Source organism: Chryseobacterium indoltheticum (genome assembly GCF_003815915.1).
In the GTDB taxonomy this organism is placed as follows: Bacteria; Bacteroidota; Bacteroidia; order Flavobacteriales; family Weeksellaceae; genus Chryseobacterium; species Chryseobacterium indoltheticum.
This window is the reverse complement of sequence record NZ_CP033929.1, coordinates 403,700-519,042: the sequence shown is the minus strand read 5'-3', so window position 1 is coordinate 519,042 and position 115,343 is coordinate 403,700. Positions and strand designations below refer to the sequence as shown.

At 34.8% G+C, this 115,343-nt stretch carries 98 protein-coding genes (1 of these 98 cut by a window edge); 42 read left to right on the top strand and 56 right to left on the bottom strand.

The genetic code is table 11. The features are described from left to right. Positions 1-318 precede the first annotated feature (318 nt). The 18 genes from prfA to EG358_RS02380 form a co-directional block, all read right to left on the bottom strand. The gene (gene prfA / locus EG358_RS02465) at positions 319-1,404 is read right to left on the bottom strand and encodes a peptide chain release factor 1 (RefSeq protein WP_076561305.1); all 1,086 of its coding nucleotides are present in this window, start codon (positions 1,402-1,404) and stop codon (positions 319-321) included. 116 nt (positions 1,405-1,520) lie between these two features. After that, positions 1,521-3,860: a hypothetical protein gene (locus tag EG358_RS02460; protein WP_076561304.1), complete on the bottom strand. Its 2,340-nt coding sequence runs from the start codon at positions 3,858-3,860 to the stop codon at positions 1,521-1,523. 1 nt (position 3,861) lies between these two features. Continuing rightward, the gene (locus EG358_RS02455) at positions 3,862-4,386 is read right to left on the bottom strand and encodes an LptE family protein (RefSeq protein ID WP_076561303.1); all 525 of its coding nucleotides are present in this window, start codon (positions 4,384-4,386) and stop codon (positions 3,862-3,864) included. Between the two features lie 17 nt (positions 4,387-4,403). Then, on the bottom strand, positions 4,404-5,111 hold the full coding sequence (locus EG358_RS02450) for a hypothetical protein (protein ID WP_076561302.1): 708 nt from the start codon (positions 5,109-5,111) through the stop codon (positions 4,404-4,406). 14 nt (positions 5,112-5,125) lie between these two features. Then, a complete protein-coding gene (locus EG358_RS02445; protein WP_076561301.1) occupies positions 5,126-6,418 on the bottom strand; it encodes a sigma-54 interaction domain-containing protein in 1,293 nt (430 codons plus the stop codon). Positions 6,419-6,501: 83 nt separating this feature from the next. After that, positions 6,502-6,933 carry a hypothetical protein gene (locus EG358_RS02440; protein ID WP_076561300.1) on the bottom strand — a complete coding sequence of 144 codons (432 nt, stop codon included), beginning with the start codon at positions 6,931-6,933 and terminating at the stop codon, positions 6,502-6,504. Further along, positions 6,917-8,014, bottom strand: a complete 1,098-nt coding sequence (locus EG358_RS02435; RefSeq protein WP_076561299.1) for a PDDEXK nuclease domain-containing protein — start codon at positions 8,012-8,014, stop codon at positions 6,917-6,919. Before EG358_RS02435 ends, EG358_RS02440 begins: the two co-directional genes overlap by 17 nt. Positions 8,015-8,058: 44 nt before the next feature. After that, positions 8,059-9,495: a tRNA (N6-isopentenyl adenosine(37)-C2)-methylthiotransferase MiaB gene (miaB, locus tag EG358_RS02430; protein ID WP_076561339.1), complete on the bottom strand. Its 1,437-nt coding sequence runs from the start codon at positions 9,493-9,495 to the stop codon at positions 8,059-8,061. 253 nt (positions 9,496-9,748) lie between these two features. Then, positions 9,749-10,498, bottom strand: a complete 750-nt coding sequence (locus tag EG358_RS02425; RefSeq protein ID WP_076561298.1) for an energy transducer TonB — start codon at positions 10,496-10,498, stop codon at positions 9,749-9,751. Positions 10,499-10,635: 137 nt separating this feature from the next. Continuing rightward, positions 10,636-11,118, bottom strand: a complete 483-nt coding sequence (locus EG358_RS02420; protein ID WP_076561297.1) for an energy transducer TonB — start codon at positions 11,116-11,118, stop codon at positions 10,636-10,638. Positions 11,119-11,317: 199 nt separating this feature from the next. After that, a complete protein-coding gene (locus EG358_RS02415) occupies positions 11,318-12,565 on the bottom strand; it encodes an MFS transporter (protein WP_076561296.1) in 1,248 nt (415 codons plus the stop codon). After that, entirely contained in the window at positions 12,565-14,298 is a 1,734-nt protein-coding gene (locus tag EG358_RS02410) for a thiamine pyrophosphate-dependent enzyme (RefSeq protein ID WP_076561295.1), read from the bottom strand. The genes EG358_RS02415 and EG358_RS02410 overlap by 1 nt, the downstream gene beginning before the upstream one ends. Positions 14,299-14,501: 203 nt before the next feature. Continuing rightward, complete coding sequence (gene lysA, locus EG358_RS02405; RefSeq protein ID WP_076561294.1) at positions 14,502-15,701, bottom strand: diaminopimelate decarboxylase; 1,200 nt, start codon at positions 15,699-15,701, stop codon at positions 14,502-14,504. 253 nt (positions 15,702-15,954) lie between these two features. Further along, positions 15,955-17,178, bottom strand: coding sequence for a 3'-5' exonuclease (locus EG358_RS02400; RefSeq protein ID WP_076561293.1), 1,224 nt, complete (start codon positions 17,176-17,178; stop codon positions 15,955-15,957). Between the two features lie 151 nt (positions 17,179-17,329). After that, a complete protein-coding gene (locus EG358_RS02395) occupies positions 17,330-18,895 on the bottom strand; it encodes a T9SS type A sorting domain-containing protein (protein ID WP_076561292.1) in 1,566 nt (521 codons plus the stop codon). Further along, positions 18,895-21,330 carry a delta-60 repeat domain-containing protein gene (locus tag EG358_RS02390; protein ID WP_076561291.1) on the bottom strand — a complete coding sequence of 812 codons (2,436 nt, stop codon included), beginning with the start codon at positions 21,328-21,330 and terminating at the stop codon, positions 18,895-18,897. The genes EG358_RS02395 and EG358_RS02390 overlap by 1 nt, the downstream gene beginning before the upstream one ends. Positions 21,331-21,339: 9 nt before the next feature. Next, positions 21,340-22,881: a T9SS type A sorting domain-containing protein gene (locus EG358_RS02385; RefSeq protein ID WP_083677057.1), complete on the bottom strand. Its 1,542-nt coding sequence runs from the start codon at positions 22,879-22,881 to the stop codon at positions 21,340-21,342. An 83-nt stretch (positions 22,882-22,964) separates the two neighbouring features. After that, on the bottom strand, positions 22,965-24,491 hold the full coding sequence (locus tag EG358_RS02380) for a helicase HerA-like domain-containing protein (RefSeq protein ID WP_076561289.1): 1,527 nt from the start codon (positions 24,489-24,491) through the stop codon (positions 22,965-22,967). Positions 24,492-24,777: 286 nt separating this feature from the next. On the opposite strand from EG358_RS02380, the gene EG358_RS02375 reads away from it, so the two are divergent. The 3 genes from EG358_RS02375 to trxA are packed head-to-tail and all read left to right on the top strand — an operon-like array spanning position 24,778 to position 26,868. Continuing rightward, on the top strand, positions 24,778-26,187 hold the full coding sequence (locus EG358_RS02375) for an MBL fold metallo-hydrolase (RefSeq protein WP_076561288.1): 1,410 nt from the start codon (positions 24,778-24,780) through the stop codon (positions 26,185-26,187). Continuing rightward, the gene (locus EG358_RS02370) at positions 26,188-26,553 is read left to right on the top strand and encodes a rhodanese-like domain-containing protein (protein WP_076561287.1); all 366 of its coding nucleotides are present in this window, start codon (positions 26,188-26,190) and stop codon (positions 26,551-26,553) included. 15 nt (positions 26,554-26,568) lie between these two features. Beyond that, the gene (gene trxA / locus EG358_RS02365; RefSeq protein ID WP_076561286.1) at positions 26,569-26,868 is read left to right on the top strand and encodes a thioredoxin; all 300 of its coding nucleotides are present in this window, start codon (positions 26,569-26,571) and stop codon (positions 26,866-26,868) included. A gap of 100 nt (positions 26,869-26,968) precedes the next feature. Here trxA and EG358_RS02360 read toward each other — a convergent pair whose 3' ends face one another. Next, positions 26,969-29,050, bottom strand: coding sequence for a T9SS type A sorting domain-containing protein (locus EG358_RS02360; protein WP_076561285.1), 2,082 nt, complete (start codon positions 29,048-29,050; stop codon positions 26,969-26,971). Between the two features lie 345 nt (positions 29,051-29,395). Here EG358_RS02360 and EG358_RS02355 point away from each other — a divergent pair, with 345 nt between their 5' ends. Continuing rightward, positions 29,396-30,286: a helix-turn-helix domain-containing protein gene (locus EG358_RS02355; protein ID WP_076561284.1), complete on the top strand. Its 891-nt coding sequence runs from the start codon at positions 29,396-29,398 to the stop codon at positions 30,284-30,286. A gap of 100 nt (positions 30,287-30,386) precedes the next feature. Here EG358_RS02355 and EG358_RS02350 read toward each other — a convergent pair whose 3' ends face one another. Further along, a complete protein-coding gene (locus tag EG358_RS02350; protein ID WP_076561283.1) occupies positions 30,387-30,677 on the bottom strand; it encodes a hypothetical protein in 291 nt (96 codons plus the stop codon). Positions 30,678-30,858: 181 nt separating this feature from the next. Beyond that, positions 30,859-32,466 carry a fumarate hydratase gene (locus EG358_RS02345; protein WP_076561282.1) on the bottom strand — a complete coding sequence of 536 codons (1,608 nt, stop codon included), beginning with the start codon at positions 32,464-32,466 and terminating at the stop codon, positions 30,859-30,861. A gap of 208 nt (positions 32,467-32,674) precedes the next feature. On the opposite strand from EG358_RS02345, the gene fumC reads away from it, so the two are divergent. Next, positions 32,675-34,069 carry a class II fumarate hydratase gene (fumC, locus tag EG358_RS02340; RefSeq protein WP_076561281.1) on the top strand — a complete coding sequence of 465 codons (1,395 nt, stop codon included), beginning with the start codon at positions 32,675-32,677 and terminating at the stop codon, positions 34,067-34,069. A gap of 127 nt (positions 34,070-34,196) precedes the next feature. Here fumC and EG358_RS02335 read toward each other — a convergent pair whose 3' ends face one another. From EG358_RS02335 to EG358_RS02310, 6 genes are all read right to left on the bottom strand, one after another. Then, complete coding sequence (locus EG358_RS02335) at positions 34,197-35,243, bottom strand: S41 family peptidase (protein ID WP_228442357.1); 1,047 nt, start codon at positions 35,241-35,243, stop codon at positions 34,197-34,199. Between the two features lie 9 nt (positions 35,244-35,252). Next, a complete protein-coding gene (locus EG358_RS02330; protein WP_076561280.1) occupies positions 35,253-36,290 on the bottom strand; it encodes an outer membrane beta-barrel protein in 1,038 nt (345 codons plus the stop codon). 30 nt (positions 36,291-36,320) lie between these two features. After that, positions 36,321-36,932, bottom strand: a complete 612-nt coding sequence (locus tag EG358_RS02325; RefSeq protein ID WP_076561279.1) for a hypothetical protein — start codon at positions 36,930-36,932, stop codon at positions 36,321-36,323. Continuing rightward, complete coding sequence (locus EG358_RS02320; protein WP_076561278.1) at positions 36,919-37,479, bottom strand: RNA polymerase sigma factor; 561 nt, start codon at positions 37,477-37,479, stop codon at positions 36,919-36,921. The genes EG358_RS02325 and EG358_RS02320 overlap by 14 nt, the downstream gene beginning before the upstream one ends. Positions 37,480-37,603: 124 nt before the next feature. Continuing rightward, positions 37,604-38,347, bottom strand: coding sequence for an ABC transporter ATP-binding protein (locus tag EG358_RS02315; protein ID WP_076561337.1), 744 nt, complete (start codon positions 38,345-38,347; stop codon positions 37,604-37,606). Between the two features lie 99 nt (positions 38,348-38,446). Further along, positions 38,447-39,910, bottom strand: a complete 1,464-nt coding sequence (locus tag EG358_RS02310; RefSeq protein WP_076561277.1) for a DUF5687 family protein — start codon at positions 39,908-39,910, stop codon at positions 38,447-38,449. Positions 39,911-40,157: 247 nt separating this feature from the next. Here EG358_RS02310 and EG358_RS02305 point away from each other — a divergent pair, with 247 nt between their 5' ends. Next, positions 40,158-40,544: an HU family DNA-binding protein gene (locus EG358_RS02305; RefSeq protein ID WP_076561276.1), complete on the top strand. Its 387-nt coding sequence runs from the start codon at positions 40,158-40,160 to the stop codon at positions 40,542-40,544. 446 nt (positions 40,545-40,990) lie between these two features. Here EG358_RS02305 and EG358_RS02300 read toward each other — a convergent pair whose 3' ends face one another. From EG358_RS02300 to EG358_RS02290, 3 genes are all read right to left on the bottom strand, one after another. Continuing rightward, on the bottom strand, positions 40,991-42,832 hold the full coding sequence (locus EG358_RS02300) for a M1 family metallopeptidase (RefSeq protein ID WP_076561275.1): 1,842 nt from the start codon (positions 42,830-42,832) through the stop codon (positions 40,991-40,993). Positions 42,833-43,395: 563 nt separating this feature from the next. Then, entirely contained in the window at positions 43,396-45,087 is a 1,692-nt protein-coding gene (locus EG358_RS02295; protein WP_076561274.1) for a DUF6909 family protein, read from the bottom strand. A gap of 177 nt (positions 45,088-45,264) precedes the next feature. After that, complete coding sequence (locus tag EG358_RS02290; protein WP_115596397.1) at positions 45,265-47,760, bottom strand: toxin-antitoxin system YwqK family antitoxin; 2,496 nt, start codon at positions 47,758-47,760, stop codon at positions 45,265-45,267. 214 nt (positions 47,761-47,974) lie between these two features. Between EG358_RS02290 and EG358_RS02285 the strand changes: the two genes are divergently transcribed. Then, complete coding sequence (locus tag EG358_RS02285; protein WP_076561272.1) at positions 47,975-50,170, top strand: glutamine synthetase III family protein; 2,196 nt, start codon at positions 47,975-47,977, stop codon at positions 50,168-50,170. A gap of 340 nt (positions 50,171-50,510) precedes the next feature. Beyond that, entirely contained in the window at positions 50,511-51,200 is a 690-nt protein-coding gene (locus EG358_RS02280) for a C40 family peptidase (protein ID WP_076561271.1), read from the top strand. Positions 51,201-51,469: 269 nt separating this feature from the next. Here the strand turns inward: EG358_RS02280 and EG358_RS02275 are convergent, their stop codons facing one another. The 6 genes from EG358_RS02275 to EG358_RS02250 all read right to left on the bottom strand — a co-directional run bounded on the left by EG358_RS02275 (position 51,470) and on the right by EG358_RS02250 (position 57,860). Further along, positions 51,470-52,051 (bottom strand): pentapeptide repeat-containing protein, encoded by a 582-nt coding sequence (locus tag EG358_RS02275; RefSeq protein ID WP_076561270.1) that lies wholly within the window; start codon positions 52,049-52,051, stop codon positions 51,470-51,472. Positions 52,052-52,183: 132 nt separating this feature from the next. After that, a complete protein-coding gene (gene rodA / locus EG358_RS02270; RefSeq protein WP_076561269.1) occupies positions 52,184-53,431 on the bottom strand; it encodes a rod shape-determining protein RodA in 1,248 nt (415 codons plus the stop codon). Positions 53,432-53,434: 3 nt separating this feature from the next. Next, positions 53,435-55,453 carry a peptidoglycan D,D-transpeptidase FtsI family protein gene (locus tag EG358_RS02265; protein WP_076561268.1) on the bottom strand — a complete coding sequence of 673 codons (2,019 nt, stop codon included), beginning with the start codon at positions 55,451-55,453 and terminating at the stop codon, positions 53,435-53,437. Next, positions 55,450-55,956, bottom strand: coding sequence for a rod shape-determining protein MreD (locus tag EG358_RS02260; protein WP_076561267.1), 507 nt, complete (start codon positions 55,954-55,956; stop codon positions 55,450-55,452). Before EG358_RS02260 ends, EG358_RS02265 begins: the two co-directional genes overlap by 4 nt. After that, positions 55,949-56,803 carry a rod shape-determining protein MreC gene (gene mreC / locus EG358_RS02255; protein WP_076561266.1) on the bottom strand — a complete coding sequence of 285 codons (855 nt, stop codon included), beginning with the start codon at positions 56,801-56,803 and terminating at the stop codon, positions 55,949-55,951. The genes EG358_RS02260 and mreC overlap by 8 nt, the downstream gene beginning before the upstream one ends. 31 nt (positions 56,804-56,834) lie before the next feature. Next, entirely contained in the window at positions 56,835-57,860 is a 1,026-nt protein-coding gene (locus EG358_RS02250; protein ID WP_115596396.1) for a rod shape-determining protein, read from the bottom strand. A gap of 240 nt (positions 57,861-58,100) precedes the next feature. Here EG358_RS02250 and hemA point away from each other — a divergent pair, with 240 nt between their 5' ends. From hemA to hemE, 6 genes are all read left to right on the top strand, one after another. Then, positions 58,101-59,375 carry a glutamyl-tRNA reductase gene (gene hemA, locus EG358_RS02245; RefSeq protein ID WP_076561265.1) on the top strand — a complete coding sequence of 425 codons (1,275 nt, stop codon included), beginning with the start codon at positions 58,101-58,103 and terminating at the stop codon, positions 59,373-59,375. Beyond that, complete coding sequence (hemC, locus tag EG358_RS02240; RefSeq protein ID WP_076561264.1) at positions 59,362-60,270, top strand: hydroxymethylbilane synthase; 909 nt, start codon at positions 59,362-59,364, stop codon at positions 60,268-60,270. The genes hemA and hemC overlap by 14 nt, the downstream gene beginning before the upstream one ends. A gap of 121 nt (positions 60,271-60,391) precedes the next feature. After that, entirely contained in the window at positions 60,392-60,973 is a 582-nt protein-coding gene (locus tag EG358_RS02235) for a DUF1287 domain-containing protein (RefSeq protein ID WP_076561263.1), read from the top strand. Positions 60,974-60,976: 3 nt separating this feature from the next. Beyond that, on the top strand, positions 60,977-61,636 hold the full coding sequence (locus EG358_RS02230) for a peptidoglycan recognition protein family protein (protein WP_076561262.1): 660 nt from the start codon (positions 60,977-60,979) through the stop codon (positions 61,634-61,636). Beyond that, entirely contained in the window at positions 61,636-62,319 is a 684-nt protein-coding gene (locus EG358_RS02225) for a uroporphyrinogen-III synthase (RefSeq protein WP_076561261.1), read from the top strand. The genes EG358_RS02230 and EG358_RS02225 overlap by 1 nt, the downstream gene beginning before the upstream one ends. Before the next feature lie 39 nt (positions 62,320-62,358). After that, complete coding sequence (gene hemE / locus EG358_RS02220) at positions 62,359-63,414, top strand: uroporphyrinogen decarboxylase (RefSeq protein WP_076561260.1); 1,056 nt, start codon at positions 62,359-62,361, stop codon at positions 63,412-63,414. A 292-nt stretch (positions 63,415-63,706) separates the two neighbouring features. Here the strand turns inward: hemE and EG358_RS02215 are convergent, their stop codons facing one another. From EG358_RS02215 to EG358_RS02190, 6 genes are all read right to left on the bottom strand, one after another. Next, the gene (locus EG358_RS02215; protein ID WP_076561259.1) at positions 63,707-64,825 is read right to left on the bottom strand and encodes a pepsin/retropepsin-like aspartic protease family protein; all 1,119 of its coding nucleotides are present in this window, start codon (positions 64,823-64,825) and stop codon (positions 63,707-63,709) included. A 43-nt stretch (positions 64,826-64,868) separates the two neighbouring features. Further along, entirely contained in the window at positions 64,869-66,089 is a 1,221-nt protein-coding gene (locus tag EG358_RS02210) for an aminotransferase class V-fold PLP-dependent enzyme (protein WP_076561258.1), read from the bottom strand. Positions 66,090-66,251: 162 nt separating this feature from the next. Beyond that, the gene (locus EG358_RS02205; RefSeq protein WP_076561257.1) at positions 66,252-66,893 is read right to left on the bottom strand and encodes a 50S ribosomal protein L25/general stress protein Ctc; all 642 of its coding nucleotides are present in this window, start codon (positions 66,891-66,893) and stop codon (positions 66,252-66,254) included. Positions 66,894-66,948: 55 nt separating this feature from the next. Further along, complete coding sequence (locus EG358_RS02200; protein ID WP_076561256.1) at positions 66,949-67,887, bottom strand: ribose-phosphate pyrophosphokinase; 939 nt, start codon at positions 67,885-67,887, stop codon at positions 66,949-66,951. 85 nt (positions 67,888-67,972) lie between these two features. After that, the gene (locus tag EG358_RS02195; protein WP_076561255.1) at positions 67,973-69,538 is read right to left on the bottom strand and encodes an SGNH/GDSL hydrolase family protein; all 1,566 of its coding nucleotides are present in this window, start codon (positions 69,536-69,538) and stop codon (positions 67,973-67,975) included. A 9-nt stretch (positions 69,539-69,547) separates the two neighbouring features. Next, positions 69,548-70,786 (bottom strand): OmpP1/FadL family transporter, encoded by a 1,239-nt coding sequence (locus EG358_RS02190; protein WP_076561254.1) that lies wholly within the window; start codon positions 70,784-70,786, stop codon positions 69,548-69,550. 277 nt (positions 70,787-71,063) lie between these two features. Between EG358_RS02190 and EG358_RS02185 the strand changes: the two genes are divergently transcribed. The 6 genes from EG358_RS02185 to EG358_RS02160 all read left to right on the top strand — a co-directional run bounded on the left by EG358_RS02185 (position 71,064) and on the right by EG358_RS02160 (position 79,755). Further along, positions 71,064-72,500: a PSP1 domain-containing protein gene (locus EG358_RS02185; RefSeq protein ID WP_076561253.1), complete on the top strand. Its 1,437-nt coding sequence runs from the start codon at positions 71,064-71,066 to the stop codon at positions 72,498-72,500. Then, the gene (locus EG358_RS02180) at positions 72,493-72,954 is read left to right on the top strand and encodes a gliding motility lipoprotein GldH (protein WP_076561252.1); all 462 of its coding nucleotides are present in this window, start codon (positions 72,493-72,495) and stop codon (positions 72,952-72,954) included. Before EG358_RS02185 ends, EG358_RS02180 begins: the two co-directional genes overlap by 8 nt. Before the next feature lie 6 nt (positions 72,955-72,960). Further along, positions 72,961-75,342, top strand: a complete 2,382-nt coding sequence (locus EG358_RS02175) for a penicillin-binding protein 1A (RefSeq protein WP_076561251.1) — start codon at positions 72,961-72,963, stop codon at positions 75,340-75,342. 77 nt (positions 75,343-75,419) lie between these two features. Next, on the top strand, positions 75,420-76,961 hold the full coding sequence (locus EG358_RS02170) for a protein adenylyltransferase SelO (RefSeq protein ID WP_076561250.1): 1,542 nt from the start codon (positions 75,420-75,422) through the stop codon (positions 76,959-76,961). Positions 76,962-77,030: 69 nt separating this feature from the next. Then, positions 77,031-78,401 (top strand): T9SS type A sorting domain-containing protein, encoded by a 1,371-nt coding sequence (locus EG358_RS02165; RefSeq protein WP_076561249.1) that lies wholly within the window; start codon positions 77,031-77,033, stop codon positions 78,399-78,401. Between the two features lie 79 nt (positions 78,402-78,480). Then, on the top strand, positions 78,481-79,755 hold the full coding sequence (locus EG358_RS02160) for a DUF6080 domain-containing protein (RefSeq protein ID WP_228421382.1): 1,275 nt from the start codon (positions 78,481-78,483) through the stop codon (positions 79,753-79,755). A gap of 52 nt (positions 79,756-79,807) precedes the next feature. Here the strand turns inward: EG358_RS02160 and EG358_RS02155 are convergent, their stop codons facing one another. Next, positions 79,808-80,344 carry an SPOR domain-containing protein gene (locus tag EG358_RS02155; RefSeq protein ID WP_076561248.1) on the bottom strand — a complete coding sequence of 179 codons (537 nt, stop codon included), beginning with the start codon at positions 80,342-80,344 and terminating at the stop codon, positions 79,808-79,810. A 183-nt stretch (positions 80,345-80,527) separates the two neighbouring features. On the opposite strand from EG358_RS02155, the gene EG358_RS02150 reads away from it, so the two are divergent. The 12 genes from EG358_RS02150 to ypfJ all read left to right on the top strand — a co-directional run bounded on the left by EG358_RS02150 (position 80,528) and on the right by ypfJ (position 94,202). Continuing rightward, on the top strand, positions 80,528-81,886 hold the full coding sequence (locus tag EG358_RS02150; RefSeq protein ID WP_076561247.1) for a c-type cytochrome: 1,359 nt from the start codon (positions 80,528-80,530) through the stop codon (positions 81,884-81,886). 25 nt (positions 81,887-81,911) lie between these two features. Next, positions 81,912-84,968 carry a TAT-variant-translocated molybdopterin oxidoreductase gene (locus EG358_RS02145; RefSeq protein ID WP_076561246.1) on the top strand — a complete coding sequence of 1,019 codons (3,057 nt, stop codon included), beginning with the start codon at positions 81,912-81,914 and terminating at the stop codon, positions 84,966-84,968. A gap of 30 nt (positions 84,969-84,998) precedes the next feature. Continuing rightward, complete coding sequence (gene nrfD / locus EG358_RS02140; protein ID WP_076561245.1) at positions 84,999-86,396, top strand: NrfD/PsrC family molybdoenzyme membrane anchor subunit; 1,398 nt, start codon at positions 84,999-85,001, stop codon at positions 86,394-86,396. After that, positions 86,383-86,904, top strand: a complete 522-nt coding sequence (locus tag EG358_RS02135; RefSeq protein WP_076561244.1) for a DUF3341 domain-containing protein — start codon at positions 86,383-86,385, stop codon at positions 86,902-86,904. The genes nrfD and EG358_RS02135 overlap by 14 nt, the downstream gene beginning before the upstream one ends. Continuing rightward, complete coding sequence (locus EG358_RS02130; RefSeq protein ID WP_076561243.1) at positions 86,897-87,592, top strand: c-type cytochrome; 696 nt, start codon at positions 86,897-86,899, stop codon at positions 87,590-87,592. Before EG358_RS02135 ends, EG358_RS02130 begins: the two co-directional genes overlap by 8 nt. Before the next feature lie 8 nt (positions 87,593-87,600). Further along, complete coding sequence (locus EG358_RS02125; protein WP_076561242.1) at positions 87,601-88,932, top strand: quinol:cytochrome C oxidoreductase; 1,332 nt, start codon at positions 87,601-87,603, stop codon at positions 88,930-88,932. A gap of 159 nt (positions 88,933-89,091) precedes the next feature. Next, the gene (locus tag EG358_RS02120) at positions 89,092-90,111 is read left to right on the top strand and encodes a hypothetical protein (protein WP_076561241.1); all 1,020 of its coding nucleotides are present in this window, start codon (positions 89,092-89,094) and stop codon (positions 90,109-90,111) included. A 52-nt stretch (positions 90,112-90,163) separates the two neighbouring features. Further along, complete coding sequence (locus tag EG358_RS02115; RefSeq protein ID WP_076561240.1) at positions 90,164-91,351, top strand: NTF2-like N-terminal transpeptidase; 1,188 nt, start codon at positions 90,164-90,166, stop codon at positions 91,349-91,351. Between the two features lie 3 nt (positions 91,352-91,354). Next, positions 91,355-91,891: an adenine phosphoribosyltransferase gene (locus tag EG358_RS02110; RefSeq protein WP_076561239.1), complete on the top strand. Its 537-nt coding sequence runs from the start codon at positions 91,355-91,357 to the stop codon at positions 91,889-91,891. 160 nt (positions 91,892-92,051) lie between these two features. Then, positions 92,052-92,762, top strand: coding sequence for a YfgM family protein (locus EG358_RS02105; RefSeq protein WP_076561238.1), 711 nt, complete (start codon positions 92,052-92,054; stop codon positions 92,760-92,762). Positions 92,763-92,765: 3 nt separating this feature from the next. Further along, complete coding sequence (ribH, locus tag EG358_RS02100) at positions 92,766-93,293, top strand: 6,7-dimethyl-8-ribityllumazine synthase (protein ID WP_076561237.1); 528 nt, start codon at positions 92,766-92,768, stop codon at positions 93,291-93,293. Positions 93,294-93,341: 48 nt separating this feature from the next. Further along, a complete protein-coding gene (gene ypfJ / locus EG358_RS02095) occupies positions 93,342-94,202 on the top strand; it encodes a KPN_02809 family neutral zinc metallopeptidase (protein WP_076561236.1) in 861 nt (286 codons plus the stop codon). A gap of 40 nt (positions 94,203-94,242) precedes the next feature. Here the strand turns inward: ypfJ and EG358_RS02090 are convergent, their stop codons facing one another. Continuing rightward, positions 94,243-95,082, bottom strand: a complete 840-nt coding sequence (locus EG358_RS02090; protein ID WP_076561235.1) for a GLPGLI family protein — start codon at positions 95,080-95,082, stop codon at positions 94,243-94,245. 145 nt (positions 95,083-95,227) lie between these two features. Here EG358_RS02090 and EG358_RS02085 point away from each other — a divergent pair, with 145 nt between their 5' ends. The 5 genes from EG358_RS02085 to sufD all read left to right on the top strand — a co-directional run bounded on the left by EG358_RS02085 (position 95,228) and on the right by sufD (position 99,869). Continuing rightward, complete coding sequence (locus EG358_RS02085) at positions 95,228-95,557, top strand: HesB/IscA family protein (protein WP_076561234.1); 330 nt, start codon at positions 95,228-95,230, stop codon at positions 95,555-95,557. Between the two features lie 66 nt (positions 95,558-95,623). Continuing rightward, positions 95,624-97,072 carry a Fe-S cluster assembly protein SufB gene (gene sufB, locus EG358_RS02080; RefSeq protein ID WP_076561233.1) on the top strand — a complete coding sequence of 483 codons (1,449 nt, stop codon included), beginning with the start codon at positions 95,624-95,626 and terminating at the stop codon, positions 97,070-97,072. 136 nt (positions 97,073-97,208) lie between these two features. Beyond that, positions 97,209-97,595, top strand: coding sequence for a GxxExxY protein (locus EG358_RS02075; RefSeq protein ID WP_076561232.1), 387 nt, complete (start codon positions 97,209-97,211; stop codon positions 97,593-97,595). 119 nt (positions 97,596-97,714) lie between these two features. Further along, positions 97,715-98,458, top strand: a complete 744-nt coding sequence (gene sufC / locus EG358_RS02070) for a Fe-S cluster assembly ATPase SufC (protein WP_076561231.1) — start codon at positions 97,715-97,717, stop codon at positions 98,456-98,458. Positions 98,459-98,561: 103 nt separating this feature from the next. Then, positions 98,562-99,869, top strand: coding sequence for a Fe-S cluster assembly protein SufD (gene sufD, locus EG358_RS02065; RefSeq protein WP_076561230.1), 1,308 nt, complete (start codon positions 98,562-98,564; stop codon positions 99,867-99,869). A 69-nt stretch (positions 99,870-99,938) separates the two neighbouring features. Here sufD and EG358_RS02060 read toward each other — a convergent pair whose 3' ends face one another. Further along, positions 99,939-100,859, bottom strand: coding sequence for a DUF3078 domain-containing protein (locus EG358_RS02060; RefSeq protein WP_076561229.1), 921 nt, complete (start codon positions 100,857-100,859; stop codon positions 99,939-99,941). Between the two features lie 111 nt (positions 100,860-100,970). After that, positions 100,971-101,903, bottom strand: a complete 933-nt coding sequence (locus EG358_RS02055; protein WP_076561228.1) for a DUF3078 domain-containing protein — start codon at positions 101,901-101,903, stop codon at positions 100,971-100,973. A gap of 203 nt (positions 101,904-102,106) precedes the next feature. On the opposite strand from EG358_RS02055, the gene EG358_RS02050 reads away from it, so the two are divergent. From EG358_RS02050 to EG358_RS02035, 4 genes are all read left to right on the top strand, one after another. Next, a complete protein-coding gene (locus EG358_RS02050) occupies positions 102,107-102,874 on the top strand; it encodes a rhomboid family intramembrane serine protease (protein WP_076561227.1) in 768 nt (255 codons plus the stop codon). 35 nt (positions 102,875-102,909) lie between these two features. Next, the gene (locus tag EG358_RS02045; protein WP_076561226.1) at positions 102,910-104,019 is read left to right on the top strand and encodes a DNA-processing protein DprA; all 1,110 of its coding nucleotides are present in this window, start codon (positions 102,910-102,912) and stop codon (positions 104,017-104,019) included. A gap of 191 nt (positions 104,020-104,210) precedes the next feature. Then, the gene (gene gdhA / locus EG358_RS02040) at positions 104,211-105,569 is read left to right on the top strand and encodes an NADP-specific glutamate dehydrogenase (RefSeq protein WP_076561225.1); all 1,359 of its coding nucleotides are present in this window, start codon (positions 104,211-104,213) and stop codon (positions 105,567-105,569) included. Between the two features lie 133 nt (positions 105,570-105,702). Next, positions 105,703-106,071, top strand: a complete 369-nt coding sequence (locus tag EG358_RS02035) for an iron chaperone (protein WP_076561335.1) — start codon at positions 105,703-105,705, stop codon at positions 106,069-106,071. Positions 106,072-106,239: 168 nt separating this feature from the next. Here EG358_RS02035 and EG358_RS02030 read toward each other — a convergent pair whose 3' ends face one another. Next, the gene (locus EG358_RS02030) at positions 106,240-106,728 is read right to left on the bottom strand and encodes a YkgJ family cysteine cluster protein (protein WP_076561224.1); all 489 of its coding nucleotides are present in this window, start codon (positions 106,726-106,728) and stop codon (positions 106,240-106,242) included. Then, on the bottom strand, positions 106,728-107,699 hold the full coding sequence (locus EG358_RS02025; protein ID WP_076561223.1) for an ion channel: 972 nt from the start codon (positions 107,697-107,699) through the stop codon (positions 106,728-106,730). Before EG358_RS02025 ends, EG358_RS02030 begins: the two co-directional genes overlap by 1 nt. A gap of 134 nt (positions 107,700-107,833) precedes the next feature. Between EG358_RS02025 and EG358_RS02020 the strand changes: the two genes are divergently transcribed. Then, complete coding sequence (locus tag EG358_RS02020) at positions 107,834-108,214, top strand: group III truncated hemoglobin (RefSeq protein ID WP_076561222.1); 381 nt, start codon at positions 107,834-107,836, stop codon at positions 108,212-108,214. Positions 108,215-108,248: 34 nt separating this feature from the next. Here the strand turns inward: EG358_RS02020 and EG358_RS02015 are convergent, their stop codons facing one another. The 8 genes from EG358_RS02015 to EG358_RS01980 form a co-directional block, all read right to left on the bottom strand. Next, entirely contained in the window at positions 108,249-109,319 is a 1,071-nt protein-coding gene (locus EG358_RS02015) for a calcium:proton antiporter (protein ID WP_076561221.1), read from the bottom strand. Between the two features lie 65 nt (positions 109,320-109,384). Further along, complete coding sequence (locus EG358_RS02010; protein ID WP_076561220.1) at positions 109,385-109,723, bottom strand: DUF6122 family protein; 339 nt, start codon at positions 109,721-109,723, stop codon at positions 109,385-109,387. 6 nt (positions 109,724-109,729) lie between these two features. Next, on the bottom strand, positions 109,730-110,956 hold the full coding sequence (locus EG358_RS02005; protein ID WP_076561219.1) for a hypothetical protein: 1,227 nt from the start codon (positions 110,954-110,956) through the stop codon (positions 109,730-109,732). Positions 110,957-111,046: 90 nt separating this feature from the next. Continuing rightward, the gene (locus EG358_RS02000; RefSeq protein ID WP_076561218.1) at positions 111,047-113,134 is read right to left on the bottom strand and encodes a hypothetical protein; all 2,088 of its coding nucleotides are present in this window, start codon (positions 113,132-113,134) and stop codon (positions 111,047-111,049) included. A gap of 12 nt (positions 113,135-113,146) precedes the next feature. Next, entirely contained in the window at positions 113,147-113,815 is a 669-nt protein-coding gene (locus EG358_RS01995; RefSeq protein WP_076561217.1) for a hypothetical protein, read from the bottom strand. A 19-nt stretch (positions 113,816-113,834) separates the two neighbouring features. Further along, positions 113,835-114,557 carry a DNA alkylation repair protein gene (locus EG358_RS01990; RefSeq protein ID WP_076561216.1) on the bottom strand — a complete coding sequence of 241 codons (723 nt, stop codon included), beginning with the start codon at positions 114,555-114,557 and terminating at the stop codon, positions 113,835-113,837. Then, positions 114,547-115,185, bottom strand: a complete 639-nt coding sequence (locus EG358_RS01985; protein ID WP_159436379.1) for a DUF4919 domain-containing protein — start codon at positions 115,183-115,185, stop codon at positions 114,547-114,549. Before EG358_RS01985 ends, EG358_RS01990 begins: the two co-directional genes overlap by 11 nt. A gap of 48 nt (positions 115,186-115,233) precedes the next feature. Further along, positions 115,234-115,343: the 3' portion of a cation:proton antiporter gene (locus EG358_RS01980; protein WP_076561214.1), read on the bottom strand. The gene runs 1,177 nt beyond the window's last position; only the last 110 of its 1,287 coding nucleotides appear in the window; its start codon lies off the right edge, out of view; it ends in the stop codon at positions 115,234-115,236.

Sequence of the window (115,343 nt, the reverse complement as noted above, 5' to 3'; positions counted from 1 at the left end):
AGATCTAAATACATTTTACTTTTGGTTAAAACAATACTGTTTGTAATCAAATAACTTTTACATTATTTTAAAACAACCTTGTTTGTCATAAAATGCAATTGCATTTGGATTAAAACAATCCTGTTTGTAACCAAATAACTTTTACTTTGATTACAAACAGTGGTAATTGAACTTAAATACATTTTTATAAATCGTAATAATGTTGATAGGATTTTATCCTATCCTTTAATAGATCGTCCCTTCGGGACTTTTAAGGAATTGTTAAAACAAAAAAGCTTCTGATTACTCAGAAGCTTCGTATTTGTTAAAAGAAATAATTTAGTAATTATCTTCTTCTCCTTTCATTTTTTCAGCGTTTTCAGCCATGATTACAGCATCGATCATTTCAGATATATCACCATTCATATAAGCATCAAGATTGTACATAGATTTACCGATTCTGTGATCTGTAACTCTTCCTTGAGGATAGTTGTAGGTTTTGATTTTTGCAGAACGGTCACCTGTAGAAACCATAGATTTACGTTGTGCAGCGATATCTCCCACTGATTTCTGAACTTCTATATCGTATAATTTGGTACGAAGCATTTCCATCGCCAACTCACGGTTTGCCAACTGAGAACGGGCTTGCTGACAAACGACAACCATTCCTGACGGTTTGTGCGTCAACTGCACCTTTGTTTCAACCTTGTTTACGTTTTGTCCACCCGCTCCACCAGAACGTGATGTCTGCATCTCGATATCTGCAGGATTCAATTCAAAATCTATTTCTTCCGCTTCCGGTAAAACGGCAACGGTAATAGCAGAAGTATGTACTCTACCCTGAGATTCTGTTTCAGGAACTCTTTGTACACGGTGTACGCCAGATTCAAATTTCATGATTCCATAAACACCGTCTCCTTCAATTTTCAGAATTAATTCTTTGTATCCTTTTGCAGCCTCGCTAGAATCTGTGATTTCATGCTTCCAGCCTTTGGTCTTAAAATACATGCTATAAGCCCTGTAGACATCTTCTACAAAAATCGCAGCTTCATCGCCACCAGTTCCGGCACGAAGTTCTACAATAACGTTTTTATCGTCTGCAGGATCTTTAGGAATCAAAAGAACTTTAAGCTCATCTTCCAAAGCAGGAATTTTTTCTAAAGCTTCATTCTTTTCAACTTTTGCCAATTCTACAAAATCTTTATCTGAGCCATCTGCAATGATTTCGTCAGACTCTGCAATAGTATCTAAAGCTCCTTTATATTGATCGTAAACTCTTACAATTTTCCCCAAATCACTATATTCTTTGTTTAAAGAAGAATATCTTTTCTGGTCTGAAATGACATCAGGTTGAATAATAAGATCAGCAACCTCATTATATCTCTGCTTTATCGCTTCTAATTTTGGAATTAATGATTTAGACATATTAAAAATTTAGTTTGCAAAGATACGGAATTGACAACGAAGAACAAAAGCCCATTTTCATGAGCTTTGATTTTTAATTTTATAATCCTAATGGAGAGCTAGTTTTCGCTTTCAAATTAGTTTTTCCCCCTGTTATCCTTGATTTCCTGAATCTTATTCTCGAAATATTCTTTTTTATTTGGATTTTTCTTTGCCAATACCAGGAATGCATTAATCGCTTTGGTATACAATTTCTGCTCAATGTAAAGATTGGCTAATGTCTCGGTCATCAAATGAGAAATATCGTCTGTTTTTTCTTTCACAACGAAATTCACCTCATCTTTTAACTGACTGATTTTAGGATTTTTTTCTATAAAAGATTCGATTACTTTATTCTTGATCTCAACTTTTGCCTTTTCAACTTCTTCGGTTCTTTCGATCTTTAGCCAGCTTTGCCAGGTATTGATAAAACCAGGAACATTACTGTCTAAAAGAGTTTGATTTTCCTGTTTTAAAGGCATTTCTTGCGCCTCTTCTTTTGGCTGATTTTCTTTCTCTTCTTTTTTTATGGGTAAACTTGAAATGTTTGTTCCAAAGAATGAAAAATTCATCACAGGAGCTTCTACTTTTTCAGTAGAATTCGTAATTTCAGGTTCTTTATTTTCAACTTCGTCAATTGTTTCCTCCTGAATATTTTCTGCAACAGTTTCCTGATTTTCTTCTTCTGAAATCGGTTCTTCAGAGATTTCTTTTACTTCTTCAGGTTTTTCATCCTGTTCAGAGCTAAGTTCTATTTTTTTGCTGAATGAATCTGGAACGTGAGATTCGATACTCATTGGTTTCCAGCCAGAATTCTCTTCTTTTACTTCTTCCAAAACAGGAGTTTCATTTTTCTCCTTTGAACCTTCTTCCTGAATTTCCTGATCGGTTTCTATTTTTTCCTCAGCTTGCGCTTCATTTTCATTTGAAACAACAAAATCCTGAGTTTCAGCAAAACTGATTTCTCCTCCATTTTCTTCTTCCGGCTCGTTGGCTTTTGTTTCAGCCTCTTTTTTATGAGCTTTCATCCTTTTTTCAACCTCTTCAATCAGACGTCGCATTTCGTCTTCATGTTTATTGATGCTGGACTTTTGCGTTTTTGCCGGATTTATTTGTTCAGAAACATTGGCTTCTATTTTAACTTCCGGTAAGAAAGAATCGGTTCCGTGAAAGCTTAATGTAGATTCATCATTTACTTTTTCAGCAACATCTTTAGTCGTAATCTTATCTTCATTGATGATCACTTCAGGATGTAAATTTTCTGTAGCAGATTCTTCTTCGACAATTTCTTTTAAATCTTTGTGTTCAACAGCTTCTTCTGTCGGAGCTTCTGTTTCAGGTTTAAAAGACTCTATTTCAAGAAAGCTAACCTCAGATTCATCATTAATTTTTTCTTCAGCTTTTTCAGAATCAATTTTATCTTCGTGAATGATTACTTCTGATTTTTCGACTTCAGTAACAGTTTCTTTTTCATAATTTTCAGCAGGATTTTCATCTCCAACGAATTCTTCTTTTACAATAGCTTTATCAGGCTCAAAAGCTGCGACTTCAAGAAAACTAACCTCAGATTCGTTATTAATTTTTTCAGAACTTTTTTCAGAGTCAAGCTTTTCTTCATGAATAATTTCCTCTGATTTTTCGACTTCTGCAACAACTTCTTTTTCAGTATTTTCAGCAGGAATTTCATCTCTAACAGATTCATCTTTCACAACATCTGCCTGAGGCGTAAATGACTCAGTTTTCAGAAGATTAGTTTCAGATTTGTCATTGATGCTTTCCGGAGTTTTTTCAGAATCAGTTTTATCTTCATTACTACTCTCATTAGAAACTTCTAAAGAAGGCTTTTTGTCTGATATTTTTTCTTCTTCAGCAATACGTTTAATTGGGAAAGAAGATTTTTGAGTGACAATCACTCCAGATTCCAAAGTAGATTCGAGGTCGATGGTTTCGGAATCTTTTTCTTCCAGATAATTTTCTTCACCTTCAAATAAAATCCTGTTACGTTCACCGTTAACGACTACATGTTTAATTTCAGCTTTTGGAGTAATCAAATTCTCAGAAATTGCTTTGTAATCGTGTTTCGGGAAAGTTCTTTTTTCTTTTACCCACCAAAAAGGCTCTTTGGTATTCTGAGCTTTATTTTTTTCAGCGGCATCCTCAATAACTTGAGGCTTTTTTTCTACCGTTTCAGTTTTTGTCTGCTGAATTTTTCCGTTAATCAGATGATAAAGAATTTTTTTATCGGTGGTATAAGCTGCAGTAGTCGACAACTCTTTCTGGTAATTTTCTTTATCAAAAAGATGAATGCCGTACAAATGCAAAGCCCGGATGTTTTGAATATAAGGGAAAGAATTAATTTCTTCTTTCAAAAGATGCAGATCTTCTGACTGTATATTTTTCGGATTTTTTAATAATTCTAAAACTCTAGCATTCATCATATTACCAGTTCGCTACAATGTCGTTAAATATTTTATTGATAATTCTATCCGTAACAAGCTTTACCTGAGAGGCTTCTATATCACTTTGAGAAAGATTGCTGTTGAATACCGCTTCATCAGAAAAAGTTTTCTCAAAACTCACGTCAGGATGCAGTTTGTTTTCGTAACGAACCTTCACTGTGATCGTCAGCTTATTCTGAGATTCCTGAATCGTTCCACCAGCGGTTGTCTGCTGCGTTGTAGAGCTGATCGTAGTTGGAGAAATTGAATAATCTGTAATTTCACCTTCAATCAAAATATCAGGATTCTGTTTCGTTCCTTTCAAAGTGGTACGCTGCAAAAATCTGTTTTGTATATCCGTAGAAAACTGCTGCGATAAAGTAGGGTTTACTAAGGCCGCATTATTTGGAAACTCGTTGATCTGCACAGTTTTTTCGTCTGTAAGAGACGAACCCGTAAAGGAATAACATGAGTTTAAAAATCCTACAGATATGATTAAAAGGAAAAGATTTTTCAGCTGATTCATTTTAAATAATTTTAATCTTAATATTTTTCTGTGATACCGATTTCGGTAATTTCGTCGTATTCAATTTGTTGAATAGCATCTTCATAAGCAAAATAATTAGCTGTATATGCAAAAGGAATTGTTAAGAAAAGTCCGATTCCACAAGCTATAATACCTATTTGTGCTAATATACTCACCACTAATGAGAATAAGAAAATGTTTAAAAGATTTCCCTTCGTCATTACTTTAGAAATATTCCAAGCGGTTTTAATATCGGTAATTCCTTTAAAGCTAATTAACGGCAAAATATAAAATCCTTTTAACAGGAAATAATAAATCGCAAATAACATCACGAACATATATGGGAACATTAAAATCGCAAAAAAAGGACTTACTTCTCCATTTGCATCTGCAGTTGCTCCGGCCAGACCTCCGAAAATAATAAAAGGGATATACAAAACGATTACTCCGCCAATAATAATTAATTGCAAAGTAAAATAAGACATGAAGTCTTTAAAATCAAAAATTTCGCCTGCGCTTGGATTTTGATTCTTGTTTAATTTACGTAGATATTGGTAGAAATTCCCCATTGCCAAAAGCCCACAAAACGGGATAATAGACATTAAGAAAGTGACCAAAAATCCTACGAAAACGCCTCCAAAGTCTTTCTTTAAAAGCTCAAAGCCTTTGTTGATGTATTCGCCAAATTTAAAATTGATCGGTTTAGGTGTTAAATTTACATTCATGATTTAAGTGTTGTTTATTCTTCTAAGTTATATTGTTTTATTTTCCTGTATAAAGTTCTCTGCGAAATCCCCAATTCATCTGCCGCTCTGTTTCTTCTTCCGTTGTGCTTTTCTAAAGCTTTTACAATTAAATCTTTCTCATTATTCTGAAGAGACAACGATTCCGGTCTGTTTTCTTCTACCTCAATATCTTCAAAATCTTCATAAGAATCGTCAGAATTTGAGATAATTGTAGGGTTCTGAACATTCTGATTACTGCTATTATTGTTTTCAAAATACAGCAACGAGTTGGCATTTGCAGACTGCTGAGGTTCAGGAGTATAAATCCTGCTTATCAAATTTTTCTCCTGATTGCTGAGATCTGCAGTTCCCCTATTTTTAATGAGTTCCGAAGTTAAGGATTTTAAATCATTAATATCATTTCGCATATCGAAGAGAATTTTGTACATAATTTCTCTTTCGTTGCCAAAATCAGTCTGCTTTTGTCCGCTCGGCTGATTTACAACCATTGGCAAATGAGCATCCATCGGAATATATTCTGTAAGTTTTGCAACGGAAACATTTCGCTCACGCTCTACAACCGTCATTTGCTCAACCAAATTCCTCAGCTGACGCACGTTTCCAGGGAAAGTATAGTTTTCGATGTAATGAATGGCACTTGGTTCCAGCTCCACTTCAGGCATTCTGTATTTTTCGGCAAAATCGATCGCAAATTTTCTAAAAAGAAGATGAATATCGCCTTTTCTTTCTCTTAAAGCAGGCATATCAATTTGCACCGTATTCAAACGATAAAACAAATCTTCACGGAATCTTCCATCATGAATTGCTTTCATCATATTAACATTGGTTGCGGCAACGATTCTTACATTGGTTTTCTGAACCTGCGAAGAACCTACTTTCATAAATTCACCGCTTTCCAGAACTCTCAACAAACGAACCTGTGTTTGTAAAGGCAATTCACCTACCTCATCCAGAAAAATAGTTCCGCCATCGGCAACCTCAAAATAACCTTTTCTGGTGGCAGTTGCTCCTGTAAAAGCTCCTTTTTCGTGCCCAAAAAGTTCGGAATCAATCGTTCCTTCAGGGATTGCGCCACAGTTGACAACAATATATGGTTGGTGTTTTCTTTTAGATTCCGAATGAATGATTTTTGGGATAAATTCTTTTCCTACACCACTTTCCCCAACTACCAAAACGGAAATATCGGTGGGTGCTACTTGAATAGATTTTTCTAAAGCTCGGTTTAAAGCCGGAAAATTTCCGATGATACCGAAGCGGTTTTTTATATTTTGAAGTTCGTTACTCATGAGTAAAATTTAGATTTGTTGATTAGATTTTGTCCACTTTATCACAGTAGATTCTTAATTAGCTGAAATGATTTGTTTAAATTTTAAACTGCAACATCTAAATAATCTTTATTTCTAATCTTTGAAACTTTACTTTTAAAATATAAGACTTCAGCAAAGACATTTTCTTTACTTCCTTTTAAAAAATTGATTAAAATCTGACAATGTTTTTCCTTTTCAGAAAAAGCGGTGTCCGTTTTATGATGAGAATGCTTTTGATTTTTTTTAGAGAAAAGATTTCCTAAAAGATCTGCTGCGTTTTGTTTGTCGCTTATTGCGAACTTGCGTCTAGATTTTTCGTTTAAAAATATCTTTTCTAATACATGGCTATCTTTAGAATTTAAAAACTGATTGTAAATTTCATACAGCTGTTTGCAGTCTTCACTTCTGAGATTCCCACTGCTGATTTGTGCCGAAATATTACTGCAGATAATTACCAACAATACACTGAGGCAATACTTATGAAATTTTTCCATTGTCTGAGTTTAAAATGTTAATAAAATCTTCTTTACTTGGCAAAACTGTAAGATATTTACTCGCAAAAACGTGCTCATTATCTTCTGGTAACGTATATCTTACTAATGCTTCGCTCTTATCCTGACAGAGAATAATTCCAATAGTTTTATTTTCGTCGTTTAATTTAACTTCCCGATCATAAAAGTTAACATACATCTGCATTTGACCAAGATCCTGATGTTTTAATTCGCCTATTTTTAAATCAATTAAAACAAAACATTTTAAAATCCTGTTGTAAAAAACCAAATCGATCTTAAAATGTTTTTCATCAAAAGTTATTCTTTTTTGTCTTGCTACAAAAGCAAAACCAGTTCCTAGTTCTAATAGAAAATGTTCTAATTTATCTATTAATTCGGTTTCCAATTCGTTTTCAGAATAATTTGGCTTTTCAGATAATCCAAGAAATTCCAAAACATAGGGATCTTTTATAAGATCTTTTGGTTTTTCTACAACTTGTCCCTTTTCAGAAAGTTGAATAACTTCTTCTTTATTTTTACTTAAAGATAATCTTGCGTATAACGCTGAGTCATATTGTCTTTGTAATTCTCTTAAGCTCCAATTATTTTTAAAGCTTTCGATTTCGTAAAATTTTCTTTCGTTGATATCTTTAATGCGCATTAGTTTCAAATAATGCGACCATGAAAGATTGAAGTTAGTGGCAGGAAAATGTTCTTTTGATATGTTTTCTTTGTTAACATTTTGAAATTCGTCAGACAGTGTCTGACCAATTGAAGACTTGACTTCCGCAGAAAGTGTCTGTGGAATTGAATATGACAAATAAAATTGTCTCATTTGTTTTAAATTCGTTACCGAAAATCCTTTTCCGAATTTCTCCATCAAATGAGTCGATAGGTCTTCAAGCAAAGCTTTACCATATTCTGCGCGATTTTCACCGTTTTGTTCGTCTTCTACAATCATTCTGCCAATCTCAAAATAGGTAATTACCATTGTCTGATTAACAGCCACAACCATTTTCTTTCTTGCATTATCAAGTAATGCAGAAATATTCTGAAAAAGATCATTTGGTTGCAGATTGCTCATTCTACTTTAATAAAGTTAAAAATCTAAAGATTACAAACTTTAAACTATTTCACTGTTTCCCCTAAAAGTGTGCCTTGCGTATTGTTGAATACAAAAACATTCACAATGTCACCCATATTTTGACCTTCCTGCATATCAAAAACACAAACGGCATTTTGGGAATTCCTGCCTTTCCATTGGTTTTTGTTCTTTTTAGAAATTCCTTCAATTAAAACTTCATGAACTCTACCAACATAACCTTCCATTCTTTTTCTTGAAAGCTCGCCCTGCAAAGCAATTACTTCTGCGAGACGTCTTTGCTTTACATCTGCAGGGATATCATCTTCCATTTTCTTGTGAGCGGGAGTTCCCGGTCTTTCGGAGTAAGAGAACATATAGCCATAATCGTATTCTACTTCACGCATCAAGCTCATCGTTAATTGATGATCCTCTTCAGTTTCAGAACAAAAACCGATAATCATATCTTGTGAAAATGAAATATCCGGAACGATTTCTTTTCCTTTTTTAATTAAATCTAAATATTCCTGACGTGTATGCTGACGGTTCATCAATTGCAAAATCCTGTCACTTCCACTTTGTACCGGTAAATGAACGTATTTGCAGATATTATCGTGCTTGGCAATCATTTTAAAAACCTCTTCCGTCATTTCGTGAGGATTGGAAGTTGAGAATCGGATTCTCATTTTTGGAACTGCAACCGCAACCATATCTAAAAGCTGAGCAAAATTAACTGCTGTTAATTTTTGCATTTCTGATGCTTTTCCAAAATCTTTTTTAGGACCGCCTCCGTACCAAAGGTAAGAATCAACGTTTTGACCTAATAAAGTAATTTCTTTATAACCGTTTTCCCATAAATTTTTACATTCTTCAATAATTGAATGCGGGTCACGGCTTCTTTCGCGACCTCTGGTAAACGGAACTACGCAAAAAGTACACATATTATCGCAACCTCTCGTAATGGTCACGAAAGCTGTAACTCCATTTCCGCCTAAACGGACAGGATTAATATCTGCGTATGTTTCTTCTTTTGAAAGAATAACATTGATGGCATCTCTACCGCCTTCAGTTTCTTTTAAAAGATTGGGTAAATCTCTGTATGCATCGGGACCGACCACCAAGTCTACAAGCTGTTCTTCTTCTAAAAATTTGGTTTTAAGCCTTTCAGCCATACAACCCAAAACACCAACCGTCATGTTTGGTCGTTCTTTTTTTAGATTTTTGAACTGAGCAAGACGCATTCTCACGGTTTGCTCTGCTTTTTCACGAATCGAACAGGTATTAAGAAGAATTAAATCAGCTTCTTCCACTTTAAGAGTAGTATTGTAACCCTGCTCATTAAGAATTGATGCAACAATTTCAGAATCAGAAAAATTCATCTGACAGCCATAGCTTTCTAAGAATAGTTTCTTAGAATTTCCATCTTTTTCTGCAATTGCAAAAGCTTCTCCCTGTTTGGTTTCGTCTATATATTTTTCCTGCACTTTTTTCAAAATTTGAGATTTGACATTTAAAATTTAAGGCTCAAAAGCTACAAAAGTTTTAAGCTTAATTTTAATTTCAAATTAAATTAGTTTGTAAAGATACAAAATCTAGTGACAGAATGGCAGAGCTTGATTTTAATAAAAGTTAATTTTTTAAGACTGTCTTTTTAAGCTTAGTGAAGAAAATATTTAATATAAATCTCTATTTCACAGGCTCAAATGACAAATTCATTTCTTTTACATTAAAAATCTACTAATTTTCGTCTCCCGTACGATGTTCAGTAAATGACGTTGTAAATTGCACAGGAAAAGCTATACGCTGTTTTATAGGAATATTAGAATAAATTGCAGGCATCCAAGTCTTATCTAGCCTTCTCATGGTTCTTATAACATCTACATTGAAAGCTTTATTATCTACAGGCGGATAGATTCTGATGTTTGAAATCTGACCTTTTTGATTGATATAAAACTCTAAATTGATAACACCCTGTATTTGATAATCCCTGAAAAGAGTTCTAAAATTAGCATTAAACTCTCTTTGAAATTCTTTAAAACCAGTTGGATATTTTGCATATTTTATAAAACTTTGTCCATCATATCCGGGTTTATAATCAGCCATAAGATCCGGCGGATAGATAATAAATTCTGTGATAGCGCCAAACTGCATTCCTTTTACTTCTGCAGGTTTCCACTTTTCAAGATTTTTTATGATTTCCATAGACAAATCGTAAGCACACTTATTTTTTGAAATATTTTCGGGATCGCTATCCTGAATAAGTTTAATTACTTTCTCTTTGGTAACGATAATCCTCGGTTGATAAATTTGATTATTATCACATTCTTTCGCATTAGATTTCACAAGATAATCGTGTGCTTCTTTGTAAAAACCGGTCAGTCCGCCTTCATAAAAATCTTGTTTTTTCGGATACTCGTCCAGAATTTGAGCTTTAAAAAACAGTGTGCTTAAAAGAAATAGAAAAACATAAAATTTATATCTCATCATGAAAAATTTAATAAGAAAACCATTGCAAAAAATACAATCGCGAAAATAATGATTTAATTCATTTAGTGGTGTATTTTAATGATAATTAATCACTAAAATGGTTTCATTAAAAATTTGAAAAAAATATTTTTATCAAATTACATGTCGGCAGATAATGATGAGAAGCTCATCTTCAGTTTCATTTCAGATTTTACAGGCTGTCCGTTACACATTGCAGGTTTCCAGTCTTTTTTTATTCTTCTTACCACATATTGCATGTCATCAAAGAAGACTTCACTGTTCAACACTTTCGGTTCTCCTGTTACATCGACTACTTTACCCATTGCATCAATAGTCAAGGTAAATGTAAAATCACCGGTCAAAGTATAAAAATCTGAATTGAGATACGTGTACATATATTTTCTGAGAATCTCTTTATAAGCCGCAGCTCCACCTTCAAAACTCGCTACCTGAAAATCGTTGCAACCCTTCACTGCAACTTGCAAAAAAGGTTCTTTAATGTCTATTTTTAAAAGATTTTTATTGTTTTCGACAATAAATGACTCGTCTCTGTCTTCTAGATCCTGTGCCATTGCAAAATTTGCAGCAATTAGTCCGATAAATAATACAAGTGTTTTCATTGGATTTTTTAAAATTTAGCTAAAAGAGACCTAGAGTTTGTTTAAATTTCATCAAATTATTTCCCCCTGCCTTAAAGGGAGTAATTTGATGAATTTTCACGACATCTTTCCGCCCTTTAGAGTTGGAGTAAAGAAAATGCCTTTAAAATTATTTCCTCGGCTCTAAAGGGAGTACCTTTAATGAAATTCAAACAGATTCTTATCCTATTTCATTATTAATCTGAACCTTACTTCCTGTTTCCTTAAGCATTAGCGAAACAATAATCGCCAAAACAATTCCGCCAATCCAGAATAATACGGAATGCTGAAAATGCAGATCGCCAGAAGAAACTTTCCCCAAACTTTCCCCAAACCATTTGCTGAAAATAGGGCTTAATAAAGTGGTGACTCCAAAAGTGATAAAATTAATAGCTCCCGTAGCACTTCCTTTTACATAATCCGGATTGGCCTCTTTAATTACAGAATACGGAATCATCGCCGCTCCTGAACCTATTCCAAAAATAAACATGCTTATTTTGGCAGGATATAAATCTGGCAGGTAAATCAACTGTAATAAGCTAATGATCATCAGAACGGCACCACCAATCAAAACAGGCTTTCTTCGGCCTATTTTATCGGTAATAAAACCAAGTAAAGGACATCCGAAAACCCAGCCAAAAGCAACCATCGCGCTCGTAATTGCTGCATCATGAAAAACAAACTGTTTATCTTTCTCGAAAAAAGCAACCGCCCAAGTCATGGCAAATATCGTTGTCGGAGCAAAAAGTAACCCTGAAGTAATCCCGCAAAGCCAGGATTGAGGATTTTTAAAAACGATTTTATATGGTTCTAAATACCCGATATGTTGACTTTGAGTCGCCTCTAAATCCTTCGCTTTTTTTTCACTGGGAATAATAAAGAAGAGACCGAAAGCGGTAATAATCGTTGCAATTCCTGACCAAAGCCAAAATGTATAAATATTAACACCCTCTTCTATCCAAGGTCCTACTACAAATTGCCCGGCAGTTCCGCCTAACATTCCTATACATTGCGTAAAACCAATCGCTGTCGCTAAAGATTTTGACGAAAAACCTTTACTCGCAAGATAAACACATCCAGGAAAAGCAAATGCGCATCCCGCTCCCTGCAAAAGTCTTCCCGAAACTCCTGCAACCTGAGTTGAAAGCAAAAACAACAAGCAACCAATTCCCAGAATTAAGGTTCCAACGAAAAGAGATTTTTTTGCACCGAATTTATCTAAAGCAATGCCGGCAATTAAGCTGCATGTAGAATACGTGTAATAATAAGTTCCTATCATGCTGATGAGTTTCAGCTCGGTTGTATTAAAATTATCAACCAATTGAGGAATCATTACTGCAGGAGCAGACCGTATTACATAATCTAAAAAGTAAAAAATCAAACCAATTGCCCACGCAATAATATAGAATTTCTTTAAAGAACCACTCATTACAATAATCCTTTAATATGTTTATAATTGGTTTTAACGGTTTCTAAAGCTTCTTCCATTTTACCGCCGAGCATCAACTGAGCCATAGACTTTGTCATCCCGATCACCTGATCAAATTCAATTTTTGGAGGAAGCGCCAATGCATTAGGATTTGTGAAAATATTTAATAAATAAGGTCCGTCATGCTGAAGGCAATCATTAATAGCTGTCTCAACTTCTTCTGGTTTATGAACATTTTTCCCGGGGTAACCCATCGCCTGTGCGATCATTCCAAAATCAGGGTTAATCATATCGGTTTCATTATCGGGCATTCCGCCAACTTCCATTTCCAGCTTTACCATTCCAAGCGCTCTGTTGTTAAAAACAATCAATTTTACCGGAAGTTTATACTGAAAAATAGTCGCCATATCTCCTAATAACATCGATAAACCGCCGTCTCCACACATCGCAATCACCTGTCGATCCGGATGAGCCAAAGAAGCACCAATCGCCATTGGCATTGCATTCGCCATAGAGCCATGATTGAATGAGCCCAACATTTTACGCTCGCCTGTTCCTGTAATAAATCTTGCTCCCCAAACACAGCACATTCCTGTGTCTACTGTAAAAATCGCATCTTTTTTTGCTAATTTATCTAAAGTATGAGCTACATATTCCGGTTGAATAGCATCTTCTTTTCCGAAATCTTTCACATACGTCAACTGTTGTTCTTTTACTTTTTCATAAAACTCCAACTGTTGATTAAGGAAATGAACATCTGTTTTTTCTTTTAGTAAAGGCAATAATGCTTTTATTGTTTCTTTAACGTCTCCTGTTAATCCCAAATCCAGCTTAGCTCTTCTGCCTAAGCGTTCCGGACTTTCATCAATTTGAATGATTTTATTTTTAACGGGCATAAATTTTTGATATGGAAAATCTGTCCCTAAAAGCAACAACAAATCAGCTTCATGCATCGCGTGATAAGCGGAAGGAAAACCTAAAAGTCCCGTCAATCCTACTTCGTTAGGATTATTGGGTTGAATTGCCATTTTTCCTCGGAAAGAATATCCTACCGGAGATTTTAAATATTTTGAAAGTTCTATAACTTCATCACTTGCCTTTTCTGCTCCGATTCCGCAGTAGATCGTTACTTTTTCGCTTTCGTTAATTAGATTCGCCAATTGATTCAATTCTTCATCTGAAGGTCGAATAACCGGATTTGTTTTAAATATCTGATTGGAAGTGGTTGCTTCTTCAGCATCCAATTCTGAAACATCGCCCGGAAGACCAATTACTGCAACTCCTTTTTTAGAAATAGCATGTTGAATCGCCGTTTGAAGAGTTCGTTGTACCTGCTCCGGTCTGGTGATCATCTGATTGTAATAACTGCAATCATCAAATAATTTTATCGTATTGGTTTCCTGGAAAAAATCCATCCCCATTTCTTCACTAGGAATTGTAGAGGCAATCACCAACATCGGAACATGAGATCGGTGCGCTTCATACACCCCATTTATTAAATGAACGTGTCCCGGACCGCAGCTTCCTGCACAAACTGCAAAACCATCCAATTCCGCTTCTGCCGCCGCTGCGTAAGCCCCAACTTCCTCATGTCTCACATGAATCCATTCGATACTGCTTTTTTTAACGGCAATATTCAGATGATTAAGACTGTCGCCTGTTACAGCGTAAATTCTTTTCACATTCGCATTTTCGAGCATTTCAACAATTTGCTCAGCTATATTTTTAGCCATAATTATATTTTTGGTGATTATTCGTCAAATGGAAATACGGAAATTGTCGTGATCAGTTAATTTAATATTCTTTTAAAATTGATTCCTATCAAAATTAATTAATAATTTAGGATTTTCCCTCGAACTCAATGTTAAAGTTTTATTAGAATACCTTCTTATAACCATAAAAAAATACTCCGTAATTTCTTACGGAGTTGATATTTTTAAATTACTTCAATCTGATTTCTCAAAAGATCTTCAAACTCATCTCTTTTTCTGATCAAATGAGCTTTTCCGTCTAAGAAAAGAACTTCTGCAGGTTTTAATCTTGAATTGAAATTGGAACTCATCTCAAACCCGTAAGCTCCAGCATTATGAAATGCCAAAATATCACCTTCTCTTACTTCGTTCAGCTTTCTGTCCCAAGCAAAAGTATCGGTTTCACAAATATTTCCTACAACTGTGTAAATTCTTTCTGCCCCCTTCGGATTAGATAAATTTTCAATCTGGTGATAAGAATCGTAAAACATCGGACGGATCAAATGATTGAATCCTGAATTTACTCCTACAAAAACCGTTGCTGTAGTTTGTTTGATGACATTTGCTTTCACCAAAAGGTATCCGCTTTTTCCAACCAAGAATTTTCCAGGCTCAAACCACAGTTCAAATTTCTTTCCGGTAGATTTTGAGAATTCTGCAATTACTTTTTCTACTTTTTTGCCTAAAGTTTTCACATCGGTTTCTTCCTCGCTGTCCTGATAAGGAATTTTGAAACCGCTTCCCATATCCAGATATTTCAGATTAGGGAAATGCTCAGACAATTCCAACATAATTTCTAAAGCCTGAAGGAAAACATCAGGATCTTTAATTTCGCTTCCGGTATGCATGTGAAGACCTTCCACATTCAGATTGGTAGACTTCATCACTCTTTCAATATGACGAACCTGGTGAATAGAAATTCCGAATTTAGAATCGATATGTCCTGTAGAAATTTTGTAATTACCACCTGCAAAAATATGCGGATTAATTCTTACCAAAATCGGATAAGTGTTACCATATTTATTACCGAACTGCTCTAGAATAGATATGTTATCGATATTGATGTGAACTCCGTGAGTCATTGCTTCCTCGATCTCAGCCAAATCGACACAATTGGGAGTGAATAAGATTTTCTCTTTGGTGAAACCTGCCTTTAGACCTAATTTAACTTCATTAATAGATACACAATCCAAAGAAGCACCCAAGTTCTTGACATATTTCAAGATATTGATGTTTGTCAGTGCCTTCGCAGCATAGAAGAACTTTGTGTGTTTTAAAAAAGAAGATGTAAGTTTTTCGTATTGAACTTTAATCGATTCTGCGTCGTAAACGTACACCGGTGTGCCAAATTCATTGGCGATCTTTAATAATTCTTTTGAATTCATATTTTAAATTTTACATAAAAAAAGGCAGATTCTTCGAAAAGAGTCTGCCACAATAATTATTTTTTATGCAAGGCAACTCCTTAAATATTCCAAACCTTAGAGAACTTTACAGTTCCCTTTTTTCCAGTTTTCTTTTGTTTAAAATTTTGCATTGCTTTTTTTATTCTCTTGCAAAAATACTATTTATTTTGCAAACATTAATTTGAAAGTATTTTCTCTTTGATAAAAAGACATTTTATTACAACATGTTCTCTTATTTCGGTAACGGTAAAGTTTCGAAATCACCCTTTAGCAGAGCCAATTGTAAGTCATTGATGAGGTCGTTCGCCGACAAAGGCAAATCAAGTTTTAACTTTGAAAGTTTGCTCATCGTCTGAATCTGCGTAAACAACTCATAAAAACCATAAGAAGTAACTTTTCCGTTTTCAATGATAAGAAATAGTTTTTCACCCAATTTTCTACCCGTTCCCAGCCAAAGTTCGTTTCGTTTTCTGAAATCGATCTTCTTTTTGAAAACATTGACATCTTTGAATTCTTCTATTTTACTGATAAACTGAACCGCTTTTGAGCCTTGTGTAAAAGCTTTGAATTTAAGAATCGGTTTTTCGGTTTTATTTAATGTATTTTTTTCGACTAAATATTTATCATTTCTGAAATACAGTCCGAAAGGCAATACTTCCCTCTTTTTTATTCCTTTTGAGTTTAAAATCAGCTTGGCAATAATATCGGTTCCTGTCAATTCAAAATTGATTTGCTCAACGCCAGTCTGAATATGTTCCCATTTTTTTGATTTGGAGTTAAAAAGCTTTTTAGAAAACTTATTAATATCCTGCACATAATCGGAAAAAATAATCTTCCCAGCTTCATTCTGGAAATAAACAAAACCTTTTTCGCTTGGCAAATCCTGAGTTAACAGTTTTATTTTGTTGATATAAGTCTTTGCATTGGTTTCGTCGTGCTGTTTCTGAATAATCTCGTTTTCGGTATCTTTTGAGATTAATAGCTTAAACAATTCTAAAGTCGCTCTTGCATCACCTTCTGCACGATGTGCATTTACCAAAGGAATACCCAAAGATTTCACCAGTTTACTTAATGAATAACTTACCTCATCGGGAATCAGTTTTTTCGCTAATGGAATTGTATCTAAAGTATTGATTTTGAAATCATAACCAAGCCTCTGAAACGATTGACGCAGCATTCTGTAATCGAAATCAATATTATGACCTACTAAAGTGGTATTTTCGGTAATTTCTACTACTCTTTTGGCCAATTCGTGAAATTTCGGAGCCGTTTTCACCATTTTCGGGCTTATATTAGTCAGCTTCTGAACAAACGGTGTAATATCGCTTTCCGGATTTACGAGTGAAATAAACTGGTCTACAATTTTGTGACCGTCATACCTGAAAATAGCGATATCGATAATGCATTCTTTTCTAAAACCTGCACCATTGCTTTCTATATCTATGATTGAATACATTTATTACGTTTTAACCTGAATTTTTTTATCAAACATGAACTTTTGAAAATTTACAAAAGTACATCTGCTAAATTAATAAAAATCACGTCAAAAAAAGTAAAATGATTTCAAACTATATACTATTAGTTAAAACAGATATCATCATAAAAGATTATTTATATTTTGTAATTTTGGTCTGGTAAGAAGATTTTTCAGTAGTTACTTGTATAATATAATTTCCCAGTTTCAATTCTTTTAAATCAATCTTATTATCTGGATTAATAAAATTTTTAACTTGCCTTCCTGATACATCGTAAACTTTTATGTTTTGAAGTCTCTCTTTTGTATTAATATTTACAATATCAGAAACAAAAGTAGGATAAACAATTTTCATTTTTTTCGAATTTTCTTGTGTATGCAAATTTGGAGAACGGATGTATCTTAAAACCACATAGTTTTGATTTTTAATACTAGGAACGTTGGAGTTGGGCAAAACTGTTACAGAACCTACAACAAGCGTTTTTCCAGTAGATAACAAAACAACTTTAGCGGGATACTGATTGTAATGATTGGGTTCCATAACATTAGTAAGAACCTGTCCGTTATTCATATATCCGGAATCTATTGTTAAATCTGCCTTTAGTCCAACTGTTTTATATAATTGATAATTTACAAAAGGACCGTCAATAATATACTTTGAAAGAATGATTTTTTTATCATAAGTAATTGTAGCTGCTGAAAAATTTTCATTATGAGGATTTTTTATAAAACCATTTACTCCGAAAGTGGTGTCTAAAATACCATATTTCGTTAGTTGATAAAAGTTCCCTCCTACAATTGTAAATATTTTGTCATTTGGAAAAATTGCACAATCAAGAATTTTTTTATTTTCTTCAGCCATTAAAGCCTGTACTGAAATCCCACCGATTCCATATGTAGGATCTATAGTTCCATCCAAAAAGACTCTTGCTATCGAAAGACTTACATTAAAACTTGAGTTTTCGGATAATCCTATGGCTAATAATTTATTAGAAACAATCTTTAATCGCTGGAAGTTATTATAAGATGTACTAGCATCATCCACGATTAATGTTCCGACACCATTAAAGGTTGTATTTATTGAACCATCGAAATTGATGCTTCCGATGAATCCGTCATTACTGATTCTTCCAGCAACATATATGACATTGTTATGGCTAATCATATCATAAAGCTCTAAAAGATTTCCGCTTATCAAAGGCAATCTGGCAATTCCATTATTTCCAAATGTTGTGTCTAATAAACCATCCGAGTTTATTTTTAAAAATACAATATCACTGTTAAGATTACTGCCTTCCTCATATCCTGCACCAGAAATAATCATACTTCCATCATTTTGCAGTAAAATCTTCGAGGTAACATTGAACAAATTTTTCTGAGCCATATATGTTGAATAGCGAAAAACGCCATTATTCCCAAAGGAGCTATCCAAAGTTCCATCTATATTTAATCTGAAAACCGTACCAAAAATAGGCTCGAAAAAGCCGGAACTACTGTGTGATGTTCCTAAACAAATCACTTTGCCATCTGGCTGTTCAACGACATCCGTAATATATTCTGTACTGTTATTAGGATAATGAAAAACTGTATCTAGAAAGAATTTTCCAGTTCCATTAAATGACGTATCTAGATATGAATTTTGCGAAAAATAAAATAAAGGAAATATCAATATAAATAAAAAAATATCTTTAGTTCTCATTAGTTTAATTTTTTGATTTTAGCATTATAAGTAATAGTACTCCCAGGACCTCTAGTTTTGTTAAACCCTCCAATAATGATTTTATTATCAGATGTTAATCCCATTCGACCTACAATTTCAAAAAAATCATTAGGATTGTTATCTTCCATATCAGAGAAGAAACCATTATTTTGTGCACCAAATGTAGTATCAAAAGAACCGGTTCCATTTAATCTAAAAACAAACCCATGATCTGATATTCCTTGTTTTGTTCTTTTGCCCGAAATTAGAATTTTATCATCACTTTGCACCTTTACATCAAAGAAATAAACATTCGAGTCTGTACCATAAGAATAGGAAAAGATTCCATTACTTCCATAGGTTACATCTAAAACTCCAGAGGAATTATATTTTTCTATTTCAATTCTCTGAGTGAAGTTTTCTGTTTTCTCAGTAATCAGATAGACGTTATTGGTATTATCTAAAACTATTTTTTTAAATAAATTTCCATTAGACGGTGTGTAAGAAACCTCTACAATTCCATTATTTCCAAAATTCATAACAGGGATCCCTTCAAGATCATATAGTTTTATAATTTTTTTATCTGTCGTGAAATCTACAGTAACAATTCTCTGGCTTGTTAAATCTATTTTAGTAAAATCTACATCAGCAGAACTAGAACTAGAGCCTATAATGGGTAAATACTGATTATTATTCGCAAAAGAAGTATCAATACTTCCATCTAAATTATATCTGCATAATAACGGATTAGGAAGTTGTGTAGAATAAGGTGTAGAATAGTAAGCATAGATTTTATTCTTAACAGCAGAGTAATTCATACCATTGATGTACATTTGATTTGCTCCTTGAAAATCTTTAAATTCGAAGTTGTAAATAATCATTCCGCTGTCATTAAGCATTATATTGTACGATTGCGTCGCTGTTCCTGGTCTGGTAACATTAGCAACTATTCTATTATTAGGAAGTAAATCAAAACGACTAATATCAATATCCGTAAAGGTTCCGTTATTTCCGAAGGATGTGTCTAAAATTCCGTTGTTCAAATATCTTTTTAACTGTTTTTGATATAAAACATAAATTTTGCCATCCTGCCTTATTTTAACATCACTCACACTGCGTGGATTGGCTTGTCCACAAGTTGATGGTGAGACCGAAATATTTTGTGTAGAGCCAAACTGAATATATCTTCCCATAGTTTCTCTACAAAATCTATTACCCAACATTGTAATCTCCCCACCAGAATTGCCCAAAGGCAAAATCCCAAAAGCTCCTGCAACCAAATAATCATCATAGAAACTTATATTATGAATAACTCCTGCATAAGGATGAGGATTTGGATTACCATCAGTATAAAATTGTTGATAAAAAACATCTTTATAGGAAGTACTTTTTTTATATCCTAAAGCGTAAATTGTTTCTTCATTATAGTTATTTATTTTCACATCAATATAATTAATAACATCTTCTTTTGTTCCTGCATCGAAACTAACTTTTCCTGTTCCGTTGAAAGATGTATCCAAACTCCCATCAGCGTTTAATCTGACAATTGCTGCATCAATATTTGTTGCTGTTTTTGTACAGTATCCTGCTAATAATACTTTTCCATTGTCTAAAATCTTTATTGAGTTTAACTGATCGTTTTGTCCATAAAAATCAATAGTTTTAATTCCATTAATCCCAAAAGTATTATCATAGCTTCCGTCAGCATTTAATTTTGCAATGAAAAAGTCTGTGTTTGAGCCATTTTTAGCTGTTCCCGATATCATGATTTTATTATCTGATAAAATCTTTAAGGTTTTTATTTCTGATTTAGTTCCGATTGTGTAAAAAACAAAGCCTTTTTGATTGAAAGTCTTATCTGTGTAACCATCAGAAATATTATATCGTACAATTACTGATTTATCGCCCGCTCTACCTCCAATCCATATTTTATTATCTTTGATATCAATTGCATTTGCTGCATCATCATTTGTAAAATCCGTGATCACTTTATTATCTCTGCTAAAAGTTCCAAGAACGGGCAATGTTGCATTCTTTGCAACAAGTTTTACAATCGCAATATTCTTATTGTTTTTGTCGTTAGCATAGCCGGCAAGATAAACATTGCTTCCATAATGCTTAATAGAATTTGCTCTAGAACCATTATCTCCTACTGGAATAGACAATGTTTTATGTGATGCTGAATTATAAAAAAAGAAGGAATCTTTATTTGAAAACATATCCTCTGGAAAAGGTGGAGAATTATCAGTTTTTCCCACACTATATCCTGCAATATACAATGTATCATTGTCATAATTTATTGCCGAAAGAATACTCTTAAACTCATTTTCAACATAATTATACTCTCCTAATCCGAAATTTGAATCTAAAATTCCCTGTTGTGAAAATGCTAATAAGGGCAAGGTAAAAAGAAGTGTGTTTAAATATTTTTTCATAAGTGTTTTTTATTTTTTTATAATTCTAACCGATTTTAAGAAGCCATTAGCTTCATATTTCACTACATAATTCCCTGTAACTAAATCAGAAAGATTAATTGCAACTTTATTATCATAACCAGAGTCAAATGTTTGCTTTTTCACCAATTTTCCGGACATATCATATACAGAAATCACAATATTAGTTTTAATGCTTTTTGTATTGGCATATAAAAAGTCCCGTACAGGGTTCGGATAAACTTTCAAAATATTATCCTCTCCGTTTATATCATCTGTACTTAAATTGATTGATTTTAAAATTTTAAATACTAAAAAATCTGAATTAAATCTTCCTCCTCCATATATACTCCCATCTGATGCAATTTGAATACTTTGCAAATTAACCGGTGAATCTGATGGTGAAGTAGCAGATCCATCATAAATAAAATAATTGAAATTCCCTTGATTTGCAAAAGTAATATCAATATTCCCATCCAAATTATAACGTGTAATCCACATTGAATTCCCTCCGCTAATTGACTCGTTTCCAGCTATGTATAATTGATTATTATTTAAAACAATATCATTAATAATATATCGTGAAGATAAACTCCAGCAAAGCCAAGGGTTTCCGCTCGGATTATAGAAAAAGTTAGAAATCGTTTGAGATTGCAAATCAAATCTTAATATTCTGTGATCGCAATCATTTATCTGAGTAATAATGTAAGCATAAGTATTAGAATTGTCTAAGATTACTTTCTTAAAAACTCCTGGCTTATCATAAATACTTGGAACATCATCATAACCAAAATTTAGATCAATCATTCCATCTAGATTTACTTTTCTGATAATATTATATCTTGTAACAATTGTGGGATTGTTATTAATTTGCTTTTGACTATACCCAACAATTAAAATTTTACCATCATTTAAGAGTTGTGCGTCATTAATACTCTCAACTGTTCCTAAATCCAAAGTAATAGTTCCCTGATTTCCAAAAGAAAAATCAAGGAAACCATCTGCATTATATTTTTCTATACACAAATCATCTCCTTTTTTTCCAAAAATATAAATCTTGCCGTTTGGCAGGATCAGCAATTTATTAAATTCTAAATTTGGTATCGGTTCAAAGTGTTTCTTTCCATTAAATCCAAAATTATCATCAAGAACACCGTTTTGGTTTATTTTAATTAAACCCTGCTCGGAAAGAATAAGTAATGAACCATCTGCATATTCGTAAATATCTTTAGTGGCTGTAGATCTGTGATAAGAGTCGAAATAATAGTGAGCTTTTCCCTGATATCCAAACGAATTATCCAGCCCGGAAGTAAGGCTGTGTTTTAAAACGCCAAAACCGCTCTCATAAAACTTATAATCTTGAAGAGAAACTTCTCCGATAGAATAAATTGAATTATTGGATAATTTAATATTTGAAATATTATCAAAGCTTTTGGCTTTATAATCGGTTTGTAAAAAACCTATGCCGTTGAAATTTGAGTCTAAGAGCTGACTCTGCCCATTCGCTTTTAAAACAAAAAGCGACATGAGCACAATAGTTAATTGTGTTCTCATCTGTGTTTTTAATTGTGTTTGAAATAATTTCTATAAAAATAAGAAAAAAACCGAAACGAAGTTAGATATTGTTAATCAAATATTTACCTCGTCTTTCTTCCCAAGCCAAACATTCCCAAAATAGCTTTTGCACCTTCTCTCATTAATGTATTGGCAAAAGTTCTTCCTGCACTGCTTTTTAATACTTGCTCAAACATTCCCGGCTGTTCTTTTACCGGTTTTGTTTTTTGTGTAGGCGCAGAATTCTGAACTGCGAGTTCCATTCTTTTAACTAAAATTTCGTAGGCAGATTCTCTGTCGATTGGCTTTTCATATTTTGAAACCAGAGCAGACTTTGATGTCAATTCAGAAACTTCAGCATCATTCAACACATCCATTCTTGATTCTGGTGAAATCAAATAAGTATGAACCAAAGGCGTCGGAATCCCTTTTTCATCCAAAGCTGTGATAAAAGCTTCACCAATTCCTAAATTCTGAATGAGTTCGGAAGCATTGTAAAATTCTGTGGTTGGATAATTTTCTACAGCTTTAGAAATCTCTTTTTTATCTTTTGCAGTAAAACCTCTCAGCGCATGCTGAATTTTTAAGCCTAATTGCGAAAGCACATTTTCTGGAACATCACCCGGAATTTGAGTGATAAAATAAATACCAACCCCTTTCGAACGAATCAGTTTTACCATCGTTTCGATCTGAGAAGCCAAAGCTTTCGAAGCTTCGTCAAAAATCAAATGAGCTTCATCGATAAACAAAACCAATTTTGGCTTTCCACTGTCGCCCTCTTCTGGGAGAGTCATATAAATTTCAGCAAAAAGCGAAAGCATAAATGTTGAAAACAGTTGTGGTTTATTTTGAATGTCCGCAACTCTTAAAATGTTAACAACCCCTTTTCCGTCACGTATTTCAAGCAAATCATGAACATCAAAACTCAATTCACCAAAAAAATCTGCCGCACCTTGCTGTTCCAGCGCAACGATAGATCTTAAAATAGCTCCTAAAGATGCAGGCGATATAGATCCGTAATTAGCCGACAATTCTGCTTTACCTTCCGGATTATCAGTTACATATTGCAGAACTTTTTTCAGATCATTTAAATCAATTAAAGGCAAACCTTTGTCATCACAATATTTAAAAACAATCGACATGATGCTTTGTTGCGTATCATTTAGTTCTAAAATCTTGCTTAACAAAACAGGACCAAATTCTGTAACCGTTGCACGCAATTTCACTCCTTTTCCGCCGGAAATACTCATCAACTCAACCGGAAAAGCTTGCGGATTGTACGGAAGCTCAGTTTTTGCATAACGTTCTTCAATGATAGAATTCATTTGTCCCGATTCTGCAATTCCAGAAAAATCGCCCTTAATATCTAAAACCAAAGACGGAATTCCGGCGTGAGAAAGCTGCTCGGCGAAAACCTGAAGTGTTTTTGTTTTTCCGGTTCCTGTAGCTCCGGCAATCAGCCCATGACGGTTGACGGTTTTTAAAGGAATCGTAACGTTGACTTCGGTGACTACTTCACCATCCAACATTGCTTTTCCTAAAATTATATGCTCTCCTTTTGGAGTATATCTTGTCGAAAGTTCTTCAATAAATTTTGTTTTGTCAGCCATTTGATTTTTTTAATACCTAAAGATAAATATTTTTGTAAAGATCTGAACCTCCCGAATTAATTTCTTAATAAATTAAACTTAAAATGATTTCTGTTTAATATGATTTAAAACAGTTTGTTTTCTTTCACAATAAATATAGAATCTTTTCAATTGATAGTGAATGTCTTGACTAAAATATTAACATAAGCAAATTTTTGAGATTGAGAAAAACTATCATTCAGAATTGTCATTTCTTTCTAATTAATCCATTACTTTGTATCTTTATAATCATTTTAAATAAGAATCAATGAAAATTGAGCAAATATATACAGGCTGTCTTGCACAAGGTGCATATTATATCGTATCGGAAAATGAAGCAGCAATCATAGATCCGCTAAGAGAAGTAAAACCATATCTCGACCGCCTGGAAAAAGACAATGTCACTTTAAAATATATTTTTGAAACTCATTTTCATGCAGATTTTGTTTCCGGACATTTAGATTTAAGCAAAAAAACAGATGCTCCGATTGTTTACGGACCTACTGCACAGCCTGAATTTGAAGCTATTATCGCTGAAGACAACCAGATTTTTGAAATTGGAAACATTAAGATAAAAGTACTTCACACCCCAGGTCATACGATGGAAAGTACAACCTACCTTTTGATTGATGAAAACGGTGTAGAAACTGCTATTTTTACTGGTGACACCTTGTTTCTAGGTGATGTCGGCCGTCCTGATCTTGCTCAGAAAGCAGGAAGTGTAACCCAGGAAGATCTTGCGGGAATTTTATACGAAAGTTTACACAGTAAAATCCTTCCTTTAGACGACAGCATTACGGTTTATCCGGCTCATGGAGCGGGTTCTGCCTGCGGAAAAAACATGCAGAAAGAAACGGTAGATAGTTTAGGAAACCAAAAAAGAACAAATTATGCTCTGAATCAACCTGATAAAGAATCTTTCATAAGAGAAGTATTAGACGGATTGACAGCGCCTCCAAAATATTTCGGAATGAATGTTGCCATGAATAAAGGCGGCTACGACAGTTTAGACACTGTGATGAACAGAGGTTTAAACCCCGTTTCAGTAGAAGATTTTGAAAGTTTTGCCGAAGAAACCGGAGCTTTGATTTTAGATACAAGAAGCCCTGCAGATTTTCATAAAGGCTTTATTCCAAATGCGATCAATATTGGTTTAAAAGGTGATTTTGCACCGTGGGTAGGAAGTCTGATTGTAGACGTAAAACATCCTTTATTGCTGGTGGCTGATGAAGGAACTGAAGAAGAAGTAATCACAAGATTAAGCAGAGTTGGTTTTGATCATGTTTTAGGATACTTAAAAGGAGGTTTTGAAGCATGGAAAAACTCAACGAAAGAAATAGACGAAATAAAAAGAATTTCTCCTAGCGAATTCGCAGAAGCATTTAATGAAAATTCAAAAGTGATTGATGTAAGAAAGATTGGCGAATATTCAGCTGAACATATTGATAATGCTTACAGCAGGCCTTTGGATACGATCAGCGACTGGGTTTCTACCATTGATGACTCTGAACATTTCTTTTTACATTGCGCAGGAGGCTACAGAAGCATGATCGCAGCAAGCATCCTCAACTCACACGGAATCAGAAACTTCACCGAAATCGAAGGTGGCTTTAACGGCATAAAAAAAACAGAAAAACTTCCTGTTTCAGATTTTGTATGCCAATCTAAAACTTTATAAATGAGAGTAAAAGTAAATGCGTTAATTCTGATTTCAGTATTTGCGCTAAGCAGCTGCAAAACACAAGTTTTACCAGAAAATACTGTTCAAACCGACATTAAACAGGTTGTAAATAGCGCTGATGTAGTTTTGGTTGATGTGAGAATTCCAGAGCAATATGCTGAAGCTACGGCAAAAGATGCCGTGAATATTCCGTTGGCTGAGTTAAGCAACAATATAGATTCGCTAAAAGGCAAAAAAGTAGTCGTTTTTTGCAACAAAGGTATACAGGCAGACCAAGCTGTAGAAATTTTGAAGAAAAAAGGAGTTGACGTTTATGATGGTACGACCTGGAAAAATGTAAAAGCCATTCAGGAAGAAAAATAATAAAAACGAAATACAATGTCTCAAAAATTCCAAGAAATAATAGATTCTGAAAGACCGGTACTTATCGATTTTTTTGCTACTTGGTGTCAACCATGCAAGGTGCAGTCGTCGGTTCTGAATACAGTAAAAGAAAATGTTGGCGAAAAGGCCAGAATTATAAAAATTGATGTTGATCAATATCCCGCAATCGCTTCACAATACAATGTACGAGGCGTTCCTACTTTGGCAGTTTTCAAAAAAGGAGAATTACTGTATAAAGAAAGTGGTGTGCATGACGTCAATCGATTGACCCAACTGTTGGAACAGTTTATGTAATAATATTTAGCCTAAATACTGGCTTATAAAAAAAGGCTTAGATTTTAGAATCTAAGCCTTTCATTTTTTTATGAAACACTTTCAAATTCGAAAATACGAATTAGTTTTTAATTACTTTTTTAGATATTTTTTGTCCGTTTTTCAATTGTAATTCAACAATATAAACTCCTTTCTGAAGCTGCTCCATATTGATTTGGTTATTTGAAAACTGAACATTCATTTTTTGTCCTACTACATTGGTAACGTTTACTTTATCAATATCAGAGTCTGTTTTAATATTTAAAATACCGTTGGTTGGGTTTGGATAAATTCCTACAGCAATTTTTCTAATATCAGAAGTTCCTAAACCTGTGGTAACGTCTTTTATACATCTTACAGATTGGCCTTGAGCTCTTGGTCCGCCAGAATTTGGATTCGCTAACGATGTAGAATTATATAAATATTTTCCTCCAGAATTGGCAACATCTCCACTCCAATAATATCCTCTTTCGCCCACATAAGTAAATCCGCCCGTACTTTGGCTTCTATAACCTGCCGCCGGTAATTTTAATTTGCTTGTAAATGCATTGGCCGCACTAGACATTCCTTCTGCTCCTACAGCAGCTACCCAATCAGCCTGAGAAGGTAATTTCCAACCTGCACCGATTGCTTTACAAGGATCAACACTCACTTCAGAAGTTATTGCTGAAGTATTTGCCCCGTTCCAAAGATCACTCAAAGCATTTGTTGACCACCATGCAGGACTGTTCCCTAAAATAAATGATGTAATACCGGAAAGACCTGTAGGATTATTGGTTGTAGGAACTGTTGTTGTAGCAGAATTTCTGTTTTGATGACCATCATCCCATCTTCCCCACTGGAAAAGATCTCCGTAAGACTCGGTATCGGCCATTGCCGTTGCAACTTGTCTACTTCCTAGGTTCTGCTGAAGCCAAACTTTTCCATCTGCACCTCTTACTGTTGTATAAGTTACTTGTTGACCTTTGTAAGTAAAAGTTACACAACTTGTATCTCCCGGATTGATTCCTGGATCAGCATTATTACACCCCGGAGTGTTATTTGATAATTGAACTCTTTTTACCCTTACTCCATTTTGAGAATAAGTAAGAACCAATGTATTGTTTACAGCGTCGTATTGTAAATCATTGTATAAAGCAGTATCATCCGATACAAAATCGCCTCCGAATGTTTCCCAAACATTAGATACCGAATTATATTGATATACGGTGTTTTTTCCACCGTTTACAGCCCACCCACTTGCTACGGTGTACAGTTTACCGGAAGGAGTAACAGCAATAGAAACATTATATAAGTCATTTGAAATACCAAAGTCGGTGTTACCAATCTGTACCCAATTTGTTCCATCGAATTTCTTTACATTCAGTTTTCTGTTATTTGCTGCTGTAGATGAATATACGACATATAAAGTATTGTCTGAGCCAATCGCAATATCTGAAGTTGCGTTTGCCCCTTCTGTAAAAGCACTTCCTACTAAAGTTCCACCCACTAAAATCCATGCATCAGTTGAATAAGCCGTCAAGCTATTTTCAAAAACTCTTACTCCGGAAGCTATATGACAAACATACACTTTTCCATTTGTTCCGATAACCATTTCTGCGTGCGTTGGATTTGCACCGGCAATATTTGTAGGACCTACTTGTTCCCAAGCTCCGTTCACCAATCTTTTTACCGTTCCTGAACCCACAGATGCATACACATACGGAATACCATTCGGAGCTACTGCTGATGCCTGATAATTAGTTGTATCTGTAAATGGAAGCGGAAGTAAACTCCAAGATGTTCCATTAAATTTTCTTACTTCCATACCCGAATTAGGATAACCCCATTGATTGGTATAATATACATTTCCCGAAGTATCTAAAGAAAGAGAATTGTATGTTGCTGTAGCAGTAGTAATTCCTGCATTTCCTCCAACATATGACCAAGAGGTCCCGTTAAATTTCTGTACCGAGCCTTTTGTGACTAAAACATCATAGTACGAAACATAATAATTTCCCTGAGCATCAATCGCCAGGTTATTATAACTACTTCCACCAGTAGAAATACTCCCCGTAGAACCCACATCTTCCCATTGCTGAGCATGAGTTGAGCTCATCGCCAATATTAAAAAACCGATGGCGGCTCCAAGTTTTTTTGCTTTTAATTGTAAATTTTTAAACATAAATAATTTATTTTTATTTATTCTAAATTATATTTTAATTTTCGGCAAAATTACTCTTGATTACAGCAAATCAATTATCATATCCAACCTTTTAGTTATCCCGATGATTATTGCAATATTCAAACACTTAAGTATAAAACAAAATTGATCATGTTTAAAATTATATTAAAATCGTTGGTTTTCGCTTTAGATTATTCTAGCTGATGAGATCTGGTTCGCAAATAAAATTTCAAAAAGATAATTTTATTTTTATTTATTCTAAATTTAATTTAATTTTGTTCCAAATTTAGTTTTTATCCCATTATTGAATGAGATTAATTATTGAATGGAATCTTTTACTTACATATGAGAACGAAAACAGCGAAAGAAATAGATCGATCCAAAAGAGGTTTACTATTTAAATCTGAGGACATTAAGGTTGTTTTCAGTGAAGATGAAACAACTGGAAATTATTTAAAATCTCATTTCATTGAAGGAGAATCCAGTTTTAATCTTTTGTTTTTTCTGAGTCCGAATATCAATTTACTGGCTTCAGATTGTGGAACTCATTTAAAATTCAAAAAAAATCAATACATTCTTCATTATTCTTCTGCCGAACACCGTGCAGAATTGTGGACAGAAAATCAGGACGTCTTAAAATACCTTCAGATACAGATTAATTATCAATACGTTTTTAATTTAATAGATCCTAATTCTAACACCGAAAGTACTGAAATACTGAACAATATGAAGAATAACAGTTTCATTTTTCTTCACAAAGAAACTCCTCCCAATATGACTGTGGAAATGCACATGATCTTAAAGGAAATTTCGGGATATTCTAAAAAAGGGGTAATGCAGAAACTTTTTATTGAAGCTAAAATCATAAAATTGCTTGTTCTCATTTTTGAACAGTTTAAAGAAAAAGACAACAGCGATGATCATTCAAAAACTCCTGAAGCCATCAAAAAATTTTTAGACGAAAATTATCATAAAAACTTGAAAATCGAAGAGATATCTAAAATCTTAGGTATTAATCAAAGTAAATTGAGAAAAGAATTTAAAGAACATTACCACACGACAATTGTAAACTACATTTCAGAGCTCAGAATGCTGAAAGCAAAAAAGATGATCATCAATAATCAAATTATGATTAAAGAGATTGCAATAGAATGCGGTTATGAATATGTTCAGAATTTTACCCGTGCATTTAAGAAGAAATTCGGGGTATCGCCTGAAAAGCTGAGATTAGGGTAAAAAAAAGAAAAACCACTAAAATAAATTAGTGGTTTAATATATGTTGTTTTGCTTTGATATTACTTTCTCGGAATTCGTGTGAGAAAGCAATGACAATCAATTAATGATGTCCGTGATCGTGCCCGTGGCTATCGTGAATGAAAGGACCGTGACCTTTAGGCTGGCTGAAAATCACTTCAACGCCTTCTTGCTCAGTAAGCAATTTACTTCTAATCTGCTCAGGATCAAAAGGTTTTACCTTACCAAAATATTCTTTCAAACCTTCAGTTAACCACAAAGGAATAATAAAACCGAAAAACATTAAGATACACCAGAATCCTACAAGGAACATACATACGAAATAAATTGTCCAAAGGAATTGGTAAAACGGCCAAAATGCTGATAACATCATGTTTCTTAAATTTTAAGCAAAAGTAGGGCTTTTTTCTTTTTCATCAAAAGATATAGAACCTAAATTTTGCAATTTATTTTTATTTTAAACTAATTAAATTAGATATTAGAAGTTAGATGTTAGATATTAGACTACAATTGCAACCCTAAAATTCTTCAATATAACTTTCTAACCTAAAATTTTAATGGGCAAGGTTGGCGAAGAAATCGTTTCCTTTATCATCGGTAATAATGAACGCCGGGAAATCTTTTACTTCAATTTTTCTTACGGCTTCCATGCCTAATTCAGGGAAATCAACGACCTCAACCGACAAAATATTGTCTTGCGCCAAGATTGCAGCAGGCCCGCCAATCGAACCGATGTAGAAACCTCCGTATTTATGACAAGCATTGGTTACATCTGATGTTCTATTTCCTTTTGCCAACATCACCATACTTCCGCCGTGACTTTGGAATTCGTCTACATACACATCCATTCTTCCTGCAGTTGTAGGTCCGAAACTTCCTGAAGCCATGCCTTCCGGAGTTTTTGCAGGTCCTGCATAATAGATTGGGTGATTTTTGAAATATTCAGGCATCGGTTGTCCTGCATCCAACAATTCTTTGATTTTTGCGTGAGCAATATCTCTTGCAACGATCAAAGTTCCGTTTAATCTTAATCTTGTTTTAATTGGATATTTTGAAAGCTCAGCCAAAATTTCAGGCATCGGTTTATTCAAATCAATCTCAACTGCTTCTTCCAAATGTGGCGGCGTTGCAGGTAAAAATCTTTTCGGGTCTTGCTCCAACTGCTCAAGGAAAATCCCTTCTTTCGTAATTTTCCCTTTAATATTTCTGTCTGCCGAACAGGAAACTCCCATTCCGACCGGACAAGAAGCAGCGTGACGAGGAAGTCTGATTACCCTAACGTCGTGCGTTAAATATTTTCCGCCAAACTGCGCTCCGATTGAACTTTCCTGGCAAATTTTCTGAACTTTTGCTTCCCATTCCAAGTCTCTGAACGCTTGTCCAGCTTCATTTCCTTCTGTCGGAAGATTATCATAATATTTTGCAGATGCTTTTTTCACGGCAGCCAAATTTGCTTCTGCAGAAGTTCCACCAATAACCAAAGCTAAATGGTAAGGCGGACAAGCCGCTGTTCCCAAATCTGAAATTCTCTCTTTTACAAAAGCCTCAAGAGATTTTTCGTTCAGTAAAGATTTAGTTTTCTGATAAAGGAAAGTTTTGTTTGCAGAACCTCCTCCTTTCGTTAAAAATAAAAACTCGTAATAATCCCCTTTTTTAGCATAAATATCAATTTGCGCCGGAAGATTTGAACCTGAATTTTTCTCATCAAACATCGTTAAAGGAACTACTTGAGAATAACGTAAGTTTCTTTTTTGGTAGGTATTGTAAATTCCTTTGCTTAAATATTCTCCGTCTTCAACGCCAGTGTAGACATTTTCACCTTTTTTACCCATCACAATTGCCGTTCCGGTATCTTGGCAAGAAGGAAGTGCTCCTTCTACAGCAACCGCAGCATTTTGCAATAAATTATAAGCAACAAATCTGTCGTTATCAGTCGCTTCAGGATCGTCAATAATTCTTCTTAAACTTTCTAAATGTGAAGAACGAAGCATAAAAGAAACATCTGCCATAGCCTCTTCAGCCAATAATTCCAAGCCTTTCGGATCGATCGTTAAAATTTCTCTTTCACCATGCTTTTCAACCTTAACGTAGTCTGAAGTTAATTTTTTGTACACCGTATCGTCCTTCAAAATTGGATACGGATCTTGATATTTAAAATCCATTTACTTTCTATTTCGGTGCAAAAATACGGCTTACGAGAAAAAACATGAGCAAAATCAGCGACTTAAACTGTATTTATAATGATTATAAATTGCGAGGTTTTTGAGCATTGCTTAACTTTATGAATTGAGGCTGAGGTTAAGATTTAGAGTAAAAATTTCTTAAGCTTAAACTCAAGCTCAGCCTAAACCTTAATTAAACAATTTCACAATGAATTACAGAATAGAAAAAGACACCATGGGTGAAGTGCAGGTTCCTGCAGATAAGTTTTGGGGCGCACAAACGGAACGTTCAAGAAACAATTTCAAAATCGGTCCGGAAGGTTCTATGCCACACGAAATCATCGAAGCTTTTGCTTATTTAAAAAAAGCTGCGGCATTTACAAACACCGATTTGGGAGTTCTTCCTGCCGAAAAAAGAGATATGATTGCAAAAGTTTGCGACGAAATCTTAGAAGGTAAACTGAATGACCAATTTCCTTTGGTGATCTGGCAAACCGGTTCGGGAACACAATCGAATATGAATGTGAACGAAGTGGTCTCCAACAGAGCACATGTAAACAATGGCGGAACTTTAGGCGATAGATCGGAAGTTCATCCGAATGATGATGTGAATAAATCACAGTCTTCAAACGATACCTATCCAACTGCAATGCACATTGCGGCTTATAAAAAAGTGGTTGAGGTAACCCTACCTGCAGTTGAGAAACTAAAAAATACGTTGAACAAAAAAGCAATCGAATTTAAAGACATTGTAAAAATCGGAAGAACGCATTTAATGGATGCTACTCCACTTACTTTAGGTCAGGAATTTTCAGGATATGTTGCCCAATTGAATTATGGAATCAAAGCATTAAAAAACACATTACCACACCTTTCAGAACTTGCTTTGGGAGGAACTGCAGTTGGAACAGGCTTAAATACACCTCAGGGTTACGACGTAAAAGTTGCAGAATATATTGCAAAATTCACTAATCTTCCTTTTGTAACGGCTGAAAATAAATTTGAAGCTTTGGCTGCTCACGATGCAATTGTAGAATCTCACGGAGCTTTAAAACAACTAGCGGTTTCTTTATACAAAATCGCTCAGGACATCAGATTATTGGCTTCAGGGCCACGTTCAGGAATTGGAGAAATTCATATTCCGGAAAATGAGCCGGGTTCTTCAATTATGCCGGGAAAAGTAAATCCGACGCAGAATGAAGCTTTAACAATGGTTTGTGCGCAGGTTTTAGGAAACGATACAACGATTTCGTTTGCAGGAACGCAGGGAAATTATGAACTGAATGTTTTCAAACCGGTAATGGCTTACAATTTCTTACAGTCTGCTCAGCTAATTGCGGACGCATGTATTTCATTTAATGATCATTGTGCCGTTGGGATTGAGCCGAATCACGCAAGAATCAAAGAACTGGTAGATAAATCTTTGATGTTGGTTACCGCTTTGAATACGCACATTGGTTATGAGAATGCTGCAAAAATTGCAAAAACCGCTCACAAAAACGGAACAACACTGAAAGAAGAAGCCATCAATCTTGGCTTTGTGACTTCTGAGCAGTTTGACGAGTGGGTGAAGCCTGAAGACATGGTGGGAAGCCTAAAATAGATTAAATATTGATAAAACAAAAACACTCCACAGAAGATCCGCGGAGTGTTTTTGTTTGTTAATGTGAATGTTATTTTTTTATATTCAATTCTTATACCAAATTGAAAAATTCGTCAATTTATCATAATTATTTTTTGTTGAAGAATAGTATTGCCTCATGAATATTTTTATCCTGTAACAAATCATCAAAATTATCCTGCTTTGAAACAGCAATATCTGGTATTATCTGTTCATAATAATTCCCATTTCTATCGCAATCATACCCAATGCTTAATGGCATTCTGGCATCAAAAGGCAGAGTTACCACCATATTGGAAGTTGTTTTCCCTAAAGTTTTTTCTCCTATAAAAATGGTACTCGGTCTTCCTTTAAAAGCCAAAGCCGTCACTTCTCCGGAGCTTGCCGTTAATCCGCCAATGATTACTGCAACTTTAGATTTATTTATCAATTCTCCACTTGGCTTTATATAAGAAGGTTTCTTTTCTCCTTGATCGTAAACTCCTTTATTTAATTTTGTAGAATTAATCAGTTTTTTATCGCCGTCAAGAGTTCCCCAAACTACATTATCGCCTAACAAATCATATAAAGCCAAAAGCATTGGCGCTAAATTTCCGCCTGTATTGAAGCGAAGATCTACAATCCACCCCTCCAATTTATTGTTAGCTTTTAATTGAGCTATTTTGTCATATAAAGGCTGAGCAATTTTATGAACATTTTCAGAACTAAAATCATCAAACGAAATATTTGGCATTAAGATGTAACCATACTTTTCATCTAAAACTTTTGCTTCGAATTCTGGTTTAGTTTTAAATTTTATCATCCACGCATCACTGAAGTTCTCCCATTGAATATCTACTGTCGGACCATAATTTTTCCCCTGATACATTACCTTAGAATGATCTGCCCCAATTTTATCAAGCAAAACCTTCAATTCTTTTAAAGAACTTTTAAAGTCTTTTGCCGTTTCAAGATTTTTAAATGTTTCAGCCTTTAATTTCTTCCAGTCAAAATCTTTTTTGTGTAAATACGCTACTTCTAACGATTTAAACACTTTATCATAGAAAACTTTTGTACTGTCTTTTGACGTCTTTATTCTTTGCGCATTGATATTGATCGTGAGACAGAAAACGCAGATGAGTCCTAAAAGCTTAGTCATTATTGTTGATTGATCCATTTATCTAAATTACCATCCCAAAGCTACTCCAAAAACCAAAGCTTTGTCATTTTGAAAATAAGAATCTTTAAAGAAGTTGCTGAAATCTTTTTTCACAAAAAGACTTATATTATCATACGATACTGTAAACTGAGCCCCGTAAACAAAAGGATTTACCTGATAATTTGATCGGTCTCTGATATTTTTATCTTCTCCTTTCACAATATTATTGGTTGACATTTTAATTCCGCCATACATATTCGCTCCCACCCTGAAACCATCTGAATAGGGTCTGTACTGAACATCCATTCCTGCATTTTTCAGTTTAGAGAAATTATATTGAAAACCAAGCGGAACCATAATATAACCTGTTCTTAATTTAGCCTTATCAAGACTTCCTTCAAATTTAGATAGTGAAACTTCTCCGTTTTGTTTTGTAAAGACCATATTATTATCTGGACGAACGGTTCTCCAGGAAAAGCCTAATCCGGAAATCAACCCCCACGGACTGGTTCTGCCAAACTGATAATTGAATTTAAAACCAAATTCAAGATTATTGGCGTAACCTAAGTTTTTATCTAAATCATTATCTGCTTTATCATTCGTCAACGTCATGATTCCATAAGAAACATATCCGTCAAAGCTTTTTTTAGGCCGAAACTTTTTCAGTATTTTTTCTTTTAACTCTTCGTTTGAAGTCACATCAGAATTCAAAAGTGAGTATCTTACCTGTTTCTGAATGACCTGATCCAAATCAAAACCCAACGTTTCAATTCTCTCGTCAATCTTTTGTGAATAGTTATCTGCAATCTGAGCTTTTTGCTTATCAAAATCGGCTTTATCTAAATTTTTAGCCTGAAGAACTAACAATTCAGATTCCATCAGTTTCTTTTCTTCCTGAATAATGGCATTGATTCGTGTAGCATATTCTTCCACCTTCTCCTTTACAATCGGGCTAACCGTAGTGTCTTCTTTTGATTGAAGGTTTAAACTTAACGATTTTCTTTGTGCATTTATTGAGGTCGCAACAAGGCACAACATTCCTGTGATGATAAATTTCTTAATCATGATATTATATTTTTTTTAGTTTAAATTGAATTATTTTGTATTGAGGTCGATGGTCGCAACATTGCTTCCGTCCTTAGATTTTTCGATAACATCTTTATGCTCTACCGAGAAAAGCAGCGTCGAAGGATCTACATATCTTTTCTTTTTCTGAGTCTTTACAGAGTCAGCTTTCGCCATAATTTTTGTTGGCGAATTCAGCGTAATGTGTGAAGCGATAGCTGAAGGATTTTCTTTAAATAAAGGCAGATTATTGTTGACAGGAACTACTTTTTCGACTTTTTCTTCCGAAGGAATATTTTTTATCTGAGACAATTTTCCGTGATCCTCTTTAACGATAATTTCCTGTGAATTTATTTTTTCAGGCTGTGTTTTTACATTTTCTTCTTTCAAAGAAGGTGTTTTCACTGTTTCAGCAACCTGTATTTTGGGTTCGGATTCGTTATTTAAAAACAAAACCGCTCCTAAGCCAAATACCAAAACAAAACATGCGGCAAGCAACACCCAGTTCAGGCTAGATTTTTTTGAACTAGTATTTTCGGTTTGAAACTGAATTTCTGACCACAAATCTCTTGAAGGAGTCACTTCCCGCTCCTCGATCTGCTTTTTGATCTGATATTCCAAATTATTTTTAAACGTGTTCATTTTTCAGTTTTTTTTGTTGTTGAAAGTAAACCTTTCTCAATTTTTCTTTTGCTCTGAAGAGTTGTGTTTTGCTTACTGCCAAAGAAATATTTAGCGTATCTGCAATTTCCTGATGCGAATATTCTTCAATCACATAAAGGTTAAAAACCATTCTGTACGCATCCGGAAGCTGATCTAAAAGTTCCTGAGCATTAAAATCAAAATCGATTACCTCTTCATGTAAATCTTCCAAAACAGAAGCATGAACGTCGTCGAGATAAAAAACCGTCTTGCGGCTTTTGATAAAATTAAGACATTCGTTGACTACAATTTTTCTAGCCCAACCTTCAAAGTTTCCTTCACCACGAAAGCTTTCTATATGTTTAAAAATCTTGCAAAATGCTTTGATCACGCAATCTTCCGCCTGATACAAATCGCTGACGTAGCTTTTGGCTACACTCAGAAATTTTTTTACACTCTGGTCGTAAAAGATTTTCTGCGCAGCCGGTTCCTGCCTTTTAAGGCGGCTTAGCAAATCCTCTTTTTTATTATTAAACAAAAGCTTCATGGTTTATTCTGTTTCTATAGTAAAGACAGCAAAACTTTAAAATGGTTACAGAAAATTTTATTTTTTCAATTAAAACAACATAACCAACTGAAAATGAATAATATATTTTTTTAAGAATTTATATTTAAAGAGATGTTTTTTCTGTAGATATTTCCTGTTTGCCTAAACTTACCTGATCAGCAAAATATTTTTCAAGATCCTGTAAGGTTTCAGGAGTGGTCTGAATATCACGCACAACTTCTCCTTTATTGACCACCACAATTCTATTACAAACTTCCGTCGTATGCGCAAGATCGTGACTCGAAATTAAAAAAGTAACTCCATTTTCATTTGCAAAATCACGAATCATATTTTTTAGCTTGATTTGTGTAGAAGGATCCAGATTCGCAAAAGGCTCGTCAAGAATAATGATTTCCGGCTTACCAATTAAAGCACCTACAATTCCTACTTTTTTCTGATTTCCTTTTGAAAGATCCCGAACGTATTTTCCTGAGTTTACAATTTCACCATTAAAAAGATCATGAAACTGCTTTAAAAATTCGTCTACCGAAGCTTTATTCTGCCCTCTCAATTCGCCGATGAAATAGAAATATTCTTCAGGAGTAAGATAACCGATCAAAAAGGTTTCATCAATAAACGCTGAAACTTTATTTTTCCAGGCTTCAGATTCGTTTACTTTGATATTATCAACACTTACAAAGCCTGTTGTCGGCTGAATAAGGTCAAGAACAAGACTGAAAAGTGTAGTTTTTCCCGCTCCGTTGTTTCCGACCAAGCCGAAAGTTTCCCCTTTTTGAATTTCAAGATTTTCTATATTAAGAACGGTTGCATTTCCGTATGTCTTTTTTAAATTCTGTATTGTAATCATGTTGTTGAATATTGGATGTTTGATTTTAGGTGATGGATGTTTATATTTTGACATACCAATTCACTTTTACTTTTAACTTTAACCTTGGCTCTTTAGCTGTTAATCTTTTTTAAATGCTTCTAAAGTGCTGTACTTTTCAGATTTATATTTTTTAATAATAATATCGAATATTTTTTCGCGTAAAACGAATCCCAACAGCCCCAATGCTGCGATACTTATTACTGCCGCCTGAATGCCAAAAAAGTAATTCATTGCGCCGTAAACTGCCATTGGTAAGATCATTTTAGGAATCATAAGAATCAGGGCTTTAAAGCTGAAACTATTTTTTTGCCCTACTCTTTTCTCTTTTAAATTAAGATCAACCTGGGTTTTATTGTAAGCTCCCGACCAAAGAGTAAATTGTGAATTGACACCGATATTGTAAAGCCCCGCTGCAAAAAAGGCGAAGTACACATCCCATCCGAAATATGCGTAGAAAAGCGCCAGCACAATACAAAATACAGTGACAATATTCAGCAGCCACCATTTTGCCTTGATGTACTCTTTATACGGAACATTGAGCGTCATCATCAACGGATAATACGCACTGTCGAAAGACGGAACACGCTGCCCAAAAGTAAACTGAAAGCCTCCGGTCACAAAAAGCCCCATAAACATTAATGCTGTAGGCGTTTGATAATATTTATTAGTAAACATTAATAATCCGTAAAACACAAACATAAAACTACCGAGCAAAATGCCTTTCGTCACCTTGTTTCTCTTCAGCATTCTAATATCATTGTTAATAAAAGTTCCTATTGCGCCGTATCTATTCAGAAAATCTATATTTTCGGTTTTACCAACCACTTTTTTGGCTTCAAGACCTTCATCAAGATAAAAACCTTTGCGGATATAATTGAATGTTATTTTCCACAATCCTGCGAACAATGCAATCGGAATGAGCACAAAATAAGGCTTTTCAAAAATAGTATAGAAAAACGTTTCCGAATAAAACAATGTCGGGATTACATCATAGTACGTCAATAACGACACTACCGCGATAATTACTCCGACGCCGATCGCAATTTTCTCTTTATCGTTAAAAAGGAAATTCAGAAAATTATTGAGATAAAACAGAAGCGAAACGCCGACAAACCAGGAAATCGTGTTTAAAGTACCATATCCGTTGAAGAGCATTATTCCGCAAAAAGTAATAAAGAAAAAGGAATTCATCCAGCTGAACGGACTTAAAAAAGTTTTGATCAAAGTATAATTAACCACTACTTTTTTAGGAATATTTAACGTCAAAAAAGGTTTTATATTCTGGGTAGGAAGCTGCTGAACTATATATTTAAAAATAAGATCTACCACCCAGGCTATGATCAGGAATCGGGAAACCATCTTCAGCGGGTTTTCTCCCATTTCTTTTTCTACATAGAAATAAGCCAGGAAAGCCATTCCTGCAAAACAGAAAATAAAGTAGAAGATCCCGATCATTCGGAATATCTTCATCAGCAAATTCAAACCGACCGAAGATCCTCTAAAAAAACTTTTCCATTCCAGCTTCAAAAATCTTTTAAACATAGTTTACTTTTTAAATATTAGTAAAGAAAAGTTTAAAATTGTTACATAATTTGTCACTAAATATGGGGATAGTCGCAATTTCAAATAATTAAGATTCATAAAAAGGTTTTCAATTTTATTCTAAACAACATTTGGGCACTTATAAATGTATTTTTCGCAGTACTACACCATAATTAATACAAATAACCCACACTATGTTATTATAAATAGTATATTTGATACCATTAACAATTAAAAACACAATGATATGCCAGTACAGTATTCACTAAGTGAGAAGGGAAACCCTTCTGATCAAACAGCTCCAAAGAAATTCTACACCAATGCAAAATCTACAGGTGAAGTTACTTTCCGTAGCCTCAGTAAAGAAATTGCAGGCGGCTCTACTACAGTAAGCGACACCGATGTTTTAGCCGTATTGAACGATTTGACGAAAGCACTTGCTAAGCATCTTTCCGAGGGAAGAATTGTAAGATTCGGAGATTTCGGATCTTTCAGCTTAACGTTGAGCAGCGAAGGAGCCGAGACCGCCGACAAGTTTAATTCTTCTATGATTAAAAGCGCAAAAATCGCTTTCCGTCCCGGAATTGATCTTAAAGAAATGCTTGCTGTTGTCAAGTTTGAAAAAGCTAAGTAAGCAATTTTAAAAAGCAGGCGTGCATTTTAAAATTGCACGCCTGCTTTTTCTAAAAGCTCCCGTGGATTTGTGTAAATCGACGGGAGCTTTTTGTATAATCGTCGAAAGGATTTTGGAATAAGCATTATAGAACTGGATGATATTGTAAAGCCAGAAGAAGGTTACCCGGCAAATAAAAAAATACATTGAAAGAAAATTGAAGTAATAATTTGATTCAAAATCGAACTAATAATTATAATGGCTCTGATAAAATTACAGAAAGCCTGTCGGATCAAATTGCTTCATTAAAAGAAGAAAACCAACGGCTGAAAAAAGAAATAGAGCAGCTAAATAAAATATAAACAAAATGCCCGAAGAATTTCTTCGGGCATTTATACTATAACTTCTCGATATGATTTTTTCCAAAAATCTACTCGAAGTGACGGTGGCTACAATACCATTATTAATTACTTCACTTCAACAAAATTATCTTCAGGATTTACATCTGCTAATCTGTGACTGAAATCTATTCCTAAAACTCTCAACTGAGATTTGTTGTATGGAACTGTGAAAGTATATTCTTTCTGCGTCCAAGGCCAATACTTTAAAGTAGTAAATTCTCCGAATGCATCTTTGGTTTTCCAGGTATGCGTCATATTTAACGGAATCTGATAATTAACTATTTTATTATCGGCAGTAATGACACTAAAATCAATCGGCATCGGAATCTGACTGTTGTTAACTAAAGTTACCGTTGTAGATTGAGCACCATATTGTACATCCTTAATTCCGTAATCAATGGTTTTTGTGGTGTTGATCCAATAATGATGAAACCATTTCAGATCCATCCCCGAAACTTTTTGTGCAATATGAAGGAAGTCTCTGTCGGTAGGATGTTTCAAGCTCCATTCTTTGAAATATTCAGTCATGATTCTAGATAAATTTTCTTCTCCAACAATATATCCTAATTGTACCAAATACAATTCACCCTTCACATAACTGGCATAAGAATATGCTGTTCCATTATCGTGGTGATCACCCAACCAAACTGCAGGCTCTTCAATTCCTTTTTTTAGAAACTTTCTATAGGCATCAATCTTTTCAACGAAAGCATTCGGTCGGTTATCTTTTGGTGGGAATAGCTGATGCATCACGTAACTTTCGGCATAACTTGTAAACCCTTCATCCATCCAAGGTCTCACAGGTTCGTTGGTTGCCAGCATTTGCTGATACCACGAGTGAGAGCCTTCGTGAGCCATCAATCCCATCAAATCTTCAATATTTTTGGCTTCACCCAAAATCATGGTACACATTCCGTATTCCATTCCGCCATCACCCCCTTGAATGAAAGCATAAGACGGATAAGCATATTTCCCGAATTTAGAATTCATAATCTGGAAATATCTGGTGACATACGGTTTTGCTTCATCCCAAGCCTTTGTTTTATCGTTTTTCTGATACACAAAATACACTTTCGGACCCTGCGGAACATCGAAACTTTCTACCGAATAATCCCTGTCTGCAGCCCAGGCAAAATCGAGCATGTTTTTGGCAGTCCATTTCCAGGTTGCTTTATTTTGATCAGCTTTAATCTGTGCTGAAGCATCATAGCCTTTTACTTCTTTTGGATTTAAAAGTGTTCCTCCAGCTCCCACAACATAATCTTTATTTATTTTAATCGTCACATCAAAATCTGCGAACGGTGCGTGAAATTCTCTTCCTATATAATCAAAAGTTGCCCAACCATCATAATCGTATTCTGCAATTTTAGGATACCATTGCGTCATCGTCATATCGACACCTTCACGGTTGTTTCTTCCGCTTCTTCGGATTTGTTGCGGAATTACAGCATCCCATTCCATTATAAAGGTAGTTTTTGAATTAGGCTTGATAGCTTCATTTAGATAAACCTTCATTACAGTTTCCTGGATTTCAAACTTCAGCTCTTTGCCGTTTTGTTTGATCCAATGGATATTTTGTGCACCTTCTTCGTTTTTTGGTATTGAAGCCAATCTTGAAATTCCTTCTTTCTGTAATCTTGAATCCCCATTTTTTCCCTGACTTGCCACTCTTTGATCCATCATTGAGTTTGGTTTAAAAGCATTCCAATACAAATGGAAATACACCACATTGAGTTCGTCTGGCGAATTGTTGCGGTATTTTAAGGTTTGAGTTCCTTTATAAGTAAATTCTTCTGCATTGACGTCGATATCCATTTTATATTGTGCAGCCTGCTGATAATAGGCGTTTTGCTGTGCCTGAAACTGCGAAATAACAAATGCAAAAAGGATTATAAACGATTTTCTCATTGATATAATTTTATTTTTTTAAAGGTAAGTAATTTTTAAAAGAAGCTCAAATGTGATTATTTAAGGTCTATTGTGTGCTTTGATTATTTAATAATGATAATGTTAAAATTTTCTGTTGTAGAATTGGTGAATTTATATTTCCCGCAGATCACACGGATTAACACAGATGAATACGTAAAAAAATCTGTGAACGTCAGAGAAATCTGCGGGAATTTATTGCTGTTTTTTAGAGAAACTTTCTTTCCCCGACCCTAAAGGGTGGAAAATTTCTTAACATTCGTCAAGACTACACTCTTTTGGGATGGAAAATTAATTTTGATTTGGAGAGTATTAAACATGTTAGAGATTCTTTAATACGTTTAAAAAGAAATTTCCTTTCCCCAACCCTAAAGGGTGGAAAATTTCTTTTGACATTCGTCAAGACTGCACTCTTTTAAGATGGGGAAATTAATTTTGCTGAATTTTGGCGAGATATTAAACCCAAGCAATTGGCATTATACGTATTGAAAAAACAAAACCTCAAATGCAAAAACACTTGAGGTTGATTTTTAATTTAAAGTAAATTATTTTTTAGATGAAATTTCTTTCTTTCCGCTTTGTAAGATCTTTTCAAGGATTCTTAAAGTAATCAGATATGTTGGTTTTACTCCCGTCAATCCCAATCCTCCTGAAGAAAGCGTAGCTCCAGTTTCCAAAGGATTATCTGAAGCATAATAAGCGTAACTCACAAAAAGATCCGGTGCAATGTGATGTCTGATTTTTGACGCCACCTGAATTGCTTTCTGGTAATGTGCACCTTCCATCTCAAGACCAATCGCCTTCCAAGAAGTATTCATAAAATACTGAAGAATATCTCTGTTTTGAAGGGATGTTCCCAAAACGGTAATCATCGGTCCTTCAAAAGCATTTAATTCATCATCTTCAAAATCTTCCAATTTCAAAGCATTTTCGAAAGGATAATTGTCTGCCGTTCCTTCAAAAATATGAGAAGTAGGAATCATAATGTCTCCTTTTCCACCTTCAAGAATTCCGGCTTTCCCCATAATAGAAACCGATTTCACCTTCATCATATATACTTCGCCTTTTTGCTCAAAAGGCCTAAGCAATTCATCCATCACCTCAAAAGCCTGTTCGCCAAATGCATAATCGAAGACCATGATGACATCGTCTCCGTCATATTTCAAATGTCCGAAAGGTGTATTTTTAAGATTGGTTTTGCTTAAATCGATAATCTGAACGTCGATGTTACTTCCACTTTTATCATTAATATAGATTAAGCCTTCATCCAAAGCATATTTTGAAACTTTATCACGAAGATCTTTTTTATCTGAAATATCTCCGTACAGCTTGTAATCTACTTCTTTCGTATCTTTTTTCTTTAAAGCATCATTTCCGTACAGCATATTTTTTACAGAGTGCATGTTTGCCGAAATAATGTGTAACGGACGCATATGAAGATCGTTTTCAAACAAAACTTCTTTCACTTTGTGAGCCCATTTCTCTCCAAAATAGTGGTGCCCTACTCTTTCTTTAAGGATTGCACTGAAATAAATTTCTCTTTCACGGCTCTGTTTAGCATCTTCCAAACTTACTTTTCCTAAGTGGTAAATGATTTTGAATAATCTATCCAGATTATCATCGTCGCCGAAAGTATTGTAAGCGTTCAAAGTTTCATCAAAAGTTCTTCCTATTAAAGATGAAAGATGAATCAAAGCCACTTCTTTTTCTCTTCTGCTGAATTTTTTCTCACCTTTTACAACTTCTTCGATGATCTTGAAAGCTCTTGTCGGCTTCCAGTTTTCATCCTGAATAAATGCGAGGTTACGAATTTTATCTGCTTCTATAAATAAGAACGTTAAATGCGTAAGAATATCATAGATTTCTGAACGACCCAAAAGAACTTCGATGTTCATCTGATGTTCGTCGATTCGGTAACAGTTTCTTCTTCTCTTTTTAGGAACGATCGGCTCGAAACTTCCTTTGTCAAAACCTTCATCTGATGTAAGATGAATGAAAGCGCATTCTTCAATACCTTCTGGAAGTCTGTCTAAAACATACATCAAACCATCCAATTCCAATTTGCTTGGAATGCTCATGGTACCGTAAATTTCCGGATTGATCATCTTCAACAAACTTCTAATGCTTTCTCCAGAAACTCCGCTCGGCTTAAAAAAACCTCTATAAAACAGGTGTCTCATAGATATGTATAGTCTTTCAATTGCCTCGGTAGTTTCTCTTGCTCTAGAATTTGTCATATATTAAAATTTTTATAAAAAGTCTGCTAAGTTACGTAAAATATATTTAATAATTTAAACTACTTTAAATCAAACGATTATCATTTAAACTAAATTTTTAAACGATTTAAAATTAATATTTACGGCTCTGTTGTGAAAGAAAACTAGAATAAGTTTTCTTCATATTAGAAATAATATTTAATCTATTCTTTCCAGCTTCCTTGCTTCTTCTTTTACTTTATTATAACTAACATTTTCTACGGTTTTTATCAGCTTTCTATTTATATACAATTGCAAAGTATATGTATTGTTTTGTGTAGGAGTAATTAAAATTCCGTCTTTTGGTTTTCCTTCAGCATCTAATTGAATTCCAGTAATGATGTTGTTTTCTTCTGTTTCTTCGATAAATTTGTTACCTGATACTTTTTCTGCCAAACGATTGAAATTCTCCTGAAGACTTGCGCTTTCTTTCACCATCATATAAACTTTATAAAACAATTCCGTTCCTTCGGTAGCCTCCATCGATTCATCCATTGGGTTTATAGCCGTCGAAATAATTTTCCCTCCTTTTTCATGATAAGCAATAATGCCTTCTTTATATTTTGACTCTAAATAATCTTTTCTTGTGTCATCAATGACTTTTCCGTCGATTGAAAGTTGTTTATTAAAAGTGTTTTGGGATTGTCCTATTTTAATCTCCGCCTTTCTGTTTGCCTGCATATCGCTGACTTCAATAGCATTACTCTTCAGTTCAAAATGAAGCCTGTTAAAATAATGCATCGCAAACAGATCCCAATCAAAACTTTTTAAGACTCCGTTTTTCCAGTATTTGATTGTAAACTGCTTTTCATTCAGGATATATTCTGCACCGTCAAATATTTTTCCGTCTTTATACGTTGATTTGACATCATAATATTGATGTCTGTAATTATCCATATTTTTCAGATAATCATTTGAATATTGAAATTTGGGAATTCCATTTTCAAAATAATCAACCTGCTTAAACTCCCGACTATAATCGGTTTCAAAATACCCTGAAAAAGGTTTACCATTTTTAAAAATACCTTCGTAAAATTCCTGCGGTTTTTCTGTAATACTAAAAGAATAATCTTTAACCTTCACCAAAATTCCGTTTTCGTAGAATTTTTGCTTTTTAATATTGTCCTTATTATAATGATCTTCAAAAAATATCTCTTCGATAAGTTTTCCGTTTTTGTAAACTGAATTTTTGTCATCATTAACTAAAGTTCCATTGTAAGGCTCGTCATTTTTATACTCTAAGGTTCCTGCAATTTTGCCATCATTATAAAAAGTAGTTACTCCATTTAGCTTTTCATTTTGAATAGTGTAGGTTTTTTGTAAATTTTCTAGTCTGTAACTGAAAACTTTCTGCAATCCTTTTTTCTTAAAATTTTCTACAGAAATTAATTCCGATATGTTATCGCCGGTTTCAATAACAAAAGTTCCGTTATAAGGTTTTCCGTTTTTATAAATTCCTTTGGCTATAATTTGCTGATCTTCATTTTTTGCAACCGCTTCTCCTTCTTTAGTACCATTTGTGTAATTTACATTGACATAAATATCTCCGACACGCTCATCAAAATTTCCATTAAAAGGCTTACCTTTTTTATATACTCTTTTGTTTTTCACCGTTCCCTTTTCAGAATACTCAATTTCTTCACCATCCTTGAGACCGTTCAGATAATTGGTTTCATAATAAGTTTCACCTTTCGGAAAATATAGAGTTTCCTTACCTGTTTTTTCTCCATCAATGATTTTTGAAGCAGATTTTACACCTGCTGCAAAATTGTTTTGAAGATAATAAGCATATTCAGTCCCATTTGCAACCCCATTTCCATATTTTTCAAAATGATTTTCTTGTAAGGATTGAATAAGCTTTCCCGATTTGTCGTAATTTTTTTGTCCAATCGGCTTAAAGCTGTAAAAACTGATCTCATAAAGTATTTCCTGAGCAAGTTGTTTTGAATCTTTCCAAAATATTTTTTCAGAAATGGTTTTTCGATCTTTCGACTTACTGGTAGAAACGTTTTCAATAGGAATCTCTGTCGGAGCCACAACTTCTACTATTTGCGAAGAAACTTCATCCGTCTGTGCTAAAGCCGGCGATGGCGGAAGAACTACGGCTTCTGTGAGAACCTTCGGCTTATCATTATCATCATCAGATTTTGAATTATAATCGTAATCGTCATTATTTTTTACTTTTTCAAAGCTTCCACTTGTCGGTTTTCCTTTTGTATAAGTTCCCTTCATTAAAATTGCTCCATCGGTACCGTAAATTAAAGCTTCGCCCTCTTTCACACCATTTTTATACTGAACTTTTTTTCTAATCTTACCATTTGGATGATAATATAATAAGGTAAGGTTCTTTGTGTCATTTCTGTATTGCCTGAAATTATCATCATTTCCATATTCATCATACCAGACAATATCGCCAACGTACGCATCTTCATCTTTTTTAAAAGCATATCCTTCAAACTGCGGAGTTCCATTGATATAAAAATCCTGAATTAAGACCAATTCGCCAATTTGTTTCATAGGCATTACTCTGTAATAAGATGCTTTCGCCTTTGAAGTCACCTTCCAATCCTGATCATAATAAACAGGATCTGTATTTTGGCAGAAAAACATTTTTAAGAATAGTAAAGAAATAATAAGGGACGTCTTTTTTATCATTTGAGTTGATTTACTCAAAATTAAGAAATTCTATACTTCTTTTACATTTCTTTTCAATAACAATTAATTTAATCAAAATATAAAACACACCATGAAATTTAAAGGGTAATCTAAATTTAAAACATTAAATAAAATAAAAATTTATAAAAAAATAGGGGTATCTTATTTTTAAACCATATTTTTTGTAAATTTGCGCTGTAAAATCAAACCCAATATGTCAACTTTAAGATTCAAAGCGTTAGAAACTTTACCATTTAAGGACTTTAGAAAAGATAACTCTATCGAAGTTCCTGTAAAATTGTCAGAATTATTCTGCCAGAATGTTTTCTCAGAAGAAACCATGAGAGAATATTTGACAAAAGAAGCATTCCAATCTATTTTGGATGCGATGAAAAAAGGAACTAAAATCCAGAGACACATCGCAGACCAGGTAGCTGTAGCGATGAAAGACTGGGCAATGAGCAAGGGTGTTACTCACTACACACACTGGTTTCAGCCATTAACAGGAACTACTGCAGAAAAACACGATTCTTTCTTCACTCCAATCGAAGGTGGAAGAGCTATTGAAAGATTCAGCGGAAACTTATTGATTCAGCAAGAACCGGATGCATCTTCTTTCCCGAACGGTGGTATCAGAAACACTTTCGAAGCTAGAGGTTATACAGCTTGGGATCCTACTTCTCCAGCATTTATTATGGGAACTACTTTATGTATTCCTTCTATCTTTATTTCTTACACTGGAGAAACTTTAGATTACAAAGCACCATTATTGAGAGCTTTGAACGCTGTAGACGAGGCTGCAACAAACGTAATGCAGTATTTTGACAAAAATGTAACAAAAGTAACTCCTACTTTAGGTTGGGAGCAAGAATATTTTTTGGTTGATTCAGCATTGTATCAATCTCGTCCGGATTTAGTTTTAACAGGTAAAACCTTGTTAGGACATTCTCCTGCAAAAGGACAACAATTAGATGACCATTATTTCGGTTCTATTCCTACAAGAGTAATGAACTTCATGAAAGAATTGGAAATCGAATGTATGAAATTGGGAATTCCGGTTACTACAAGACACAACGAGGTAGCTCCAAACCAATTTGAGCTTGCTCCGATGTTTGAAGAAGTAAACGTTGCGGTTGATCACAACTCTTTGTTGATGGACGTTATGGCAAGAATTGCTCACAGACATCATTTCCATATTTTATTCCACGAAAAACCATTCGCAGGAGTAAACGGAAGCGGAAAACACAACAACTGGTCTTTGGCAACTGATACAGGTGAAAACCTTTTAAGCCCAGGAAAAAATCCTAAAAAAAACTTACAGTTCTTAACATTCTTCGTAAATGCTATTAAAGCGGTACATGAATATGCGGATCTTTTGAGAGCAAGTATCGCTTCTGCAAGCAACGACCACAGATTAGGTGCAAATGAAGCGCCACCGGCAATTATTTCTGTATTTATCGGAAGCCAATTGTTCAGAGTTTTGGAAGAGCTTGAAAAAGTAACAGAAGGAAAACTATCTCCAGACGAAAAAACAGATTTAAAACTGAATGTTGTTGGGAAAATCCCTGAAATTTTGTTGGATAATACTGACAGAAACAGAACTTCTCCATTTGCATTTACAGGAAATAAATTTGAAATCAGAGCGGTAGGTTCTTCTGCAAACTGCGCAGAATCTATGACGGTAATGAACACGATTGCTGCAAAACAATTAAACGACTTCAAAAAAGAAGTTGATGCTTTAATTGAAACAGGATTGAAAAAAGACGAAGCCATCTTCAATGTTTTGAGAGAATACATCAAGCAGTGTAAAAACATCATGTTTGAAGGTGACGGATATTCTGATGACTGGGCTGTAGAAGCTGAAAAAAGAGGATTAAACAACTGGAAAACAACTCCTGAAGCATTGAAGCAGGAAATGAATCAGAAATTTGTTGATCTTTATGAAGAATTAGGAATCTTCAATCACAGAGAAGTAGAAGCAAGAAACGAAATCAAATTAGAAAAATATTCTACCGTAATTGATATTGAAGCAAGAGTTTTGAGTGATATCGCAAGAAACCACATTATCCCTTCTGCTTTAAATTATCAGAACAGATTGATTGAGAACGTAAAAGGTCTTAAAGAAATTTTTGAAGACAAAGAATTCAAAACTTTGGCGAAAGAGCAAATGAGCTTAATTACCAACATCTCACAAAACGTTTCTAAAATTAAACTAGGCGTTGAAGATTTGATCGCAGCGAGAGAAGCAGCAAAAGCTGTTACAGAAAGTCAGACGCAGGCAGAAGACTACTGCAACAAAGTAAAACCTTTATTTGACATTATCAGAGACGCTTCTGATGATCTTGAAATGATGGTAGATGATGAGCTTTGGCCAATGACGAAATATAGAGAAATGTTATTCACAAGATAACATCTGTAAAGTTCCATATTAGTGAGGTTCTCCGGTTTTCCGGGGAACTTTTTTTATGTTTTTTTAATACTGTTTTTGAGAAACTGAGAAATAGCAAAATCCGATGAATAGAGGAAACTGCATATATTTTGTTAAAAAATCTTAATAAAAAAAACCGCTCAATCACCAAAATAGGCGCGTGGCGGTTTGTTTTTCTTTAACATACTTAATCAATATGTTAAATTGTGTTAAATCAAGAACCTGACAATAATCATATCGAGGCTGTCTTGGCTGGAATATCTACTTTTGTAATGCTTTAGAGAAATAAATATACCTTTTTAACACGGATAATTAAAAATATATGAAGAAAAGAGTTTTGTTTTATTTAGTTGCTTTCGTTTCTACAATATCACTACAATCATGCGTTACTAATTACGTAGTTTCAAAACCGGCAACTTATGCTAAAGAATACAAAACAGATGCCAAACTAGCTGCAATAGATACTAAGATGGAGAATGATAAAAAGTTGTTAATCAACTCTTTTATCTCGGAAAAAGCAGTGGCAATCTCAAACGCTAGAAATTCTTTAAAAAATTCTGAAATCGCAAAAGCGATCAAACATAATAAGACGATTGATAATATCTTAACAGAAGCTCAAACTTATCTTGGAACTCCTTACAGATACGGAGGAATGACAAGAAACGGAATCGACTGTTCAGCATTTGTATTATCAGTTTTCGGCGCTGCAGCAGGTCTTACTTTACCAAGAGTAGCAGCATCTCAGTCTCAGGAAGGAGAAGCTATTGATAAAGAAAACCTTCAAAAAGGAGATTTAATTTTCTTCTCTCACGGAAAAAGAATTTCTCATGTAGGAATTGTAGAAAGTGTAACTGAAGAAGGAGAAGTAAAATTTATTCACGCAGCAACTTCAAAAGGGGTAATGATCTCTTCACTGAATGATTCTTATTGGGGACCAAAATACAGGTTTGCAAAAAGAGTGATCAATGAGAACGGAGATAACTACAACAACTTAGCATCTACTAATTTTTAGTCTTAAATAATTGATTATATAAATGAAGCCATCAAAATTTGATGGCTTTAATTTTTTGTTTTAAAAATAAGGCTGGAATACTCCTGTCAATAGAATCGGGCTTTAGCACGATTAAGCATTTTGCTTAAAAAATTTGGCTTTAGCCAGAATCTACAAAAAGTTTATAAGTTTTGGCTAAAGCCATTTGTATACTGTCATTTTTTAAACGGGCTGAAGCCCATTCCTATTGATTTGTATAGTAGATGAACTTCCGTTTAATATAATTTAAATCAGCTGTTTTTATCGATTTCTATATCAAATTGACGAAGTAGTCCGTGAACCTCAGAAAGTGAGAATTTTGTCTTCTTAAGCTTATTAGATTCGGGATTGATGATGTAATTGAAAGATGTTCTTAAATCCGCTTTCTCCATATTGGTTCTTTCGAATGTTGCTCCGCTAAAATCGCAGTTTGAGAATACAGAATTCGATAGATCAGCTTCAGCAAAATCGACTTCAATCAGTTTACAATTTTTAAACAATGTTCTTTTGATGGAAGTTTTATAGAAAACAGAATTATTCAAAGCACATCCTTCAAATCTGAAAGACATTCCAAACTCGTTACAGTCATCGAAGTGCATCCCAAACATTTTGCAGTCTTTAAAAATAACATCACGAAAAGCGGTTCCGACTAATTTCGTCATGCTTACATTACAATCAACGAATTCACAGTTGGTAAATTTAAAGTTAGAAAAATCGGCATATTCAAAATTGCAGTTCCGGAACGTACAGTTTTCATATTCTCCAACTTCTAAAGATTGTTCTGTAAAATTTATATTATCGAAAATGTCATCAATAACGTAAGCTTCTCTCATAAATTTTATGATTTTATTTAGTGGAAAAATTAATAGAAATTTTATTTAGCTGATTTTACAGATTGAGCAGATTTAATATCATTTTTGAACAATGCTTGTAAACTTCCATTATCCCGCTTCAAACTTCCAGCTTTACACCAAGCTGTTTTTGTCTGCGTAATTGAGTTTAAAGAAAATAAAAGTCATCATAGAAAAGGCAAGCAACGAACTTCCTCCGTAACTAAAGTACGGTAACGGAATACCAACGGTTGGAAACAGCCCCATAACCATGCCTAAATTAATAGAAAAGTGCATCAACAGGATGGAAGCAAAGCAATATCCAAAAACCCTGTTAAACACAGATTTTTGCTTTTCTGAGAGATAATATATCCTTCCGATGAAAATCATGTAAGCAAAAACCAAAACTGCACTTCCTACAAATCCCCATTCTTCTCCAACGGTACAGAAAATATAATCGGTTTCCTGCTCAGGAACAAACTTCCCCTGAGTTACGGAACCTTCACGAAATCCTTTACCAAACATTCCTCCGGAACCAATCGCCGTCTTTGAATACAGCAAATTATATCCTGAAGTATCACGAAATTCTCTTTCACCCTTATACAAAACTTCGACACGCTCCTGTTGATGTTTTGGCAGTTTCTCGAAAATGACCGGCGAAATAAATGACAATGCCGCCAGTAAAAGAATTACGCCTACTCCTGGTAAAAGAGTATATATATTTTTGCGGAGAAAAGCTGCATTAAATGCAAACCACAATCCGCCAATTACAATAATAAATACTGTGAAATACCACAAACTCCATTGCAGAGGATCATTAAGATAGTTGGCGATAAGAAATACCGCTCCAAAAAGCCCTCCGATTAAAAATAATTTTCCGGAAAGACCTTCACGATACAATGCAATAAAAAACGCAGTAAATACAAGTAACGACCCAACATCAGGAATTGATAATACAACAACGGCTGGAATACCAATTATTGCCAAAGCTGTTATTAATGATTTTGTATTTTTAAGATCGAAATCTGCTCCGGAGACATAATTTGCAAGCATTAAAGCCGTTCCAATCTTTGAAAATTCTACAGGCTGCATGGTAAAACTCCCGAATTTATACCAGTTTTTCTGACCGAGAATTTCTGTTCCGAAAACATGGAGGCCGGCAAGCATTAAAACTCCACCGATGTAAATAATTCCTGACATATTTTCGAAAAACTTACTTCGGCTGAAGAAAATAATTAACCCTACAAAAATTGAAATTCCAAAAAAGATCAACTGTTTTTTACCTAAACCTTCATCTACACTGTAAATATTGGCTATTGCAAATAAGCAAAGCAGAAAATACAGCCCCAAACCTAATTTATCTATTCCTTCTGTCCATTTCATGGTTTACGGTTTTTTGGGTTTAACAGTTTGGGCTTTTTGCAGTTTTTCTTTCGCTTTCTTTACAAGATTCAGACTGTCTTGTATTCTTTTCAATTTTATAGAATCCGGTTTAGGTTCTTTATACAAGCCTTTTCTTTTCAGGTCGACAATCCATTGTCTTTTATATTCAGGCATGAAGCTCGACGTAATCATTTTTTTGTAAAGATGTTCACGTTTCAGATCTCCGGTAATATATTTTTCAGCAATTACTGTACAGGCTGGTCCGGCCCAGGTAGCACCAAATCCGGCATGTTCCATTACAGCAACAACAACAATTTTGGGTTTATCTGCGGGCGCAATCAATACAAAAATAGAGTTATCTTTCCCTTGCGGAACCTGCGCAGTTCCGGTTTTTGCTAATTGAGTAAAATCTTTAGACATCAAACCTCTTGCAGTACCTCTCAAAACAACAGCCTCCATTCCCTTTAAAACAGGTTCGAAATGTTTTGGATCGACTAAAGTATGATGTTTCTTTTTGAATCTCGGATCAGGATTTGGTCTTCCATCAATTGATTTTACAATATGCGGTGTATAATACCAACCTCTGTTGGCAATTGCCGCAACATAATTGGCAAGCTGTAAAGGCGTTACCATTACATCACCCTGCCCCATTCCGTTGTAAATGGCACCCGTCGACATTTCATCCCAATTCTTATAATCCTTTCTGGTAGAACCATTTGCTTTAATGATTGCTTTAAATCTTCTTTCATAAAAATCCCCTGAAGGAATTCTTCCTTTTGCACCAACTGCAAAATCATTATTCAGAAATTCCCCAACACCGAAGCTGCTCATGATTTTCTTCCATTCGTCAACACCTTTTGATGGATTTCCGGGATATTTTTTAATGATTGCTATAAATGCATACGTAAAAAAACAGTTACTCGAAACCTGAATAGAAGGAATCAACGGATCTGCTCCACCGTGACCTTTAATTCTTTTCCCTTTATAGAAAAATCCGCCACCACAGGGGAAAATTGTATTTTCATCCATTACTCCCATTTGCATTGCCGCCAAAGCCGTCAACAGTTTGAAAGTCGATCCGGGAGGATAACCTGCCTGTAAAGAACGGTCGAAAGTGGGTTTGTTTTCGTAAAGCGTATCTTTTGAAAGTGCGTAAAGATTTTTAGATTTATTCGGTCCGGTAAAAAGATTAGGATCAATATCCGGTCCTGTTGCAGCTACTAAAACTTCACCGTTATTTGGATCTATTGCCACTACCGCCCCATGTTTATTCACAAGCATTTCTTCTGCCATTCGCTGAAGATCATAGTCAATAGTCAATGTAATATCTTTTCCGGTGATAACATCTTTATCTAAAGAGCCGTTTTTATAAGGCCCAACATTCCTAAGTTTTATGTCTTTCTGAATATATTTAATTCCCTTTACACCGCGAAGTTCTTTTTCGTAAGATTTTTCAATCCCTGTTTTCCCGATGAGGTCGCCCGGAAGATAATAAGTAGAATCTTTTTTGATTTCTCTATCGTTTACTTCACTTGTATATCCCAAAAGATTTCCGGAAGTAGAGACTTCGTACTGTCTTTGAGGACGCTGAACGATACTGAAAGCGGGATATTTGAATATAATTTCCTGAACTCTTGCTATTTCCTCTCTGCTTAGATCTTTAATGAAAGTCATCGGCGTGAGTTTGGAGTAATATTTTTCAGCTTTAATTAAGTTAATTCTTTTAATGAAATCACTCTTCTCAATTTTCATTAAATTACAGAAAGCCAAAGTATCAAAATCTGGTTTCATTAAAGCCTGAGTAAAAGAAATTTCGTAGGCAGGCTGATTTCCCACCATTATTTTTCCATTTCTGTCGAAAATAACTCCACGCTGCGGAATAACATATTCGGTTTTGATGGAAGTATTGGCTGCATTCAAGGCATAACGATCTGTAAACAGCTGTAAATAAGAAAGCCTTGCTACAAAAATAAGAGCAATGACAATGAGAATCGTTAAGATTTTTATATGGCGTGTGTTCAAACTTTCTGTTTGATTTTAAAGATTAATGCGTAAACTATGATAAATATAAAGGAAATTCCACTAGTTACCAACACATTAAGTAAGATTTCGAAAATTCTGCTGAATTTAAAAAACTCGATATACTGCACCAGAAGCTGATGCAAGAAGATACTTGAGAACAGAAACAGTAAAAACTGCGTCCACTGCAAAGACTGAAATGAGAAGAAATCGGTAGAAGTATCTGTAGACGTACGGAAAATTATCGTACGGAAATAAGCAATCAAAGTAGTTGCCAAAGCATTGATTCCCCAAGAATATAAAAAGGCATCAATTGATAAACCGATTAAAAAACTTAAAGCTAAAAACTGAAATCTGTTTCTAAAAAAAGGATAAAACATCACAAAAACCGGATATAAAACCGGAGTGAATTTACCGAACAGCGTAATTCTGTTCAATACAAAAATCTGTAATGCAACCAGAAAAGCCATGATCAAAAGATCTGTAAATATGGTTCTGCTAATCATTTTCTTTTTTTATTACAGCTTGCATAGTATCCTGAATTTTCTGAACCTCCGCTTTTTTAAGATTTTTAACCACGAAAACTTTATTTAAAGCTCCCATTTTCTCGCTTAATTCCACTGAAATATCCCAAAATCCTGTTTTATTATCTACGGTATATCCCGCAATTTTACCGATCATCACTCCTTTAGGGAAAATTGCTGATTTCCCATCGGTTTCAATGGTATCGCCAATTTTCAGGGAAACATATTTTGGCACATCTGCCAGATGCATCAATCGGGAGTTATCTCCTCTCCACGTCAAAGTTCCGAAATATCCCGAATTTTTCAGCGCAGCATTGATTCTGATTTTATTAACGCTTAAAACCGACTGTACTAAGGCATAACTATCGGTAGAATTAATAACAATTCCGGCAATTCCTCTCGGTGACATTACCCCCATTTGAGGATAAACACCGTCTCTTGTTCCGCGGTTGATTGTAAAATAATTATTTCTTCTGTTGATGCTGTTGAAAACAATTTCACCATCTACAAAAGTATAGATTTGGCCACCACCCAAAGTATCATGTACTTTTCTGAATTGTGGATTTGCAGCGCCTTTTTTTCCGTAAAGCTCAACCATTAAGGCCTTATTTTGAGCAACAAGATCTTCGTTTGTTTGTTTCAGCTTTAAATAAGAAACACCTTCATCAATATACCCGGAAACCCAGGAATTGAAAGCCGCAGTCTGCCCTGCAAGCCAAGATTGCTGCATGGCGTTTTTAGAGAATATCAAAATGAGAGCAATAATTTGCAGAAACATAAAGAATACAAAAAGAGCATTCTTCGAAAATAATCTCAGCAAAAATCCCATTCAGATATAAAGTCGTAAAAAGTTAAAAAATTTATTTAATTAAGAAATTGAACTTATCCATATTCTTAAGTGCAATACCCGTTCCGCGAACAACAGCTCTCAAAGAATCTTCTGCCACGAAAACCGGAAGCCCTGTTTTCTTGTGTAATCTGTCTGCAAGACCTCTCAACAAAGCACCTCCACCAGCAAGATAAATACCTGTTTTGTAAATATCTGCTGCCAATTCCGGCGGCGTAAGCGAAAGAGTTTCCATTACAGAATCTTCAATTCTGATAATTGATTTATCCAAAGCACGAGCGATCTCTTTATATCCAACCATAATTTCTTTTGGCTTACCGGTAATAAGATCTCTACCCTGTACAGGAATATCGTCGATATCTACATCTAGATCTTCAACTGCAGAACCTACTTCAATTTTCACTCTTTCAGCAGTTCTTTCTCCGATGTATAAATTATGATGCGTTCTTAAGAAATAAGCAATATCGTTGGTAAATACGTCACCTGCAATTTTCACAGATTTATCACAAACAATACCTCCCAAAGCGACAACCGCAATTTCGGTAGTACCACCACCTATATCGATAATCATGTTACCTTCAGGTTTCTGTACATCAATACCAACCCCTATTGCAGCAGCCATTGGTTCATAAATCAAGCGTACTTCTTTTGCGTTTACTTTCTGAGCAGAATCTCTTACCGCTCTTTTTTCAACTTCTGTAATTCCGGAAGGAATACAAATCACAATTCTTAAAGCAGGCTGAATAAATCTCCCTTTGATACCCGGAATTTTTTTGATAAATTCTTTGATCATGTGCTCTGAAGCATGGAAATCTGCGATAACTCCGTCTTTTAACGGACGGATGGTTTTTATATCTTCATGCGTTTTACCCTGCATATGTTTCGCCTGTTCTCCAACAGCAATCGGCTTTCCCGTAGAACGTTCTATTGCAACAATAGAAGGCTGATCTATAACAATTTTATTATTATGGATGATAAGCGTGTTGGCAGTTCCAAGGTCTATCGCAATTTCTTGCGTAAACATATCGAATAAACTCATAATTTTCTCCTTGATTTAAGTTTACAAAGATATAAATTTCACAGTACTAACGATTACAAAGTTTTATATAATTTGGTTAAATTTTTATTAAAATTACACTTTTTTCTTAATCTATTGTTTCTGTAAGTTTTAGCAAAAGGTACAAAATCTTACATAATTAATTTATAGCTTTTTACGATAATTATCATACAAACAATCACAAAATCTTTAAGTAAAATTTCCTTAAATTTGCGACTGCTTATGATACAGTATTCCAATATACATCAGACGTCAAATTTTGCCGTATTATCCATCAGTTACGAAAAGGCAGATGTTGAAACCAGAGGTAAATTTGCATTTTTTGATGACAATATTAAAAACTTTGTTACCCGAATTCACGACGAAAATTTAGGGGACGCATTTGTGGTTTCCACATGCAACAGAACCGAAATTTATTCTACCTCACCCAATTATCTTTTAGTAGCCGAAGAATATTGCAAAACGATTGGTGTAAATCTTTCAGACTTTCTTCAATTTGCCAATATTGCAACTAAAGAAGAGGCCTTAAATCATTTATTCAGAGTGGCAGCCGGACTGGAAAGCCAAATCATCGGTGATTTTGAAATTATCGGGCAAATCAAAAAAGCGTACGCCCGTTTTAAAAAAGAAAGGCAAAACTCGAATCCTTTTTTAGAAAGATCGATTAATTCTGCAATTCAGATTTCTAAAAGAATAAAAAATGAAACCGGCATCTCCAACGGAGCCGCTTCTGTTTCTTATGCGGCGGTACATTATATTTTAAACAATCAGAAAAGAATTACTGAAAAAAACATTCTTCTTCTAGGAGTTGGTGAGATTGGTCAAAATACGGTTGAAAATTTAGTAAAACACGTTTACCAGCCTAAAATAAAAATTGCCAACCGAACTCAGGAAAAGGCAGCAAAAATTTCAGAGAAATACAATATTCCCAATATTGATTATAATGATTTTGAAAAGGAATTAGAAAACACCGACATTTTAATTGTTGCTACAGGAGCAAAAACCCCGATCATCAACAAGTCTCATTTAAAAAACGGAAAAGAAATTCTGATTATTGATCTTTCCATTCCTCATAATGTTGACAAAGATGTTTCCGAACTTGATAATGTTACTTTGATCGATGTTGATGAACTTTCAAAACAAATTCAGGAAACTATTCAACAAAGAGAAAAAGAGATCCCGAAAGCCGAGGTTATCATCAAAGAAATGACCAAAGATTTTCTGGAATGGGAAAAAAAGAGAAAACTGGCGCCTAATATTCATCATTTCAAAGCGGTGTTGAAAAACATGGAGCGTAACGAAATGCACAATTTTTACAGAAAAAATAAGTACATCAATATCAACGACATGGAGCTTTCTGAGAAGATGATTCAGAAAATAACCAACCGTTTTGCAAAATATATCATCGACAACCCTTTAAAAGCGGAGGAAATTAGTAAATTAATGCACGAAATTTTAGTCGAACAACCCAATAACGAATTCAATGAAAAGCATTAGAATAGGAACCAGAAATTCTGCACTTGCACTTTGGCAGGCTAGAGAAGTTGCAAGACATTTGCAAAACCTTAATTACCTTACCGAGATTGTCCCGATTGTTTCTTCAGGAGACAAAAACCTTAATCAACCTCTTTATTCTTTAGGAATTACAGGGGTTTTTACAAGAGATTTAGACATCGCATTGCTGAATGACGAAATTGATATTGCCGTGCATTCCCTAAAAGATGTACCCACAAAATTACCCGAAAATATAGAAATCGTCGCTTATCTTGAAAGAGACCATCCACAAGATGTTTTGATTAAAAGAAAATCGGCAATGGACAAAGAATTTCACGAGCTCAAATTAGCGACAAGCAGCTTGAGAAGAAGAGCTTTTTGGTCTAAAAATTATCCTGAAACAGAGTTTTTTGATATCAGAGGAAATATTCAGACCAGACTTCAGAAGCTGGAAGAGCAAGACTTTGATGCGACCATTTTATCTTTGGCCGGAATTAAAAGAATGAAAATGGATATCGATTACGAATTTCTACCATTCATGATTCCTGCGCCTTCGCAAGGTGTAGTTGCTGTAGCCGGACATTCGGATAAAAAAGAAATCAACGACATTTTGAAGCAGATCAGTCACAAACAGACTCAAATTTGTGTAGAAATTGAAAGAAATTTCCTGAGCACTCTTGAAGGCGGTTGTACTGCACCCATTGGAGCTTTTGCCGAAAAAATTGAAAACCAGATCAGATTCAAAGCTGCTCTTTGCTCGCTAGACGGCAAAAATTATATCGCAACCGACGAAAGTTTTGAATATAATGAAGAAGAAAATTTTGGTGAAAAATTTGCCAATATTGTTTTAGAAAACGGAGGTAAAGAATTGATGACTGAAATTAAAAGTCAGCTTTAAGGTTTTAGGCAAAATTAAGATTTTCTGAATCTTAACATTTCTTTATGCTTAAAGAATCTTCATGTTTAAAATTAATTTTTGAACTTTACAGGACTTGTTTTCAATTCCAAATTTTAAGTCAATGAAAAAATTCTTTTCAATATTCATCTTATTCCTTTTTGTCTTTTTTGGAAAAGCTCAAAATCAGTTTGCACAAAAATTGTCTGATGCAGCTTTAAGCTTAACGAAAGATAAAGTCACCTACGATCCTGCTTATTTTACGCTAAAATATCCCAATGGAGATGTTCCGGCGGACAAAGGCGTTTGTACTGACGTCGTAATCAGAGCGTACAGAAAACTGGGGATTGATCTTCAGAAGGAAGTGCATGAAGATATGAAACAGAATTTTTCAAAATATCCTAAAAACTGGGGTTTAAAAAGACCCGACACCAATATCGATCATCGAAGAGTTCCAAATCTGAGAGTTTTCTTTGCCAAATTTGGAAAATCTAAATCTATTGAAAACAAGCCTGAATTGTACGTTCCCGGAGATATTGTAACGTGGCTTCTTCCGGGGAATTTAACGCATATCGGAATTGTTGTCAACAAAAAATCGGCAGACGGAAAAAGATATTTAATTGTACATAACATCGGTGGCGGACAGGTCATTGAAGATTGTCTGTTTAAATTTACTATTACCGGACATTACCAATATTCAAAATAATTTATGATAAGGAAGGTCGTTTTCGCTCTGTTTTTATTTATTTTAAACTTGAGTTCAGCACAGAATTCAGGTTTAAAGATCATCAATAAGCCGATCAGTTATTCTGCGGAAAGAATTCAATTAAGCTTAGAATATTTAAAAGAACATCACGGTTTAAGTCAAAAAACGCCGACAATTGTTCCGAAGATGATTGTTTTGCATTACACAGCGGGCGGAACGGTAGAAAGCAACTACAAATATTTCAACAAAACCCATCTTGAAAGCGCAAGAAATACTTTAAAAAAGCAAAGTACACTCAATGTTTCTTCGCAGTTTATCATAGACCGAGACGGAACTATTTACCAATTAATGGAACCAACTCAATTTGCAAGACACACGATTGGTCTAAATTATTGCGCCATCGGAGTTGAAAATATTGGAAGCAAGAAACAACCGCTTACCGAAAAACAAATTGAAGCCAACGCAGAACTGGTAAGATATTTAACCAAAAAATATAAAATAGAATATCTTATTGGCCATTCAGAATACGGAATTTTCAGAAATTCTAAATTATGGAAAGAATCTGACCCCAAATATTTCACGGGAAAAGAAGATCCAGGAAAAGACTTTATGACCAAAGTACGAAAGCAAGTCGTCGATTTACATTTAAAAGATAAACCTTAATGAACATTTTATTTACCAAAAACATCGATCCAAAATATCTTTCAGAAAAACTGGGAAATAATATTTCGATCGACTGTGTTGAGGTAATAAAAACAAAACCGATTTTTGTAGAGCATTTTGACCTGAAAGACCGATCGCTTATTTTCACAAGTTTCAACGGGGTAAAATCTTTTTTCGAAAACAAGTTTCTGCCTAATGAAGATTTTACCGCAAAAAACTACAATAAGATCTATTGTGTAGGCGAAAAAACCAAAAGAGAGCTTCGCAAAAACGGATTCGGAACATTTAAGGTCTTAAAAAATGCCGAAACATTATCCCAATTCATTATCGAAAACTGCGCTCACGAAAAATTCATTCATTTTTGTGGAAATTTGGCGCTTGATGTTTTAGACAAAAAGCTTCCGCTACAGAATATTTCATATAAAAAAGTCACTGTTTACGAGACAGAAGCGCTTAATCCTGTGATACATGAAAAATATCATGCAATAGTTTTTTTTAGCCCGAGCGGAGTTCGTAGTTTTGCGAAAAATAATTCTTTAGAAAATACCATCCTTTTTTCAATAGGAGAAACGACCTCTAAAGAAGTAAGAAAGCATACAAAATCTGAGATTTTTACGAGTACAGAAAATACTTTATTAAACTTATTGTCGGTCATAAAAAATAGATTAGAAAAAGATATTTAATAATCTATCAACTAAAAGCCGTCAACTATCTATAATATTATGATTAAAAACGACCTATATTTAAAAGCACTTCGTGGCGAAACTGTAGAAAGACCACCAGTTTGGATGATGAGACAGGCAGGCCGATATTTACCCGAATTTATCGCACTTCGCGATAAGTACGATTTCTTCACAAGATGCCAGACTCCTGAATTAGCTTCTGAAATTACAGTTCAGCCCATCAGAAGATATCCTTTGGATGCAGCGATTTTGTTTTCGGATATTTTAGTTGTTCCTCAGGCAATGGGGATTGATTTTAAAATGAAGGAAAATGTAGGTCCGTGGTTGGATAATCCGATCAGAACGATGGAAGATGTGCAGAACGTGATCGTTCCTGATGTAAATGACACTTTAGGATATGTTTTTGATGCGATTGAATTGACTTTAATCAAACTAGACAACGATATTCCATTGATTGGTTTTGCAGGTTCTCCGTGGACGATTCTTTGCTATTGCGTGGAAGGAAAAGGAAGTAAGGCTTTTGATATTGCTAAATCTTTCTGTTTCCAACAACCGGAAGCTGCGCATTTGTTACTTCAGAAAATTACAGATACTACGATTGCTTATCTGAAAAGAAAAGTTGAAAAAGGAGTTTCTGCCGTTCAGGTTTTCGATTCTTGGGGCGGAATGCTTTCTCCGGAAGATTATCAAGAGTTTTCTTGGAAGTATATTAACCAAATCGTTGAAGCCTTAAGCCCATTAACTCATGTTGTGGTTTTCGGAAAAGGATGTTGGTTTGCTTTAGAAGAAATGACAATGGCTCCGGTTTCAGCTTTAGGAGTTGACTGGACAATCAAGCCTGAATTTGCAAGAACTTTAACGAATCATACAATGACTCTTCAGGGAAATTTTGACCCTGCAAGATTACATTCTACACCTGAAACGATCAAGAAAATGGTGAATGAAATGATCAATCGTTTTGGTAAAGACCGATATATTGCCAATTTAGGTCACGGAATTTTACCAAATATTCCTTTGGAAAATGCGGAAGCGTTTATCAGAGCTGTTGTAGATTGGAAGCCTAGTAATTACTCTCCCGCAGATTTTACAGATTGACACAGATTTTTCAATACGCTTGTCATTTCGGAGGAATCTAAATTTAGCTTTAAAAATTACGCAAATACATTGTCAAGATTCCTACGGAATGACAAACTTTATGTAATATTATTATAAATAAAATCCCTTTCAAAAATAACTTTGAAAGGGATTTTTCTATGAAGAAAAAAATTAGCTCTTGGTATTTCAATACATTCTAACTACAAAATTAACTCAAAGCATTTTATTAAAAGTAATTAAAAGAAAATTTGAGCAATCGCCAAAATCTATAATAAGCAACTTTATAGTTTAGTTAGTTTAGATACTGTAAAATATCTTTCTTTTCGAGTTTAAACTCTTTTTTGGATTCATTTTCGATAATCATAATCTTACTGTTGTCCATAATTTTTTTGATTTTACAGAAAGTTTCTTCATCGATTTTTGAGACATCAATATTATTTACTTTAATAATTTTGTCTGCTACATTTAATCCTGATAATTCAGGAATTTTAAGCTTATTTACAATAACCAATGTGCCGTCAACAGGAGCAAAAGCAATTCCGAAGCTATTATATTCGGAAGTTTTATCTGTTGTATTGAGAACGATTTTTTTGTTGATGAAGTCTAAATCGATGAGGTAATTTTCCATAAATCTTGTTCCGACCAAATTTCGGGAATCTGAACTTGTATCAACAATTTGATTACCTAAAATGTTATTATTAACCTCAGCTTCCATTACATCAAGCCATCTTTCACCTTTACTCACACTATTTAATGATTGTGATAAAAGCCCTTCAAAAGTCAGAAAACTACCGTCTTTTACTAATTGATAAGATTTTGAATCGAGTGTAAAACCTGAACCAGATCCCGTATCGAAAACCATATCTAAATTTTGCTTTCTTATATTGACATTAATTGTAGGGACATGAGTGAAGTTTTCTTCAGTAAAAGGAATTGATATTGACTGTGCCGAATTTTCAGTTATTTTATCTGAAATTGTGATGGTTTTAGTTCTAAAATCAATTCGCCAAACTTTACTATTCATCATATTGGCTCCAAAAACTCCACTGATTTTCATGCACGCCCGTGAAGCCATCCAATTAATATTCATAAATGAAAAGTTTACTTTATTAAACTTTATATCTGCAATTTTAAGTGCATCGGTTGAAAACATTTCATTTTTTGAACTCGAATTGTTAGCATCGATTCCTTCAAAAATCATGTTTTCTTTCTTTTCACTGAGTTGGCCCTTCAGCTCGTCAGACAAAATGGTGAATGCGCCTGTATCAAAGATGAAATTGTGTTTCTGATTCTTAATATCAACTTTAACGATTATTTTTCCATCAATATATTCAAAAGGAATGGAAGTTGCGCTAAAAAATAACGGAAACAGGAACAACGTACAAGTATAAAAAATTTTAAACTTCATCATAGTAAAAAATAAAGACTGCCTCAAAGAAACAGTCTGTTAATTATTAAGAAAGCATCCTTTGTGCTTTTTTCACACCTTCTACCAATAAATCAATTTCCTGAAATGTATTGTAAACGGCAAAGCTCGCTCTCACCGTTCCGGCGATATTAAAGAAATCCATAATCGGTTGCGTACAATGATGGCCGGTTCTTACGGCAACTCCCATTTTATCGAGAATCATCCCAACATCTGAGGAAATACCAATCCCTTCAAGATTAAAAGAAACTACGCCCGTTCTGTGCGCTTTTTCACCATATACTTTTAAACCTTCGACTTCCAAAAGCTGTCTTTGTGCATAATCCAGCAAAGCATTTTCATGATTCTGAATATTTTCCTGACCTACTTTTTTAATGAAATCAACGGCAGCTCCCAAAGCAATATTTCCTCCTACATTTGGTGTTCCGGCTTCATATTTAAAAGGTAAACCCGCATACGTTGTTGCATCAAACGAGCATACTGCAATCATTTCACCTCCGCCGTGGAAAGGCGGCAAATCTTCAAGAATTTCCTGTTTTCCATATAGAACTCCAGTTCCCATCGGAGCATACATTTTATGCCCTGAAAATACAAAGAAATCGCAGTCTAACTTTTGAACATCAATCGTAAAATGAGGAGCCGACTGGGCACCGTCTATGACAATATAAGCATCTGAATTGGCTCTTGTTTTAGCAATAATTTCTTCAACCGGATTTACAATTCCCAAAGCATTGGAAACCTGATTAACAGATACTACTTTTGTCTTTTCACTTAGAAATTCGTCTAAATAATCAAGTTGCAAAATTCCGTTTTCATCGATTGGGATTACGCGAAGTTTTGCGCCTGTTCTTTCACACAGCAATTGCCACGGAACGATATTCGAATGATGCTCGAGATATGAAATAATAATCTCGTCGTCTTTCTTTAATTTTTGAGTTAAAATATAAGCGATAAGATTTATTCCTTCGGTTGTACCTTTTGTGAAGATCACTTCAAAATCATTTTTGGCATTGATGAATTTCTGGATTTTTCTTCTTGAAAGCTCCATTTCTTCGGTTGCCAATTGGCTCAATGTATGGATTCCACGGTGTACATTAGCATTGAGTTCTTTATAATACTGATCCCAAACTTCAAGTACTGAATTGGGTTTCTGAGATGTAGCTGCATTATCTAAATAAACCAATGGCTTACCGTTCACTTCCTGATTTAATATAGAAAACTGACTTCTGATTTCCTGAATGTCAAACATTTATTACAATTTTTAAATTAAAAAGTTCTTTATTTAGAACACATCAAATTTACGATTTTTTATCTAAAAGTCTGCCAGATTAATAGAGTGATCGTTTTTATCTAAAACAAAAAAAACCTGCCAAAAAAATGACAGGTTAATTTATTTAGAGTAAGAAAATTCTTATTCTGCTGCTGCTTCTTCAGTTGCAGGAGCTTCTCCTCCTTCAGTTGCAACTTCTTCTTCATCGTCATCATCTGCCATAGCACCTCCTTTAGCTGCATTTCTAGACATTTTAACAGCTACAACAACTGCATTGTCAGGATGTACAAAAGAGTAACCTTCAGTTTTGATAGTACCAACATAAAGCTTGTTACCAATTTTAAGAGAAGTAATATCTACTACGATCTCATCTGGCAAGTTTGCAGGAATAGCTTTTACTTTCAATTTTCTGAAAGACTGACGTAAAACACCACCAGCTACAACACCTTTAGAACGACCAGTAATTCTTACAGGAACTTCCATAACAACTGGCTTATCGTCAGATAATCTGTAGAAGTCTGCGTGAATAATTCTGTCTGTAATTGGGTGGAACTGAATATCCTGAAGAACTGCAGGAATTACCTGTCCGTCAACTTCAATAGATACCGTGTGTGCTTCAGGAGTATATACCAAACCTTTGAATGCTTTCTCTGTAGCAGAGAAATTCAATGGCTCACCACCTCCGTAAACAACACAAGGAACTAATTCAGCATCACGTAAAGCTTTTGTCGACTTTTTGCCCACGCTTTCTCTTTTTGTACCTTGAATTGTAATTGATTTCATTTATAAAAAATTTAAAAATTTGTTTTGATTTAAATTGCAAAAAGCTAATTATCAACTAGATAACAAACTTACTGCTAATCGACTGGTGCTCGTGCACCATCTTCATAACATCAGCAAATAATGGGGCGCAAGATAGTACTTTTATTTTAGATGACAAGCCATTTTTTACAGGAATTGAGTCAGTTACAATTACTTCCAGCAATTGCGAGTTCTCAATATTGTCATAAGCCTTTCCTGAAAGTACTCCGTGAGTAGCCATTGCTCTTACAGATTTTGCTCCTTTTTCCATTAAGATATCTGCAGCTTTGCAAAGTGTTCCTGCTGTATCGATCATGTCATCAATAAGGATAACATTCTTACCTTCTACATCCCCGATAAGGAACATTTCTTCTACTACGTTTGCTTTTTTTCTTTCTTTATAAGCTATTACTACATCTGCACCAAGGTGACCTGCATAGTTTTTTGCTCTTTTTGCACCTCCCATATCCGGAGAAGCAATCGTAAGATTATCAAGCTTAAGATTTTTGATATAATCTACAAAGATGGTAGACGCATACAAATGATCTACAGGAATTTCGAAGAATCCTTGAATCTGATCTGCATGCAAATCCATTGTCATTACTCTAGTTGCACCTGCAGCAGTTAAAAGATTCGCCACCAATTTGGCACCGATTGGCGCTCTTGGCTTGTCTTTTCTGTCTTGTCTTGCAAGCCCGAAGTACGGTAGCACCACGGTAATACTTTTTGCAGAAGCTCTTTTTGCTGCATCAATCATTAGAAGCAATTCTAAAAGATTGTCTGCCGGCGGAAACGTAGATCCGATTAGGAAAACTCTTCCTCCTCTTACAGATTCGTCTAAAACAGGTTCAAATTCTCCGTCGCTGAACTCCTGAAAGTTGATTTTTCCTAATTCTTTCCCATAATACTGGGCAATTTTTTCTGCAAGATCTTTACTCGTTCTTGTAGAAAATAGATAACTTAACTGATCGGCCATTTTTACTTTTTAAAAGATTTTGCAAATTTAAAAAAAAACCACAAGAATCAATCCTGTGGTTTCTATTATTTATTTTTATCTCCGATTAAGGAAATGTAACTCCTGAGTATTTATTAGGATCTACCTGGGGTAAAGTAGAATTATACTTTTTATTAATTGACTTAATAAATTCATTCGCAACGACTGCATACCCTCTTCCTGTAAGGTGAACTCCATCTAAAGAGAAGGTACCACCAGTAACAAAAGTAGCTGTATATCTTACGCCATTCCAAGAAATTCCTGATTTAGAATTTAATTCAGTCATTTTTGCATTCATATCCACAAAAGCTAAACCATACGAATCTGCCATAGCTCTGATAGATGTATTGTAAGCTTTAACAGCAGTAGAAATATTTTTCACTTCATCTGTCGTTAATGAATACTGATCTCCTATTGGGAAACTTGCTCCGTAAATAAATACAGAAGATGGTGTAGCAGCTTGATTTGTTGTTGCATCCAAACCTAACAACGAACTTGAGGTAAGAAGCATTAATTCTCCAGGTTTTGCCTGACGTGCTCTTCCGAAAGCGTTTCCTATAAATGCTGCCTGAGATGCCGGAACCCCACCTGCAGTAAGTGCAGCGGTAAGCTGTGCCGAAAGATTAGCTAATTTGTTATCAATAATAAGCACCGGATTATTTCCTGCTACAACAGGATTAATTCTATCACCTTGTCCAAATGCAGTAAGCGCTGCTTTTAAAGGTCCATAAAGCTGAGTATTTAAAGACTGTGCCTTTGCTGCGTCTAAAGGTATAGCATTATAAGGAACTCTTGTAAAAAACGGGATATTGGTAACATCAGGAATATTTGCAATAATACCTTTTGTAGATCCTACACTTTTCAACCCATCAAGAACACCTTTTATAGAGCCTGCTACCACATTAGCATCCGAAATATCGTTTGATCTGTATGTAGCCGGATTGGTATTACCGTTCTGAACTGTTGCTGCAGTATATGTAGTAACTCCCCCTGTAGTTTGCGAGTTGGTTCCACCATTTGTTGCATACGACAACACGTCATTATTTCCAATCCAAAGAGAGAAAAAAGTTGGCTTTTGAACCATTGCATCTGCTAGAACACTTGTCGTTGCTGAAGAAGCAAATCTTACAAAGTAAGGATTTGCAGTTCCTGTAAGCAAGCCTGCAGCACTTCCGTAATTTGGAGCTACAAGATGGAAAGATTTTGCGCCCGGAACTCCCATATTATTATACGGTCTACCGGCAGCCACATTATCTAAAGCAGCAGCGGCAGGAGAAGCAACAGGAGCTAAAGCTCCATTAACCATTTTTAAAACGAGTTTTCCCGGAAAACCTGGTAAGTTTGTAAATCCTCCAACATTATTAGGCATCAATGGCTGTTTAAATGCTCCGCCACCTGCAAGTTTCATTTGCATTGCAAGCATACTAGGATAAGATTCGTTCTGACCATCACTGTAAAGTGTCCCATCTCTATAACCAGACGTAAGGGAATTTCCCAAGGCAACATAATTAGAGAAATCTGCTTCGCCTTTCGTTACAACGATGTCTTCTACATCAGTATCAAAATCTGTATTACAACTTACTGTAAAAAGAAGTGCCGAAACAGCTATTGTAGATATTATTATTTTTTTCATAATTTAAAATTAAAAAGCATTATAAGATAAACCTAGACCAAAATAGAATGCTTTAGCCTTTGCCTGACCATAGAAACCTAAGTAATTATTTTTCACATCTCTGCTTTGTGGCATTGCATAACCACCGGCAACGTCAACTCCGAATTTATTAAGCTTAAATCCTAAACCTCCTGTTAACACAAAAGAATCAAAAGATGGTGTTTCAGGAATGAAATTGTCGTCAGAGTAAGGAGATTCATCATAATAAGCGCCTAAACGACCATAAATCATGTTCGTGAATGCATATTGAGTTCCCAATCTTACAGTTTTTGAATTTCTAAAATTCTTTGGTGCTACTAATATTGTAGGATCTGTCTGATTTCCAATTGGAGCATTAGCAAAATCTAAAGTCAACTTGCTGTATCTTTCCCAACCGTGATAGTTGAAATCCGCAGAAATTAACCATTTTGGTGTAACTCTATATGTAAGACCAATTGTATATTCTTCTACAAGTGGCAAAGTTGCTGTAAAACCATCTTGTCCTGCAGCGTTCAGTCCTAAAAGAGTATTTACTGTAGTCTGTGCAGGAGCCACGAACGTAGCTGTTCCTTTTTTAGCTTTCATATCAACAGGCGAACGGTATGCGATACTTACATCCAATTTTGGATCGGGTCTGAAATAAAAACCGAAACCATAACCATGACCACTTGCTTTCTCATCATTAATATTAACTGTTCCTCCAAATTGAGTAACTGCCTTATCCCAGTTTACCGATCCTCTGGCGTAGATATAACTTGCCCCAAAAGAAAGCCAATCGGCCATTTTCACGGAAACCATAGGCTGGAAATAATAACTTTTCAGCTCCAGCTTCTGTACCATTTCTCTTCCTTCCCAATCGTAAGGATACTGAATGGTACTGCCAAAAGGCGTAGAAAAACTGAAACCAATCGATAGTTTATCAATAGGCTTATACGCTATTGCAGCATAAATCGGTGTACCCAGCGGATTATCGGTCTCAGTACTTTGTAAAGTATTTAAATTTTGAAAAGTAACTTTATTACTTGCTCCAAAACCTCCAGCTACAATACTTAGTTTAGAAGGAATGAATGACATACCTGCCGGATTAAAGAATGCAACACTCGCATCGTCAGCATGAGCACTCGTGTGTGCCATTGCCAACTGTTTAACCCCTTGCAAAGAAACTCTAAAGCCTCCCGCATAAGATAAAACCCCAGCCAATAAAGCAGTTGATATTAATATTTTTTTCATAGACTATTATTATATAACCCAAATATAAAATTATTTTGTTTACGTCTGTTAATAAATCTTAAAATTTTAAACTTAACAGCAAAAGAAAACTATGTTTAAAATAGCATCCCCTATATAAAGCTAAATAACATACTCAATCACAAGCTCTTAAAATAAAAATAAATCCTTATTTCTTACCATGTTTAATATTAAACAATTTCAAAAATTAATATTTAGTACATTTGGAATTGTATAAAGATAAAAATCAATAAATTTGCAAGATTAAATAAATTATAATATGAGTTGTGGATGTAAAACATCCGGCGATTCTGCACATTCTTGCGGAACAAAATCTGCGAATGGCTGTGAAAGTGTAAATACCTGCGGTAATAGTTATAAATTAAGTGTTTTCGATTGGCTGTCTAACGTACAAAACCCTGCATCAAACAGGTGTGATTTTGTAGAAGTTAGATTTAAAAATGACAGAAAATTATTTTATAAAAATGTAAATAATATTCCTTTACATATAGGTAGCGTTGTAACAGTAGAATCTAGTCCGGGACATGATGTAGGCGTAGTAAGCCTCACAGGTGAACTAGTGAAAATTCAGATGAAGAAAAAAAGAGCTTCAGAAGAAAACCCGCTAAAAATATATAGGCTAGCCAACCAAAAAGACATTGAAGTTTGGCAGGAAGCCCGAAAAAAAGAAGAAAATGTAAAAATAGAAGCCAGAAAAATATCTCACAGATTAGGTCTTGAAATGAAGATTACTGATGTGGAATACCAAGGCGACTCTTCTAAAGTAACATTCTATTACACCGCCGACAACCGTGTGGATTTCAGAATGTTGATTAAAGAATTTGCAGGAGCTTTCCGTACAAAAATCGATATGAAACAAATCGGTTTCAGACAGGAAGCTGCAAAAGTAGGCGGAATTGGATCTTGTGGAAGAGAATTATGCTGCTCAACCTGGTTAACAGATTTCAGATCGGTAAATACCAATGTGGCAAGATATCAGCAATTGAGCATCAACCCTCAAAAACTGGCGGGGCAATGTGGTAAACTTAAATGTTGTCTAAACTATGAATTAGACAGTTATCTTGATGCATTAAGCCACTTCCCTTCTTCTTCAACCATGATTGATACCGAAAAAGGAAGAGCTTTCTGTATAAAAATTGATGTTTTCAAAAAGAAAATGTGGTTTGCATACGTCGACAGTTCAATGGCGTGGTATGATTTCGATGTAGATTTGGTAAAAAAAATGATTTCACAAAACAAAAGAGGTGAAAAAACGTTACCTCTTGAAGATTTGAAACAGCCTGAAATTTCTGTAAAAACAGTAGATTTAATTCAGGAAAACAGTGTAGATCGTTTTGAAAAGAAGAACAGAGGTTTCAACAAAAACAGAAACCAGGGAAATCAGAATCAAAACAGACCAAACAACAATCAAAATCAGGGACCTAGAAAGCCCAGACCGGAAAACAATACCGAAAAACCACAGGACAGAGCTGATAAAGGCGAAAGAACAGAAAGACCTGAACGCCAGCAAAGACCTGAAAAAAGCCAGAAGCCTACACAAAATAATAGTCAAAGGCCTCAAAAACCGCAGCAGCAGAAACCACAAACGGAAAAACCTGTCGCAGTAAATAATGATGTTGAAAAAAAACCAGAAAATCAACAACCCAAAAAGAAGTTTAAAAAGAAATTTCCTCCAAAAAAAGATAATAATGCATAAAATTTCAGGACTTTTTCTCCTTATTTTCTTGGTAAGCTGCAATGCTCCCGAAGACGACGTTATTATGAATAACGTTGATAATAAATGGAATAAGAGGACCGAACAAAAATTTAATCTTGAAATTTCGGATCCGCAAAATCCTAAAAATCTTATATTTGTTGTAAGGAATAATAATGAATATCCTTACAGTAATATAAGATTCATTGTTAACCTTACCAATCCTAAAACCAAAGCCAAGCAAACGGATACTTTAAATTATATTTTGGCAAAACCGAACGGCGAGTGGCTGGGAACAGGATTTGGAGAGACGAAAGAAACTTTGTTTCAGTATAAATTGAATTATAAATTCCCGGAAAAAGGCAATTATGAAATTGCCGTTGCTCAGGCAATGAGAAACGATAATCTTCCGGGGATTGAAGACTTAGGTATAAAAGTAGAAACGGCTAAACCGTAATTATACATGGAAGAAAACAAACAAAATACAGGAAATAAGGGAAAGACTTTCCCGCTTCCTCCTAAAAAAGGCGCTAAAAATTCTGCCTGGAAAAGATGGGTAAAATTCATCTGGATTGGGCTTATTGCAGTAATTTTAGGTATTTCAGGACTTTTCTTTGCAGTTTCCCAAGGTTTTCTTGGTGAAATGCCCGATGTAAAAGAGCTTGAAAATCCCGATATTTATGTTGCATCCCAAATTTATTCATCAGACGGAGTTCTTTTAGGTAAATTTGAGAAAGAAAAAACGCAGCCAATTCAGTACAAAGATTTGCCTCCGTATCTTATTTATGCACTTCAGGCAAAAGAAGATGAGCGTTTTAAAGAACACTCCGGGATTGATTTAAAATCAATTTTGAGAGCAGTACGATATGGTGGTGACCGAGGTGGAGGTTCTACGATTACGCAACAGCTGGCCAAACTTTTATTTACAAAAGAGCCTTCAAAAAACCCTGTAAAAAGAGCAATTCAAAAGCTTAAAGAATGGGTGGTTGCCGTAAGTTTGGAAAAGAGATATACCAAAGAGGAAATTATCACTTTATATTTCAACAAGTTTGATTTCACATACAACGCAAACGGTGTTGAGATGGCGTCTAAAATTTATTTTAATAAAACAACGTCACAACTTACGCTTCCGGAAGCAGCAGTATTTGTATCAATGCTTGAAGCCCCGATTGCAAATAATCCGTTAAGAAATCCTGACCGTGCAAAAAGAAGAAGAGATGTTGTACTATCTCAAATGCTTGAAACCGGTTATGTAGATCAGGCAACGTACGACAAAGCTGTAGCAACGCCGATTACTACAGATTATCGTCCTATAAAAAATATCACAGATGATTATTCAGCCTATTATAAATTCTATTTAAAAAAGGAAATCGATAATTATTTAACTGATTACGAAAAAGAAACCGGTAAAAAATTAAATCTATTTAAAGACGGATTAAAAATATATGTTACGCTTGATTCAAAAATGCAGAAATATGCCGAAGAGTCTATCAAAGAACATTTAACTGATCTTCAAAAAAGATTTGATGCAGAGCAGAGAGGCAGAAAAAACAGACCGTTTTACTACCTCAATGATCAGCAAGCAAATAAAATAATGATGCAGGCGGTAAAAAGAACCGGTCGTTACAAGCAACTGAACAGAGCCGGAGTTTCTGAAGATTCAATACTAATGGAATTCCGCAAGCCTATAAAAATGTCAAGATTTACCTGGGCTGGTGAAGAAGAGGTTGAAATGAGCCCTTGGGATTCTATAAGATGGCACAAACAAATTGCACAGGCAGGTTTGATGTCTATGGTTCCCGGAACTGGAGAGATTAAAGCCTGGGTTGGAGGAATCGACTGGCAGCATTTCCAGTACGATCACATCAAACAAGGAAAAAGACAGGTAGGATCTACTTTTAAACCTTTCGTTTACGCAACTGCGATTATGAAATTAGGTTTAACCCCATGTTCGACTATATCAAATGCCAGTTTCAACAAAGGAAGCTATCACGTACCGGGAAGAGGTGGAATGTTAACATTAAAAGATGCTTTAGCACACTCCCAAAACCCTGTCGCATTAAGATTAGCTGAAATGACAGGAACGCAAAGTGTAATTCAGACTGCCAGAGATTTAGGGGTAACTGAAGAAATTTCTACAAGTTTACCGATGGCTTTAGGGGCTTCTGATATTACAATTTATGAAATGCTTGGAGCTTATAGTACATTTGCCAATTACGGAAATTACAACAAACCGGAGATGATCTGGAGAATTGAAGACGTAAACGGAAGAGTGATAAAAGAAGTAATCTCAGAACCGAAAGAAGTGATGAATCCTAATTATGCTTACACCATGATCGAATTGATGAAAGGTGTTGCTCAATATGGTACCGCTTCAGGAGAATTAGGAAGACGAGGAGTCTCTAAAAACATTGAAATTGCTGCTAAAACAGGAACGACTCAGAATAACTCAGACGGTTGGTTTATGGGGATCACTCCAAAACTGGCAACCGGAGCTTGGGTTGGCTGGGAAGACAGAGCAACCCACTTCTTTGGAACAGGAGAAGGTCAGGGAGCAAAAATGGCATTACCAATCTGGGCAATATTTATGAAAAAAGTATGGGCCGATAAAAGCTTAAAAATATCACCAGACGATAAATTTGTAAAACCTCTTGATTGGAAAGACGGATGCTCAAACCTTCAGGGGCTAAGTGGAGGATACGGTGACGATGGAGGATTACAAACCATCGACGACCTAAAAAACCCACGCCCTGCAGACACAGGACCGAAAAATAACTCTGGTAAAAAAGAAGAAAATGTAAATGAACATTTGAACACCAGTGAAGATATAGATTTTAATAAATAAATTTCTTTATAATCATCATAAGACCTTTCAATTACTGAAAGGTCTTTTTTGTTTCTTTCTTTTAATATCTTTGAACTATGAATATCGACAAGATTACCCAGCCTTTTACCGAGATTTTTCCAGGAGATTTTTCAGGGAATACTATTCAGCGAAATACCCCAAAAGTTCTTTTTTCAACCGTTGATCCGGTTGGCTTTGAAAATCCTGAATTGATTATTTTTAATGAAAAACTTTCAGAAGAAATAGGTTTGGGAAAATTCAATAAAGATGATCTTAATTTTTTAGCGGCAACCAATTTACCCAAAAATGTAAAAACTTATTCTACCGCTTACGCAGGGCATCAATTTGGAAACTGGGCAGGCCAATTAGGAGACGGCCGTGCAATTCTTGCTGGAGAAATCACTAATGAAGCAGGGGAAACAAACGAAATTCAATGGAAAGGAGCCGGAGCAACACCTTATTCCCGTCACGCAGATGGAAGAGCCGTTCTAAGATCTTCCGTTCGTGAATATCTGATGAGTGAAGCAATGCATCATTTGGGAATCCCGACAACAAGAGCTTTGAGTTTATGTTTTACAGGTGAAGAAGTTGTGCGAGACATGATGTACAGCGGAAACCCTCAGAACGAAAAAGGCGCAGTCGTGGTAAGAACGGCAGAAAGTTTTCTTCGTTTTGGGCATTTTGAATTAATGTCTGCTCAGAAAGAAATAAAAACACTTACCGAGCTAACAGATTTTACAATTAAAAATTATTTTAAAAATATAACTTCTCAAGGCGAACAAAAATATAAAGATTTTTTCAGTGAAGTCTGTACAAAAACAGCCGATTTAATGGTCGAATGGTTTAGAGTTGGCTTTGTACACGGAGTGATGAATACAGATAATATGTCGATTTTAGGTTTAACAATCGATTACGGACCTTATTCGATGATGGATGAATATGATCTTAATTTCACACCCAATACAACTGATTTACCCGGAAGAAGATATGCTTTTGGAAAACAGGGACAGATCTCACAATGGAATCTTTGGCAACTTGCCAACGCACTTTTTCCTTTGATAAAAGATGAAAAGTTTTTAGAAGAAACATTAAATTCTTACGGAAATTATTTTTGGAAGGCTCACGATAAAATGTTGTGCAGAAAATTTGGTTTTGATGAATTGAAAAAAGAGGATGAAGAATTTTTCATCAACTGGCAAGGTTTGATGCAGGAACTTCAATTTGATTATACCTTATTATTTAATCTTTTAGAAAAACTTGAAAGCATTTCAGACATCAAAACAGATTTTCAGAAAATATCTTACGGCTTTTTGGATGATGCTAAAATTGAAAAGCTCGAAGATTTTATACAAATTTATTCTCTTCGATTAAAAGCTAACACTATTTCAAAAGAAGAGTCATTAGATTTAATGAGAAAAACAAATCCAAAATTCCTACTCAGAAATTATCTTCTTTTTGAATGTATTGAAGAAATAAATAATGGTAGAACTGAATTATTACAAAAACTGACAAAAGCTCTTGAAAATCCATATGAAGAAATTTTCCCTGAATTTTCGGTAACAAGACCTCCAAATTATGACGATATTTCAGGATGTTCAATGTTATCTTGTAGTTCTTAGCATTATTCATTAAAATATTTGCATTCATATGTGATTATTTTTATTAATTTTGGAAAAAAATTAATATTTATGAAAAAAGTTCTACTTTCTGCTTTTGCACTAATGGTTAGTTCATCAGCATTTTCTCAGTATTGGTCTACTCAAAATACTGGCTTCTCAACACCATCACGAGGTATTTCCGGAATGGAAGTATATGACGCCAATACAGCCTGGGCTTTTGCTTATGACGGAGCTCCTTTAAATCCAAATAACCCACCAATTATTCAGGAATTTACTAAAACATCGAACGGAGGTACTACCTGGACTTCAGGTGCTATAAATGTTGGGAATCCTGCTTTAACAATCACCAACATTTCGGGTGTTAGCGGAACTACAGCTTGGGTGGGTGCTTTATTATCTACAGCATCTGACGGATTAGGTGCAGTTTACAAAACAGTAAATGGGGGCGCGACATGGACGGCTCAGCAAGCTTTTTCAACAGCTGGCGAATCATATTTAAACTTTGTTCATGGCTTTGATGCCAATAGTGCTATTGCTGGTGGCGACCCACAAGGTGGCGGATATGAGCTTTACACAACTGCTAATGGAGGAACCTCTTGGACAAGAGTGCCTGCTGCCAATGTTCCAGCTCCACTCAATAATGAGTATGGTTACAATGCCGGATATTATGCAGTTGGAAATAATATCTTCTTTTACACAAACAAAGGAAGAATTTACAAATCAACTGATAAAGGTCTAAATTGGACTATTGCATTTACCGGTTCTACATATTCTCTTAATGATTTTGGCGGAGCAACAATAAGTGGAGACATGGCTTGGAGTGATGCAAACCGAGGTATTGTCTTTAAGAAAACATATAATACTGCGACTCCTCCAGCTCAAACAGCCTTAGCAATTTACAGAACTACTGACGGAGGAACAACCTGGTCTATTGTGACGTTTACAGGAATTACAGCAGCAAATAATATCAACGACATAACTTATGTTCCCGGTACTAACATTTTAGTGGCAACCAGCTCTAGCCCAACAACAGGCGGATCATGGAAAAGCTTAGATAACGGTTCTACTTGGTCAGCTCTTGATACTGGAGTACAGCATCTAAACGTTAGATGTTCTGATGCCAGCACATGTTATTCTGGAGGATTTAACACATCAGCTACTGTTGGCGGAATGTTTAAATCATCTCAAAATTTAGGTGTTGCGGATACTCGTAAAGCAATCAACGTTTTATCGATGTATCCTAACCCGACAAAAGGAGAAGTAAACATCAAAACTGATAAGAAAATAAAATCAACGACTGTATTAGACTTATCAGGAAAGGTAGTTGCAACAGGCAGCTCAGAAAAAGTAAACTTAAGTGGATTCACAAAGGGAACTTACTTAATTACAGTAGAGTTTGCTGATGGCAGCACAAAAACAGAAAAAATCATTAAAGATTAATCAACAATCTTTTTAATATTGCAAAACTCACCTTTTTAGGTGGGTTTTTTATTTTACTTTTGCAAAAAAATAATACCGGGTGTCAATTAAATCAAAATTTTTCAACTTTTTTAAAATTGTATTTCCTTCTTCTTACATCGAATTGGGAATATTTATTTTTTTTATCACCATTTATGGTTTATTCGGAACCTATTTGGCACAACATTACCGAATTATTTTTGATGCAAGAATTCCTTGGGACGGCTATTTCAGTTTTGATAATAAAGCGATCGTAATGAGCGGCGGAAGTTTCGAAAGGCACCCTTTGTCCTATTATTTTTTCAATTGGATTAGGGAGCTAGCTTTTTATATTTCAGATGGAAAAACAGGTAGTAATTTCAGACTGACATTGGCCTGGTTGAGTAACATCACCATCAGTTTAAGCTTAATTCAGATTTATAAATATTTAAAAAATATCATCCTTCTTCCGATAGGGTTAAACCTGTTAATTGTTGCTTTTTTCAGTATTTTTTCAACTAATATTTTATTGTCATTCACACCGGAAACCTACACTTACACTTTGTTTTTACTGGTTTTATTTAATTATTATACCGCAATAAAATTACGAAAAGACAAAAAAATCGCAGGTTCAGCTTTAGTATTGGCGGGAGTTACAATCGGAGGATTAACAGTGACAAATATTGTAAAAGTTTTTATACCAATTGCCTTTGAAAAAGGCATTTTTAAAAGCTGGAAAAAATTTGGCAATGCAGCTTTCAGAGTTGCAATAACATGCGTAACTTTTATTTTGCTTTACCTTTACCGAATAGATTTTAAGTACAAAAATATCCTTTCAAAATCGGGAGAGCAATACGAGAAATTTTCTAATGTAAAATCTACTCCGACTTGGGATATGATTTACTCGTATTTCTTTGGCGGAAGTATTCTCTTTCCAAGCTTTTTTATCCGCGAAAAACACAACATGAAAGGGTTTTATTACAAAGCGCTTTTCATGGATGTTTATACTTCAATCATCCCCTATTTATTTATTGGATTACTTTTAGGACTGATTTTGTGGAGCTATTTTAAGAACTTCAAGAATAAACTGGTACAGATTATCATGCTTTCTTTGGTAGTTGATATTTTAATTCATTGCGTCTTTAGATTTGGTCTTCATACTTCTTACATTTACGGCGGGCATTTCGTTTTTGTGTTTCCGATTATGTTGGGGTGGCTCTTTTTTTCATACAAAGAATCTCCAAAAATGATGTCATTTTTCACATCAGTCATTGGAATCATGTTTGTCTATTTACTCCTGAATAATTACATGAGAATGTGGGAATTCTATGATTTTGTCAATCAATTTTACAGATGAAAAAGACTGAGAAAAATATTCTCAGCCTTTTAATTTTTTATTTAATTAATCCTTATTTCGCCTCTACACAGAACACTCTGTATTGAATAGGTGTTGCAGATTTAAAGTATTCTTTTACTCTGGCCAAATCGGCCGCAGCACTTTGTCTTGAGAAATAACTTCCAGCCAAAATCTTGTAATTTGGTCTCAAAGAAGCATCCGTTTCAACCTTTAGGTTTGGAAATCTTTTTCTGAAATACGCTTTGATTTCATTAGCTTCTTCATTACTTTTTACTATTGCAACCTGAATTTTAAACCCTAATATTCTAGGATTTTTTCTGCAGATTTCTGCATTGGTCAGTTCACGGCTAGGAATGTATATTTTCGTTGGTTTTGCAGGAGCATCATCATCAATACCCGAAGAAACTCTTGTTGCTGTTGTCTTCGCACATCGATCCTCAACTGCAGATAAAGCTTCACTTACACGAGAATCCATCGTTATCGTAAGTTCAGTTCCAGACAGTGTATCCTTCTTTACAACCTGCTGTGCTTCAAGAGTATAAAAACTCATTAAAGAAAGTAGCGAAAATATTTTGATGAAATTTTTCATTTAAACTTGTTTCCGCAAAGTTATAATAATTTAAAAATACAGCAAACAGAGTTATTTAGAATAGTTACAAATTAAACCTATATGACATTTTACCTTTTGTTAAAGCCGTTAAATTCTTCTTAAAAATATTATTTTTGCGGGATTGATTACACATTCAATATTTACTAACATAAGATAATTTAAATGATTAGTTGGAGAAAGCATTATAAAAAAGGGCTGATTGCGATAGGTTTATTGCTATCAACAAGTGCTTCAATTTACGGGCAAGACGGCGATCCTAAAAATGGCGAAAAACTTTTTAAGGCAAACTGTACAGCATGTCACGCGTTAGACAAACAAGTCGTAGGACCTGCACTGAAAGGTGTGGTAGACCGATTGAAAACTGAGCAAGGACTTGATACAGATTGGCTTCACAAGTGGATTAAAGACAACAAAGCACTTAGAGCTTCAGGCGATAAGTATGCAAATGAAGTCTTTGAAAAATTTAATAAGACTGAAATGCAGGTCTTTCCTAATCTTGCAGATAAGGATATTGACGACATTTTAGCGTATACAACTAATCCTCCTGTTGAGGAGCCAAAAGCTGATCCTGCTGCAACTACTGCAACAGATACCGCAAACGCTGCACCAGCTAACAATACAACATCAAGTATTGTAATTATTTCACTTATTGCAATTGCAGGTTTACTGGTTTGGATCTTAGTTAAGCTAAGACAATTGGTAAAACTGGGGCAATCTGAGGAACTTACAGGACTTAACGAAACAAGAGTAAAGTCTTTCAGCGAAATCTACGAGAAATACCACTATATCGGTAAAGGTCTATTGGCTGTATTGGCCATTTTAGCGACTTACGGTATCTGGAACTGGATCATGTGGATTGGTGTTTACAAAGGGTATAAGCCTGAACAGCCTATCTATTTCTCTCACAAAATTCACGCTGGAGAAAACAAAATCGACTGCCAATTGTGTCACTCAAGTGCTAAATACGGTAAAGTATCTGAGATCCCTTCTATGAACGTTTGTATGAACTGTCACAGAACAATTTCAGAATACAACGGTAAGTACATCGAGCCAGGAAAAGACAAAGCATTCTACGACGGAGAAATCCAGAAGATTTATGCTGCAACAGGTTGGGATGCTGAAAAACAGCAGTACACCGGAAAAACTACTCCTGTAGAATGGACAAGAATCCACAACATGCCAGATTTCGTTTACTTTAACCACTCTCAACACGTAGTAGCAGGTGAGCAGGCGATTATCAATTCATTCAACAAGAAAAATCCAGACAACAAGATAGACGTAGTTTGTAAAGCTTGTCACGGAAAAATCGATACAATGAACGTTGTACAAATGGCAAACGATTTCACCATGGGATGGTGTATCGAATGTCACAGAACAACCGAAATTGATATGAACAACGGTTATAATAAAGAATACTTCAAGAATCTACACGAGAAGCTTAAAAAGCAATACCCGAAAGATGGTGGTAAAATCACTGTAGATGCAATTGGAGGTCTTGAGTGTGGTAAATGTCATTATTAATAACTAAAAAATTAGAAGTATAAAAATGGCTTCAAACAAAATACAATTTAGAAGTATTCACGAACTTAAAGACCCTGCCCTAACCGGTAAGTTGGCTCTTAAAGAGTTCCAAGAAGAAATTCCGGTAGAAGATTTTCTGGAAAGTGCCGAAAAAACAGACGGTACATCCAGAAGAGATTTCCTGAAAATATTAGGATTCTCTACAGCAGCTGTAACATTGGCTGCCTGTGAAGCTCCGGTAATCAAAACGATTCCTTACGTAGTAAAACCACATGAGATTATTCCTGGGATTCCCAATTACTACGCTTCAACATATTTTGACGGTTTCGACTTCGCAAGTGTTTTAGTAAAAACAAGAGAAGGTAGACCCATCAAAATCGAACCGAACCCGGCAGCTGGTGATTTAGGTAAAACTAACGCAAGAGCTCAGGCAAGTGTACTTTCTCTTTATGATAACGATAAAGTAAAGCAACCTAAACTTGACGGTAAAGACGAAACTTTCGATAAAGTAGATGATTTCGTTTTGAAAGGATTAAACGAAGCTCAGTCTGCAGGTAAAAAGATTGTTCTTTTATCTCAGTCTTTCGCTTCACCTACATTCAAAAAATTATTTGCTGAATTTAAAGCAAAATATCCTACAGCTGAATTAGTAACATATGATGCTTTCCCTTACTCTGCAGCTTTAGATGCAGCTCAGGAAGTTTTCGGACAAAGAGCATTGCCGGTTTACGATCTTAAAGGATCTGAATTGGTGGTTGCTTTCCAGGCTGATTTCTTAGGAGATTATAATGCAGCTAGCTTAGAAACTTCTTATGCAGCAGCAAGAGTTCCGGGAGCAAACATGTTGAGACACATTCAGGTTGAATCTAATATGTCTTTAACGGGTGCGAACTCAGACTCTAGATACAGAGTAAAACCAAGTGATGTAAACAAAGCTTTGGTGGAAGTTTACAACGCTATCGTTACAGGATCTGCGCCAACAAGTAAAGTTGCTACAGAAATTGTAAAAGAATTACAGGCTAAAGGAAGCAAAGCGGTTGTTTTAGCTGACGGTTCTAAAGCTGCACAGGTTTTAGCACACTTAATTAACCAAAAATTAGGTTCAGTTGCTTTCACAGGTAAAGCAAACTTCTTAAAAGAATTTGATAAAGCAAGATACCAGGAATTTTTAGGATGGGTAAATGCAGGACAGGTTGGTGTATTGATTACAAACAACGTTGACCCTATCTATTCTAATAACAAAGGTCAGGATTTCAAAAAATCTTTGGCTAAAGTTCCTTACGTAATTGCGGTTACAGATAAGAAAAACGAAATGTATAAAGCAGCGAAAGCTGTAATTCCAGTAGCTAACTGGCTAGAATCTTGGGGCGATATGGAACCTCAGACTGGAGTTTATACATTGATGCAGCCAACAATCCAGAAAATCTACAAATCAAGACAGATCGAAGAATCATTATTGGTTTGGAAAAATGGTAAAAATAATGCTGCAAACAATTACTACGATTACTTAAAAGCAAGTGCATCTTCTATTTTGGGAGCTACTTCTTTCAACAAAGCTTTATATAATGGTGTTGTTCCTTCTAATAATGCAACGATGTTGTCTTATGCTGGTGGAAACGGTGCTCAGGCTGTCGCTGAATTAGGTAATTTTAAAGCTTCAGATTTAGAATTAGTACTTTATACAAAGACTTCTATCGGAGACGGTACTCAGGCAAACAACCCTTGGTTGCAGGAATTACCAGATCCTATTACAAGAATGTCTTGGGATAACTATTTGACTATTTCAACTAAAGATGCAGAAAGATTAGGAATAGAAAACAGTCTTAATGCAAGAATGCAGTTAGACGGTTCTCTAGTAAATCTTACAGTAAACGGAGTAAAAATAGAAAACGTACCAGTATTCATTCAGCCGGGTCAAGCAGACGGATCTGTTGGTTTAGCTTTAGGATATGGTAAAAAAGATTCTGGCGCTACTGCAGATACTGGAGTAAATGCTTATCCTCTATTTGACGGTTCAAACCTGGTTATTTCAAACGTTTCAATCGAGAAAACGGGTGAAGAACATGAGTTTGCAGGCGTACAGCTTCAGAATACATTAATGGGACGTTACGAAATTGCAAAAGAAGTTCCTTTAGCGCAGTTTATTAATGTACCTTTCGATGACGAACATAAAGGATGGAACAAGCCTTTGGAATATCACACCATCAGTGGAGCTCTTCCAGCAGGTAAAATTGACCTTTGGGATGCTTTTGATGATACAGATGGGCCTCACTTCAACTTATCAGTAGACTTAAACTCTTGTACGGGTTGTGGAGCATGTATTATTGCTTGTCAGGCAGAGAACAACGTTCCTGTAGTTGGTAAAGAAGAGATCAGAATGTCGAGAGATATGTTCTGGTTGAGAATTGACCGTTACTACTCATCTGAGAAAAAAGTTACTGTTTATGATGGTCTTAAAGAAGGAATGGCAGTGCCTGAACTTTACGGAAGCAGTGTATTAGGAATTGAAGGAGCATTAGAAAACCCAGCAGAAAATCCAGACGTGATCTTCCAGCCGGTAATGTGCCAGCACTGTAACCACGCTCCATGTGAAACTGTTTGTCCGGTAGCGGCAACTTCTCACAGTAAGCAAGGACAAAACCACATGGCTTACAACAGATGTATCGGTACAAGATATTGTGCTAACAACTGTCCTTACAAAGTAAGACGTTTCAACTGGTTTACATATAACCTGAATGACAAGTTCGACTTCAACATGAATAACGATCTTGGAAGAATGGTACTTAACCCGGATGTTGTTGTAAGAACAAGAGGGGTAATGGAGAAATGTTCAATGTGTATCCAAATGACTCAGACAACAATTCTTGAGGCTAAAAAGGAAAACAGAATTGTGAAAGACGGAGAGTTCCAGACAGCTTGTGCTAAAGCTTGTTCTACAGGATCACTTCAGTTTGGAGACATGAATGATAAAGAATCTCATGTTAGAAAACTATATTCTAACAACAGAAGATATCATTTACTTGAAGAGATAGGAACCAAACCAAATGTGTTCTATCACGCTAAAGTAAGAAATAGAGTATAAAATAAAGTTTAAATAATAAATAGGTAAAAAATGTCAGGACATTACGAAGCTCCGATAAGGGAACCTCTGATTATTGGTCACAAAACTTATCACGATATCACAGAAGATATTGCACGACCTATCGAAGAAAGAGCAGGTAAACTATGGTGGATCTCACTATACGCAGCCTTAGTTCTTTTCATCTACGGATTCGGCTGTATCGCTTATACTATCGGGACAGGTATTGGAGCATGGGGGCTTAACAGAACTATTAACTGGGGTTGGGATATTACCAACTTCGTATGGTGGGTCGGTATCGGTCACGCCGGAACCCTAATCTCAGCAGTATTATTATTATTTAGACAACGTTGGAGAATGTCTGTAAACCGTTCTGCGGAAGCAATGACAATCTTCGCAGTTGTACAGGCGGCAATCTTCCCGCTTATTCACATGGGTAGAGTTTGGGTAGGTTATTGGGTATTCCCTCTTCCTAACCAGTTTGGTTCACTTTGGACTAACTTCAACTCGCCTCTACTTTGGGACGTATTTGCTATCTGTACGTATTTCTCTGTATCAACAGTATTCTGGTTTATCGGTTTGATTCCTGACTTTGCTATGATCAGAGACAGAGCTAAAACTCCTTGGACTAAGAAAATCTATACACTACTATCTTTCGGATGGGGTGGAAAAGCAAAACACTGGCAGAGATTTGAAGAAGTATCTTTGGTATTGGCAGGTTTGGCAACTCCACTTGTATTCTCAGTACACACTACGGTATCTTTTGACTTCGCAACTTCAGTTATTAAAGGATGGCACTCTACGATCTATCCTCCTTACTTCGTTGCTGGAGCAATCTTCTCAGGATTTGCGATGGTACAAACACTATTGTTAATTGCTAGAAAAGTTTGTCACCTTGAAGATTACATCACTATGTATCATATCGAAATTATGAACATCGTAATCGTTCTTACAGGTGGTATGGTAACTGTAGCGTATGCAACTGAATATTTCATCGGATGGTATTCTGGTTCTAGATATGAAGACTTTACTTACCTTTCACCAGGTGCTGCAGTAGGACCATATTGGTGGGCGTTCTGGGCGTTGATTATCTGTAACCTTGTTATTCCGGCGTTGTTCTGGTTCAAGAAAATCAGAACGAATATTATTGCAACATTTATAATTGCATTAATTATCAACATTGGTATGTGGTTTGAGCGTTTCGACATCATCGTAATCAACCTTTCAAGAGATTACTTGCCTGGTTCTTGGACGATGTTTAAACCAACCATTATTGATGTAGGTGTATATTTAGGTACAATCGGATTCTTCTCTGTACTATTCTTATTATACGCAAGAACATTCCCTGTAATTGCACAGGCAGAATTAAAATCGATCTTGAAAATCTCAGGTGAAACTTATAAAGTAAAAGAAGGAGATGAGCACCACTAAAATTGTATACGGACTTTATGCTGACGACGACGATTTAATGAACGGCGTGAAAGCATTCAACGATAAAGGAATTGCAATAAACGAAGTTTATACACCATTTCCTGTTCACGGGCTAGACAAAGCTTTGGGTTTAAAGAAAACCAGAATTTCTGATGCTGCATTTATCTATGCTTTATATGGAGTGAGTATCGGTATTACAGTGACTTGGTATATTATGAACCATGACTGGGCTCAAAATATAGGTGGTAAACCATCTTATAGCTGGGTAGACAACTTCCCTGCTTTTATTGACCCGATGTTTGAATTGATGGTATTCTGTGCAGCACACATGATGTCTCTTACTTTCTTTGTAAGAAATAAGATGTATCCTGGAGCTCCGGCACAAAACCCAGATCCTAGAACTACAGATGATAAATTTCTTATGGAGTTTGTCACTCAGGATGTAGAATCTGTAAAGCAGTTGCTTATCGAAACGGGAGTAGAAGAAATAACTGTTAAAGATGCTTAAAATGAAAAAGAATGTATTAAAAATTACAGCAATTTTAGGTTTAACTACAGTTTTACTTAATTCTTGCGGACCGAATGAAAATGCACCTCTAGTATATTTCCCGGATATGTATTTCCCAGTGGCATACGATCCGTTGATGAAAGCTCAGGATGCTTATTCAGATCATGAAAACGAAATTCCTGCATTTGTACGAAACAACGGTGCAACTGGTCTTTCTCCTGTAGAAGGTTCAGTAGCTCAAAATAAAGACGGAGTATTTGAAGAAGGTAAACTTCCTAAAAATCCGGACGAATATAACGCGGGTTATGATGCTTCAAAAGCAATAAGCACTTCTCCTCTTAATCCTGCTAATGCAGCTAAAGATATAGAAAGAGGTAAGATACTTTTTGATCATACTTGTTCAGCTTGTCACGGAACTGGTGGTGACGGACAAGGGCCGATCGTACAAAGCGGAGCTTATTCTGGTGTACCGAATTATGCAGACAGAGAAATCACTGTAGGATCTGTACATTATGTATTAACAAATGGTAGAAATGCAATGGGGTCTTATGCAGGTCAGCTAAACCCTGGAGACAGATGGAGAGTGGCAATGTATGTAATGAGTGCTTTCAAAAAAAACGCAGCTCCGGCTCCCGCAGCAGCAACAGCAGCGACAGCAACAACTGAGACTACCGAAACTAAAAAATAAGAAAAGAAATGTATAGTTTTTCACCAAAATTAAAATCAACTTCTATTATCCTTCTTGTTGTAGGTTTAGTTTTATTTGCTGTAGGTTTCTTTTTAAATAAAGGAATTACTACAGAGAGAATAGAACACATGATGGAAGCAGTGCATTCTGCAGGTCATGATTCTCCTACGCATTCAAGCGAAATGGTAGGGCCTCAGGATCACGCTGCTCATTTGGAGCACGCAGAATTGCAGGTTCACAATCAGCCATTAGCTTCACTTCATTTTGTAGCAGTGTTTTTCTTCGGAGTAAGCTGTTGTGTACTGTTCTTTTACTGTATTCAGCACGCAGCTCACGCAGGTTGGCCAATTATTATCACAAGAGTAATGGAAGCTATTGCTTCTTATATTCCTTGGGGTGGTGCTATTTTAATTATCTTGATGATTCTTAATATCACACACAACGGTCACCTTTTCCACTGGATGGATCCTGAATTGACAGATCCTGAATCTGCACACTTTGATGTGATCTTATTTGAAAAGAAAATATTCTTAAATATTCCTTTCTACGCAGTAAGAACACTTATTTATACAATCGGGGCTTCATTCTTCGCATGGAAATTAAAAGCTCAGTCTAAAAAAGTAGATGATACAAAATCTTTGGTTGAGTATCAGTATCTTTACAGATGGGCAGTAGGATATATCGCATTCTTCGGGTTTGCTTCTGCGGCTTGGGCTTGGGACTGGTTGATGTCTATTGACCCACACTGGTATTCTACAATGTATATTTGGTATTCAATGGTTAGCTGTCTATCAAGTGGTATAGCGGTAATCATTTTATTGAGTGTATATCTTAAGAAAAACGGTTTCTTACCACAGTTTAACGACAATCACTTGCACGATTTAGGAGTTTTCCTTTTTGCTACAAGTATGCTTTGGACGTACACTTGGTTCGCACAGTTCATGTTGTACTGGTATGCAAACATCCCGGAAGAGGTAAATTATTTCTTCGGAAGATTTGAGCACTACTCTCCTACTTTCTTGCCTATGCTTGTTGTTAACTTCTTATTACCACTATTGGTATTGGTAAGTAGCAGCATCAAGAGAAACTACAAAGTAGTAACAACAATGGCAGTTGTGGTAATCTTAGGTCACCTTTTAGATTATTTCAACATGGTAATGCCGGGAACAGTAGGACCTTACTGGAATACTCCTGAAGTTCTGTTACTGATATTGGGTGCTGTTTTATTCATTGCAGGATTGTTTATGTTTACAGTGCTTTCTGCATTAGCTAAATTGAAATTGATTCCTACAGGTAACCCTTACTTACACGAATCTGAAATTTATGAGTATCCTTTCTAAGGACTTGTAACAAAATAAATTTTAAAGAGACTGATTTAATGATCAGTCTCTTTTTTTTGCAATAACGAATTGAAATTAAAAAAACAGGCAACCATTTTCAAAATACTTCGTCTTATCAATAGACTTTAGTACTTACCTTTTAAACTAAATTAAAAAACTATGAAAAAAACTTATCTTTTAAACTTCGTGTTTATTATTCTGTTTAATGTATTCAATGCGCAAAGCATTACTTTCGTTTCCGAAAAAACAGATGCACCACTTCCTAAAGTTTCGGTATTTGGAAAAAACGGGAATATTCTCGCAACATCAGACATCGACGGGAAAATCGAAAAGTCTTCACTTTCACCGGAGCAAGAAAAATTTCAATTGGTGTACGATAACATTTCTATCGCAACTTTATCATTTGACGAAATCAATAAAGATGTCGTAAAACTAAATGACAGAGTAAAAGATATAGAAATGGTTGTTATTAAAAATAATAAGCCTGCAAAATATGTTTTTGTAAAAGGTAATTTTAATACCTACGTCACTTTAAATGGCAAACTTAATTGTTATGCAGACGGTGTGATCACTTATGTTTTTGATAATAAAACTAAAAAACTCAAAAGCAGCAACATAGAACAGTACAGGGTTTATAGATTAGAAGATGCTAAAAATGAAAAAAAAGAAACCGGATCTTGGGATTACAATACCTTTTTAGACTTACCAAAATTGAAAAATGTAGGAAATATTGAAGAATACAAATCAAGAAATGCTAAAATTAAAGAACTTAAAGGTGCTAAGAAAGACGAAATAGAAATCACAGGCGAAGCTTTACAGGAAAAAGAATTGGCACTGTTCGGTTACAGAATATATGACATCAAAGGCATCATCAATCATTCTTACGAAAAAGATTCAAAAAAGACATTAAGAGATTTTCTGGAGTCTAATGAAATTGCTTTCATCAAGCTAAAGCACAAAAGCGAACCAAACTATAACCAAATTATTACATACCGAAACTTCTACCCTACCGAGCTGGATTTCAGTGATGATAATAATGTAGAGGGAAAAGTAAAATTTAATAAAAACAACAGCAGTTACCAGTCAAATTACTGGCGAGACGCTTCATTTCCAAATATGCAGGCTGTATTCAGCTCTTTCTTTAAAGAAGATTTAAAAGAAAAAGAAAACAAAAAATAAAAAATCAGTTTTAATAAAGGTTTTACTAAATTTGCCATAAACCATAATTAAAATGAAAAAGTTTTCTTTGCTACTCATCTTCAGCTTGTTGCTTTTCACAGCATGCAAAAAAGATCACGTAGATGCGACTACGACCCAGACTTTACAGTCGAGTATCAACGATATGGCGTCTGGTCTTACCACCATTAAGCAGATTAAATTTAATGAAGCGCTTTATATTCTAAAAACTTTCGGTGTAGAAGCAGAAGGCGATGTTAACGAATTGAAAGCACTTGGTCAGCTGATTAACGGCAAAAAAGTGCCCGAAATATTATCAATGGCCGATCAGGTTGCTCAGCAAAACGGGATTGAATGGGCAAGCACGGCACCACCGTCATTAGGCGAAATGAATATCTTCGGCGACGAAACTGCAAAAGAAAGTGATCCGAATGATGTAAGAGCAAGCTCATTAAGCATTCTTACTCAACTTTCGGGAGATACCGGAAGTGGCCCAACTGCAATGCAAATCGTTCCAAGATTAGTTGATAACGCAGGAAATCCTATTTCATTCACAGGTGCTGCTTTAGAAACAACTTTAGAAGTATTCAGCAACGGAGTAAAGCTTTCAACAGCTAAAAATCTAATGCAGGATAATAATTTCAGAGGTTTTCATCTTAAGTTTTCATCATTATTGGCATCAAAAATAGTTGATAACAAAATTGACATCACCGTTTCGGTAAAAACAACAGCGAAGACTTTTAAAATGTCGAAAATTGGTTTAGATGTAAACCCTTCTGCTTTAAAAGTTCCTGAAGTTCCAAAAACTGATTCCACAATGATTGATCAGGATCCGAATGCAGTAATTGATCCAAATAATCCAACAACACCGCCAGCAGCAGGAACAGAACCGGGAACAACTTCTTCTCAGCCAAAACAGCCGACTGCAGATCCTAAAAATACGGTAAGCAAATTTTTAAATAATGTAAGTTCACAAAATTTAAAAGCTGCTTTCGATTCGTCAAGCAATCCAAGTTGGGGATCTTATGAATCGTTCTCAAACCCTACTTCAGGGTTCGGGGCTATTAAAAACGTAAGCGTAAAAAACATTACAACAAACGGAACAGGCACCAATGCATCAAGCGTTAATGCAACATACGACGTAACCGATAAGAACGGAAGAACAACTTCTTTGAAAGCCACTTTCGGTCTTAAAAATGTAAACGGCGAGTGGAAAATATCAAGCTATAAAATCAATCCTTAACATATGGCATCGCAGGAACTCATCAGAAAACTCGACGAAACCATAGAAAATATTCCTGATTTTCCTATTCCGGGAATTCAGTTTAAAGATATTTCACCGATTTTTCTTGATCCTAAACTGTATGAAGAAGTAATCGATGATCTGGTAAAATTCAGCAAAGGAAAAGTAGATGCTGTTTGCGGAATTGAAAGCCGGGGTTATCTTTTCGGGATTGCAATTGCAGTAGCTCTGGAAGTTCCATTTATTTTAATCAGAAAAAAAGGAAAACTTCCGCCACCGATTATTTCAGAAAAATATGATCTCGAATACGGAAGCGCAGAAATAGAAACCAGAGAAGGGCAAATAAAAAAAGGACAGCGTATTTTAATTCATGATGATCTTTTAGCAACCGGAGGAACAACGGAAGCCGCAGCAAAGCTCGTAGAAAAGCAGGGTGCAGAAGTCGTTCAGTTCAGTTTTTTAATCGGTTTAAAAGATTTAAAAGGAGACGAAAAACTGAAGAAATTCAACGCTGAAATCTATCATACTTTAGAATATTAAATGTAATAAAGAAGAGTTGAAATAAACAAAAAATAACAATTCTCTATTAACTATTCACACTATTTACAGGTCTTTCATTCTCTTTTAGTAATAATGCAGATAAAGATTTTGTAAATCACTCAGAAACAATTAAATTTGCAATTCAATTTTTTAAGAATTTATGGCAAAATTGGGAAAAAACGCTCCAAATGAGCAAGAAGGTAAAGAAACAGTGGAATTCTTTAAAGACCTTGACAGAGAGGCTTTAAATACAGAAAAATTCCTGGAAAAATATCAAAAACCATTAAGCATTGCTTTTGGGGTTGTTGTTTTAGGAGTTTTAGGCTTTTTCGGATACCAGCAATTTGTGGTAGCTCCAAAGAATGCTGAAGCTATAAAAACTTATTTAGCAGCACAAAAAAATCTTACAGAAGGTAAAGAGAAAGAAGCTTTAGGTGGAAAATCTGCAGCTAACCCAGGTTTTTTAGGAACTTATAAAGAATATTCTTCTACGAAAGTGGGTAAACTTTCTGCTTACAATGCAGGTTTATTAAAATTAAAAGAAGGAAAATTTCAGGAAGCTCACGATCTTTTAGACAAGTTTTCGTCTGATAACAAAACATTGATGGCAATGAAGTTTGGCGCAATGGCAGATGCAAAATCTGGTCTTAATAAAAATGATGAGGCTTTAGCATTATTAGATAAAGCTGCCTCAGCGTCTGATGATCCTTATACTTCTTATTATTTCACGAGAAAAGCAGGTATTGTTGCTTTAGGAATGAAGAAAAATGCAGAAGCTAAAAAATACTTTGCAACGATCGACGAAAAATATCAGGACTACGACAACGGAATGTCTGATTCTTATATCGAAATGACTAAATATTTAAATTAAAACATGGCAACAGTTAATCTTTCAGATTACAAGCCACTTCATATTACCAATGCCGAGGATTTTTCTATCGGCATTGTTTTTTCTGAGTGGAATGACTTTGTAACCTACAATCTACGTGATGCAGCTTTAGAAATTCTGGAAAAAGAAGGCGTAAAAGCTGAAAATATAAAACAGTTTTCCGTTCCCGGAGCTTTTGAATTAAATTATGCAAGCATGCAGCTTTGTAAAGAACGAAAGTTTGATGCGGTGATAGCAATCGGGTGTGTCATCAGAGGAGAAACTCCACATTTTGATTTCGTTTGTGACGCCGTTGCCCAGGGAATTAAAGACTGTAATATTTTAACAGACACTCCAACTATTTTCTGCGTGTTGACAGATGACACCAAAGAACAGTCAATCGCAAGAAGTGGTGGTGATTTAGGAAACAAAGGCGTTGAAGCAGCAGTTACGGCTTTAAGCATGATCAATTTTAAAAGAAATCTTTCCAATAAAACAGGAAATATCGGTTTCGGAAATTCTGAAAACAAATAATTTCTGTATTAAGAAAATTTTTAACTTTACTCTTAAAATTACTTTAATATGAAATGGACTGATGACCGAAGTACAAACGTAGACGACAGGCGCGGATCAAGTGGCGGCGGTGGTGCTATTGTTGGTGGCGGATTGGGTACAATAATCATCGCTGCTATTGTATTTTTCCTGGGTGGTGATCCTTCTGCAATTCTCTCTTCAGGAGCTTCAAATACCGGAGCCCAAACTGAGCAAAGAGAGCTTACAGAAACTGACAAGAAAATTGGTGAGATGATCGAAATGATTACCGCCGAAAATGAAGAAACCTGGACTAAAATTTTCGCTGAAAATGGCGCTAAATATCAACCGGCAAGAGTGGTTTTATTCAGAAGCAACACAGATTCCGGATGTGGATTGGCGCAATCTGCAATGGGACCGTTTTATTGCCCGACAGATCAGTCTGTTTATATGGATATGAGTTTTTTTAATGAGTTGCAGCAAAAATTTGGTGCCAAAGTAACAGAATTTACTGTTGCTTACGTAATGGCCCACGAAATGGGTCATCACGTGCAAAATCTTCTTGGTACTCTAAACGAAACCGATAATGCAAGACGAAGCGGAAGATATTCTGAGGCTCAGCTTAATCAGATTTCTGTAGCAACTGAACTTCAGGCTGATTTTTACGCCGGAGTTTGGTCTAGAGTAACCGGTGACAGAGAAAAATCATTTATTGAGCCCGGAGATTTAGAATCAGCAATAAATGCTGCTGAAGCAGTTGGTGATGACAACATTCAAAAAAAATCACAAGGATATGTGAATCAGGAAAGCTTTACCCATGGCTCTTCTGCACAGCGTAAAGAATGGTTTATGAAAGGATATAATTCCGGAGACATCAAACAAGGTGACACTTTTAATCAACTTTTAAGATAATAAAAAGGTCTGAAGAAATTTCTTCAGACCTTTTTTGATTTTATTTTAATTCGATAGGATTGCTACTTTTTTTAATCTCATCTTTCACTCCATCTTGAATTCTTTTTCTAACTTCAGGAGAAAACCCATTTCCACCTCCACCACCTTGGCTTCTTGGAGATGAATTTCCACCGCCACCACGTTGGCTACCAAGAAAAGACATTGGGTCGGCTTTGAATTTTTCCTGTTGCTTTACATAATCTGTTCTTTTTACTTTAATAACATTTCCAAATGTAGTCATTTCAGGAAAATCAGATATCTTATAGTTTTTCATTAAATCAAATGAATAATCTCCCGTAGAATCTTCTGCTTTTACAACTAAGCCGGGAAGACCATTGAATTTATACGGTCCGTCCTGATAAGGAAGATCGGTTGTGAACCATGCGGTCCATTTTCTTCCGCCAAAATCAGTTTCTGCTTTTTGTACTTTATAATCACCAATTTTTCTAGTTTCAGATAGAATTTTCCAGTTCAGAGGTCGGTCTTCTTCATAAGAATATTGATCTCTGCCAATACGCTCTTTGTAAAAAGTTTTCTGGTCTTTTTTATTTTTTTCAATCGTATAATTAATATTCGTTCTCAAACCATCCATTTGCTCCCTGTTAAAGCCTCTAGCTCCACCACTTTGTCTATTAGCCTGCATTACAGAATCTCTTTTAATCCTATTCTCAGAATAGAACATAGATTTCTCTGCTGAAATATCTAAATAAGCATTTTCAGTTTTAATATCATTTTTATTAGTAATGTCTGGTTTTGATGTCACCTGATAAACAAATCTGTTGGTTTGTGCGAAAGAAACCTGTGCCAGTAAGGCTATAGCTAGAATGCCTAATTTTTTCATTATTTTCCTGATTTATAGTTTTGATTTTAAATACTCACCAAAGTTAAAGCATCGATGATAAAAATTGATAAAATAAAAACGTTGATTTTTATATACTGATTATTGTTCGTATTTTTGCATGATTAAATCATTCTAAATAAATACAATGATAAAGGTTTCAGATCAGGCAAAGGTAAAAGCAATTCAGCTGATGACAGAGGATGGCTTCGACCCTGCTGAAGATTATATAAGAGTTGGGGTAAAAAGCGGTGGATGTTCAGGGCTAGAGTATATGTTAGGTTTCGACAATAAGCAAAACGAAACAGATCAGATTTTTGAAGATAACGGAATAAAAATCGTTGTTGAAAAAAAATCTATACTTTACTTGGCTGGCACTACTTTAGAGTATTCCGGAGGTTTGAATGGGAAAGGATTTATTTTTAATAATCCTAATGCATCCAGAACGTGTGGTTGTGGAGAGAGTTTTAGCTTATAATTAGACATTAGAACCATTGATTTAGTATACTCTAAATCTTAAATCTAATTTCTAAAATCTATTAAAATGAGTAAATATACTGAAGACGACTTAAGAGTTGATCTTGAAAATAAAAAATATGAATTTGGTTGGGAAACCAAGATCGATTACGAAGATTTCCCAATTGGTTTAAATGAGGATATCGTCCGCGCAATTTCTGCAAAAAAAGAAGAGCCGGAATGGATGACAGAATGGCGTTTGGAATCATTCAAAATTTGGTTGAAAATGACCGAACCTACTTGGGCAAATATCAAGTATGAGAAACCAGATTTCCAGGCGATAAAATATTATGCTGCGCCAAAAGCAAAGCCAGAATTGGAAAGCTTGGATGAAGTAGATCCGGAATTATTGGCAACTTTCGCAAAATTAGGAATCAATATCGAAGAGCAGAAAAGACTTTCAGGGGTTGCTGTAGATATCGTAATAGATTCTGTTTCTGTAAAAACAACATTCCAGGATACATTAGCCGAAAAAGGAATTATCTTTTGCTCAATCTCCGAAGCAATTAAAAATCATCCTGATTTGGTTAGAAAATATCTTGGAAAAGTAGTTCCGAGAGGAGATAACTTTTACGCAGCATTGAATTCCGCAGTATTTTCTGACGGAAGTTTCTGCTATATTCCAAAAGGCGTAAGATGCCCGATGGAATTATCAACGTATTTCCGTATCAATCAAGCAGGTACAGGTCAGTTTGAAAGAACGCTTGTTATCGCTGATGAAGGAAGTTATGTATCTTATCTTGAAGGCTGTACAGCTCCATCAAGAGATGAAAACCAGCTTCACGCGGCAGTTGTAGAATTGATAGCTTTAGATAATGCTGAAATTAAATATTCAACGGTTCAAAACTGGTATCCGGGAAATGAAGAAGGAAAAGGTGGTGTTTTCAATTTTGTAACTAAAAGAGGACTTTGCGAAACCAAAGCAAAAATTTCTTGGACGCAAGTGGAAACCGGTTCTGCTGTAACATGGAAATATCCTTCTTGTATCTTAAAGGGTGACGGTTCTATCGGTGAGTTCTACTCTATCGCGGTAACCAACAATCATCAGTATGCCGATACCGGTACAAAGATGATACACATCGGAAAGAATACAAGATCAACGATTATTTCTAAAGGAATTTCTGCAGGAAAATCTCAAAACTCATACAGAGGACAGGTAAAAGTAATGCCTTCTGCAAAAGGAGCGAGAAACTTCTCACAATGTGACTCATTATTGATGGGTAACGAGTGTGGCGCACATACTTTCCCTTATATCGAAATCAAAGATCCTACGGCACAGTTAGAGCACGAAGCAACGACTTCAAAAATCGGTGAAGACCAGATTTTCTACTGTAACCAAAGAGGTATTGATACCGAGAGAGCAATTGCTTTAATTGTAAATGGTTTCAGCAAAGAGGTTTTAAATAAATTACCAATGGAGTTTGCTATTGAAGCTCAAAAATTATTAGAGATTTCTTTGGAAGGTTCTGTAGGTTAATTTTGTTTATCGCAAAGTAAAACAAAGATCTTTAAAATCCAAACCCTTATTTTAAAGATAAACTAAGCCGCTAACGCTTAGGAAAGAAATACAATTGAAATTACGTATCAACTTGTATATTTGCGAAAACAAACAAATGACAGAAAATGAAATTTCAAAGATTGTATTTGAAAGTGGATTAAAAATTCATAGAAAACTAGGTGTGGGTTTATTTGAGACCATATATGAAGAATGCTTATTTTATGAATTGCAGAAAGAAGGATTAGTAGTTGAAAGACAAAAATTCTTGAATATTCAATATGAAGAATTGTTATTGGAAAGAGCTTTTAAAATGGATTTGCTGATTGAGAACAAAGTTGTTTTAGAAATTAAATCAGTCGAAAGCTTAAATAATTTTCATGCATCACAGTTAAAAAATTATTTAAGAATAGGAAATTTTAAGTTAAGCATGCTTTTGAATTTTAACTCTCAACTTTTTAAGAACGGAATCAAAAGAATAGCAAACAATCTTGACGAAATATAAATAATAAAATTAAAAATAGTATTTCCTCGCTAAGCGTTAGCGCCTTTGTTTATCTTAAATGATTACAGAGAAGATAAATAAATCTTTGTTTAACCTTGCGATAAAATTATAAAAACAACATGTTAAACATTAAAAACTTACACGCCAGAATTGAAGATGGCGCACAGATATTAAAAGGTATCAATCTTGAAATAAAACCAGGTGAAGTTCATGCGATCATGGGACCAAACGGAGCCGGAAAATCTACTCTTTCTTCTATAATTGCAGGAAAAGAAGATTACGAAGTGACAGAGGGTGAAATTCTTTTTCAGGGTGAAGATATTATTGAAGACGCTCCTGAAGAAAGAGCTCACAAAGGTATTTTCCTTTCATTTCAATATCCGGTAGAAATTCCGGGAGTTTCTGTGACCAACTTTATCAAAGCTGCTTTGAATGAAAACAGAAAAGCAAACGGATTGGAAGATATGCCTGCAAAAGAAATGCTGGCAATGATTCGTGAGAAATCTGAAAAATTAGGGATTAAAAAAGATTTCCTTTCAAGATCATTGAATGAAGGTTTTTCGGGAGGTGAAAAGAAAAGAAACGAAATTTTCCAGATGATGATGCTGAATCCTAAATTGGCTATTCTGGATGAAACCGATTCAGGATTAGATATCGATGCATTGAGAATCGTTGCAGACGGTGTAAACACTTTTAAAAATGAAGGAAATGCAGTTCTTTTGATCACGCACTATCAAAGATTGCTTAATTATATTCAGCCAGATTATGTACACGTTTTAGCGAATGGAAAAATCATTAAAACAGGTGACAAATCTTTAGCATTAGAATTAGAAGCAAAAGGCTATGACTGGCTTTTGAATTAATTGAAAGATTAAATCATTTAACTATTTAAAAAAATTAAACGCAATATTTGTCATTTCATAGAATATCAAACTTCTGTAAGACGGCAAAATAAACGTTCAAATAATGAGTTTAAAAGAACAAATTTTAACGAATCATACTGAGTTTCTCGATACACTTCGCCATCGTTTTTTGGACGAAAACAGAATTGAAGCTTTAGCAAAATTTGCTGAATTGGGTTTTCCTACAAAGAAGGACGAAGAATATAAATATACCAATCTCAAAGAAATTACGGAAAAAGACTACAACTTTTTCCCGAAAGAAAGTCACAATATCACCAAAGAGCAGCTCGATGAGCTTCATTTGGGTGAAGAAAATTTTGACTGGATTGTTTTTGTAAATGGCAAACTTCACAAAGAGCTTTCAAACATTTCTATCGAAAATGCAGAATTTTTGTCTTTCAACTACGCTTTGAATGATGAGAATCACAAAGAAGTTTTCGATAAATATTTTAACACAATTGCCGCAAAAGATTTAGCTTTTACCAACTTAAATCAGGCATATTGCAAATACGGATTTTTCCTTAAAGTTCCGAAGAATGTGATCATCGAAAAACCGATTCATATTTTTTATCTTTCTCAAAACCAGGAAGAAAACACATTTTACAACACCAGAAACTTACTGATTGTAGAAGAAGGAGCAAAAGTGGAAATTATCGAAAGTCATCATAATTTTGACAGCAGTTTTGTCTTTACCAACTCGGTAACTGAAATATTTACGTATCAGAATGCAAAAGCAGACTGGCACAAAATTCAGAATGACAGCGACACTTCTTATTTGGTAGATCATACGTTCGCAAAACAGGAAAGAGACAGCTTAACAACGGTAAATACATTTACTTTTGGAGGAAAAATCATTAGAAATAATCTTGATTTTATTCATAACGGAGAAAACATCAACTCTTTCATGAATGGAATTACGATTATCGGTAAAGATCAGTTGGTCGATCACCACACGGCGGTTCACCACAATACTCCAAACTGTCAGAGCTATCAGAATTACAAAGGTATTTTTAAAGATAAATCTCACGGGGTTTTCAACGGAAAAGTATTTGTAAATAAAATTGCACAGAAAACCAATGCTTACCAGCAAAACAACAACGTTCTTTTGAGCGAAGGAGCTACAATTGACACAAAACCTCAGTTGGAAATTTTTGCAGATGATGTGAAATGTTCTCACGGTTGTACAGTTGGTCAACTGAATGAAGATGCTTTATTTTATTTAAGAGCAAGAGGTATTTCTAAAAAAGAAGCACAGGCTTTATTGCTTTACGCTTTTGCTAATGACGCAATGCAGAATATCGACATTGAACCATTGAAAGTAAAAATAGAACAGCTTTTAGCAGAAAAACTTGAAGTAACAATGGAATTTTAATTTCCATTAGAAATATACAAACAGAAAGCACTTCGATTGAAGTGCTTTTGTTATTATAATAATGATCATCTATTTCTTCAGCCAAGACTGATTGTCTTTTTTATCAGATCTTTTCACACCATTATCAATATTATACGCAAAACCAATTCCTAAAGTCTGCTTCAGCTGCGTTTTCTGAATTTGGTTATGATCATACAAAACATCAAGCGTAATATTGGTAGAAAGAAATTTGTTGATTTTCATATTCAGAATTGCTCCGTAAGACAAAACGAGCCTTTCCGGATGATCTATATAATTTGAAAATACAGAAGCTGTATTCATCAGGTCTACATTTTCCATCAATTTTAATTTATAGATCGCTGTTCCCAAGAAACCGAACTGAAACAGGGCAGAGTCGCTGTCATTTTTTAATCCGTAATTGCCTGCATATTGGAGTTCTTTATCGAGAACAAATGTAAATCTTGCGTTTGCAGGTCTTAAAGTCATTGTAAAATTATCGTTCGGACGATAGGTGACCCCGACACCAGCATTTACATATCCCGAGGCCATAAAATTTGAAATTTTCGCAGCTTCAGGATTATTGCCATCTTCATAGCCAGCTGCAAACTGGGATTGTAAGCTCACACCGCCTGATAGATACCAGCTTTCGGCAAATTTTCTTCCATAATTAGTTGACAGATTAATTACGTCCTGAGTTTTTCGTGTTCCGATTCCTTTTGTATTGTTTTGTCCGTAGCCTAAAATAATGATGTTTTCCCAAAGGTCTTTGTCTTTTTCATACGTAATATTATAGTTTGCTCCGGCAAGCCAGCCAACATTATTTGCCCCACCGCCAATCCAGTTTGAGAAAGCTGCTTGATTGAGCATTACTGTATTTTTACCTTGAATGGACCATGCTTTAATGGTATCAGATTCTGTATTGCCATTTTTTTCCTGAGCAATGAGACCAATTCCTAAAGAAAGGAACACAGGTATAAATTTTTTTTTCATTATTCTAAGTGTTTTTATTTTTATAACATAAATGTATTAAAACAGAATGAATTAAAAACAACAAAAGCACCTCATGTGAAGTGCTTTTGTTGTTTTTATAGCTAAAACGTTTTATTTCTTAAGCCACCATTGACTGTCTTTACGATTAGAACGCTTTACACCATTATCGATGTTATATGCAAAACCAATCCCTAAAGTTTGTTTAAGCTGTGTTTTCTGAATCTGATTATGATCGTACATCAAATCTAAAGTAACAATAGAAGAAACAAACCTGTTGATTTTCATATTTAAAAGCATGTTATACGACAAAACCATGTGATCGGGTTTATCGAGATAATTAGAGAATATAGAAGCTGTATTGGTCATTTCAATATTTTCCATAAGTTTTACTTTATAAATTGCAGATCCTAAAAAACCCATCTGCATTAAGAAGAAATCGCCATCGCTTTTTAAGCCGTAATTTCCTGCCAGTTGTAATTCCTTATCAAGAACAAAAGTAAATCTGCCGTTGACAGGTCTCAATGTAACCGTAAGATTTTCATTGGGTCTGTAGGTAATACCAAGACCGGCATTCACATATCCCGGAGCCATAAAATTTGAAATCTTTTTTGCCTGCGGATTATTTCCATCTTCAAAACCTCCGGAAAACTGAGAAAGCAAACTGGCACCACTCGAAATATACCAGCTCTTAGAAAACTGTCTCCCGTAATTCGTAGAAACATTCAGTACATCCTGCGTTTTTCTTGTTCCGATACCTTTGGTTGTATTCTGACCGTAATTGAGGATGATTATATTTTCCCAGAGATTTCGGTCTTTCTCATAAGTAAGATTATAATTTGCACTGGCAAGCCAGCCTACATTATTGGCACCACCGCCCACCCAGTTTGAAAAAGCAGCCTGATTAAACATCACACTATTTTTTGCGATCACAGACCAATGTCTGGGCTTTTTTATGGTGTCTACAGCTGCAGAATCACTGATAATAACTTGTGCGTAAGAATGTGCACTCAGGTAAATAAAAAGTAACATAATAATCTTTCTCATAAATGCAAAAAATTTTTAGTGATCACAAAAATAAGTAAAATAATTATCAGGGACTTTTTGAAAAAAAACTCCTTAAAACTGGAAACTTTTAAGGATTTAGTTTTAAAATCGATACTTTTTGTCTTAAATCATTTACCATATCCCAAATCATCGCCAAAATTTCCGAAATTTATAATTGGCTTTTGATTTGACACCTTACCAATATGATTAAAAATATAATTCACAAGAAAGCATTCACTGCTCCCCTACTTATGCTCGCTGCAATGTGGTTTGGGTATCTTTTACAGACAATGGGGTTTTTCTCGAGCTGTTTTGGGGCAATTATTCCGCTTTTACCGGAAGGTCTATTGGGAATTATAACATCACCTCTATTACATGGCAGCATAGATCATATTATAGGAAACTCAATACCCATCGCAATACTCATGTTTTTATTGTACCAGTTTTACTCTGAAGTAGCCACAAAAGTTTTCGTAATCGGCTGGATCAGTACCGGTCTTCTGCTTTGGATGTTGCCACCGATTGATATTATGACAGGCGAGTATAATTATACATGCACCATCGGAGCGAGCGGTATTGTGTATGTTTTGGCATTTTTCCTTTTTTTCAGTGGAGTTTTTAAATGGAACATGAAGCTTTTGACCATTTCCCTTTTGGTTGTTTTATATTATGGAAGTTTAATCTGGGGAATGTTTCCCGAAGAACTGTTTTATAACCTGAATGAGCCCAGTAAAATCTCCTGGCAGGCGCATTTATCAGGTGCATTAATGGGAAGCGCAATGGCATTTATATTTAAAAAGTCCGGGGAAAAGAAAAAGAAGTACATCTGGGAATTCCCCAATTATTACAGCGAAAAAGACGATAAACTTTGGCAGGAATATAAAGAAAACCATCCTGACGATTTCCTGGAATTACCTTATAAAAAAAATGAAGATGTTTGGGATTATTTAGAAGAATTAAGGAGAAAATAAATCCTAATTTGCTACATTTGAATAAAATAACACAAATGTATTCTGAAGAACATCTTTATTCTATCGCTCTGCGGGAGTGTAATTTTATTGGTGATATTAATTTTTCTAAGCTTGTACGCCGTTTTGGATCAGCAGAAAATGTTTGGAAAACTTCTAAAAAAGAACTCAGCAAGACGGATGGAATTGGTACAAAAATCATTTCCGACATTGGAAATCCTGAGCATCTCAAATTTGCTGAAGAAGAACTTTTGTTTTGCGAAAAGAATTCTATAAAAATCAATTTACGCCATCAAAATGATCTTCATTTTTTATTGAATGAATGTGACGATGCTCCAGCAATACTCTATCAGAAAGGAAATTTTGAAACAAAGCACAAAACTATAAGCTTAGTCGGAACAAGAAATATAACATCTTACGGGAAAAAATTTATTGAAGATTTCTTTGAAGCATCAAAACCACATCCGTATATTTCTGTAAGTGGTCTCGCTTTGGGCGTCGATAAAGAAATTCACGAGCAATCTTTAAAACATCAAATTCCCACCATTGGAATTCTAGCCCATGGTTTTCATACCTTATATCCTTCTGCCAATAAAAAGCTTTCAGAAAAGATTCTTGAGGAAAATGGAGGATTGCTTACCGAATTTAATTCATCAAGAAAACCGGACCGCGAAAATTTCATCCAAAGAAATAGAATTATTGCCGGCATTTCTCCTGCAACCATTGTTGTAGAAACAGCATTTGGCGGCGGTTCCGTCAGTACTGCAACATTCGCAAATACTTATAACAGAGATGTTTTTGCCCTTCCCGGAAAGATTACCGATAAATACAGCCAAGGATGTAATCAACTTATTTTTCAGAACAAAGCGACTGCCATTTCGACCATAAAAGACCTACTTGATCTCCTCGGACTGAATGATCCTAAAGAAAAAATTGAAGAACTTTTCCCTCATAGTAAAATAACAGTTCAATTATCTGAAAATCAAGAATTAATATATAAACAAATTATAGAAAATCCGCACATTACTTTAGACGATTTGGCAGAGAAAATATCGGTGTCTTCACACAAATTATTACCTGTAATTTTAGAATTAGAGCTTTTGGGAAAAGTAAAATCATTTTCCGGGAGACAATTTATAGCATTATAAGAATTAACGATTTCTTAATATTTCATTATTTCATATATAACATTTAATTTTTAATAAAATTTGCTTTAAAATTATTAATTTAATAATATTTTGATTCATTATTATTGAATTTTCAGCAAATATTAAATATGCTATTGTGAATCTTGAAAAAAAAATTAAATTTGTTGACATAATATTCAACCTTACCTAATATGGAACAATATAATATTGACCAGAAAGTTCAGGAATTTATTGCTAAAATTGAGGCAAAAAATCCTAACGAACCGGAATTTTTACAGGCAGTAAAAGAAGTTGCTGTCACTGTAATTCCGTTTATCTTGACCAGAAAAGAATATACCGGAATGAAGCTTCTTGAGAGAATGGCTGAAGCGGAAAGAATTATTATTTTCAGAGTTCCATGGGTTGATGACAAAGGTGAGATTCAGGTAAACAGAGGTTTCAGAATTCAAATGAACTCTGCAATTGGACCTTACAAAGGAGGAATCCGTTTCCATCCTACCGTAAACCTTTCTGTACTTAAATTCTTAGCATTCGAGCAGGTATTCAAAAACTCTTTAACGACTCTTCCAATGGGAGGTGGTAAAGGAGGTTCAGATTTTGATCCGCAAGGAAAAACTGATATGGAAGTAATGCGTTTTTGCCAGGCTTTCATGACAGAATTGTGCAAACATATCGGTCCTGAAACAGACGTTCCCGCAGGAGACATCGGTGTTGGAGCAAGAGAAATCGGATATTTATTCGGTCAATACAAGAAAGTAAGAAACGAATTCACCGGTGTTCTTACCGGAAAAGGTCTTGCTTACGGAGGTTCATTAATCCGTCCTGAAGCAACAGGTTACGGTGTTGTGTATTTCGCTGAGCAGATGTTGAAAACTATCGGACAGACTTTTAAAGATAAAACAGTAACTGTTTCAGGTTTCGGAAACGTAGCTTGGGGGGTTATCAAAAAAGTAAACGAGCTAGGCGGTAAGGTGGTTACACTTTCAGGTCCGGACGGTTATATTTATGATAAAGACGGTATTGAAGGAGAAAAAATTGATTATTTATTAGAGCTTAGAGCTTCTGGTAACAACAGAGCCGAAGATTATGCCAAAAAATATCCTTCTGCAGTTTTCTATGCAGGAAAGCGTCCTTGGGAAGTGAAGTGCGATGTTGCCATCCCTTCTGCAACTCAGAACGAACTGGATCTTGAAGATGCTAAATTATTGGTAGAAAATGGTTGCCTTTGTGTAACTGAAGCTGCCAATATGCCTTCAACATTAGATGCCATCAACTATTTCCTTGAAAACAAAGTATTGTTCTCTCCAGGAAAAGCTTCTAACGCAGGTGGTGTTGCCACTTCAGGTTTGGAGATGACTCAAAACTCAATCAGACTAAACTGGACTTCAGAAGAAGTTGACGCAAGACTGAAAGAGATCATGATCGGAATCCATAAAGCTTGCAGAGACTACGGAAAAGAGGAAGACGGCTATGTAAACTACGTGAAAGGTGCTAACATCGCCGGATTCGTAAAAGTAGCTGAAGCAATGCTTGCTCAGGGAGTAGTATAAAAATATAAAGGTTGGGAAGTTTTCCCGACCTTTTTTCTTACAGCCTGTCCCGGGATTTATAAATGGGAAAAAAGTAATAGTGAAAGTGAAAGCATTGAATGTCCAGTTCAATGCTTTTTTTTATTTTTATCTGATGAAAAACACATTTAAAAATTTTGAAGAATATTTTCTTCTTTTCCCTGAAGAGACTCAGCAAAAACTTGAAAACCTGCGAGAATTTATACATTCTCTGCACTATGATCTTGATGAATATATCGGCTATCAAATGCCTGCATTCAGCTACAAAGAGAAACCGTTAATCTATTTTGCCGCGTATAAAAATCATATCGGTTTTTATCCTCTTCCTGAAGCCATTAAACATTTTGAAAATGACTTCGAAGAAAGGAAATATAAGTTTTCGAAAGGAGCGGTTCAGTTTCCTATAAAAGAAGATTTGCCGTTAGATTTAATTAAAACAATGATTGAATTCAGAATGGTGGAAATTGATCAGAAAAAATCCTGAAACGTTACGTCTCAGGATTCCATTTTTACTTATATAAAAAAACTACTTCTGCTGTAAAACCAATTGGGAGATTGGTTTAATTCTGAAACGGAGTGATTTAAATAAAATTATATTCGTTCTTAATTTTAACTCAATTTTATAAGACTTTAAAAGCTTTTAAGATTCAATTTATTTATTTACATTTTTCATCATACCTTCCACAAACTCAAATGCAGCCGGACAAATCACTGTGTTTTTGATCATTAAATTATTAATCTGATAAATCTTTTTTCGGTCTGTATGGGGATATTCTCTACATGCTTTCGGCCGAACTTCATAGATCGAACAAGTATTGTCCTGATTCAGAAAAAAACACGGAAGATTTTGTAGAACTTTATCGTTATCTTCATCTACACGAAGAAATTTAGCTTCAAAATCAGCTTGTTTCATTTTCAGATGTTTTGAAATGCGTTCGATATCTTTTTCGGTATAAAGCGGCCCGGTGGTTTTACAACAATTGGCACATTGAAGGCAGTCTACCTTTTCAAAAACCTCGTCGTGAGTTCCCTGCACAATATAATCAAGATTTTTAGGAGGTTTCTTTTTTAAACCTTCCAAGAATTTTTTATGCTCTTTCTGCTTTTGTAAAGCCTGTGTTTTGTATAATTCTAAATTCATTATGATCTTTGCGCATCAGAAGTCTTAAGCTCAACTTTCTGATATTCATTAATTTTGTCAAGATCCAACACTGTTGAATCTTTCTCTTTATCAGGATAATACATTGAAATAAATTTTGCCCCGTAAATAATTTCACGAGAAACATACGACGACCTCTGAACAACAGTGTTTGAAAACACTTCATCAAACGCTCTTACATGAACTATTATTTCAATATTCGTATTTTTAAAATCATCTGCAGCAAACCCGAAAAATGGAGAATTCTCATCAATTTTATGAACTATTGTCCAGTTCAAAGCCAACGTGTTTATTTTACTTAATTGGGTTTCCAATCGGTAAAAATTACTTTTCACCTTTCCTTCTTCATTGATCTCAATCGCTGTCGAAAGTGTAACATCCGCATCTGTCAAAGCATTATTCTTATAAGGAGCCAGCCTGAACATCAACGCTGTAACATCCTGAAAAGGAGCAATTACAGCAATATCTGAAAATCTGAGATAAGCTCTGGGTCTCGAAAATCTACCGTAAAATAATCCTGTTGCAATGGCAAAGGTAAGCAATCCTAAAAATGCCTCAAAGGTGGCAACTAAACTCGCCATAAAACCAACAGGAGCAATTCTTCCATAGCCAACCGTCGTAAAGGTTTGCGAACTGAAGAAAAACACATCAATAAACTCGTCTAAAGGGTTACTTTTATCGATTCCTGTAAGATGCTCTACACCGATCAGGTAATAAATAAATGCAAAAACCAAATTGATAAGAATATACATCACTACCAGATACGTAATAAACCGAAACGACGACAAATTAAGCATCGTATGATACCAACTCAGCCTGTTGAAGACATTGATGCCTCTTCTTCTCACATTCGGAAGCCCGTCTTTATTGATGAATCTTCCCGAAGCAAGACTTCCGAAGCCACTGTTTTCAGTGTTTTCCTGACGAATTTTTTTCCTGAAACCTTTTGCCATATTTAGAAATTCATTTGCGCGGTCTTAAATTTAATTTAGCAAAGATAAAATATTGTTTTCATGAAACTTATCAATTAGATTGTCTTCTTTAGGATTTAGAATTAAACTAAATTTGATAAGGAAAATTCATTGCAATGAAAAAGTTAGAATCAAGAGAAGATATAGAATTATTGGTGAATTCATTTTACAACAAAGTGGTAAAGGATGAGACGATTGGTTTCTTCTTTAAAGACGTTATAAAAGTAGATTGGGATAAGCATTTGCCAAAAATGTATTCGTTCTGGGAAAGTATTCTTTTTGGACAGATGAGCTATAAAGGAAATCCCATGGCGGTGCATTTCCCTATCAACCAAATGGAAGCGATGGAGAAAAAGCATTTTGAAAAATGGCTTGCATTGTGGAAACAGACGATTGAGGAAAATTTCACAGGTCAAAATGCTTCTATGGCAATCACAAAGTCTGAAAATATAGCCAATTTAATGGCTTATAAAATGGAAATGGCCAGAAAACTTTAGTTTGAGCTACGAATTTTCTTTTTCGAATTACAAATTAAGGCACAATTACCGTGAAAATGTACGCTGCCAAATTGACTAAGAGAACGGTTCCGTACAATATATTGGTTTTTCCTCTGCTTAAGGATAGCATGACGATAAACACCGACAAAGTAAGAAGAATAATATCCTTTTTATCAAGACCCAACACCAAAGGAATATCATACATAATACTTACTGCAGAAATCGCAGGAATACTCAATCCAATACTTGCTAATGCAGATCCTAAAGCCAAGTTTAAACTCGACTGAAACTGGTTATTTCTCGCCGCACGAATAGCCGCCAGCCCTTCCGGAAGAAGTACAACGCCTGCAATAATAACTCCGACCAAAGATTTCGGCGCTCCCATGCTTTGTACCACGTCTTCGATGGTTTTAGAAAGTCCCTTTGCCATTAAAACAACAACGATCAAACAAACAACCAATAAGAAAAAGCTGACAATTGTCTGTGTTTTATTCGGTATAAAATGTTCTTCTGCATTGCCATCGGCCGGCACAAAATAGCTTCTGTGTCTTACGGTTTGTACCATTAAAAATACGCCGTAGATGACAAGACAAGCAATTGAAACAAAGATTAACTGTGCATTATTATAGTAAGGCCCATTTACACTTGAAGTAAAATTGGGAAGAATCAAAGTAATCACCAAAATAGAAACGATACTTACGAGATATGTTGTCGCAGAAGTTCTGGCAAAAAACTGTTCAAAATATTTGACACCGCCCACCAGGACACAAATACCGATAATTCCGTTAAGGATAATCATAACGGCCGCAAATACGGTATCTCTTGCTAAAGTAATAGCCTCTGCACCACCTGCAACCATCAAAGAAACAATAAGTGCGACCTCGATAATCGTAATACAGAGTGCCAAAATAATGGTTCCGTACGGTTCTCCGACTTTATGAGCGACTACTTCTGCGTGATGTACAGCAGATAAAACACTGCCGGTCAATAAAATTCCTGCAATAATATCAGAAATAATCCCTTGTCCCATAAATCCTGCGAAATAGTAAATCACAGCAAGAACAGGGAAAATGTAAGTATAATGTAAAAATTCTTTTGGCTTCATAAGTGATCCTAAAATACAAAAAATCTATCGAATTCGCAATCTTAAAAGAAAATATTAATAATATTTTAATGACACCACCACTCAAAATCCTGAAAGTCAGTCAACATATGAAAGAGCAAACCGATGCCGATTATCCTTAAATTTCCTTTAAAAAAGAGCAGCAAAAAATACACCGCAATAGCATAATATGAATGTAAAATATGAAAACCCACGCTCATTCTGTTGGGATCAAAAATGGGATCAGCAAACAGATGATCAAGGTCAACCAGCATTGTTGCAAGCAGAATCAGATACACTTTTTTCCATTGATCACGATAAAAAACAAAAGCAATAAGCGCCGGAAAAGCCAAATGCAGAAAGTAATGCACAAATGTTTTTAATAAAGCAATTTCTGGAGGACACATAGATTTTTATCTTAGAATTAATGGAAGTTTTTCTTTTTTGAATTTAATTTTCACCGTGTAGTCCTGGTTTTTATTTCCGTAAAAGAGATATTCGATATCTTTAAAAAACTGATTATTTAGAGTTTTAAATGAAGATAATAATAAAGGATTATTTTTGATGAAAATATAATTTTGATTTTTAGTCTCGTTTATTTTTACTGATTTTCGGGTAGATTTTATAGAAATATGGTTTTTATTTACACTCATTAAATTGGGCTGAAAAGGAATTGCTGTAAACTGATTTTTTGCATTGATCCATTTTTTATTTTGAAAATACGTCCAGGCTTTTTCCGGATTGGAAGTTTGAAGCACGATTTCAAAATCCGGCTGAACAATTTTCTGATAACTGATTTTCTCAATTTCATTAAAGTTATCATCATATTCGTAACTGACAATCGTATCATTCACTTGTATAAAATTAGCGCTCATTTGCAAATGATTAACCGATGTCGAATCTGTCATATTTTCTTTAAAAACAGAACCTATTTTCTTGATATTTTCTGAATCTAATTCAGCATCCAGAAATTGAGTTTTCTTATATAAATCTGAAATCAATGATTCGAAATTGGCAGAATTATGTTCATTTTTTATTTCAATCTCATCATCTTGTAAATCGACTGAAAAGTTTTGAGTCCGTAATTCTGAAATAAAAGAAATACTTCCTAAACCATCACCCATAAAAGAATCTGCATTCAAAACATTATTCCTGAATTTTTCAGAAAACGGTTTTCCGATGTTGTTAAAATTTAAATCGGAAGTTCCGACAATACATTTTTCACCATTAATTTTTACGAAAAGCTGGTTGTTTTTAAATATACCTTTTTCATCATTTATAAATTTTCGATCTTTTAAAAATGCTGAAAGTTTTTCTTTATCATTGATTTCTAAAACAGTGTACCATTCAGAAATTTTGGTATTGCTCAAATGGAAAATCTGCAGAAAATCTGGAATTTCCAATCCGGAATCTGTAACTGAAATTTTATTTTTCGCTCCATTTTTTTCTTCAAACCACTTTGAAGGATGCGCTATAAAGCTGGAAATATATTGTCTCTTCGCCTTTTTGATATCAACTAAAACAACAATATCTGCATTGTCAGGAATATAATTTAAGCTTTTATCTTTATGGAAAAACAGAAAATAAACTCCGATCGAAAGCAGAACTATTACGATAAGAAAAATATATTTTTTCTTCATGAATTTCTTATAAAATGATCTATTTTGGCTACAACCAATTTACATTAAAAATTAAGAAAACGGGCTAAAGCCCGTTTCTATTACTATCAGTTACAACGTATTTGAAGGCTTTTCAGATTCTGAAATCTTATATATCTCATCAAACAAATCAAAGAAATACATCAGACTGTTTTCTGAAGAATTTTTAATATCATAATTCATTTCAGTCTGAATACTGCCGCCTTTCACTTCGGTTTTAAAATAAACTTCACCCACATTTTTTCTTAACAAATCAAGCGTTTTTCTTTCAGATTTACTTTTAAATTCTTTGTCTAAACCAACCAAAAGCTTCTGAATATTCAATCGTCCCGACAAAGGATATTTCGAAGAATCTTTCATCCACTGCTTAGAAACGTCAGTTTTACTATTCGTGTTGATGTTATCTTTAGAAGTCGTCACATAAACAATTCCTTCTTTTACGGTGAAAAATAACTGATCAACATAACCGTTTTTATTTTTCTCGTCTTTAAAAGTATAAAACTCACCATTTTTAGAGAAGTTTTTAGCAAAAGCTTTATTGGAAGTCAATACATTGAAAACTCGTTTCCAATAGTTTTCATTTTCTGTAGCGAATGCAAAAGTAAAGTCAGGAACCATCACATCTTTGGTTTTCTTTACTTCTTTTTCGTTATAATTTTCGTCGTAATCGTAATCGGTGTATTCTACGTTTTTAGATTTTAATTCATTCAGAACAAAAATTCCGTTTCCGGGAGCAATTTTTGCGATCGCTTCTTCATCCAAAACGATTTTCATGGTTTCCATCATCAGTTCCATTTCTTTCTGATATTCAGACTCTCCTGTATTTTTCAGCAAGCCGTACATCATATCAAAATATTTAGAACCATTCACATTCATCACATAATAACCGACGCTTTTATCATTAATTAAGGCTGCTAGTTTTTTGTTCTTCTTCCCTTTATAGACTTCCGAAATATTCTTTTGTGTTTCCGGATCTTTATGTTGATAATTATTAACAAGTCTTACTTTATCTTTATCAAAATACAGATTATAAGATGTATTTGAGTTATATAGTTTACCTAAAATTCCGGCAAAATTATACGTTGAAGGCATGTTGTTGTAAATTCCTTCATTGATAATCCTCCCGTAATCTGCATAGATGAAAACGTCAGAATTTGGGTCTCTGAAGCTCAACATATCTTTGGTCACCGAAAACTCTGCATTTGAACTGAAATACTGATCAAAACGATCTTCCGCAAACTTTTTAACGATTTTGAATTTCTCAATATTGAGCGAATCCATTTCTTTTTGATAGCTTGAATCTACTTCATACGGCGCCTCTTCATAATAATCATCCTGCGAAATCGGCGGTGGCAAAACTTCTGCATTTGGTTTGTAAGTAGAATCTTTTACTGCTTCAGTTATTTCCGAAACTTTCTTTTCTTCTGGATACTTGTGATGCTTTTCAAGATACTTGATGTCTTTCTGAAGCTTTAGAATTTCAGCGTTATTATCTTTAATGCTTTCTTTTAAATATTTAATATCGTCTTTCAGATATCCAATTTCTTCTTTATAATCGAAAGGTTTCACTTCTTCCTCATCAATTGCTGAAGCTGCACTGTCAATAGCAATCACTGCACTATCTACAACTGCGACCGTGCTGTCAACAGCATCAATATCGTCCATCCAGTCTCCTTTTTTGTAAGGCTTTTGGTAGCTAATTACACTTAAAACGGCACGGTTTCCACTCCAGGCTACGAAAATATCATCATCAATATCAACGTATGAATAATTGTTTTTTCTGGTTACCTCCTGTCCTTTTTTCTTTACCGAATTGATAAATTCCTGAAATTTTTCCGGACTTTCTAAAGTAAAATGGGTGTTGTAAGATTTCACAGAATCATTCATCGTTGCATAATGATACTGCGTTGCATCGTATTTTATCCCTGTTTTGGAGTAATCGTTCCATGAAGCTTTTTTGTTCTTGCCTTTATCTTTGGTAATTTCCTGTAAAAATGGGTTGAATTTTTCCCAGTTAACTTTTTTGTTAAGCTGTTTTCCATTCACTTCCATGTAAAAAACCGCATTTTGTGGATCTTTCATTCTGTTTTGCGCAAAAGTGAGCACAAAACTAAAAAGAATAAAGAAAATGGTTTGTGTTTTTAAAAGTAGAGATTTCATTTTTTAATTTGGTTATTGTAGAATAATATTGTTTTGAATCTGTTTTTTCTGAAGGATAAAATCTAAAATATTTCCTTCAAGCTTCATCGCTTTTTTGTTTGGTGAAAGTTGATAAGCGCTATTAGATTGAGATTTCACTGTGTTTTCAAACTGCAGAACCGAAGTATATTTAGCATTATTAAAAACTTCTTTATCTGCCGCACTCAGTTTGTCATAATCACTTTTGAAAGTATTGATCTTATTTCTTGTGAAAATTTTCTTAGCAGAATTATGGCTGTAAATTTGTGTAGGAACCATTTTACCTAAAATATTCTTGGCTTTCAATTGATCTAATCCAGCGTTGATGTTTTCAATTTTTTTGAAATTACAGCTTAGTTTGACGATGTAATTATCAAAATCCATGGACGTTTTAACGTTTGAAATTCCCGGAACGCTTTTAAAAATCCTTGCAGCTTCATTAATTTTAGCCTCGATTTCACCTCTTTTCGGAACTTTTTTACCGTTTATGGTTTCCATTTTTGAGATGGATGCCAATCGTGTTTTGCTTTTACTGGCATTCAGAATGAGGGAATATTCTCCGCTTCCGTCTGCTTTGACATTGACTTTATCCAAAATATCAAAACAGCTCACTAAGAATAGCAGCGGAAGCAATAGCAAAAAATGTTTTAAAAAATGTTTCATGATTTGAGTTAAATATATTTTAAATTCGACCTTTCAGATAATCTTGTCTTAGCTGTTCATCTAACTTTTCAATGGCATATCTAAGGCATGTTCTTGGCATCTGTTTGTAATATTGGTTAAGATAAGCGATCAATTCTGCTTCATTTTTGTTTCCCATTTCTCTGAGCAACCAACCGTTTGCTTTATGCATCAAATCGTGTGGATGAAACAGGTTTTGGGTCACAAACTCTTTTGTTAATTCAAACGATCCTTTTTTAATGTAAAACATAGTCCCAACCACAGCAATTCTTTTGTGCCACATTTGGTCAGAATGAGAAAGCGTCCTTAAAAGACTTTCTTTTTGATTTTCGAAAGCATAGCGTCCCAAAATTTTATAACAACTTGTGTCAACCAGATCCCAATTGTTGATGTACTGAAGATGATTCAAATAAAATTCGATAATTTCTTCTTTTACATTGATTTCTTTTGTTTTTTCAAACTTATAAATCAACATTAGTAAAGCCGTCAACCGATGTTCGTGATAAGGAGAAGCAATCAATTCACTCAATTCTTTCAGATTGATTTTTGAATAATATTCCTTCGCAACCAATCTTTGATCAGGCACCTTCACACCCAAAAACAAATCACCTTCACCATATTCTCCTTTCCCTGTTTTGAAAAACTTAGGAAAAAAAGCTGCTTTTTCCGGAATGGACAAAACAGCTAATGATTCTTTGATTTCTTTAAGAATATTATTTGTCATCTTTATAAAGATCTTTATGATGAGTTGTTCTTACAAAAAATAAATCTTGTCCGTTTTTATAAATATTTAACCATGAACCATCAGGTAAAACTGTAGATTTAAATGTTATTCCACGGGCGAAAACATTAGAATTTTCTAAAGCAAGCATTTGATCTGAAAAGGTAGTGACAACAAGCGGCGAAATATCTAATTTCCCAGTTCCGCTATTTTGTATTGTTTCGTACAAAAGTTGATATTGACTGAAATGAAAATCTCCCTTATCTTGTTCTTTTACTGTATAATATAATTTTTGAAGATCCAATAAAAGTTCTTTATTTAAAGTATTTTTCTGATAAAGAATTTTTGCTTTTTCTAAAACCTCAGTTGCTTTTTTAAATGAAATTTTTCTGTTTGAAAACTTGGTAACTTCACCCAGATCATTCATAAATTCACTTCTTTTATAACCATAATCAACATAATTATTTCCATAATAAATATAGTTCAACTGTTCTTGGTTCAAAGATTTGGGATCAGTTTTAAAAATCTCTAAATTATCATAATAAAATTTTTTAGGATCACTTGTCACATCATTTTTTATCTGTTCAATATTCACTTGTGAAAAGTAAAATCCAAAAAAGAATAATGACATTAAGAAAAACATTTTTTTCATTTGATAATTCTATTGATTTACAATAAATTAATGACCGTCTTCTAAAGCAATACTTTCCTGCTCCTGTGCTTCTTTTTCAATCTGTTTTGGATTGGCAACTTTTGCAATCGTAAGTCCCTGAACTATAATCGAAAACA

What these genes read in the sequence shown, in the direction of transcription:
- prfA (WP_076561305.1), bottom strand. Translation starts at nt 1,404, where the DNA reads ATGTCTAAATCATTAATTCCAAAATTAGAAGCGATAAAGCAGAGATAT.
- EG358_RS02460 (WP_076561304.1), bottom strand. Translation starts at nt 3,860, where the DNA reads ATGATGAATGCTAGAGTTTTAGAATTATTAAAAAATCCGAAAAATATA.
- EG358_RS02455 (WP_076561303.1), bottom strand. Translation starts at nt 4,386, where the DNA reads ATGAATCAGCTGAAAAATCTTTTCCTTTTAATCATATCTGTAGGATTT.
- EG358_RS02450 (WP_076561302.1), bottom strand. Translation starts at nt 5,111, where the DNA reads ATGAATGTAAATTTAACACCTAAACCGATCAATTTTAAATTTGGCGAA.
- EG358_RS02445 (WP_076561301.1), bottom strand. Translation starts at nt 6,418, where the DNA reads ATGAGTAACGAACTTCAAAATATAAAAAACCGCTTCGGTATCATCGGA.
- EG358_RS02440 (WP_076561300.1), bottom strand. Translation starts at nt 6,933, where the DNA reads ATGGAAAAATTTCATAAGTATTGCCTCAGTGTATTGTTGGTAATTATC.
- EG358_RS02435 (WP_076561299.1), bottom strand. Translation starts at nt 8,014, where the DNA reads ATGAGCAATCTGCAACCAAATGATCTTTTTCAGAATATTTCTGCATTA.
- EG358_RS02425 (WP_076561298.1), bottom strand. Translation starts at nt 10,498, where the DNA reads ATGATGAGATATAAATTTTATGTTTTTCTATTTCTTTTAAGCACACTG.
- EG358_RS02420 (WP_076561297.1), bottom strand. Translation starts at nt 11,118, where the DNA reads ATGAAAACACTTGTATTATTTATCGGACTAATTGCTGCAAATTTTGCA.
- EG358_RS02415 (WP_076561296.1), bottom strand. Translation starts at nt 12,565, where the DNA reads ATGAGTGGTTCTTTAAAGAAATTCTATATTATTGCGTGGGCAATTGGT.
- EG358_RS02410 (WP_076561295.1), bottom strand. Translation starts at nt 14,298, where the DNA reads ATGGCTAAAAATATAGCTGAGCAAATTGTTGAAATGCTCGAAAATGCG.
- lysA (WP_076561294.1), bottom strand. Translation starts at nt 15,701, where the DNA reads ATGAATTCAAAAGAATTATTAAAGATCGCCAATGAATTTGGCACACCG.
- EG358_RS02400 (WP_076561293.1), bottom strand. Translation starts at nt 17,178, where the DNA reads ATGTATTCAATCATAGATATAGAAAGCAATGGTGCAGGTTTTAGAAAA.
- EG358_RS02395 (WP_076561292.1), bottom strand. Translation starts at nt 18,895, where the DNA reads ATGAGAACTAAAGATATTTTTTTATTTATATTGATATTTCCTTTATTT.
- EG358_RS02390 (WP_076561291.1), bottom strand. Translation starts at nt 21,330, where the DNA reads ATGAAAAAATATTTAAACACACTTCTTTTTACCTTGCCCTTATTAGCA.
- EG358_RS02385 (WP_083677057.1), bottom strand. Translation starts at nt 22,881, where the DNA reads ATGAGAACACAATTAACTATTGTGCTCATGTCGCTTTTTGTTTTAAAA.
- EG358_RS02380 (WP_076561289.1), bottom strand. Translation starts at nt 24,491, where the DNA reads ATGGCTGACAAAACAAAATTTATTGAAGAACTTTCGACAAGATATACT.
- EG358_RS02375 (WP_076561288.1), top strand. Translation starts at nt 24,778, where the DNA reads ATGAAAATTGAGCAAATATATACAGGCTGTCTTGCACAAGGTGCATAT.
- EG358_RS02370 (WP_076561287.1), top strand. Translation starts at nt 26,188, where the DNA reads ATGAGAGTAAAAGTAAATGCGTTAATTCTGATTTCAGTATTTGCGCTA.
- trxA (WP_076561286.1), top strand. Translation starts at nt 26,569, where the DNA reads ATGTCTCAAAAATTCCAAGAAATAATAGATTCTGAAAGACCGGTACTT.
- EG358_RS02360 (WP_076561285.1), bottom strand. Translation starts at nt 29,050, where the DNA reads ATGTTTAAAAATTTACAATTAAAAGCAAAAAAACTTGGAGCCGCCATC.
- EG358_RS02355 (WP_076561284.1), top strand. Translation starts at nt 29,396, where the DNA reads ATGAGAACGAAAACAGCGAAAGAAATAGATCGATCCAAAAGAGGTTTA.
- EG358_RS02350 (WP_076561283.1), bottom strand. Translation starts at nt 30,677, where the DNA reads ATGATGTTATCAGCATTTTGGCCGTTTTACCAATTCCTTTGGACAATT.
- EG358_RS02345 (WP_076561282.1), bottom strand. Translation starts at nt 32,466, where the DNA reads ATGGATTTTAAATATCAAGATCCGTATCCAATTTTGAAGGACGATACG.
- fumC (WP_076561281.1), top strand. Translation starts at nt 32,675, where the DNA reads ATGAATTACAGAATAGAAAAAGACACCATGGGTGAAGTGCAGGTTCCT.
- EG358_RS02335 (WP_228442357.1), bottom strand. Translation starts at nt 35,243, where the DNA reads ATGGATCAATCAACAATAATGACTAAGCTTTTAGGACTCATCTGCGTT.
- EG358_RS02330 (WP_076561280.1), bottom strand. Translation starts at nt 36,290, where the DNA reads ATGATTAAGAAATTTATCATCACAGGAATGTTGTGCCTTGTTGCGACC.
- EG358_RS02325 (WP_076561279.1), bottom strand. Translation starts at nt 36,932, where the DNA reads ATGAACACGTTTAAAAATAATTTGGAATATCAGATCAAAAAGCAGATC.
- EG358_RS02320 (WP_076561278.1), bottom strand. Translation starts at nt 37,479, where the DNA reads ATGAAGCTTTTGTTTAATAATAAAAAAGAGGATTTGCTAAGCCGCCTT.
- EG358_RS02315 (WP_076561337.1), bottom strand. Translation starts at nt 38,347, where the DNA reads ATGATTACAATACAGAATTTAAAAAAGACATACGGAAATGCAACCGTT.
- EG358_RS02310 (WP_076561277.1), bottom strand. Translation starts at nt 39,910, where the DNA reads ATGTTTAAAAGATTTTTGAAGCTGGAATGGAAAAGTTTTTTTAGAGGA.
- EG358_RS02305 (WP_076561276.1), top strand. Translation starts at nt 40,158, where the DNA reads ATGCCAGTACAGTATTCACTAAGTGAGAAGGGAAACCCTTCTGATCAA.
- EG358_RS02300 (WP_076561275.1), bottom strand. Translation starts at nt 42,832, where the DNA reads ATGAGAAAATCGTTTATAATCCTTTTTGCATTTGTTATTTCGCAGTTT.
- EG358_RS02295 (WP_076561274.1), bottom strand. Translation starts at nt 45,087, where the DNA reads ATGACAAATTCTAGAGCAAGAGAAACTACCGAGGCAATTGAAAGACTA.
- EG358_RS02290 (WP_115596397.1), bottom strand. Translation starts at nt 47,760, where the DNA reads ATGATAAAAAAGACGTCCCTTATTATTTCTTTACTATTCTTAAAAATG.
- EG358_RS02285 (WP_076561272.1), top strand. Translation starts at nt 47,975, where the DNA reads ATGTCAACTTTAAGATTCAAAGCGTTAGAAACTTTACCATTTAAGGAC.
- EG358_RS02280 (WP_076561271.1), top strand. Translation starts at nt 50,511, where the DNA reads ATGAAGAAAAGAGTTTTGTTTTATTTAGTTGCTTTCGTTTCTACAATA.
- EG358_RS02275 (WP_076561270.1), bottom strand. Translation starts at nt 52,051, where the DNA reads ATGAGAGAAGCTTACGTTATTGATGACATTTTCGATAATATAAATTTT.
- rodA (WP_076561269.1), bottom strand. Translation starts at nt 53,431, where the DNA reads ATGAAATGGACAGAAGGAATAGATAAATTAGGTTTGGGGCTGTATTTT.
- EG358_RS02260 (WP_076561267.1), bottom strand. Translation starts at nt 55,956, where the DNA reads ATGATTAGCAGAACCATATTTACAGATCTTTTGATCATGGCTTTTCTG.
- mreC (WP_076561266.1), bottom strand. Translation starts at nt 56,803, where the DNA reads ATGGGATTTTTGCTGAGATTATTTTCGAAGAATGCTCTTTTTGTATTC.
- EG358_RS02250 (WP_115596396.1), bottom strand. Translation starts at nt 57,860, where the DNA reads ATGAGTTTATTCGATATGTTTACGCAAGAAATTGCGATAGACCTTGGA.
- hemA (WP_076561265.1), top strand. Translation starts at nt 58,101, where the DNA reads ATGATACAGTATTCCAATATACATCAGACGTCAAATTTTGCCGTATTA.
- hemC (WP_076561264.1), top strand. Translation starts at nt 59,362, where the DNA reads ATGAAAAGCATTAGAATAGGAACCAGAAATTCTGCACTTGCACTTTGG.
- EG358_RS02235 (WP_076561263.1), top strand. Translation starts at nt 60,392, where the DNA reads ATGAAAAAATTCTTTTCAATATTCATCTTATTCCTTTTTGTCTTTTTT.
- EG358_RS02230 (WP_076561262.1), top strand. Translation starts at nt 60,977, where the DNA reads ATGATAAGGAAGGTCGTTTTCGCTCTGTTTTTATTTATTTTAAACTTG.
- EG358_RS02225 (WP_076561261.1), top strand. Translation starts at nt 61,636, where the DNA reads ATGAACATTTTATTTACCAAAAACATCGATCCAAAATATCTTTCAGAA.
- hemE (WP_076561260.1), top strand. Translation starts at nt 62,359, where the DNA reads ATGATTAAAAACGACCTATATTTAAAAGCACTTCGTGGCGAAACTGTA.
- EG358_RS02215 (WP_076561259.1), bottom strand. Translation starts at nt 64,825, where the DNA reads ATGATGAAGTTTAAAATTTTTTATACTTGTACGTTGTTCCTGTTTCCG.
- EG358_RS02210 (WP_076561258.1), bottom strand. Translation starts at nt 66,089, where the DNA reads ATGTTTGACATTCAGGAAATCAGAAGTCAGTTTTCTATATTAAATCAG.
- EG358_RS02205 (WP_076561257.1), bottom strand. Translation starts at nt 66,893, where the DNA reads ATGAAATCAATTACAATTCAAGGTACAAAAAGAGAAAGCGTGGGCAAA.
- EG358_RS02200 (WP_076561256.1), bottom strand. Translation starts at nt 67,887, where the DNA reads ATGGCCGATCAGTTAAGTTATCTATTTTCTACAAGAACGAGTAAAGAT.
- EG358_RS02195 (WP_076561255.1), bottom strand. Translation starts at nt 69,538, where the DNA reads ATGAAAAAAATAATAATATCTACAATAGCTGTTTCGGCACTTCTTTTT.
- EG358_RS02190 (WP_076561254.1), bottom strand. Translation starts at nt 70,786, where the DNA reads ATGAAAAAAATATTAATATCAACTGCTTTATTGGCTGGGGTTTTATCT.
- EG358_RS02185 (WP_076561253.1), top strand. Translation starts at nt 71,064, where the DNA reads ATGAGTTGTGGATGTAAAACATCCGGCGATTCTGCACATTCTTGCGGA.
- EG358_RS02180 (WP_076561252.1), top strand. Translation starts at nt 72,493, where the DNA reads ATGCATAAAATTTCAGGACTTTTTCTCCTTATTTTCTTGGTAAGCTGC.
- EG358_RS02175 (WP_076561251.1), top strand. Translation starts at nt 72,961, where the DNA reads ATGGAAGAAAACAAACAAAATACAGGAAATAAGGGAAAGACTTTCCCG.
- EG358_RS02170 (WP_076561250.1), top strand. Translation starts at nt 75,420, where the DNA reads ATGAATATCGACAAGATTACCCAGCCTTTTACCGAGATTTTTCCAGGA.
- EG358_RS02165 (WP_076561249.1), top strand. Translation starts at nt 77,031, where the DNA reads ATGAAAAAAGTTCTACTTTCTGCTTTTGCACTAATGGTTAGTTCATCA.
- EG358_RS02155 (WP_076561248.1), bottom strand. Translation starts at nt 80,344, where the DNA reads ATGAAAAATTTCATCAAAATATTTTCGCTACTTTCTTTAATGAGTTTT.
- EG358_RS02150 (WP_076561247.1), top strand. Translation starts at nt 80,528, where the DNA reads ATGATTAGTTGGAGAAAGCATTATAAAAAAGGGCTGATTGCGATAGGT.
- EG358_RS02145 (WP_076561246.1), top strand. Translation starts at nt 81,912, where the DNA reads ATGGCTTCAAACAAAATACAATTTAGAAGTATTCACGAACTTAAAGAC.
- nrfD (WP_076561245.1), top strand. Translation starts at nt 84,999, where the DNA reads ATGTCAGGACATTACGAAGCTCCGATAAGGGAACCTCTGATTATTGGT.
- EG358_RS02135 (WP_076561244.1), top strand. Translation starts at nt 86,383, where the DNA reads ATGAGCACCACTAAAATTGTATACGGACTTTATGCTGACGACGACGAT.
- EG358_RS02130 (WP_076561243.1), top strand. Translation starts at nt 86,897, where the DNA reads ATGCTTAAAATGAAAAAGAATGTATTAAAAATTACAGCAATTTTAGGT.
- EG358_RS02125 (WP_076561242.1), top strand. Translation starts at nt 87,601, where the DNA reads ATGTATAGTTTTTCACCAAAATTAAAATCAACTTCTATTATCCTTCTT.
- EG358_RS02120 (WP_076561241.1), top strand. Translation starts at nt 89,092, where the DNA reads ATGAAAAAAACTTATCTTTTAAACTTCGTGTTTATTATTCTGTTTAAT.
- EG358_RS02115 (WP_076561240.1), top strand. Translation starts at nt 90,164, where the DNA reads ATGAAAAAGTTTTCTTTGCTACTCATCTTCAGCTTGTTGCTTTTCACA.
- EG358_RS02110 (WP_076561239.1), top strand. Translation starts at nt 91,355, where the DNA reads ATGGCATCGCAGGAACTCATCAGAAAACTCGACGAAACCATAGAAAAT.
- EG358_RS02105 (WP_076561238.1), top strand. Translation starts at nt 92,052, where the DNA reads ATGGCAAAATTGGGAAAAAACGCTCCAAATGAGCAAGAAGGTAAAGAA.
- ribH (WP_076561237.1), top strand. Translation starts at nt 92,766, where the DNA reads ATGGCAACAGTTAATCTTTCAGATTACAAGCCACTTCATATTACCAAT.
- ypfJ (WP_076561236.1), top strand. Translation starts at nt 93,342, where the DNA reads ATGAAATGGACTGATGACCGAAGTACAAACGTAGACGACAGGCGCGGA.
- EG358_RS02090 (WP_076561235.1), bottom strand. Translation starts at nt 95,082, where the DNA reads ATGAAAAAATTAGGCATTCTAGCTATAGCCTTACTGGCACAGGTTTCT.
- EG358_RS02085 (WP_076561234.1), top strand. Translation starts at nt 95,228, where the DNA reads ATGATAAAGGTTTCAGATCAGGCAAAGGTAAAAGCAATTCAGCTGATG.
- sufB (WP_076561233.1), top strand. Translation starts at nt 95,624, where the DNA reads ATGAGTAAATATACTGAAGACGACTTAAGAGTTGATCTTGAAAATAAA.
- EG358_RS02075 (WP_076561232.1), top strand. Translation starts at nt 97,209, where the DNA reads ATGACAGAAAATGAAATTTCAAAGATTGTATTTGAAAGTGGATTAAAA.
- sufC (WP_076561231.1), top strand. Translation starts at nt 97,715, where the DNA reads ATGTTAAACATTAAAAACTTACACGCCAGAATTGAAGATGGCGCACAG.
- sufD (WP_076561230.1), top strand. Translation starts at nt 98,562, where the DNA reads ATGAGTTTAAAAGAACAAATTTTAACGAATCATACTGAGTTTCTCGAT.
- EG358_RS02060 (WP_076561229.1), bottom strand. Translation starts at nt 100,859, where the DNA reads ATGAAAAAAAAATTTATACCTGTGTTCCTTTCTTTAGGAATTGGTCTC.
- EG358_RS02055 (WP_076561228.1), bottom strand. Translation starts at nt 101,903, where the DNA reads ATGAGAAAGATTATTATGTTACTTTTTATTTACCTGAGTGCACATTCT.
- EG358_RS02050 (WP_076561227.1), top strand. Translation starts at nt 102,107, where the DNA reads ATGATTAAAAATATAATTCACAAGAAAGCATTCACTGCTCCCCTACTT.
- EG358_RS02045 (WP_076561226.1), top strand. Translation starts at nt 102,910, where the DNA reads ATGTATTCTGAAGAACATCTTTATTCTATCGCTCTGCGGGAGTGTAAT.
- gdhA (WP_076561225.1), top strand. Translation starts at nt 104,211, where the DNA reads ATGGAACAATATAATATTGACCAGAAAGTTCAGGAATTTATTGCTAAA.
- EG358_RS02035 (WP_076561335.1), top strand. Translation starts at nt 105,703, where the DNA reads ATGAAAAACACATTTAAAAATTTTGAAGAATATTTTCTTCTTTTCCCT.
- EG358_RS02030 (WP_076561224.1), bottom strand. Translation starts at nt 106,728, where the DNA reads ATGAATTTAGAATTATACAAAACACAGGCTTTACAAAAGCAGAAAGAG.
- EG358_RS02025 (WP_076561223.1), bottom strand. Translation starts at nt 107,699, where the DNA reads ATGGCAAAAGGTTTCAGGAAAAAAATTCGTCAGGAAAACACTGAAAAC.
- EG358_RS02020 (WP_076561222.1), top strand. Translation starts at nt 107,834, where the DNA reads ATGAAAAAGTTAGAATCAAGAGAAGATATAGAATTATTGGTGAATTCA.
- EG358_RS02015 (WP_076561221.1), bottom strand. Translation starts at nt 109,319, where the DNA reads ATGAAGCCAAAAGAATTTTTACATTATACTTACATTTTCCCTGTTCTT.
- EG358_RS02010 (WP_076561220.1), bottom strand. Translation starts at nt 109,723, where the DNA reads ATGTGTCCTCCAGAAATTGCTTTATTAAAAACATTTGTGCATTACTTT.
- EG358_RS02005 (WP_076561219.1), bottom strand. Translation starts at nt 110,956, where the DNA reads ATGAAGAAAAAATATATTTTTCTTATCGTAATAGTTCTGCTTTCGATC.
- EG358_RS02000 (WP_076561218.1), bottom strand. Translation starts at nt 113,134, where the DNA reads ATGAAATCTCTACTTTTAAAAACACAAACCATTTTCTTTATTCTTTTT.
- EG358_RS01995 (WP_076561217.1), bottom strand. Translation starts at nt 113,815, where the DNA reads ATGAAACATTTTTTAAAACATTTTTTGCTATTGCTTCCGCTGCTATTC.
- EG358_RS01990 (WP_076561216.1), bottom strand. Translation starts at nt 114,557, where the DNA reads ATGACAAATAATATTCTTAAAGAAATCAAAGAATCATTAGCTGTTTTG.
- EG358_RS01985 (WP_159436379.1), bottom strand. Translation starts at nt 115,185, where the DNA reads ATGTCATTATTCTTTTTTGGATTTTACTTTTCACAAGTGAATATTGAA.